Raw genomic sequence first — 98,077 nt, forward strand, 5'->3', positions numbered from 1 at the left:
GGGAAGGGGCGCGCCAAGGCCGGCAAGTAGCGCCAACGCGCACACCTGTCCCGCCCGCGCTCGCCCGGCCGGGCTGTCAGCCGTGGATGGAGACGTGGGTGACGCCGGGGACGGTCTGGGCGAGGACTCCGGCGATCCGCTGTGCCGGCTCGTCCGCGCGTCCGCGCAGTTCGACGGCGCCGTCCCGCACCGACACGTCCCAGCGTGACCCGGCGGGTCCGTACTCGGCGATCGCGGCCAGCACGTCGTCCCGGATCCGGGCGTCGCCGCGCGCCAGGATCGCGATGAGATCGCGGCGGCTGACGATGCCGACGACGGCGGAGCCGGCCAGCACCGGGACGCTCTTGATCCGCGTCTTCATCATCGTCTCGGCGAGCACCGCGACGTCGGTGTTGGGACGGGCGGTCTCCACGTCGCGGGTCATGACGTCCCCGACCAGGCGCGGCGAAGGGGTCGCGGGCGTGGCGACCGGCCGGGCGAACGCCCTCGGGTCGTGCTCGAAGACGCCCTTCAGCAGGTCCATCTCGCTGACGATGCCGACGAGCCGGTCCGGTTCGTCCACGACGGGCAGCGCGGTGACGCCGTGCTCGTCCAGGACGCGGATGGCCTGCCGGACGGTGGCCGTCCGCGGAATCGTCACGACGGGTGAGGTCATCGCCTCCCGGACCAGCATGGCGTGTTCTCCTTCCGGCGAGGACGCCGTTGACCTACCCGGGCGGGACCGCCCTGACCCTCACTTCCAGCATCAACCGGCGGGCGCCGCAAGCCGGGGCCGTTCGTCGGGACCTCCGCGCGGGGGAGCCGTCAGAAGAGGGTCGGGGGCTCGGCCGGCTCCGGCTCGGGCAGCGGTTCGAGGCCGGGCACCCGGCTCCTCACCTCGTCGTGGAACCGGCGGGCGAGCGTCAGTGCCTCGGCGTTGTCCGGCGTGTGGACGAAAACGGTCGGCGAACGTCCCTCACGGAGCCATTCGGTGACCTTCCCGACCCAGTGCTGCCAGCCCTCGACCGTCTTCGCCGTGTCGTCCCGTCCGAGGTATCGGACGATCGGACGGCCGGTCAGCGCCGCCGATCTCCGGGGCACGCGGGGTTTCTTCGTCCACGCGTCGCGTTCGGCGTCGCTGGTGGGGCGGGTCCCGAAGAACATGGTGGTGTCGAACGGGACCCATTCGGCGCCCGCTCCGCCGAGAACCCGCTCGAGGTCGCGCTCGGATCGCGGGTCTTCGAAGAACGCGCGGTGACGCACCTCGACGGCGTACCGGTGCTCGCGGGGCAGGCGGCGCAGGAAGCCCGCCAGCGTGCCGAGGTCGGCGGGGCCGAACGAGCCCGGCAGCTGCACCCACAGCGCGTGGGCCCGCGGCCCGAGCGGCTCGATCGCGGCCAGGAACGCCCGGAGTTCGTCGCCGGCCACGTCGAGACGCCGCTCGTGGGTGATCGGCCTCGGCAGCTTGACCGCCATCCGGAAGTCGGGGGAGGTCTGCCGCGCCCAGGTCTCCACCGTGCTCCTCGACGGCGTCGCGTAGAAGGTCGTGTTGCCTTCGACCGCGTTGCACCAGCCCGCATAGGCCCGCAGCCGCTCGCCGGGAGGGAGCGGATGGGGCAGGAACCGCCCCTGCCACGACGGATGGGTCCACATCGCGCACCCCACATGAAGCCGCATGAACCCGACGCTACCGAACTCCGGCCGCCTCGCAGGCCCCTCACCTGCCCCTCCGCCGGGCCTTGAACTCGGACGGCCCCGGGCCGCGTATCCCCACGCGTAGATCCAGGATGTCGGACCTTGGAGGAACCCCCCATGAGGGCCAGAAAGAGTCGTCTGCGCACCGCGGTGACGTGCACCGCGGTGGCCGCCGGATCCGCAGGCCTCGTGGCCGGCTCGCTGTACGTGGTGCGGATGCCGGACCGGTCCGGCGGCGAGCAGCAGGCCGCGCTGACCGGCGAACGGGCATCGGACACTCGGCGAGGTTCGGCCGGGACGCTGGCGGCGAGGCTTACCGACCGGCTCGGCGCCCGCACGGCCGGCGCCTACGTCGACTCCGCGGGCCGGCCGGTCGTCACCGTCACCAACGCCGGTGACGCCGCCATGGTGCGCTCGGCCGGTGCCGTGCCCAGGATGACGCGGCGCAGCCCGGCGACGCTGAACCGGATCACCGCCAGCCTCCGCCAGTCCTTCACGGGCGTGGCGGGCACCGGCTGGGCCGTCGACCCGGCCACGTCCAGGGTCACGGTGTGGACCGACGACTCGGTCACCGGGGCGCAGATGGCGAAGGTCCGCCGGACGGCCGGGCGGATGGGGTCGGCGGTGCGGATGGTCCGCATCGACGGGCGCCTGCGCACCTTCGCGCTCGGCGGCGACCCGATCTTCGGCCAGGGGGCGCGCTGCTCGCTCGGCTTCAACGTCACCCGTGGCGCGGAGAACTTCTTCCTCACCGCCGGGCACTGCGGCAACGTCGTCGAGAACTGGACCGCCGACCAGGAGGGCGCCCGGCTTCTCGGCACCACGGTGGAGAGCAGCTTCCCCGGCGACGACTTCGCGCTCGTCCAGACCGAGGAGGCGGGGGAGGGCGCGGTCAACCTCTACAACGGCCAGGCGCAAGAGATCACCGAGGCCGGTGAGGCCGTCGTCGGCCAGGAGGTCGCGCGCAGCGGCAGCACCACCGGGCTGGCCACCGGCCGCGTCACCGCCACCGGCGCCACGGTGAACTACCCCGAGGGCACGGTCAGCGGCCTGATCCAGACCACGGTCTGCGCGGAGCCGGGCGACAGCGGAGGCGCGCTCTTCAGCGGGAGCACGGCCCTCGGCCTCACCTCGGGCGGCTCGGGCGACTGCCAGATCGGCGGCGTCACCTTCTTCCAGCCGGTCAGCGAGCCCATGGAGGCCTTCGGCCTTGAGGTCTCCTGAGATCCGCACACCCGGAATGGGAAAAGGGGCCCGGAGGTCGTTCCGGGCCCCTTTCCCATGCGCTGGGACGGGCTAGCCGGCGCTGGAAGGGCCGTCAGGTGCTCAGATCAGCATCTGACCCAGTGGCCGGGGCCGGTCTCCTTGATGGTGCTGGTGGTGTAGAGGTTCCACAGGCCGAGGTTCTGGTCGGAGCCGTTGGCGTAGGTGTAGCCCATGGACTGGCGGGCTCTTCCAGCGGTGGTGTGCGCGTAGTTGGACGCGGTCACGCACGCGGGTGTCTGCGTCGGTGGCGGCGTCGTCGTCGGCGGCGTGGTGGGCGGGGTGGTGCCGCCTTCGCTCATGGCCTCGACCATGTTGACGACGGCGACCATCTGCGGGCCGGTCTTGAGCGGGTACTGGGCGGACTGGTATCCCCACCAGTCCCAGCAGCCGCGCGGATTGCTCAGGCCCGACGCCGTGGCCTGCGGGTACAGCACGACCATGGCGTTGGTGTCGGCGTACTCGTTGAGGTACGCCTTGTCCATGAAGGTGTCGCCGATGTTGCCGTAGTACTGGTAGCAGCCGTGCAGGGCGACCATCAGCGTGCAGGACGACTCCTCGCACACCTGCGGGACGTAGGCGAATCCCTCGTCGCCCATGCTGACGGAGGTGGCGTCACCGCCCGGGACGTAGGCGTTCTGGTCGAACTGGATCAGCTCGCCGGTCAGGGACGCGGCGGCGGGCTCCACCGCGCCGTACAGGTGGGTCAGCATGTCCCCGACGGCGTCGCCGCCGCAGTCGTTGATCCAGGGCGACTGGGTGACCGTGCAGGAGTTGGGGCCGATCGGGCTGATCCAGGCGTGCCCGGCCGCCGAGCCGCGGTCGTATGCGACGCCCGCGCCCAGGCCGCGGTAGTAGGTGGCGAGGTCGTCGTTGACCTCCTCGGCGACGGTGGTGTCGGAGGTGCCGTGGTACAGCCACACCGGGTCGCCCGACAGGTTCTGAACGGGGTCGACGGTTCCGGCGGCGGCGCGGTCGCGGGTCAGTTGTTGCAGCTCGGCGGGGGTCTTGCGGGGCAGGTAGGTGGCCATGCAGGCGTTGAGCGCCGTGCTCAGGCTGTTCTGCGCGCAGTCGTAGGCGCCGGCGGAGAAGATGCCGGCTCCCTGGAAGAGCGACGAGTAGGCGACGTGGAGCTGGTTGGCCATGAAGCCGCCGGACGAGACCCCGCTGACGTAGGTGCCGCTGATGTCGTACTCGGCGAGCGGGCTCTGGACCGGTGGCGGGACGGCGGCGTGGACGATGGACAGCGAGGTCGATGCCAAGGCGGCGGCCGCGACGGCGGCCCAGATCCCGTGTCTGATCCTCAGGCGCACGTGACCTCCTCGGATGGGGGGTGACCGCCATCGTCGGTGAGGCGTGTGACGTGCGCCACTGTCCGTGCCCCCACAATCGGCGTGATCAACATGGCGGTCGGAGCCACGCTCCCGCCCGGCGTCGCGCCTCAGGCCGCCTCAGGTCGCCTCAGGGCTTCTCGGGGGAGCCCGGCGGCACGGCGGGATCGCCGTCCGAAGGTTCGGGGGACGCGGGGGTGCCGTCTGGTTTGGTCATGGACTCGTGGTCGGCCTCCAGGGAGACGAGCCCGCTGACGCGCCACTGGCCCTTTTCGCGCACGAGTTCCAGGAGCAGCTTGCTGCCGAGCACGCGGCGCGTGCCGGCGGTGCTGCGCACTTCGGAGTCCAGGACGACGAGCGCCTTGGCGCGGTCCCCCTCGATCTCGTTGACGTACGTGTCGCGGACGGTCGCGGTGGCGTCGGCCTTGTACTTGCCGATGACGGCGGCGAGGCCGTCGAAGGCCGCCTCGTAGCTCCTGCCGAAGTCGGTGGCGGTGAGCTGCCGGATCCGGGCGCGCGAACCGTCGAGGTCGGTGTGCTCGTAGGCCAGCAGCGCCTGCCCGAACTCGGCGGCGCGGGTGCCGACCCGCTGCCGGGTGTCGGCCTCCTGGGAGAGCCGGCCCGCCTCGCGCCACTGCAGCGTGGCCGTGACGGTCGTGGCCGCCAGCGCGAGGAGGACCAGGACCACGCTCGCCCGTGACCGGTGAACGGACGAGACCCGGCGGGCCGCGGACACCGCCCTGCCGGCCCAGCGCGTCCCGCGCCGTCCCGCCGGTCCGTCCCGCGGCGCGGGGACCGCTTCGTCCTCGGCCTCGGGCGCGTCCTCGCCGGTGTCCTCGGGAACGTCATCGGACGTGCCCTCGTCCGTGCTCCCAGCGGACTTCTCTTCGGCATCGGCGGCCTCTTCCGTGCGGGCCTCGTCTTCGGGACGTGTCTCCTCGTCGGGGTCCGTCTTCGTGCCGGCCTTGCCGGTCTTGCCGGTGTCGGTCTTGGCGGTGTCGGTCTTGGCTTTGCCTGTCTTGATGGTGCCGGTCTTGGTGGTCATGGTGCGCTCCAGTCAGCTCGTGTGTCGGCGGCGGATGGCGGTGCCCAGGCGGCCGGCGGCGACCCCCAGGACGAGGGCGGCGGCGAGGATCGGCAGCAGGGGCAGCCACCGTGACGACGGCGAGGTGCCGGGCTCCCGGTCCGCGGCGGGGGAGGCCTCGGCGGTGAACGGCCCCTGTTTCAGGGCGGGTGTTCCCTTCTCTCCCGTGCCCGGCGGGGGCGCCGCGACCTGCCGCCCGTTCCCCGCGCACTCGTACAGCGGGGGCTTGGCCGGGATGAGCGACTCCCCGTACTCGTCGGGGTCCCCCACGGGTCCCGCGAAGTCGAGCACGACCTTGAACCGGACGTGCGTACCTTCGGGGTTCGGCTCCACGACCGAGTCGGTCACGTCGGGGATCCGGGTGCCGAACACGGTGAGCGAGTGGCGCAGCAGCCTGGACGCCTCCGGGGTGAAGAGGGGCGGCGACTGGACGCCCAAGGCGTGCAGCATGCAGCGCATACCCGGCCGGGACGCCTCCAGCGTGCCGTTCACCTGGTCGACGAGCCCGGGGCCGCGCCGCAGGACGCTGTCGAGATCGTTCCTGGAGTCCTTGAGCGTGGCGGTGAACGCGGCGAGGTCGTTGACGCCGGACCCGAGCTCGGGTCCGGAGGCGGCCAGCGTGCCGGTGAGCTGGGTGAGCTGCACCGAGAGGCTGTCGAGGACGGAGGATTCGGCGGCGAGGGTCCCGGTGAGCTGGTGGGCGTCGCCCATGAGGTCGCGAAGCGTCCCGCCGCGTCCTTCGAGGCCGGTGGCCAGTTCGCTGGTCAGGGTCCGGGTCTCCCGGGGCGGGATGGCGCGCAGCAGGTCCCCGGCGCTGTCGAAGAGCTTCTTGTACTCGACCGTCACGGACGTGCGGGACAGCGGGATGTGGTCGCCGGCCCGCAGCGGCCGCCCGCCCGGTCCGGAGGGCGGGGTGAGGGCGACATAGGGCTCGCCCATGACGGACTTGCGCAGGACCGCGGCGTGGGCGGCCGCGGGGACCGTGGCGCCGCGGTCCAGCTTCAGCTGCACGGCCACCCGGCCGGGACGCAGGTCCACGTCCCCGACGCTGCCGACCCGCACGCCCAGGTAGGCGACCTCCAGGTCGGCGCGGAGGCCGGGGGAGGAGGCGAACTCGGCGGTCACGGTGACCGGGCGGCGCAGGGCGTCGACGGTGATGATGCTGGTCACCGCCCAGATGGAGAGGAGCACCCCGAGCGCGGCGAAGAAGATCAGGTTGGTGACGATGCGTGAGTTCATCGCGGCCTCACCGGGGCGCCAGCAGGCGGCGCATCTCGCGGGCGGGGTCGCGGGGCTCCTGCCCGCCCGGGGAGGGCGGGAGGAACCCGGCGAGCCACACATGGGCGATCGCCTGGCCGTCGTTGCTCATCGAGGGGCGGCCGGCGAACCCCGTGTACAGCAGGTCGGTGAACGCCTTGAGCTGGTCCTTGCCGCGTGTCATGGCGGCGAGGATCCCGTCGACGCGCACGAGCAGCCGCCGCAGCCGCTGCCCGTGCCGTTCCTCGAACGTGCCGTTGAACGACTCGGCCATCCTGACGAGCTCCTGGACGGCCGACTTCAGCTCGGCGCGGTCGTTGCGCACGCGTTCGGTGGCCTGCGACACCCGTTCCGGCAGCCGTTCCAGGTCGCGGCTGCCCTTGGCGAGGCCGGCGCTGAGCCGTCCCAGCCCGTCCACGACCTCGGCGAGGTCGCCGGCCGCGGCGGCGTAGCTGCCGGACAGCTCGCTGGCGCGCTTGACGATCCGGTTGAGCTGGGGGCCGCGGCCGCCGGTGGCCGTGGCCAGCGACGTGACGATGGCGTCGAGGTCCTGCCCGCCCGCAGCGGCGAGGATCGGGCCCACCTTCGCGGTGACGGTCTCCAGGTCGGGCTTCACCGACGTCCGGGTGATCACGGCGCGGGTGGCGAGGAACGGGCCGGCGGTCATGGCCTTCCCGGCGGGCGGGATCAGTCGGACGTAGTTCTCGCCCAGCAGCGAGGTCTTGGCGATCGAGGCGGTGGTCCCGACGGGCAGGCGGCGGTCGTCCGCGATGGACATCGTGACCTTGACCTTGTAGCCCTTCAGCCGGACGCCGGTGACGGTGCCGATGCGGACGTCGGCGACCTGGACGCCGTGCCCGGTCACGAGGTTCTGGACGTCGTCGAAGACCGCGTAGAGGGTGAAGTCGCCCTTGGGCGCGCCGAGCGTCTGCACCGAGCATGCCGTGCACGTTCCGGCCGCCAGGACGATCGCGGCGAGTGCCCTCGCTCCCATCGGCCGCATTCTCATGACCCTCCCTCCCGCCGGATGGTGCAGCCGTCGCCGCGCTGGTCCAAGCAGGGCACCTCGCCCCAGCCCATGGCCTCGAAGAGCGGCTGGAGCCAGATCCGGAGGTTGGCGTTGACCTGCGCGCGCAGCGTGATGGTCCGGTTCTCGGGCTCCCACGTCTCGATGAGCATGTCGCTGACCTGGGCGAGCCCGCGGATCGCGTTGGCGATCGACGCGCTGTTGGCCTTGAGCGTCATGACGAGTTCGGACGTCTCGCTCAGGGTGGCCGGGAGCTTCTCCCGGTAGGCGGAGACGACCGCGCCGCCCCGGCGGATGAGGCCCTCCAGACCGGAGAGGAAGGCCTTCAGTTCGGCCCGCTCGCCGGACAGGGTGCGGCCGGCCGCGGAGATGTCGCCGATGAGGGCGGTGAGCTTCTCGTCCCGCCGGTTGAGCGAGGTGGCCATCTCGTTGAGGTTGCGGGCCAGCGCGACCAGCTCGCGGTCCTGCGCGGCGAGGTTCCCGACGAGGTCGCCGGTGGTGCCGAGCGCCCGGTTGACGTCTCCGCCGTGGCCGTCGACCGCCCCGGCGCCGCCCTCCAGGGCCCCGCGCAGCCCCTCGGGGTCGATGGACCGGGTCAGTTCGGTGAGCACGGTCAGCGCCTCGTCGATCTCCACCGGCAGGTCGGTCCGCTCCTGCGGGATCACCATCCCGGACGGGGCGCGCGGCATGCCCCGCTTCCACGGCGGGGACAGCGCGATGCCGCGCTCGCCGATGATGTTGGACGCCACGATCGTGGCGCGCGCGTCGCGGGGGATCGGCACCTTGTTACTGATCCGCAGCGTGGCCCGGACCTGGCGGCCCTCGGTCCGGACGTCCTCGATCGTGCCGACGTTGGCGCCCATCACCTTGACCCGGGAGTCCTCGTACAGGGACGGGGCCTTGGCGAAGTACACGGTGATCCGGTAGACGCCGGCCCCGCCGGGCAGCACGGCGCAGCCGCCCATGGCGGTGGCGAGCGCGGCGGCGAGCGCCACGGCGAGCAGGACGCGCGGCGGCCGGCTCACGGGGCCGTCCCGCCGTTGCGCATCGACGCCGCGAGCTTCTGCAGGTCGCCCGCCGTCAGCGGGCCGATCTGGCTGAAGACGACGTCGGCGAAGGGGCCGGAGTGGAACGCGCCGAACCCGGTCAGGGTGGGCCCGGCGCGGCTGAGTGTCTCGTTGAGATCGGCGATCTGCGGTTCGAGGGTCTGCATGGTGGTGCCCAGGTCGTCGACGATGGAGATCAGCTCGTCCTGTTCGGTGGAGATGAGCCGCGTCAGGCTCTGCACGGTGCGGCTGCCGCTGCCGAGCAGCACGCTCAGCTCCGCCTGCCGGTCGCGCAGCTGGTTCAGCAGGACGGAGGCGTTCGAGGCCAGCCGGGACAGTTCCCGGTCCTTGGAGTTGACGACTTCCACGAGGCGGTTCCCGTCGGACAGCAGCCGCCGGATCTGCGGGTCGCTGTCGTTGACGGTCTCGGCCAGCAGGGAGAGGTTGCGCAGGGCGCCGCCGAGGCGGCCCCGGCCCTGCTCGGAGATGCCCTCCACCTGGGCCAGGACCTTGGAGATCGTCTCGGTGTCCAGCCCGGACAGCGCCTCGGTGGAGGAGTCGAGCACGTCGTTGACCGTCGTCGGGGTCGAGGTGCGCTCGCGCGGCACCCGCCGGCGCTCCTCGGGCACGTCCGCCATGTGGGGCTCGGCGACGGGGCCGCTGAGCCGCAGGTACCGGCCGCCGAGGACGTTGTTCGTCCGGATCTCCGCGCGGGTGCGCGGGCCGAGGTCGACGTCCCGGTCGACCTTCCAGGTGATCACCACCCGGCCGCCCGTGAAGTCCGGTTCGACCTCGCTGACCTTCCCGACCAGGACGCCGGCGACCTCCACGTCGTTGCCCGAGCGCAGCCCGCCGGTGTCGGCGAAGACGCCGGTCATCGTGTACCGGTCGGCGAGCAGGCCGAGCGTCCCGGTGAGGAACGCGGTGGTGACGGCCACGGACAGGACGGTGAGCGAGACGACCCCGACGACGACGGGGTTGCGGTCGCGGAAGGACTTGAGCGCCATCAGCCGCCTCCTGGGATCGGCCCGGACGGGACGCGGGCGCCCTGATCCGGGTAGTCGTTCAGGCGGGTGTCGTACGGGCACTTGCCGGGCGCCAGCGTGATGCAGGGCGCGGCGCCGACCGGGAATCTGCCCTCGTCGATGATGTCGCTGATGCGGGCCATCTTCGGTCCGGCCGACTCCAGGAGGGGCTTGAGCCGGTCCAGGTTGCGGCTGGTGCCGCCCATGACGAACCCCAGCCGCTCGATCGTCCGGGCCAGCTGGTCGGCGTTGCGTCCCGCGAGGGCGTCGGTGGTGCGGACCATCGCGGCGAGTTCGACGACCGCCCGGTCGACGAGCTTGCGGTTGTCGACGAACGCGTCGGAGAGGGTGACCAGGTTGTCGGTCATCTGCGCGATCTGCTTGTCGCGGCGGGCGAGCACCTCGCTGACGGTCGAGAAGTCGCGCAGCGTCTGCTTCAGCGTCTGCCGGCGCGCCGCGATGGTGGACGAGAGCCGGTCGATGTTGGTGACCAGCTGGCCGACCTCGCGTTCGTTGCCCTCCAGCGCCTGGTAGATCGAGGTCATCAGGCGGTTGATCTGCTTGGCGTCCAGGGTGCGGGTGAGCGGGGCGAGCTGGGCGATCAGCTCGCCGATGTCGACGACCGAGCGGGTGCGGCCGATGGTGCCGCCGTCCCGCAGCGGTGCGGGGGACGTGCCGGGGATCAGGTAGATCACGCGCCCGCTGATGGGGTTGCGCCAGCGGATCGCGGCCTCGCTGTCGGAGGGCAGCCGGTGCCCCTCCCGTACCGCGAGGCGCACCTCGGCGCGTCCGTCCCGCACCCTGATCGCCTCGACCTGGCCCACCGGCGCCCCGGCGATCTTCACCTGGTCGCCCTCCATCAGCCCGCTGACGTCGTCGAACGTCGCGGTGACCGTGTAGGAGCCGGAGAAGTCGAGCCGGGCGATCTGCACCGCCATGAACGCGGTGAGGGTCATCGTCACGCTCAGGAACGCCACCAGGCGCACCAGGGACGACACGCCCTTCTCGGGACGTCTGCTCATGTCACCGCCCTCCCGTGAGTCCGGAGCCGGTCCCGGCGGCTCCCCGGTTCGCGGGACAGAGCCCGACGATCAGCTCGCACGGATCGGACGGGAGGTAGATCTTCACCGCGATCATCCGCCGCTCACCGTCCGGGGCGACCGGCCAGGTGATCGCGCGGTAGATGGGGAGCAGGTCGGTCATCGTGCGGACGGACGTGCCCGCGATGCCGAGCTGGTCGTAGACGAGCCCGGCGGCGCGTTCGGCGGACCGGGCCCCGGCCGCGAGCTGCCCGCCGTGGCGGTCCAGGCCGCCCGCGACCGTCCGCGACAGCTCGCCGGTCCCGGCGGCGAGGCGCTTGAGCCGGCCCTGCCCGGAGGCGGCGGTGTCGATCACCGCGCCGGTGTCGCCGGCCAGGCCGGCGATCGACGCGCCCACGCCGCGGATCTCGGCGAGCCGCGCCAGGTCGGCGGTGAACCTGCGGGCCCGTTCGCGGTTGCGGTGGCCGACCGCGACGATCTCGTCGGTGCTCTCGATGACGCCGCCGAGCGTCTCGCCCTGCCCGCCGAGCCCCTGGGCGAGCGTGCCGACGATGATCGCGACGTCCTTGGGGTCGATCGCGGCGAGCGTCCTGTCGGCGTCCTGGAGCAGCCCGTTCAGGTCTCCCGCCTCGGCGGTGGAGCCGATGTGCCCCCGCGCGGCGAGGTAGGGGCCCGTCGACTCGCCCTTCCCCGGGATGAGGTTGATGAACTGCGGCCCGAACACCGATTCGGGTTCCAGCGAGGCCGTCGCGGTGGCCGGGACCCTGATCCCCTCGTCGATGCGCAGCGTCACGCGGGCGCGGCCGTCCGCGCGCAGCGCGATCTCCGCGACCTGGCCGACCGTGACGCCGCGCAGCCGGACCGGTGAGGTGGTGGTCAGCCCCTGGCCGGCACCGCCGAAGTCGGCGGTCAGCCGGGTGCCCTCGGGTTCCCAGGGCTTGGTGAGCAGCGCGTACACGGTCGCCGCGACGGCCACGAGCGTCAGCACCGCGATGCCCGCGCGCCGGAGCGTGGAGCCGTCCCCGTTCAACGTCTGGTCCATCATCCGGCGAGCCTCACCGATCCGCCCCGTCCCCAGAACACGTAGGACAGCAGCAGGTTGAGCGTCACGATCACGATGATCGACAGGCGGATCGCCTTGCCGGCCGCCTGCCCGACCCCCACCGGGCCGCCGGTGGCGTAGTAGCCGTAGCAGCAGTGGATGGTGATCACGGCGAACGCGAACACCCCCACCTTGATGGTGCTGAACACCAGGTCGCTGAACGGCAGGTAGAGGTGGAAGTAGTAGTCGTACACGCCGGGGGCCAGGTCGAAGAACCGCGTGCTGATGGTCCTGGTGGCGAAGAAGCTGGCGAACAGGGCGATCAGGTAGAGCGGCACCAGCGCGATCAGCGCCGCGACGACCCGGGTGCAGACCAGGTAGACGAAGGAGTTGATGCCCATGACCTCCAGGGCGTCGATCTCCTCGGAGATGCGCATCGCGCCGAGTTCGGCGGTGAACGCCGAGCCGCACTGCGCGGCGAGGGCCACCGCCGCGATCACCGGGGTGATCTCGCGGACGTTGACGAACGAGCCGACCAGGCCCATGAACGACTCCGCGCCGATGACCTGGAGGCCGGTGTAGACCTGCACGCCGACCTCGGTGCCGAGGAACAGCGACATGGTGAAGATCACGAAGATCATGCCGCCGCCGACCACCTTGGCGCCGACGCCCACGACGATGTCGCTGACCTGCAGCGCCACCGTCTTGGCGTACTTGAGCCGGAAGACGATGTCGCGGATCGAGTAGAACAGCACGGCGGCGACGAACCGCGGCCACATCGAGAGCCCGGCCAGCCACCGCGTCCCCGCCGTGGAGACGCCCGCCGCTCTGAGGGCCGTCTTGCGCGGCACGTTGACCAGCATCAGAGCTTGGGGGGGAAGGCGACGAAGTACACGGTCGTGATCACGTAGTTGAACGCGAACACCAGCATGAACGCGATCACCGTGGCGCGGTTGACGGCGCGTCCCACGCCGACCGGGCTGCGCTCGCACTTCATGCCCATGTGGCAGGCCACCACGGCGGCGATCAGCCCGAACAGGAACGACTTGCCGAGGGTGACGACGATGTCCGACACCCGCAGCAGGCCGAGGGCCCCGTCGAAGTAGGCGCCCGGCGTCACGCCCTGGAGCAGGACGTTGAACACGAAGCCCCCGACGGCCCCCGACAGGATCACCAGGGGCGCCAGCATGGACGAGATGAGACCGGCGGCCCACATCCGGGCGGTGACCAGCCGGTGGACGGGATTGACCCCCATCGTCTCCATCGCCGCCAGCTCGTCGCGGATGTTGCGGGCGCCCATGTCGGAGGTCATGGCCGAGCCGCCCGCGCCCGCGATGATGAGCGCGGAGGCGATCGGCGCGACCTCCCGGACCAGCCCGACCAGCACCGCCCCGCCGGTGGCCGACTGCGCGCCCAGCTGGCCGGCCAGGTCGCCGACCTGGAGCGCCACGGTGGCTCCCAGGGGCAGCGCGACCATCAGTGAGGGGAGCATGGTCACCTTGGCCAGGAACCAGGACTGCTCCACGAACTCCCAGAACCAGTTGCGGACGTCCCAGGTGCGGCGCAGGGCCTCCAGGGCCATCGCGAACAGCTCGCCGGCGGCGGCCAGCCCGCCGAGCGTCATTCCCGCCGCCCGCACCGGTACGGCCGTCACGGCGACGGCCTGGCGCCGGCGCGGTACGGGGTGTGTTCGAGGCTGGCCCATGAGGCCTCCGGGGGTGGGGTGGGGGTTTTCCGGAGCGACCGGTCAGGTCGCGGGTGCCGTGATCGGGACCGCCGGCCGGTGGGTCACCGGCCGGTGGTTCGTCAGCAGGTGGTTTGTCAGCAGGTGGTTCGTCAGCAGGTGGGTCGACAGCCGGCGGGTCGTCAGCCGACGACGAGCGGCAGGGTCTCCCAGCCGCGGACGGTCGAGGTCTGCGCGAGTTTCGTGTTGTCCCAGTCGACGTCCCATTCGGGGAAGCGCTTGAGGACCTCCTCCGTGGCCACGCGTGCCTCCAGCCGGGCCAGCGCGGCACCCAGGCAGTAGTGGGGGCCGAGGCCGAAGGTGAGCTGCTGGCTCATCTTCCGGTGGATGTCGAAGCGGTCCGGGTCGGTGTAGAGGCGGTCGTCGCGGTTGGCGGCGGCGACGATGAAGATGATGGCGCTGCCCTCGGGCACGGTCTGCCCGTGGAGCGTGGTGTCCTTGGTGACATAGCGGGCGATGGCGTGGCCGGTCGGCTCGTACCGGAGCAGCTCCTCGATCGCGCCGGGGATCAGCGAGGCGTCCTCCACCAGTTCTCTGCGCTGGCCGGGGTGCTGGGCCAGCACGGATCCCATCCAGCCGATGAGGCGTCCGGTCGTCTCGTTCCCGGCGCCCGCCACGACCGTCACGTAGGTCAGGACCTCGTCGTGGGTGAGCGTGCGCGTGGTGCCGTTCTCGTCCTCGAACTCGGCGTTCAGCAGCTCGGTCATCAGGTCGTCGGACGGGTTGTTCGCGCGCCAATCGATGTAGTCGCGGAACATCTCGTTGCTGAGGTTCTCGCCGTCCTTGAGATCCATCTGCCCGCCCGCCTCGGTGCGCAGGGCGTCGTCCACCGACTCCCGGATGGCCTCCTGATCGGCTTCGGGGATGCCGAGGAGCATGCCGATGACGCGCATCGGCATCTGGTTGCCGAGCGACTCGACGAGGTCGAAGCGGTTCTCGCCCACCAGCGGATCCAGCGTTCTCGTGCAGAACTCCCGGACCCTGGGCTCCAGCGCGGAGATCCGCCGGGGGGTGAAGACGCGGGCGAGCAGCCGGCGGTGGATGTCGTGGATGGGCGGGTCCTCGAAGATGAGCGTGCCCGGAGGGATCTCGATGCCCGATTTGATCAGTTCGAGGATCCCGCCGCGGACCGAGGAGAACGTCTGCCAGTTCGGCAGGCCCTGGTCGATGTCGGAGAAACGGGTGACGGCGTAGAAGTCGTGCTCGGCGTTGTAGTAGAGAGGCGCCTCTTCCCTGAGGCGGCGGTACGTCGGGTACGGGTCCTGCCAGACACCCCAGTCGTAGGGGCTCCAGTGAACGGAGTCTTCCGCGGTCATCAGCTCGGCCTCCGGTTCCGCGCCTTCACTTGATCATGGCTCCGGCGTCGACCGGGAGGGTCACGCCGGTGATGTAGCGCGCTTCGTCCGACGACAGGAAGAGGGCCGCGTTGGCGATGTCCTCCGCTTCCACCCACGGGACCGGGAGGGCGTTCATCATCTGCGAGATCGGCGCCATGTCCTCCTGGGTCGGGTTCTCCAGGTCCGGACGGAACATCCGGTAGGTCATGTCGTTCAGCAGCATCGGCGTGCTCACCTGCGTGGGGTGGATGGAGTTGACGCGGATGCTGTGCTCGGCGAGCTCGACCGCCAGGGTGCGCATCAGCCCGACCACGCCGTGCTTGGCGGAGACGTAGTTGCCGACGTGCGGGTGGGCCTTCAGCCCGCCCACCGAGCTGGTCAGCACGATCGACCCGCCCCGGCCGCCCTCGATGATGTGCGGGATCGACACCTTGGCGGTGTGGAAGACCCCGGTCAGGTTGACGTCGATCGAGTCCCGCCACAGCTTGGCGTCGAGGTCCTTGATCGGGGCGCCGTCGGCGGCGAGGCCCGCGTTGGCGATGGCGATGTCCAGCCGGCCGAGCTGCGTCACGCCGTCGTCGACGACGGCCTTCAGCGCGTCGTAGTCGCGCACGTCGATCTGCGCGGCGATGATGCGCTGCCCCTGGGCCTTGACCAGCTCCACGGTCTGGTCGAGGTCCTCCGGCGTGGACATGGGGATGGGCACGGTGTCGATCTGCTTGCAGACATCGACGGCGATGATGTCCGCGCCCTCCTGCGCCAGGCGCACGGCGTGGGCGCGTCCCTGCCCGCGTGCCGCTCCGGTGATGAAAGCGACTTTGCCCTCGACTCGTCCGGACATCGTTACCTCTCTTCGGTTGGTTGGAGCCGCTCGTCCTGCGCCGCCGCGCGGACGGCCTTGAAGATGCCCTGGTAGCCGGTGCAGCGGCACAGGTTGCCCGACAGGCCGTCCCGGATCTCCTGGTCGGTGGGGTCGGGGTTGTCGCGCAGGAACGCGGTGACGGAGACGACGAAGCCCGGAGTGCAGAAACCGCACTGGAGCCCGTGATGCTCGCGGAAGGCGGCCTGGACGGGGGACAGTTCGCCGTCGGGCGACGCGATGCCCTCGACCGTGGTGATCTCCGCGCCGTCGGCCTGCACGGCGAAGACCAGGCAGGCGCGCACGGCCTCGCCGTCCAGCATGACGCTGCACGCTCCGCAGACGCCGTGCTCGCAGCCCAGGTGGGTGCCGGTCAGCCGGCAGCGTTCACGCAGGAAGTCGGCCAGCGTGAGGCGCGGCGGGACGGACGCGCGCCGCAGCCTGCCGTTGACCGTGACCTGGATGTCGATGTCGGTCATTCCTCGCCTCCCGTACCGGCTTCACTGACGGCACGCCGCCAGGCGCGTGCCACGACGTCGGCCCCGATGCGCCGCCGGTGATCGGCGGACGCGTGCAGGTCGGAGGGAACCGACTCCAGCGCCGACACCGCGGCCTGCCCGACCTCGCCGGGGTCGGCGTCGGCGCCGGCGGAGCCGATCAGCGCGTCCTCCGCTTGCGGGGCGCGCACGGCCGACTGCCCGAGCCCGAACAGGCCGATGCCGCACCGGGTGACCCGTCCGGCGGCGTCGAGTTCGACGGCGACGGCGGCTCCGGCGACCGCGAAGTCACCGCCGCGCCGGGCGAACTCCTCGATCGCGAACCCGCTGCGTGCACCCCGCACGGGGAAGGCGACGCCGGTCAGCAGCTCGTCCTCGGCCAGGTCGGTGCTCCACAGCCCGGTGAAGAACCGGCCCGCGGGGACGGTGCGCGGGCCGCGCGGCGACAGGATCTCCATCCGCGCGTCGAGCGCCAGGGCCACCGCGGGGTACTCGGCGGCGGCGTCGGCGTGGGCGATCGACCCGCCGATGGTGCCGCGGTTGCGGATCTGGAAATGGCCGATCAGCGGCGTCGCGCGGGCCAGCAGCGGGACGTCCCGGGCCACCTCGGCGGAACGCTGGATCGCGGTCTGCGTGATGCCGGCACCGATCCGCAGGGACCCGTCGCGCCGCTCGATGCCGCGCAGCCCGCTCACGCGGCCCAGGTCGACCAGGTGTTCCGGGGTCGCCAGCCGCATGGCGAGCATGGGGACCAGGCTCTGCCCGCCCGCGATGGCCTTGGCGTCCTCGCCCAGGTCGGCGAGCAGGGCGACGGCCTCGTCGGCGGCGGCCGGCGCGTGGTAGCCGAACGGGGGCGGCTTCATGGCGCCACCGTCCCGGACCGGACCAGATCGGCGACCGCCTGGGGCGTCAGCGGCAGCCGGGTGACCTCCACGCCGAACGGCGCGAGCGCGTCGGCGACCGCGTTGGCCACCGCCGGCGGCGCGCCGATCGCCCCGCCCTCGCCGACGCCCTTGTAGCCGCCGGGGCCGGGCGCGGGGGTCTCGACGTGCCCGTGCTCGATGACCGGCACCTCGGCGGACGTGGGGACGAGGTAGTCCATGAACGTCGTGGTGACCGGGTTGCCGTCGGCGTCGTAGGCCAGGTGCTCGTACAGGACGCCCCCGATGCCCTGGACGGTGCCGCCCGCGATCTGGCCCTCCACCACGCTCGGGTTGATCATCGGGCCGCAGTCCTCGCTGACGATGTAGCGCAGCAGCGAGACCGCGCCCGTCACCACGTCGACCTCGCAGGTGCACACGTGCGTCGCGTTGGCCCAGATGATCGGATGCTCGGGGCGGTACCGGCCGCTGGCCTCCAGCCCGGCCGGGACCCCGGGCGGCAGCGCCTCGGGCTGGAAGTAGGCCATGGACGCGATCTCGGCCAGCGTCACCTCGGAGCCGGGTACGCCGCGGACCGAGGCCTTCGAACGCGACAGCTCGATGTCCTCCGCCGCCGCCTCCAGGTGGTGCGCGGCGATGGCCACGATGCGGTCGCGCAGCACGGAGGCGGTCTCGGTCACGGCGCCCGCGTTCATCGAGCCCGACCGGCTGCCGGCCGCGCCGCCGCCGAACGGGGTGATCGCGGTGTCGCCCTGGATGGTGTGGACGTCGCCGATGTCCACCCCCAGCGCGTCAGCGGCGAGCTGGACGACCGTGGTCTCGATGCTGTTGCCGCTGGACCCGCCCGAGACGTACACGTTGACCTTGCCGGACGGCTCGATCCGGATCGTCGCGCCCTCGGTGGCGTGCAGTCCCATGGCGCTGGTGGTCGGCTCGACGTAGGTGCACGTGCCCACCCCGAGGTACCGGCCCTCGGCTCGGGCCTGTTCCTGCTCCTGCCGGAACGCCTCGTAGTCGAGCATCTTCAGCGCCTGCTCGAACGTCTCCAGCGGGGTGATGTCGCTGTAGGGCATGCCGTTGGGATTGGTGTAGGGGAGTTCGTCCCGCCGCAGCAGGTTCCGGCGGCGCAGCTCGACGGGGTCCATCCCCATCCGGCGCGCCGCGTTGTCCAGCAGCAGCTCGCGTGCCACCGACTCGAACTGCCACGGCCCGCGGTAGGCCGTGCGGCCGGAGGTGTTGGAGAACACGCACGTCGTGGTGAAGGCGGCTTCGGGGACGCGGTAGGGGCCCGGGAAGAACATCCCGGCGGCCATCGCCGTCCCGGCCGGCCAGGGCACCGGGTAGGCGCCGACGTCCTGGACGTAGTCGATGGCGGCGGCGAGGATCGCGCCCTCGCCGTCGAAGGCGATCCGCGCGTCGCCGTGCTCGTGCCGCGACATGCCGGCGGCCAGGAGGTTCTCCCGCCGGTCCTCGATCCACTTCAGCGCACCGGGCAGCTTCGGCGCGGCGAGCATGACGCACATGTCCTCGCGCATCGGCATCACCTTCTGGCCGAATCCGCCGCCGGTGTCGCGCATCACGACCCGCACGCGGTGCTCGTCCAGTCCCAGCAGCCGGGAGCAGAACAGGCGGACCTCGTGCGGTGACTGCGTCGCCGCCCAGATCGCCATCTCCCCGGTGGACGCCGACCACTCCGCCACGATGCCGCGGGTCTCCATCGGCACCTGCGCGTAGGCCTGCTGGTAGATCGTCTCGCGCACCGTCAGCGGCGCCTCGTCGAAGATCCGCGCGAGTTCGTCCGGCGACCTGCCGGGCATCTCGCCCGCGATGTTGCGCGGGTATTCGCCGTGCACCAGTTCGCCGGACTCGGGGGCGGTGGTGTAGTCGACGACCGGCGGCAGCGGGTCGTAGTCGACGGCGACGAGTTCGGCGGCGTCCTCGGCGAGGTAGCGGTCGTCGGCGACGACCAGCGCCACCGGGTCGCCGACGAAGCGCACCTCGTGCTCGGCGAGCGGCGGGCGCGGGGTGTCGGGGACGTCGCGGCCCATGAGCGTGTACCACTGCTCGCGCACGCCGGGGTTGAGGTCCTCGGCGACGAAGACGGCGTGGACCCCGTCCATGGCCAGCGCCTCGGACGCGTCGATGGCGGTGATCCGCGCGCGGGCGAGCGGGCTGCGGACGAAGCAGCCGTGGAGCATCCCGGGACGCACCACGTCGTCCACGAACATCCCGTGACCGGTCAGCAGCCTGGGGTCCTCCACCCGGGGGACACGGGCGCCGGCGTAACGGCCCGCGGCCGCGGGCACGGCGCTCACCGGTGCACCACGGGTTCGGTCGATGCCATACCAGCCGTCTCCCTGCCTCTCGATGACTCGCATCCCGGTGACTCGGCTTCGGGTGGCTCAGCTTCGGCGACCCCGCCTCTGGGCGATCCGCGACTCGATATCTAAGCTCTCATTTAATGAGAGTAGGATTCTCGCGTCAAGGGAGTGGTGTATGCGACCGCTGCGAATCGTCCAGTGGGCCACCGGGAACATCGGCACCCGTGCGTTGCGCGGTGTCATCGAGCACCCCGGCATGACGCTGGCGGGTGTGTACGTGCACAGCCCGGACAAGGTGGGCGCCGACGCCGGTGAACTGTGCGGCCTCGGTGCGACGGGCGTCGCCGCGACCGGTGATCCCGCCGCGATCGTGGAACTGGGCGCCGACTGCGTCCTGTACATGCCTCGGCTGGGCGACGCCGGCGAGGTGTGCCGGCTGCTGGAGTCCGGCGCGAACGTCGTCACCACCAGGGGCGACTACCACCATCCCGCCACCATGGACGCCGAGGTCCGCGAGAAGGTCGAGGACGCGTGCGCCCGCGGCGGCGCCTCGCTCCACAGCACCGGGGTCAGCCCCGGATGGATCACCGAGGCGGTCCCGCTGGTTCTGACGTCCGTCCAGCGGCGCCTCGACCAGGTCACCGTCGACGAGTTCGCCGACCTGTCCCGGCGCGACTCGCCGGGCCTGCTGTTCGACGTGATGGGCTTCGGCAGGCCCCCGGCGGACTACGACGAGCGCCGCCTGGTCCACGTGCGGGAGAGCTTCGGCCCGTCACTGCGGGCGGTCGCCGACGCGCTGTCGGTCCCGCTCGACGCGGTCGAGGCGGCGGGGGAGACCGCCACCTCGCCCCGCTTCGTCGAGATCGCGGCGGGCACGCTGGAGCCGGGCACCGTGACCGCGCAGCGGGTGACCGTGACCGGCCTGCGGGGCGGGCGCCGGGTGCTGCGCTTCCGCGCGACCTGGTACTGCGCCACCGACCTGGACGCGGACTGGGAACTCCGCGGTAGCGGCTGGCGGATCACGGTGGACGGCGACGCGCCTCTCGACCTCGACGTCCGTTTCCCGTTCCCGCTGGAGCGGATGAGCGAGTTCACTCCCTCCTACACCGCCAACCGCGCGCTCAACGCCGTCCCCTACGTCTGCGCCGCACCCCCGGGGATTCTGACGACCGCCGACCTTCCGCAGGTCATCGCCGATCTCGGCGCCGAGCGGAAATAGGATTCTCGTTTTTGAGAAGCGTGATACCGTTGGGTGGCAGGCGAAGAAGGGAGTGGGATGTCGTACTTCAAGAAACCCGCCGAGGGGAGCTGGACCCAGCACTATCCGGAGTTGGGCACCGCGCCGGTGAACTACGAGGACTCCATCTCCCCCGAGCACTACGAGCTGGAGCGCAAGGCGATCTTCGGCCGCACCTGGCTGAACGTCGGCAGAGTCGAGCAGCTCCCGAAGAAGGGGAGCTACTTCACCCGGGAGATCGACGCGGCCCGCGCGTCGGTGATCGTGGTCCGCGGCCGGGACGGCGAGATCCGCGCCTTCCACAACATCTGCCGGCACCGCGGGAACAAGCTGGTCTGGGACGACTACCCGCGGGAGGAGACCAGCGGCGTCTGCCGCCAGTTCACCTGCAAGTACCACGGGTGGCGGTACGACCTGACGGGCGCGGTGACCTTCGTCCAGCAGGAGGAGGAGTTCTTCGACCTCAAGCGCGAGGACTACGGCCTGGTGCCGGTGCGCGCGGAGGTGTGGGAGGGGTTCGTCTTCGTCAACTTCGACGACGACGCCGCGCCGCTTCGCGACTACCTGGGCGGCCTGGCGCACGGCCTGGAGGGCTACCCGTTCGGCGAGATGACGCAGGTCTTCAAGTACCGGGCCGAGATCGGCAGCAACTGGAAGCTGTTCATCGACGCGTTCGCCGAGTTCTACCACGCGCCGATCCTGCACGCGAAGCAGGCGGTGGGCGACGAGTCGCGCAAGCTCCAGGCGGCGGGCTTCGAGGCGCTGCACTACGACATCGACGGCCCGCACGGGATGGTGTCGTCCTGGGGAGGCATGGCGCCGCCGAAGGACCCGAGCATGGTCAAGCCCATCGAGCGGAAGCTGCGCAGCGGCCTGTTCGGCCCGTGGGACCGCGCGATCGACATCGACCCGCTGCCGCCGGGCGTCAACCCGGCACGGCACCGGGCCTGGGGCGTCGACTCGTTCCTGTTCTTCCCCAACTTCATGCTGCTGGTGTGGGCGCCGAACTGGTACCTGACGTACCACTACTGGCCGACGTCCCACAACACCCACATCTTCGAGGGCGGGCTGTACTTCGTCCCGCCGAAGAACGCCTCCGAGCGGCTCCGGCAGGAACTCGCCGCGGTGACCTTCAAGGAGTACGGGCTCCAGGACGGCAACACCCTGGAGGCGACCCAGACGATGCTCGAATCGCGGGTGGTGAAGGAGTTCCCGCTGAACGACCAGGAGATCCTGCTGCGCCACCTGCACCGGACGGCGCGGGAGTACGTGGAGGACCACGAGAAGCGCCAGGGCGCGTCCGGGCCCGTCACGGCCGCGCGCTGAGCGAGAGGAGCGACCCAATGCCCACGCTGCCACCGGAGTTCACCGACCTGGAGCCCTTCTCCGACTGGTGCCTGGAGACCGAGGGCGAGCGGTTCGCCAGACGGCTCTCCAGCCCGATGGGCGAGCTGCAGGCGTTCTACGACGCCGCCTTCCCGCGCCTGGAGGAGGCCATGGCCTACCTGGACGGGTTGGAGTTCGACGCCCTGCCCGAGGACGCCACGCGCCTGCTGTGGCTGCTCTACTCGCTGATCAACGTCTCGTTCCCGGTGGAGGTCTGGAGCCAGGCCCGGGTGCCCGACAGCGGCGCGGCCTCCCTCGACCTGGTCCTCGAACCGTCCCCCTGAACCCGCGTCCGCAACCGCCGGCGGGCCCCCGCGCAGCGCGCGGGGGCCCGTCAAGGCATGTCGCCCGTCAGGACATGCGGGCTCCCTGTCGTCAGGCCATGGGGTCGGTACCGGTCATGGGGCGGCCGAGGGTCATCGGGTCCGGGGCAGGCCGAGGATGCGCTCGGCGATGATGTCGCGCTGGATCTCCGAGGTGCCGCCCGCGATCGTCCCGCCGAAGCTGCGTGCGTACCGCTCGAACCAGCTCCCCGTCATCGTCGGGCCGTTCATGTGGTTGGGCGGCGCGGTCTCCAGCGGGTGGAGCAGGCCCTCGGGCCCCTTCTCCTCCAGCGCGTTCAGGAGGCCGGCCTGCACGCCCTCCGAGCCCAGCAGCTTGAGCACCGACAGCTCGGCCGGGTCGCGGGTGCCGCCCAGCTGCCGGTACCCCAGGAGCCTGAGCGCCTGCAGGTCCATCTGCAGGGTCGCGAACCATTCGGCGTCGCTGGGCGCGTCCCGGATCAGGTCCTCCATGCGCTCGGCGTAGTGCAGCCACAGCAGCGTGCGCTCGTGGCCGAGTGAGCCGTGCGCGACGGCCCACCCCCTGTTCAGCTCCCCGACCAGGTTCTCCCGCGGGACGCGGACATCGGTGAAGAAGACCTCGTTGAAATCCAGGTCGTCGGGATCGGCGATCGACCCGAACGGCCGCCGGACCAGCCCCTCGCTGTCGGTGGGGATCAGCAGCACGCTGATCCCCTTGTGCTTGGGCGCGTCCGGATCGGTCCGCACGAACGTCAGCAGCACGTCGGCGTCGTGGGCGCCCGAGGTCCACACCTTCTGGCCGTTCACCACGAAATGGTCGCCGCGCGGCTCCGCGCGGGTGCGCAGCCCGGCCAGGTCGGACCCGGCGCCCGGCTCGCTCATCCCCAGCGACGCGGTGATCTCCGCCCGCAGGATCGGCACCGCCCACCGGCGCTTCTGCTCCTCGGTCCCGAAGCTCAGGATCGACGCCGCGATGATGCCGACGCCCTGGGGGTTGAAGCTGAGGTAGATCCGCCGCCGCGACAGTTCCTCCTGGTGGACGAGCATCTGCGGCAGCGTGGCGTCGCGGCCGCCGAACTCCGGCGGGTTGCCGGGCAGCAGCCAGCCCGCGTCGAACATCTTCCGCTGCCACACGCGCGCCCATTCCGGGATGTCGGAGCAGGATCTCGACGGCTCCACGGCCTCCTCGGCGGACGGCACGTTCGCGTCCAGCCACGCCGAGAACTCGGCGCGGAACTCTTCGAGCCCGGGGTCGGAGGTCAGCCTCATGATGCCAGCAGCGCCCTTCTGTGCTCGGCGGCGCTGCCGAGGAGCAGGTCACCGGCCTTGGCTCGTTTCAGGTGGTACTGCAGCTCGTTCTCCCACGTGTAGCCCATGGCGCCGAAGAGCTGGTAGCCGTTCTGGAACACCGTCCGCTGGCATTCCCCGGCCGCGGCCTTGGCCATCAGCGCCGCCCGGCGCCGGCGCGGATCGTCCTCGGCGATGGTCAGCGCGGAGAAGTACGCCAGCACCCTGGCCCGTTCGATCGCCACGTGCATGTCGGCGGCCTTGTGCTTGACGGCCTGGAACGACCCGATCGGCACGCCGAACTGCTCCCGCTGCTTCACGTGCGCCAGCGTGAGGTCCAGGATGCGCCGGCACGACCCGACCGTGCTGATCGCCAGCCCCATCAGCGCCATATCCGGGACGTCCTTCACCAGGGGCGCGGCACCGGTCGCCGCCGCGTCCACATGGGCGACGTGGAGCCCGGGGTCGAAGACGACCTGCCGTTCGGCCGCCACGTCGGAGCCTTCCACCGCCGGGCCCTTCACCACGCGCACGCCGTCCTCGGTGAGCAGCGCGATCTCGTCGGCGCGGTCGGCGTCGAGGACGAACCGCCCGGCACCGTCGAACACCCCGGTCCCGGCCCCCTCCGGCAGCCGCCCGGCGAGCGGGGCGAACCACGTGGTGGTGGCGAGAAAGGGGGTCGGGTCGGCGGCGTGACCCAGTTCTTCGAGAACGATCGCCAGCTCGACCGGGGGCGCCTCCAGCCAGCCCAGCTCCCGGTACGTCGCCCAGAGGCGCTCGCCGGGCTGCGATCGCGATTTGGCCACCGTCTCCCGGACCATCTCCTGCAGCAGCCGCTGGTCCTCGTCGAACTCGAAGTCCATCCGGGCACTCACACACCTTCGTGGTCTTTGGGTGGCGTGGTCTTGGTCGCGTGGTCTTGGCCGGCGAAGTCCTGGCCGATCGCGTTGAGAATAACATTCTCGACAATCGTAAGTAAGAGTCTTGTTCAGCGGTATCCCTAGTCTCAGATGTGAAGTATCGTCCGAGGAGTGAGTGCGCTCCCCGAGGAACCCGCCTGGCGCCGACGCGCCGTCGAGCGATCCACCCGTGCCGCCAAGCTCCGTGCCGAGCAGCGCGTCCAGGGCCTACTGGACGCGGCGCGGCGGCTCATCGCGGAGAAGGGCACGGACTTCACCGTGCAGGAGGTCGTCGAACGGTCGAAGCAGTCCCTGCGCAGCTTCTACCAGCACTTCGACGGCAAGCACGAGCTGCTGCTCGCGCTGTTCGAGGACGCGCTCGCCCGCTGCTCGGACGAGGTCCGCAAGGCCGCCTCCGGGCCGCGCGATCCGCTGGAGCGGCTCCGGGCCGGGATCGGGTCGCTGTACGAGCAGTCGCGTCCCAACCCGGGTACCGGCATGCAGAGCCCGCTGTACAGCGACTTCGCCCTCCAGCTCCTGGTCCGGCACCCGGACCAGGTGGCGACCGCGCACCTCCCGCTGCTCGGCGTCCTGAGCGAGCTCATCGAGGCGGCGTCCGAGGCCGGGGCCATCCCGCCGGGACGGCCGCGCCGCCAGGCGTCGCTGGTCATGCAGACGGTCATGATCGCGGCCCAGGGCAACGGCGTTCCCGCCGGCGGCCACACCACCCCGGCCTCCGCCGACGAGGTCTGGCAGTTCTGCTTCACCGGCATCTCGGGCGCGCGGACCTGACCGCCCCCCGCAGGCGCGGACCTCCGCGCACGCACGCGGAGGACGGCGGGGCCGCCCTCCGCGTGATTCCCGGTCCGGGACTCAGATGTGGAACTCGTGCCACTTGAGGTAGCCGCCGGCGTCCACCCGCATCTGCATCCCGGTCACGTAGCGGGACTCGTCGGACGCGAGGAAGAGCACCATGTTGGTGATCTCCTCGGGTTCGATGTAGGGGACCGGCATGGCCTGCTGCACGTGGAACGCCAGCTCGGCGTCCGCACGGCCCGGGTCCTCCATGTCGGGACGGAACGACTTGTACATCTGCGGGCTGTGCAGCATCGGGGTGTTGCAGTTCGTCGGGTGCACGACGTTGGCCCGGATGCTGAGCGGTGCGAGGTTGCGCGCTACCTCGTGGACGTAGTCGGCCAGCGTCCGCTTGGCGAACTGGTAGCCCGCGCCGCCGGGGTTCGACCCGGGCTTGTCGACCATGCCCGCCTTCATCAGCGCGGCGACCGAGCCGACCGCGATCACGGACGCGCCCGCGGACAGGTGCGGCAGCGCGACCTGGATCGCGTTGATGGTCCCGACGAGGTTGACGTTGATGACGTCGGTCCAGGCCTGCAGCGGCGGCTCGCCCCTCAGCGGGGCGATGCCGGCCTGCGCGACGACGACGTCGAGACGGCCCAGCTCACCGATGCCCTGCTCCAGCGCGCCGCGCAGCTGCTCGGCGTCCCGGACGTCGGCCTGCACCGGCACGATCCGGCGTCCCGCCTCCTCGACGAGCCGCGCGGTCTCCTTGAGGTCGTCGGGTCCCGACATGGAGTACTGGGCCGTCTCGATGTCCCGGCAGATGTCGACCGCGATGATGTCGGCGCCCTCTTCCGCCAGGCGCACCGCGTGGCTGCGGCCCTGGCCGCGTCCCGCGCCGGTGATGAATGCGACCTTGCCCTCAACCCGTCCCATGGGGACCCCTTTCCGTGTTTGATCTAGCCGTGTTGATCCAGCTAGGCCCGTCCCGCCGCGCGGGTCGTGGCCTGGGGGCCGCCGGTACCGCCGGCGGGCGGCACGTTCTCCGCCAGAGCGTCCAGCGCGGGCGCCAGCGCGCCGATGTCGCCGCCCAGTTCGGCCGCGACCTCCCGGACGACGGCCACGTCCTTGCCGAGGAAGCCGCCGACGGCCTCGGCGAACGCGGCGACCGAGCCGCGCGGCGCGACACCCGACAGCGCCCGGCTCGCCGAGCTCCCGTGCGTGAGCGCCTCCAGCAGGGCCGCCTCGCCGGTCCCGAACAGCGCGCCGAGCCGGACGGCATGGGACAGCAGGCCGATGTGCGCCCCGAACAGCGCGTTGTTGACGAGCTTCACGCCCTGCCCGGCTCCCAGCGGGCCGACGTGCAGCACCGGGTCGGCGTAGGCGCCCAGGACGGGGCGCATCCGGGCCACCGCGCCGTCGGCGCCGCCCACGAAGACGGTCAGCCGGCCGGCGGCGATGTCGTGCGGCCCTCCGCTGACCGGGGCGTCGAGGACGTCGATCCCGCGCGGCCCCGCCTCGGCCGCGATGGCCTCGGCGGTGCGCGGGCTCCCGGTGGTGTGCACGACGAGCACCGAACCGGACGGCATCCGCCCGAGCAGGCCGGTGCCCAGGCAGACGTCCCGGACCTGCTCGTCGTCGAAGACGCACACCAGGACGGCGCCGGCCCCGTCGCCCGCGTCGCCGGCGTCGTCGGAACGGGCCGGTGTGCACAGTTCATGGCCCGCGGCGGCGAGCCGCTCGATCATCGGCCGGCCCATCCGCCCGGCCCCGATGAAACCGAGGCGCATCCGGACTCCGTCTCCGCTGGGGAAATTAGGCTTTCATTTATGAGAACCATACTCTCAAGTCCGTCGATCCGGAAGACTCCGCAGCCCGGCCGGGAGTGGCCGCGGGCGATCAGCCGGGGACCGAGCAGGAGCGCCGGGGACGCGGCGCCTGGATGAAGCCCGCCATGGACGCGACGGCCGTGTGCCGCAGCCCGGCCGCGTCCGGCTGCACGCGCAGGTCCACGGTGACGCCGGAGCGGGCGGCGCGGGCGGCGAACGCGAGCGAGTCGTCCAGCAGGGGATCGGTGCCCGCGACGAGCAGCTGCACGGGCGGCAGCCCGTGCAGGTTGGCGTAGAGCGGGCTCAGCAGCGGGTCGTCCGGCGCCGTCCCCGCCGCGTAGCGGGCGACGTGCCGCCGCAGCTCGGCGAGATCGAAGGACAGGTCGGCGGCCGCGTTGAGCTGGAGGCTGGGCGCCCGCAGGGTCAGGTCCAGCAGCGCCGAGTCCAGGATCGCGCGCGCCGGCGGCGCGGCGCCCGAGTCGCGCAGCCGGGTCAGCAGGGCGACGGCGAGCCCCGCCCCCAGCCGCTCGCCGGCCACCACGACCGGCGACCCCGAGGCGCGGCAGTGCTCGTACGCGGCCTGCACGTCGTCGAGCGCGCCGGGGAACGCGGAGCGGTACCCGGCGCAGACCACCGAGGCCCCGGTGCGCAGCGCGAGACGCCCGGCCAGGCCGAGGGCCGACTCGGGGACGCACCGGAGGTCCCGGTCTCCCTGCAGGTACAGGACGACCGCCCCGGTCGGAACGGGCGGCCGGACGACCGGCCCCACGGGACTCTCCTCGATCCACGCCTCACTTGCCACGGTTCATCGCCCTTTCCGCCGCCGCCCAGTGCTCGTCCGCCACCCACAGGCGGGCGAAGGCCCGTGCCGCCTCCTCCGCGGTGGCGGCTCCCGACATGACGTGCTTGGTGGCCTGCGCCGGGCGGCCGGCCAGGGATCCGGCGAGGGAGCGCCACCCGGCCTCGAACGACTCGCGCGGCAGCACCCGGTCGACCAGGCCGATGCGCTCGGCCTCGGCGGCGTCCAGCACCGTCCCGGTGCCCGCGAGCAGCAGCGCGCGGCCCCGGCCGACCAGCGCCGCGAGCCGCTCGGCGCCGCCCCAGGCCGGCATGATCGCCAGCTTGGACTGGGTGAAGCCGATCTTGATGTCGGCGGCCGCCACCCGGATGTCGGCGGCCACCGCCACCTCGGCCCCGCCGCCCAGCGCGTGCCCGTTCAGCGCGGCGATCACCGGGCCGGGGAACCCCGCGAGCCGGTCGCAGATGCCCCGCATCCGCATCGCCATGGCGACGGCCGCGTCCTCGGTGCGGATCGAGGCCAGCTCCTTCAGGTCGCCGCCGGAGACGAACGCGCGGTCGCCCGCGCCCCGGATGACCAGGGCCCGCGCCCCCTCCGCCTCGTCGAGGGCCCGGTCCAGTTCGTCCATCGTCGCCGGCGCGATGGCGTTGCGGGCCCGCGGGCGGTCGATGGTGATGACCGCCAGCCCTTCCCCGACTTCGAGACCGACCATGCGGCGCTCCGTTTCCTCAGTCCTCGTAGACGACGGTGACGTGCGGCGTCACCGGCTCGCTCTGGCAGGTCAGCACCCAGCCCTCCTCGACCTCGTCGTCCTCGAGCGCGTCGTTCACCCGCATCCGGACCTCGCCCTCGGTGACCCTGGCGATGCAGGTGGCGCAGTGCCCCGACTCGCAGGAGAAGGGCGGTGTGAGGCCGGCCCGGCGGGCGCTCTGCAGCAGCGTCTCGCCGGAGTGCTGCCCGACGGTCTCCCGCTTGCGGGAAAGGACGACGGTCACCGTGCCGTCCCTCTCCTCGCCCAGAGGCTCGTCGGGTGCGGGCGTGAAGCGCTCGACGCGGATCTGCCCGGGATCGACGCCGAGCGAGAGCAGGGCCCGTTCGGCCAGGTCCATGAACGGGACGGGCCCGCAGAGGTAGAAGTCGGCGCCCGGATGCCCGCCGGCGAACTCCCGCAGCTCGGCCTCGGTGAGCAGGCCCCTCCGGTCGTCCAGGTGGTGGCGGACCTCCAGGCGGCCGGGGTGCCGCCCGGCCAGTTCCTCCAGCGTGGCCGCGAAGATCACCGAGCCGGCGTCACGGTTGGCGGTCAGCACCCGCACCCGCCGGTCCGTGGTGGCCAGCGCGCTCTTGACCAGGGAGAGGATCGGCGTGACACCGCTGCCCGCGCAGAGCGCGACCAGCGGGACCGCGGTCTCGCGCAGGCAGAACGCCCCGGCGGGGCGGGTGGTCTCGATGACGTCGCCGGCCTCCAGATGGTCGTGCATCCAGTTCGAGACGAGGCCGCCCGGCACCCGCTTCACGGTCGTCATCAGCTCGTCGTCGGTGTCGGGCGAGCTCGACATCGAGTAGCTGCGCAGGGTTCCGCAGGTCCGGACGGTCACGAACTGCCCGGCGCGGTAGGTGAACGGCGCGTCGAGCACGTACGTGCGGGTGTTGTCGGTCTCCTGGACGACCCGCGTGATGCGGACCCGGTGGAAGCCATGGTCTTGCGGCATATCTGAAATTTAGCTTCTCTATATATGAGAGTGCAATTCTCGTACGCGATCCGCGCCCGATTGGAGCCCGCGCCATGAAGACCATCCCCGTCCGGAGCGTCCCCGAGGAACTGGCCGAGCGGTACGAGGCGGAGGGCTGGTGGACCCGGGACACGCTCGGTGACCTGCTCGCCCGCGGGATCGCGGCGGCCCCCGGCGCGCAGTTTCGCGTCCACTCGTCCGTGCGGCCCTGGGAGGGGGCGTTCGCCGACGTCGAGCGGACGGCGCGCCGGCTGGCCGCCGGGCTGCGGGAGCGCGGCGTGGGCCCCGGGGACGTGGTCGTGTTCCAGCTGCCGAACTGGATGGAGGCCGCCGCGGTCTTCTGGGCGTCGGCGTTCCTGGGCGCGGTCGTGGTGCCGGTCGTCCACTTCTACGGGCGCAGGGAACTCGGCTACATCATCGACTCCGTCGAGCCCAAGGTGTTCGTCGGAGCGGAGCGCTTCGGGCGGATGGAGCACCAGCCCGACCTGTGCGAGAACGTGCCCGTCGTCGGCGTGGTGGGCCGCGACTTCGACGACCTGCTCGCCGGCGAGCCCATGCCCGGCGTCCTTGAGACCGACCCGGGGGCACCCGTCCTCATCGCGTTCACCTCGGGCACCACGAGCAATCCGAAGGGCGTCGTGCACAGCCACCGGACGCTGGGCTTCGAGTCCAGGCAGCTCGCCGGGATGTACCCGCCGGACCGGGGCCCCCAGCTCACCGCGGCCCCCGTGGGGCACTTCATCGGCATGCTCAACGCCTTCCTCATCCCGGCCCTGGACGGCAAGCCGATCAATCTCGCCGACGTGTGGGACCCGGGGCAGGCGCTGGAGCTGGGCCGCAGCGACGGGCTCTGCGTGGGCGGCGGCGCGGCGTACTTCATGACCAGCCTGCTCGACCATCCCGGCTTCACCCCCGAGGACGCGCGGATCATCAGGTACGCGGGACTCGGCGGCTCGTCGGTGCCCGCGGCGGTCACGACCCGGCTGGACCGGCTCGGCGTCACGGTCTACCGCTCGTACGGGAGCACCGAGCATCCGTCCATCACCCGGTCGATGTGGACCGCGCCCGCGGAGAAGCGGCTCTACACCGACGGGGACGTGATGCCCGGGGTGGAGATCCGGCTGGCCTCCGACGGCGAGATCCTCAGCCGGGGCCCGGACCTGTGCCTGGGCTACACCGACCCGGAGCTGACCGCAGCCGTGTTCGACGCGGACGGCTGGTACAGCACGGGCGACATCGGGGTGGTGGACGCGGACGGCTACCTCACCATCACCGACCGCAAGTCCGACGTCATCATCCGCGGCGGCGAGAACATCAGCGCCACGGAGGTCGAGGAGGTGCTGCTCGCCCTGCCCGGAATCGCCGAGGCGGCCGTGGTGGGCGTCCCGGACGAGCGGCTCGGCGAGCGCGCGGCGGCGGTCGTCCGGATGCTGCCCGCGGAGCCCGCGCCCACGCTCGACGCGATGCGGGCCCACCTCGAAGCGGCGGGCCTGGCCAGGCAGAAGTGGCCGGAGGAACTGCACGCGGTGGACGACTTCCCCCGCACCGCCAGCGGCAAGATCCAGAAGTTCCTTCTCCGGAGAGACGTTGCGGCGCATACTGGATGAGAATAACATTCTCGTCAGTAGTGAAGGAGGATCTCAATGCCGTCACGTGAGCTGCCGTATCCGCTGTTCGACGCGGACAACCACCTGTACGAGCCCGAGGAGGCGCTGACGAAGTTCCTGCCGAAGCAGTACGCGGGCGCGGTCCAGTACGTGCAGCTGAACGGCCGGACGAAGATCGCGATCCGCGGCCAGATCAGCGAGTACATCCCCAACCCCACCTTCGAGGTGGTCGCCCGTCCCGGGGCGATGGAGGACTACTTCCGGTACGGCAACCCGGAGGGCAAGAGCCGCCGCGAGATCTTCGGTGAGCCGATGCGGTCCATCCCCGCGTTCCGCGAGCCGGAGCCGCGCCTGGAGCTGATGGACGAGCTGGGCATCCAGCGCACGCTGATGTTCCCGACGCTGGCCAGCCTCATCGAGGAGCGGATGCGGGACGACCCGGACCTGATCCACGTGGTGGTGCACGCGCTCAACCAGTGGCTGCACGAGACATGGTCGTTCGACTACAAGAACCGCATCTACACCACGCCCGTGATCAGCCTGCCGATCGTGGAGAAGGCGATCGAGGAACTGGACTGGTGCCTGGAGCGCGGCGCCCGCGCCATCCTGGTCCGCCCGGCGCCCGTGCCGGGCCTGCGCGGCCCGCGCTCGTTCGCGCTGCCGGAGTTCGACCCGTTCTGGAAGCACGCGGCCGACAACGGGGTCCTCGTCGGGTTCCACTCGTCCGACAGCGGCTACAGCCGGTACCAGAGCGAATGGGAGGGCCGCTCCTCGGAGATGCTGCCGTTCAAGGCCAACGCCTTCCGGCAGGTCGCCGAGTGGCGCCCGGTCGAGGACGCGGTGGCGTCGATGGTCTGCCACGGCATGCTCACCCGGTTCCCCGAGCTGAAGGTCGCGGTCATCGAGAACGGCTCGTCCTGGGTGGCGCCGCTGATGGCGAAGCTGACCGACGTCTACAAGAAGACGCCGGACGGCTTCGGCGAGCACCCGGTCGAGTGCATGAAGCGCATCCATGTCAGCCCCTTCTGGGAGGAGGACATGGCCGACCTGGCCGGCATGATCGGCATCGAGCGGGTGCTGTTCGGCTCCGACTACCCGCACCCCGAGGGCCTCGCCGACCCCGTCTCCTACGTCGACGCCCTGGCGGCGATGGGCCAGGAGGACCAGGCCAAGATCATGGGCGGTAACCTCTCCCGGCTCATCACGGCCTAGGCGGCGGCCCGGTCATGGAATGGGAGAGCATCCCGCGGATGGTGCTGAGCGCCGCGGACCGGTTCGGCGACGCCGAGGCGGTGGTGGACGGGCCGCTGCGGCTGTCGTTCACCGGCCTCGCCGGGCGGGTCCGCACCGCCGCGGGAGCATTCGCCGAGGCCGGGGTCGGGAAGGGCGACCGGGTCGCGATCCGGGCGCCGAACTCCGCCGAGTGGCTGATCGCGGCCTTCGGGCTGCTGACCGCCGGCGGAGTGCTGGTCCCGGTCAACACCCGGTACAAGCAGGACGAGGCGGACGACATCGTCCGGCGCAGCGGGGCCAAGGCCGTGCTCGTCGAGGAGGGCTTCCTCGGGCAGGAGTACGCCGCGCCGCCGGGCGTGCCCGTCATCGACCTCAAGTCCGGCTTCCTGGCGAGCGGCTCGCCGGTCGAGCGGGAGGTCGGCGGCGACGACGTGGCCGACATCCTGTTCACGTCCGGAACGACCGGGCGGCCCAAGGGCGTCATGATGACGCACGCGCAGAACCTGCGGCTGTTCTCGGAGTGGTGCGACCTCGCGGGGCTGCGGGAGGGCGACCGGTACCTGGTCGTGAACCCGTTCTTCCACATGTTCGGGTACAAGGCCGGCTGCATCGCCTCGATGATCCGCGGCGCCACCGTCCTCCCGCTGCCGGTCTTCGACCTCGACAGCGTTCTCGGCCTGGTGGAACGGGAGAAGGTGACGGTGCTGCCCGGACCGCCGACGCTGTACCACGCGCTGCTGGAGGCCGGGACCGGGCACGACCTGTCGACGCTGCGGGTCGCGGTGACCGGATCCGCCGACATCCCGGTGGAGCTGATCCGCCGGGTGCGCGAGGAACTCCCGTTCAAGACGATCATGACCGGCTACGGGCTGACCGAGGCCGGGACCGTCACCGCGTCCCGGCCCGGCGACTCGTTCGAGGAGATCGCCACCACCGTCGGCACCCCGTGCGACGGCCTTGAGGTACGGATCGCCCGCGACGGCGAGGTGCTGGTCCGCGGCTACAGCGTGATGAAGGGCTACCTCGACGACCCGGAGGCCACCGCCGAGGCGATCGACGCGGACGGCTGGCTGCACACCGGTGACCTCGGCACGCTCACCGGACGCGGCCATCTGAAGATCATCGGCCGCAAGAAGGACATGTTCGTCTGCGGCGGGTTCAACGCGTACCCCGCCGAGATCGAGGGCTTCCTCCTGGAGCATCCGGCGGTCGCGCAGGCCGCGGTGATCGGCGTCCCGGACGAGCGGCTCGGGCAGGTGGGCAAGGCGTTCGTGGTCCGCAAGGGCGAAGTGACGGCGGACGAACTGATCGAGTGGGGCAGGGAGAAGATGGCCGGTTTCAAGGCGCCCAGATCCGTGGAGTTCCTGGAGGAACTGCCGCTCAACGCCACCGGGAAGGTGATGAAGGACCGGCTGCGATGAACGATCCCGACGCGAGCAGGGCCTTCACCGAGACCGCGTCCGGTATCCCGGTCGAGGCCGTCTACGGCCCGCAGGACCGGAGCGGGGAGCCGCCGGGGCCGGGCGCCTTCCCCTTCACCCGCGGCAACTACGCCGCCGGGTACCGGGGACGGCTGTGGACGCTGCGGCAGTACTCCGGGTTCGGCACCGCCGAGGAGTCCAACCGCCGCTACCGGTACCTGCTGGACCAGGGCGGCACCGGCCTGTCGGTGGCGCTCGACCTGCCCACCCAGTGCGGCCACGACTCCGACGACCCGGAGGTGACCGACGAGGTCGGCCGGGTCGGCGTCGCCATCGACACCCTCGCCGACGCCGAGGTCCTGTTCGACGGCATCCCGCTGGACAGGATCAGCACCAGCTTCACCATCAACGGGACGGCCGCGATCCTGCTGGCCTTCTACGTCGCCGCCGCCGAACGCGCCGGGGTCCCCCGGGAGAAGCTCACCGGGACGATCCAGAACGACATCCTGAAGGAGTACGCCTCCCGCGGCACCTGGATCTGGCCGCCCGAACCGTCGCTGCGGCTGATCGCCGACACCATCGAGTTCTGCGCGGCGGAGGTGCCGAGGTTCAACGCGATCTCGGTCGCCGGGGCGCACTTCCGCGACGCCGGGGCCACCGCCGTCCAGGAGATGGCCTTCACCCTCGCCGACGGCGTCACCTACTGCGACACGGTGCTGGAACGCGGCCGGATGTCGATCGAGAAGTTCGCGCCGCAGGTCTCGTTCTTCTTCTACACCCACGGCGACTTCTTCGAGGAGGTCGCCAAGTACCGGGCGGGCCGCCGCCGCTGGGCCACGATCGTCCGGGAACGCTACGGGGCGACCACGGACAAGGCGTCGATGTTCCGCTTCGGCTGCGTCGCGGGCGGCGCCTCCCTCTACGCCCCGCAGGCGCAGAACAACATCGTCCGGGTCGCCTACGAGGCGATGGCCTCGGTGCTGGGCGGCGTCCAGTCGATGTTCACCGCGGCCTGGGACGAGCCGTTCGCGCTGCCCAGCGAGGAGTCGGCGACGCTCGCGCTGCGCACCCAGCAGATCCTCGCGCACGAGACCGGAGTGGCCCGCGTCGCGGACCCGCTCGGCGGGTCGTACTTCGTGGAGGCGCTGACCGACGCGACCGAGGCCCGGATCGTCGAGATCATGGACGATCTGGACCGGCGGGGCGGGATGGTCCGCGCCATCGAGGACGGCTACCTCCAGGGGCTCATCGCCGACGAGGCGTACCGGCTGCACCGGGAGGTCGAGCAGGGCACGCGCCCCGTCGTCGGCGTCAACCGGTTCGTGTCCGACGAGCCCGAGCCCGACCTCGCCACCTACGAGCTGAACGCCGAGGGACGCGAACGGCAGCTCAAGCGGCTCGCCAAGGTGAAGGCCGGACGCGACTCCGCGGCCGTACGCGGCAGCCTCGCCGCCCTCTCCAGGGCCGCCGAGGGAGACGGCAACCTGATGGGCCCCCTGATCGACTGCGCCGACGCGTACTGCACGGTCGGTGAGATGGTCGCCGCGCTGAAGGCGGTCTGGGGCGAGTTCCAGCAACCGGTGGTGTTCTGACATGCCCGCACGGATACTCGTCGCCAAACCGGGCCTGGACGGCCACGACAGAGGTGCCAAGATCGTCGCCCGGACGCTGCGCGACGCGGGCTTCGAGGTCGTCTTCACCGGCATCCGCCAGCGCGTCGAGGACATCGTCGCGATCGCCCTCCAGGAGGACGTGGCCGTGGTCGGCCTCAGCATCCTGTCCGGCGCGCACCTGTCCCTCACGGCCCGCACCGTCGAGGCGCTGCGGGCGGCCGGCGCGGGCGACATCCTCGTGGTCGTCGGCGGCACGATCCCCGCGGCCGACGTCTCCCGCCTCAAGGACGCGGGCGCCGCCGCAGTCTTCCCGACCGGCACGCCCCTGGACGACCTCGTGGCGCGCGTCCGCGCCCTGACCGCCGTCCCGGCCGAGGGGACGGGCCCGTGACCTCCGCGCACGGCGCGCGCGGAGACGCACGCGGCCGGGCCGGCGCGCCCGGCCGCGTGCGCCCGGCCGCGTGCGCCCGGCCCTCAGCCCACCCCCCCAGCCCGACGACCAGCCAGCCCGACGACCAGGAGGCATTGTGCGGATCGGCGTGATGATCGGACCGGAGCGCGGGGATTCCGCGAAGAAGGCCGCGCGGATGATGGACGACATCGAATGGGCGGAGTCCGCCGGGATGGACACCGCGTGGATCCCGCAGATCCCGACGGACTTCGACGCGCTGACGGCGGTGGCGCTGATGGGCGCCCGCACGTCCAGGATCGAACTGGGCACCGCCGTCGTCCCGCTGCAGCTCCAGCACCCGATCGCGCTGGCGCGGCAGGCGCTGTCCACGCACGCCGCTGCGGGCGGGCGGCTGGCGCTCGGCCTCGGGCCGTCGCACCACTGGATCGTCCGGGACATGCTCGGGCTGCCCTACGAGCGGCCCGCCGCCTACACCCGCGACTACCTGGACGTCCTGGACGCGGCACTGGACGGGCCGGGCCAGGTCGACGTGGAGAACGAGACGTTCACCGTGCACAACCCGCTGGGCATCGGCCCGGTGGCGCCGCTGCCGGTGCTGCTCGCCGCGCTCGGCCCGGTGATGCTGAGGCTCGCGGGCGAACGCGCCGCCGGGACCGTCCTGTGGATGGCCGACGAGCGGGCGGTGGCCGAGCACGTCGTGCCGCGCATCACCAAGGCCGCCGGCGAGGCGGGCCGCCCGGAGCCGCGGATCGTCGCCGGGATTCCGGTCTGCCTGTGCGGGCCGTCCGAAGTGGACGCGGCCCGTGAGCGCGCCAACCGGATCCTGGGCGAGGCCGAGATCTCGCCCAACTACCAGCGGCTCCTGGACTACGGGGACGCCGGGGACGTCGGCGACCTGTGCGCGGCCGGCGACGAGGAGGCCATCGCGGCCAGGTTCCGCCGGTTCGCCGACGCGGGCGTCACCGACCTGTCGGTGCGGCTGCTGCCGATCGGCGAGAACCGGGACGAGCTGATCGCCTCCAAGCTCCGCACCCGGGAGATGCTCGCGCAGCTCGCCGCGGACCTGCGGTGAGCCGGGGGCCGCTGGCGGGCATCCGCGTCCTGGAGGCCGGGCACATCCTGGCCGGCCCCTACGCCACCATGCTGCTCGCCGACCTCGGCGCCGAGGTCACCAAGATCGAACCACCGGGCGGGGACCTGTCCCGGCAGGTCGGCGACGCCTACTTCGCCAGCATCAACCGCAGCAAGCGCAGCGTGTGCCTGGACCTCACGACCGGCGAGGGGCGCGCGCGGCTCGGCGAGCTCGCCGCGGACGCGCACGCGCTGCTGGTCAACCTGAAGCCGTCGGCCATCCACCGGCTCGGGCTCACCTACGATCACCTGCGGAGATGGAACGAGCGGATCGTCTGCGTCGCGCTCACCGGCTTCGGCCTGGCGGCCGGGGACCACCCGGCCTTCGACTATGTGGTGCAGGCGGCGACGGGCGTCGCCGCGCTCACCGGCGACCCGGACGGCCCGCCCACGCTGCCCGGCTACTCCTCGGCCGACAACTCCGCCGGGATGGCCGCCGCGCTCGGCCTGCTCGCCCAGATCGTCTCCGGGCGCGGCGGGCAGGTCGAGGTGTCGCTGCGGGACGTGATGCTGTCGCAGCTCAACTACCGGGCCTCCGCCTACCTCAACGAGGGGACCGAACCGCGGCGGCTGCCGTTCGGCGCGCACTCCTACTACGTCCCCGCCCAGCTCTTCCCCACGGGGGACGGCCACCTGGCGCTGTTCATCACCCATGACGGGTTCTGGAAGTCGTTCTGCGCCGAGGCGGGGATCGCCGGCTTCCCGACGATGGCCGAGCGGGTGGAGCGGCGCGCGGAGGTCCTGGCCGCGGTCACCGGGGTGCTGGCCGCCGACACCGCGGCGGGCTGGGAGGCGCGGCTGCGCCCGCTGGGCATCCCGGCGGCGGCCGTGCGTACGCTGCCGGAGGCCCTCGGCGCCACTCCGGAGATGATCGTCAGGGCCGGTGATTTCCGGCTGGTCGGCAGCCCGATCCGGATCGCGGGGCACGAGCCCGCCTACGGGCCGCCGCCCGCGCTGGGCGAGCATGGCGGCAGGGAGGGGCCATGAGCGATTGGATCGCTCTCGTCTTCGAGGAGCGGGAGTTCACCGCGGAACGGCTGGAGGCGCTGGCCCGCGGGCTGGCGGGGACGCTGGAGCGGCGCGGTGTGCGGTCGGGGGACCGGGTGGCGCTGATGTCGTCGAACCGGCCCGAGTTCGTCGTGGCGGTGCTGGCGCTCTGGCGGCTCGGCGCCGCGGTCGTGCTGTTCAGTCCGGCGTGGAAGCGCGGCGAGGCCGAGCACGCGATCGCGATCACCGAGCCGGCGCACGCGGTGGGCGACCACCCGGTGCTGGCCGGGATGATGCCGATGCTGCACCTGGACGACCCGATCGAGCCGGGCGGCGGCGGTCCCGCACCGGAGCGCGACCCGGACGCGGACGCCGTGCTGGTGTTCAGCTCCGGCACGACCGGCCTGCCCAAGGCGGTCCGGCACACGCACCGCTCGTTCGCCGCCGCCGTCCGGCACTGGCGGGACGCGCTTGGCCTCACCGGGACCGACCGGATGCAGATCACCACGCCGCCCTCGCACATCCTCGGGCTGCTCAACATCGTCACCGCCCTGGAAAGCGGGGTGTGGACACGGCTGCACCGCAGGTTCGACCTGGACGCGATGCTGCGCCACATCGAGGCCGACCGGATCACGGTGGAGATGGCGGTGGCGCCGATCGCGCTCGCCATGGCGTCCCACCCGAGGCTGGAGTCCTACGACCTCTCGTCGCTGCGCTACATCATGTGGGGCGCGACGCCGGTGACGCCGAGCGTCGCCGAGACCGTCACCCGGCGGACCGGCGTCGGCTGGGTCCCCGCCTACGGCGCCACCGAAGTGCCCGTCATCGCCTGCAACCCACTCGACGGGGCGCGGCTCGACAGCGTGGGACGGCCGGTCCCGGGCGTGGAGGCGCGGGTGGTCTCGCTGGAGACCGGCGAGCCCGTCCCGCCCGGCGAGACGGGTGAGATCCAGGTGCGGGCCGAGTCGCTGATGGCCGGGTACCTGCCCGCGGAGGCGACGGCGGCGTCGCTCGACGACGGCTGGTACCGGACCGGCGACGTCGGGAACATCGACGCCGGCGGCTGGCTGCGGCTCACCGACCGCACCAAGGAGATGATCAAGGTGCGCGGCTTCCAGGTCGCGCCCGCCGAGGTCGAGGCCGTCCTGCACGGCCATCCCGCCGTCGACGACTGCGCCGTGTTCGGGGTGCCCGACGCGGCGGACGGGGAGCGGGTCGTCGCGGCCGTCGCGGCGGGCGCCGAGGTCGATCCCGCCGAGCTTGTCGCGCTGGTGGGCGAGCGGCTGGCCTCCTACAAGCGCCCGGAGCGGGTGCTGCTCGTGCCCGAGATCCCCCGGCTGCCGTCCGGAAAGGTACTGCGCCGCGTCCTGCGCGACCGCCTCGGACCGGGATGACGGGCGGCCGGGACCCGGAGGCGTCCCCTTCCGGGCCCCGGCACGGCCTACTTCGGCGGGAAGCGCAGCGCGCCGTCGAGACGGATCACCTCGCCGTTCAGGTAGTCGTTCTCGCAGATGTGCTGGACGAGGCCCGCGTACTCGGCGGGGCGGCCCATCCGCTTCGGGTGCGGCACCTGCGAGCCCCAGTGGGCCTCCAGCTTCTCGGCCGCCTGGCCGTAGGCGGGGGTCAGGAACGTGCCGGGGGCGATGGACACGACGCGGATGCCGAGCGGGGACAGGTCGCGGGCGGCGACGAGCGTCATGCCGGCCACCCCTCCCTTCGCCGCGGCATAGGGGAGCTGGCCGACCTGGCCCTCGTAGGCGGCGATCGAGGCGGTGTTGACGATGACGCCGCGGGCGCCGTCGTCGAGCGGTTCCTGGCGGCCGATCGCGGCGGCGGCCAGGCGCATCACGTTGAACACGGCGGTGAGGTAGTACTCGATGGTCGTCCGGAAGCCGTCCAGGTCGAGAGGGGAGCCGTCCCGGCCGACGAGCCGGCCGCCGCTCGCCGGGCCGCCGTGCGCGTCCACCGAGATCCGCAGCGGCCCGAGCGCCTCCGCCGCGGCGAGCGCCTCCCGGACCGACGCCTCGTCGGTGGCGTCGGTGCGCACGTACCGGACGCCCAGCTCCTCCTCCAGCGCCTTGCCCTTCTCGTCGGCCACGTCCGCGACGACCACCTTCGCCCCGGCCGCGTGCAGACGGCGCACGGTGGCCTCGCCCAGGCCGCCGGTGCCGCCGACGACGACCGCGGAGCTGTCACTGATCACCATCTGTTCCCTCTCTTGCGAGTACGACTCTTCGATTGAGAGAATAGCATTCTCATGAACATCACCATGATCCTCGAAATGGCGGCGTCGAACGGCGACCGGGCCGCGGTGACGGCCGGCGGCCGCTCCCTGACCGCGGCCGAGCTGCTGCGCCTCGCCCGTGCCGCCGCCCCGCGGTTCCGGCGGCACCCGGCCGTCCTCTACCTGGGCGCCAACCACCTCGCCTACCCCGTCGCCCTCTTCGGCGCGGCCATCGCCGGGGTGCCGCTGGTCCCGCTCAACTACCGGCTGGGCGAGCTGCAGCTGGCCGATCTCCAGGCCCGGCATTCCGGCGCGCTCGTGCTGAAGCCGTCCGATCTCGACGCCCTGCTGGAGCCCGCGGAGCCGGACCAGGAGCAGACGGGCGAGGAGACGGGGTCGCCGCAGGACGGTGACGCCGTCGCCGTCCTGCTCTACACGAGCGGGACGACCGCGGCGCCCAAGGCGGCGATTCTGCGGCACAGGCACCTGCTCGCCTACGTGCTGAACACGCTGGAGTTCGGGTCCGCGGGGGAGGAGGACGCGGCGCTGGTGGCCGTGCCGCCGTACCACGTCGCCGGGCTGGCCAACCTGCTGTCCAACCTCTACACGGGACGCCGCGTCGTCTACATGGCGGCGTTCGACCCGGCCGGTTGGCTGCGGGCCGTCCGGCACGAGCGGATCACGCACGCGCTGGTGGTGCCGACGATGCTGGCGCGGATCGTCGCCGAGGTGCCGGGCGGCGACGCCGGCACGCCGACGCTGCGCAGCCTCGCCTACGGCGGCGCCCGGACGCCGATGCCGGTCCTGGAGAGCGCGCTGAGGATCTTCCCGGACACCGGGTTCGTCAACGCCTACGGGCTGACCGAGACCGCGTCCTCGGTCGCCGTGCTCGGGCCGGACGACCACCGCGAGGCGATGGCCTCGGACGACCCGCCGGTGCGGGCGCGGCTGGGGTCGGTCGGCCGGGCGCTGCCCGGTGTCGAGTTCCAGATCCGCCGGGAGGACGGCACGCCGGCCGCGCCGGACGAGACGGGCCTGGTGTTCGTGCGCGGCGACCAGATCTCCGGAGAGTACGGCGGGCGCAGCGTCCTGGACGCCGGCGGCTGGTTCGCCACCCGGGACCGGGGCCGGCTGGACGCCGGCGGCTACCTGTTCATCGAGGGCCGCGCCGACGACACCGTCATCCGGGGCGGCGAGAACATCGCGCCCGCCGAGATCGAGGACGTGCTGCTCGCCCACCCCGGGATCACCGAGGCGGCCGTGGTCGGCGTGCCCGACCCCGAGTGGGGGCAGCGGCTCGTCGCCGTCCTCGTCGGGGAGGGCGACCCCGAAGAGATCAAGGCGTTCGTGCGGGCCCGGCTCCGCTCGTCCAAGACCCCCGACGCCGTCGTGTTCCGCGCCGAACTCCCCAGGACCGACACCGGAAAACTGCTGCGCCGCTCGCTGCTGGCCGATCTGGAGAACACCCATGCCTGAAGCCGTCATCGTGTCCGCCCTGCGCACCCCCATCGGCACCGCCTTCAAGGGGACGCTGCGCGACACCACCGCCTACGACCTGGCCCACCACGTCGTCTCCGCCGCCGCGGACGGGCTCGACCCCGGCCGGGTGGACGACGTGATCCTCGGCGAGGGCCTCTACGGCGGCGGCGTCGTGGCCCGGCACGCGGCCGTGACCGCCGGGCTCACCGACGTCGCCGGGCTGGCGCAGAACCGGCACTGCGCCGCCGGGCAGGCCGCCGTCCAGAGTGCCGCCGCGAGCGTGCGCGCGGGCATGGACGACCTGGTCATCGCCGGGGGAGTGAACTCGGCGTCGACCTCGCCCCGGTCCCGGCTGAAGCTGGGCGAGGAGTGGGCGGACTGGTTCCCGCCGACGCACCCGGACCGCCCGGACGCGCCCAACATGGACATGTCGATCACCGTCGGCTGGAACGCGGCCGTCAAGGCCGGCGTGACCCGCGAGGAGATGGACGCCTGGGCGCTGCGCTCGCACCGCAACGCCGTCCGCTCCATCGACGAGGGCTGGTTCGAGGCCGAGACCGTCCCGATCGAGACGCCGCACGGGACGTTCTCGGTGGACGAGCATCCGCGCCGCGGCACCAGCATGGAGAAGCTGGCCGCGCTGAAGCCCCTGCACCCGGAGATCGAGGGATTCAGCATCACCGCGGGCAACGCGTGCGGCGCCAACGACGCGGCCGCCGCCCTCGTCATCGCCGGCGACGCGCTCGCTGAGCGGGAGGGGCTGCCGGTGCTGGCCACCGTCCGGTCCTGGGCGTCCGTCGGGGTCGACCCCGCCGAGACCGGGCTGGCCCCGGTGAAGGCGATCCCCAAGGCCCTGGCCCGCGCCGGGCTGTCGTCCGGCGACGTCGACCTGTTCGAGATCAACGAGGCGTTCGCCGCGATGTGCGTGGCGAGCATCCGGTTGCTGGACCTGGACGCGGACCGCGTGAACGTGAACGGCAGCGGCTGCTCGCTCGGCCACCCGGTCGCCGCCACCGGCGCCCGGATGCTGGTCACCCTCGTGCACGAGCTGCGCCGCCGTGGCGGCGGCACCGGCGTCGCGGCGATGTGCGCGGGCGGCGGCATGGGCACGGCCACCGTCATCGAGGTCCCCGCCCCATGACCCGCTGACCCGATGGACACCGAGGAGCTCCTGGAAGCCGCGCGCGGCGGGTCGGTCCGGGCCGCGGGGCGGCTGCTCAGCCTGGTCGCGGGCCCCGGCCGGGACGCCGTGCTGGCGGCGCTCGACGGCGCCGGGGGCGGAGCCGAGCCCCGGGTCGTGGGCGTGACGGGGCCGCCGGGCGCGGGGAAGTCGACGACCGTCGCGGCGCTGGTGGGGGAGTACCGGAGGCGGGGGCCGCGGGTCGCGGTCCTCGCGGTGGACCCGTCCTCCCCCTACAGCGGCGGCGCGCTGCTCGGCGACCGGATCCGGATGGCGGCGCACGCCACCGATCCCGGCGTGCTCATCCGCTCGCTGGCGACGCGGGGCCATCTCGGCGGCCTGGCCGCCGAGGTGCCCGCGGCCGTCCGGGTCCTGGCCGCGCTGTCCTACGACCCGATCCTGCTGGAGACGGTCGGCGTCGGGCAGTCCGAGATCGAGATCGCCGCCGTCGCCGACCCCGCCGTCGTCGTCCTCACCCCCGGGGCGGGCGACGCGGTCCAGGCCGCCAAGGCGGGGCTGCTGGAGGTCGCGGACCTGCTCGTCGTCAACAAGGCCGACCGCGAGGGCGCGGACCGGACCGTCCGCGACCTGCGCGCCGAGACCGGCGCGCCGATCCTCACGCTGGTCGCCTCGAAGGGGGAGGGCGTGCCCGCACTGGTGGAGGCGATCGACGCGCACCACCGCGCCGACACGTCCGCCCGCCGGACGGCACGCGCGCACGCGCAGATCCTGTCCCTGGCGCAGACCCGCCTGCGCTCGCATCCCGGCCTGGCCGCCCTGGCGGCCGATGTCGCGGCCGGCCGCCACGACGCCTACACGGCGGCGGACCTGCTGCTGAAGCGCCTCACGGATTGAAGCGCGGCCCTGTTGGTTGTAGCGCGCCCTATTGGTTGAAGCGCAGTAGGGCCTCTTGCGCGTAGGACGCGACGAGCGAGCCGTCCTCGGTGAGGACGTCGCCGCGTCCGAAGCAGCGGCCGTGTGCCAGGAGCGGGCTGTGCTGGCGCAGCAGCAGCCAGCCGTCGGTGCGGACGGGGCGGTGGAACCAGAGCGTGTGCGAGGTGACCGCCGAGGCGAACGCCGTCTGCGCGTCCCGCTGGGAGACCTCGTCGAGCGGGCGCAGCGCCGTGCCGATGAGCGTCAGATCGGTCGCGTACGCGAGGAGGGCGGGGCCGAGCCCGGGGCCGGCCTCCGGCGTGCGCATCCAGAGCTCCAGCTCGGGCGGCTCCGCCTTGGGGGAGTCGAGGTCGGCGGCGGACCGGGTCTCCCAGGGCAGCAGGTGGAGGTCGACCCGGTGCTCCTCCCCGAGGAGCGCGGGGACCGGGGCGACGGTCTGGTGGTCGCGTCCCTCCTCGGGGGCGTGCAGGGACACCGAGGCCGTCGCCGCCACGCCGTGCGACTGCCGGGCGACGACCGTCAGCGTCGCGAACGTGCCGCCCTCGTGGTGCCGCTCCACCTCGTACCGCACCGGCTCGTCGGCCGTCCCCGCGCGGGGGAACAGCACGTGCAGCGACTTGACGGCCTTGCCCGGGCAGGTGCGCTCCGCCGCCCGGACGGACTGGGCGAGCAGCTGCCCGCCGAACAGCCGGTGGTAGGTCAGCCGCTGGTTCCGGCCCTCCAGCGCGGGCGGTTCCCCCCGCAGCTCAAGGCAGTCGAGAAGGTCGCTCCAGAGATCGCTCACGACTCACAGTGTAATGCTGTTCTCTGACTTTGAGAATGCCACTCTCAATCTCAAGGCTTCGCGAAACCCTGCGAGCAGAAGTCCCATACCTCGGCGGCCGTGATCGGGTGCCCGGCCTCGCCGTCCGCCTCGCGCTCGGCGCCGTTGGACTGGGCGATGAACATGACCGTCTCCATCGTGAGCGCGGCCGCCCGGCGGGGCTTGGTGCCGGCCCGCGTCCTGCCCGCCTCGTCCGCCTCCGCCATCAGGTCGCTGAAGAGCGCCAGCAGCGGCGCGTGCGCGACCCGCACCTCGGCCGGATGCGACATCAGCAGCTGCGGGGCGAAGTCGGTGAACAGCGGACGCCGCGCGGAGGGGTCGGGACGCGACAGCTCGAACAGCAGCTCGACGGCGGTCCGGAGCCGGTCGAGCGGCTCGGTCTGCCCGGACGTGGCGGCGCGGATCTGGTCGGTCGCCCGGCGCAGGGCGTCCTCGAACAGCGCGAGCAGCAGCTCGTGCTTGCCGTCGAAGTGCTGGTAGAAGCTGCGCAGCGACTGGCGGGACCGGTCGACGACCTCCTGCACCGTGAAGTCGGTGGTGCCCTTCTCCGTGATGATCCCCTGTGCGGCGTCGAGGAACCGCTCGACCCTCTGCTCGGCCCGCAGCTTGGCGGCCTTGGTGGAGCGTTCGACCGCGCGCTGCTTCCACGCGGGCTCGGTGGTCGAGGCGCCGTCGGCGGGATCGGTCTTCTCTGCCATGTAAAGAACCTTACTGCACGTCATCGGGAAGCAGCCCTGCACCTTGGTCGAATGCGGCAGCCACGTTGGTGAGATTCTTAATTACCTCTGCAGAGAACTATATTCACCTACGTCCGCCGGGCCGGACGCGGGCCGCCGGACCTACCGCTGGAGGAAGACCTTTCCGCCCTTCATGACGAACCGGACGTCCTGCGTGACGGTGATGTCCCGCAAGGGGTCGCCGGGGACGGCGATGACGTCGGCCAGCAGGCCCTCCGCGAGCCGGCCGCGGTCGGTGACGCCGATCAGCTCGGCGGCGGTGGTGGTCGCCGCCCGGATCGCCTCCAGCGGGCTCATCCCCCGGCTGACCAGGGCGACCAGCTCGCTCGCGTTCCTGCCGTGCGGGATCGCGGGTGCGTCGCTGCCGCAGGCGATCTTCACCCCGGCCGTGATGGCGGCGCGTATCGACTGCCGGGCGCGCGGGAACATCTCGGCCGCCTTGGCCTGCAGTTCGGGTGCGGCCTTCGAGACGTCCATGTGGTCGGCCAGCACCGTGGTCGCGACCAGGAACGTGCCTCTCTCGACCATCAGCGCGATGGTCTCGTCGTCGATGAGGAAGCCGTGCTCGATGCAGTCGATGCCCGCCTCGACGGCGGACCGCACCGCCTCGGCGCCGTGCGTGTGCGCGGCGACCAGCAGCCCGCGGCGGTGCGCCTCGTCCGCGATCGCGCGCAGCTCCTCGTCGGAGTAGTGCTGCGCGCCCGGGATCCCGGTGTGCGACATCACGCCGCCGGACGCGCACGTCTTGATGAGCTGCGCCCCGTGCTTGATCTGGTACCGGACGGCCTTGCGGATCTCGTCGACCCCGTTGGCGATGCCCTCCTCCACCGTGAGCTCCATGACGCCGGGCGCGAACGCGGCGAACATCGTGGGGTCGAGGTGGCCGCCGGTCGGGGTGATCGCGTGCCCGGCCGGGACGATCCGCGGCCCGTCCACCCAGCCCGCGTCGATCGCCTTCATCAGCGCGACGTCCAGCAGGTAGCCGCCGGTCTTCACGAACAGCCCGAGGTTCCGGACGGTGGTGAAGCCCGCCCGCAGCGTGCGGCGGGCGTTGCCGACGGCGCGCAGCATGCGCAGCGGCGGGTCGTCCTGGACGGGGGAGCGGGCGGCCGACTCGCCGCGCCCGCCCATCAGCAGGTTGACCTCCATGTCCATCAGCCCGGGCAGCAGGACCGCGTCGCCGAGATCGAGCACCTCGCCGTCCGCGGCGCCGCCGGCGCCGGCGATCCGGTCGTCCTCGATCCGCAGGACTCCGGGCCGGACGATCTCACCTGCGTCGAGGTCGAGCAGCCCGGCGGCCTTCAACGTCAGCACGGGCCGCTCCTTCTCAAGAGTGAGAGTAGTATTCTCATCTTTTGAGTACCACGTTTCCATGCGTGGCGGCGGCACGTCAAGCGCGGGTCGCCCGGCCCGGCCCGGCCGAGGCCTAGATGTTGATTCTCTGTCATGAGAAGCTAGTTTTCAGCTTTCGAGAGGATGATGCTGATGGCCCGGACGTGCGGGCCGTCACCGCTCCGCGAGAGAAGGACTCCGCATGACCTCAACGCCCCGAGCGCCGCGTCCCGGCGAACAACTGGCCAGCACCGTCTGCGACACCCGCGTGATCGTGGTGCGCGCCCCCGCCGGGGCGGCCCCGCGGATCGCCTGCGGGGGAGAGCCGATGGTGCCCGCGGCCACCGCCGCGAAGCCGGCCGGCCCGGCCGGGGGCGGCGCGGCCGGCACGCTCATCGGCAAGCGCTACGTCGACGAGGCCGGGACGCTCGAACTGCTCTGCACCTCGTCCGGATCGGGTGCGCTCACCTGCGACGGGGCGCCGATGACGATCAAGACGGCCAAGCCGCTGCCCGCCTCGGACTGAACCGCCTCCGACCGAACCGCCTCCGACCGAACCCTCCCGCGACCGACGACGAAGGGAACCGTCATGAAGCTCGACGACCTGATCCTGATCAGCGTCGATGACCACATCATCGAGCCGCCCGACATGTTCGTGAACCACCTGCCCGAGCGGTACAAGGCCGAGGCCCCCCAACTGGTGCACCAGGACGACGGCACCGACGTGTGGAGGTTCCGCGAGATCGCGATCCCCAACGTCGCCCTCAACGCGGTCGCGGGCCGTCCCAAGACCGAGTACGGCATGGAGCCGCAGGGCCTCGACGAGATCCGGCCGGGCTGCTACGACGTGGACGAGCGGGTCAAGGACATGAACGCCGGCGGCGTCCTGGCGTCGATGAACTTCCCGTCCTTCCCCGGCTTCGCCGCCCGGCTGTTCGCCACCGAGGACGCCGACTTCTCGCTGGCGCTGGTGCGCGCCTACAACGACTGGCACATCGACGAGTGGTGCGGCGCCCACCCGGGCCGGTTCATCCCGATGGCGCTGCCCGTCATCTGGGACGCCGAGGCGTGCGCCGGGGAGGTGCGGCGCGTCGCCGCCAAGGGCTGCCACTCGCTGACCTTCAGCGAGAACCCCGCGGCGATGGGCTACCCCAGCTTCCACGACGAGTACTGGGACCCGCTGTGGAGGGCGCTGTGCGACACCGGCACGGTGCTGAACGTGCACATCGGCTCCTCGGGCCGGCTGGCGATCCCCGCGGTCGACTCGCCCCCCGACGTGATGATCACGCTGCAGCCGATGAACATCGTCTCCGCGGCGGCCGACCTGCTCTGGTCCCGGGTGATCAAGCAGTTCCCGGACATCAGGATCGCGCTGTCGGAGGGCGGCACCGGCTGGATCCCGTACTTCCTGGAGCGCGTCGACCGGACCTTCGAGATGCACGCCACCTGGACCCTGCAGGACTTCGGCGGCAGGCTGCCCTCGGAGGTGTTCCGGGAGAACTTCCTGACCTGCTTCATCACCGATTCGCTGGGCGTGAAGCTGCGGCACGACATCGGCATCGACAACATCTGCTGGGAGGCCGACTACCCGCACAGCGACTCGCTGTGGCCGGACGCCCCCGAGCACTTGAACGAGGTCCTCGCCGAGCATGGCGTGCCCGACGAGGACACCCGCAAGATGACGCACGAGAACGCGATGCGCTGGTACTCCTTCGACCCGTTCGCGCACGTCCCGCGCGAGCGGGCGACGGTGGGCGCGCTGCGCCGGGCCGCCGAGGGCCACGACGTCTCCGTCAAACCCCGCAGCCACCGCGTCATCGCCCCCGAGGAGCGCCTGGAGTCGTACCGCACCCGGGCGCAGGCGGCCCTCGCGGCGGCGGCGGGCAAGTGAGGGAAACCGGGCAGGTGAAGGAAACGGGGGCGGGCCGGTGACGGCGCGCGTCGACCCCCTCCCTCCGGGGCGGTGGCCGAAGGAGATGCGGGCGGCCCTGGCGGCCATGACGCCGCCGGAGCCGCTGCATCCGGGCCCGGTCGGCGAGGGCCGCCCGAAGGCGCTGAACACCCTCGGGACCTTCGCGCACCACCCGGCGCTGGCGCACGCGTTCTTCACCTTCAACGGGCACGTGATGCGGGCGACCACGCTGACGGCGCGGCACCGCGAGATGATCGTGCTGCGCGCGTCAGCGCTCCTGGACTGCCCCTACGAATGGGCCCAGCACGTCGTCCAGGCGCACGACGCGGGCCTGACCGACGGGGACATCGCCAGGGTCGCGTTCGGCCCTGGCGCGCCCTTCTGGGACCCGCCCGACGCGGCCCTGCTGCGCGCGGTCGACGAGCTGGTCACCGAGGACGTGATCAGCGCGGCGACCTGGGGTGACCTGTCCAAGGAGTTCGACACCAGGCAGCTGCTCGACCTCATCTTCACGGTCGGCGCCTACCAGACGCTGGCGTGGGTGCTCCGTTCGTTCGAGCTCGAACTCGACGACGACCTCCGCCCGGACCCCGCCGGCTCGGGATAGGGCCGCGAAAACATCCGCGTGACCCTTGTCACACAGGCAAAACCTACCTACTGTGCGTTCAGTAGGTCTTCTCGGAGGTGGTCTGGTGACCGACCAGCGTCCCTACGCCACGCTTCTCGCGAAGGGCGAGGAGCGCAGGCAGCGGATCCTCACGGCCGCACAACGGCTGCTGAGGCGCCACGGCTGGCGCGGCATCACGCTCGGGCAGATCGCCCGCGAGGCGGGGGTCAGCCCCGCGGGCCTTCTGCACCACTTCGCCTCCAAGGAGCAGCTGCTGCACGCGGCGCTCGACGTGCGCGACGAGTACGACGAGGCCAGGCTGCTCCGGGAGGGTGACCTCATCCAGCAGGTTCAGTCGGCTGCCGACCGGTTCCGGGACACCCCCGACCTGGTGGGCATGTTCGCCGTCCTGCTGATGGAGAACCTCGATCCCGAGGCGCCGCTGCACCAGCGTTTCCTCGGCAGGTACCGGTCCGCGGTCGACACCGTGGCCGAGGGCATCCGGCGGGGGCAGGGCTCCGGACGGTACCGCGCCGATGTGGACCCGGCCGTCAAGGCGGTGGAGATCGTCGCCTTTCTCAATGGGATAGAGACATCATGGCTGCTCGATCCTTCGATCCCGCTGACCGAAGTGTTCAAGGAGTACACCGGATCGCTCTCCCGGCAACTCGCTCAGCCCCCCGATGCCGTATGAGGTCCCAGCTCGTGGTCATAGCCCCCGGCATGGCCGAGGTGGTGCGGTACGCGGGCGGCTGGCTGTTCGACCGGGGAATGGCGGGCTGGGACGTCGTCGTCCTCACCCCCGACCGCGGCGACCCGCGGCCGCTGCGGATCCTCGGCGCCCACGCGGCCGACCTGGAGTGCGCGCTGGCGTCGCCCGTCCGGGGCCGGCGGCCGCAGGCCCTGTCTGTCTGCGCCGGCCTGTACGCCGCCGACGAGCGCGTGCGGCGGATGGTGATCGAGGCGCTGGACGGGGGGCGGGTCGAGGTCACCCTGTGGGGCGACCCGTGGCCGGCGGAGCTCGATCCGGTGGCCGCTCCCGTCCCGCACCGGCTGAGCGTGGCCGCGCGCGCCTTCAAGGCCCGGGCGATGGGCGCGGCCGCCTGCCCGCTGGGCGGCGGATGCGAGCCGACCGAGATGTTCCGGCGCGGGGAGTTCGTCCGGACCCTCGGGAACGTCTGAGCCGCCGGAGGGCGCGGGGAGCCACCTCCCGCGCCCTCCGGCGGCCCGGTCAGGTCTCCGAGATGGCCCGCTCGGGGCACTGCGCGATCGCGGTGCGGACGTCGCCCTCGGACCCGGCCGGCACCTCGGGCGTGCGCACGAACGAGTAGCCGTCGTCGTTCAGGTCGAACACCTCCGGGCACAGCGCGCAGCAGATCCCGTGCCCCCGGCACCGGTCCTCGTCGATGGCGACTCTCAAAACGTGAACTCCAGGCTCAGCCGGGTCAGGCCCCGCAGGATGTAGGTCGGCAGGTAGTGGTAGCGGCGGGCGCCCGCGGGGCCGTGCTCCCGCTCGGAGATCCGGATGCCCGCGGTGCGGTCCAGCAGCCGCTCGATGGCCACCCGGGCCTCGGCGCGCGCCAGCGGCGCGCCCGGGCAGGTGTGCGGCCCGCGGCCGAACGCGATGTGGTGCCGCGCGTTGCCGCGGCCGGCGTCGAAGGTCAGCGGCTCGTCGAAGTGGCGTGGATCGCGGTTGGCGGCGCCGTTCAGCAGCATCACGGTGGTGCCCGCGGGGATCTTCACCCCGCCCACCGTGGTCGTCCTGCGGGCGAGCCTGAAGTCGCCCTTGATCGGGCTCTCGGCCCGCAGCGTCTCCTCGATGAAGCCGGGGACGAGGGCGGGCTCGCCGCGCAGCCGCGACTGCAGCCCGGCGTCCTCACCGAGGATCTTGAACGCGCTGCCCAGCAGCCGGACGGTGGTCTCCTGCCCCGCGGCGAAGACGTTGGACGCGACCCGCACCACGTCGCCGACCTCGGGCATGGAGCCGTCCGGGAACGTCGCGGTGGCCAGGCCGGTGAGGACGTCGTCGCGGGGCTCGCGGCGGCGGTCCTCGATGTAGGCGGTGAAGCGGCCGTACAGGAACTCCAGCGGGGACTGCGCCAGCTCCCCCTCGGTCCCGCCGATGCCGCCCCCGGCATGGGAGCCGCGGTTGATCGACCGGGCGAAGTCGTCGCGGTCCTCCTCGGGCATGCCCAGCAGGTCCGCGATGACCAGCACGGTGAACGGGGCGGCGAACCCGTTGACGGCCTCGCCCTCCCCGCCGTCGAGGAACGAGTCCAGCAGCCCGTCGGCGAGCCGCCACATCAGCTCCTCGTTCTCCTTCAGCCGCCGCGGCGTGATGAGCCGCATCATCAGCGAGCGGTGCGCCGAGTGCAGCGGCGGGTCCATCGTCGGCAGCTGGTCGCTGAACGGCAGTTCGTCGCGGTGCTGCTCGATCAGCTCGCCGACGTCGTCGCCCCGGTCGTCCAGCGGGACGGGGAAGCCGGGGAAGGGGCCGGTCACCGACGTGCACGAGGAGAAGCTCTCCACGTCGTTGTAGATCTGCACCGCCTCGTCGTAGCCGGTCACCATGAGCACGCCGTGGTGCCGCTCCCGCTGGACGGGGCACTGCCCGCGCAGCGCCTCGAAGTAGGGATAGGGATCGGCGACGAGTTCATCGCCGCGGAAGAAGTCGAGCTCCTCGAAGTCCTTCACCGGACAGCCTCCTCGGTAACGGGCCCGCTATCGCATGATAGCGCGATTCTCTATAATGAGAATAGCGTTTCCAAGGTCAGGTGTTGCGGCCGCCGTTGACGCCGATCACTTGCCCGGTGACGTATCCGGCCTCCTCGGAGGCGAGGAACGCGCAGGCGGCGGCGATGTCCTCGGGCGTCCCGGCGCGCCGCACCGGGGTCAGCGCGGCGATGTCGTCGACCGAGGCGCCGAGCATGCCGCCGTCCGCGGAGTCGCGCAGCATCGGGGTGTCGATGAAGCCCGGCGGGATCGTGTTCACGGTGATCCCCTTCGGGCCCAGCTCCAGGGCGAGGGCCTTCGTCCAGCCGATGAGCCCGGCCTTCGACGCCACGTAGTGGGTCATGAGCTGCTGGCCCGACTGCGCGCTGGACGAGGAGATGTTCACGATCCGGCCCCAGCCGGCCTCCTCCATGCCGGGAACCACGGCCTGGGCGCAGTAGAACGGCCCGCTGAGGTTCACCGCCAGGATCCTGTCCCAGAGGTCGTCGGTGATGTTCATGAACTTCTTGAACCCGCTCAGGCCGGCGTTGTTGACCAGCACGGCCACCGGCCCGAACGTGTCGCGGACGCGCTGGACCACCACGTCCACCTGGGCCCGGTCGGACACGTCCGCGCCGCCGAAGGCGGCCGCGCGGTAGCCCTTGTCCCCGGCCTCCGCGGCGACGCGCTCGGCCGCCGCGGCGTCCAGGTCCAGGACGGCGGTCGCGAAGCCGTCCGCGGCGAGCCGGAGGGCGATCGCCCGTCCGATCCCGGACCCGCCACCGGTCACCAGCGCCGTACGTTGCCCGCCCATATGCGTGTCAGTCCTCTCCTGAGGCCGCTCATCCCGGTCGGCCGTTCAACGGTCGCCGGGAAGGCCGGCGCGGGGATGCTTCATGATCTCCAGGGTGGCGTCGGCGGCGTCCAGGACGCTGCCCGGCCGGGCGCCGGCCGCCTCCGCGAGGCCGGCCACCAGCTCCACGTCCTTGCGGAGCAGCGGGCCGGCGTGCGCGGCGATGCGGTCGAGCGTGCCGCCGCCGGCGAGCACCCGTTCCAGCGCGAAGCCGCCGGCGCTGCCCCGGGTGATGACCTCGCCGAGGCGTCCGGGCGGGACCCCGAGCGCCTCACCGAGCGCGAGCGTGCTCACGGCCGTCGCGAGGTTGGCGGTGAACAGCAGGTTGTTGAGCAGCTTGGTGATCTGCCCGGCGCCGACGTCGCCGAGGTGGACGACGGGGTCGGCGTAGGACTCGAACACCGGGCGGCAGCGCTCCACGGCCCCGGCCTCGCCGCCCGCCATCACCAGCAGCCGGCCTTCGGCCGCGGCCGGGCCGCCGCCGCTCACCGGCGCGTCGACCAGCGTGACGCCCTGCGCGGCGGCCTGTCCGGCGAGGCGGCGGCAGGTGTCCGGGTGGACCGTGCTGTGCACGGCGACCACGCCGCCGTCCGCGAGCCCCGCCAGCACTCCGCCGTCGCCGGTGAGCACCTCCTCGACACCGGCGTCGTCCACCACGCACACGCACACCAGGTCGCTGGCGGCGGCCAGCCCGGCGGGAGAATCGGCGATCTTCGCGGGGGTGTCCGCGAACGCCTCCACCGAGGCGGGCCGGCGTCCCCACAGCGTGGTCGGGTGGCCCGCCCCGATGATCTTTCGCGCCATCGGCGCGCCCTGGCTGCCCAGGCCGATGAATCCGACTCGCATCAGTGCGCCTTCACCTCAGCGTGTGATGTCCGCTTCGGACTTCTGCTTGGTCACCGGCTCGGCGAGCCGCTGCTCATCGATGACCCGCTGGACGGTGTGCAGGGTCTCCTCCAGGCCAGGGCCGAGCCGGGGCCCGGGTGTGAAGGTCGCCGGCAGCTTCTGCATGCCCTGGATGACGCCGATCGTCTGGTAGTGGACGGCGCCCTCCGGGTCGCAGCGGAAGTCGGGCATCCGGTCCAGCACCTGGACGACCATCCGCTTGAACACCGTGCGCGCGAGGTTGGACCCGATGCAGCGGTGGATGCCCAGGCCGAACCCCAGATGGCGGTTGCCCTTGCGCTCCAGGTCGACCCGGTTCGGGTCGCTGAAGATCGCCGGGTCGCGGTTGGCCATCGCCCAGGACAGCCAGACCCGCTCGCCCTCCTTGAACTCGGTACCGGCGATCTCGCAGTCCTGCTTGATCGTGCGCCCGTCACCGGGGGCGGGCGTGAAGAAGCGGAGGAACTCCTCGGTCGCGGGGTTCAGCAGGGTGTCGCGCTCGCGCGACAGCCGCTCCCGTTCCGCGGGGTTGTCCGACAGCCACTCCAGCGCGTGCGCGGTCAGCGCCGTGGTGGTGTCCAGGCCCCCGCCGATCAGCAGCGCGAGCACGCCCAGCAGTTCCATGTCGTCCGGGTTCCCGCCGTCGATCTCCGCGCGCACCAGCGCGTCGATCAGGCCGGGCCGGGGGGTCTCCCGGATCGTGACGATCTCGGTGAAGACGTCCCCGTACAGCGCGCGCTGCTGCTCCCGGACCTTGGCCATCTCGGGTGTGTTCGGCGGCGTGTAGACCGACGCGTGCGTGGGCTCGCTGTACATCTCCCACTTGTGCACCGAGATGCCCAGCATGCCGAGGGTGATCACCGCCGGGACGACGTTGGCGAGGTGGTCGACGAAGTCGATCTCGCCCGTCTCGATCCGTTCGTCCAGCGAGGCGCGCACCAGCTCGTCGATGACGGGGATCCACCGGTTCACCGCTGCGGGGGAGAGGTAGGGGTTGAGCGCCTGCCGGTAGTGGCGCTGTTTGGGCGGGTCCATCTCCAGGAAGCCGCCGCACACCGGCGGCGACGGGTCCGGGGCCGGGATGGTGATGCCCTTGTACCCGTGGCCGAGCGAGCCGTTCACGTCGTGCTCGTTGGACAGGTGCTCGGAGGCCCGTGCGATCTCGAAGACCTCCTGGGCGCCGGCGGCGACCCAGTGCCCGTCATAGGTGTCCGACCAGGCGACCGGGCACTTCTGCTGCATCTCCTGGGTGATGGTCTCGAACTGCTCGCGGTACTCGGGCGTGTGCCGGTCGAAGTGGTATCGCTTCGACTTGCGGTCCTCGTCGTGCACGCTCACGGTGCTGTCCTCCGGTGCTCAGGAGATGGTGATCGCGCGTTCCGGGCAGGACCGGGCCGCCTCGCGGACCTTCTCCTCCTGGTCCGCGGGGACGTCGGGGTCGACGACCGAGGAGTGCCCGTCGATATCGTCGAGCTCGAACGAGTCCGGAGCGATCATGGCGCAGAGCGTGTGTCCCTGGCAGCGTGCCGCGTCGACCTGAACCTTCACGGACTTCCTCCCTGTCACGGTTCGTTTGGGGCGTGCGAGCCGGTGCTCCGCGGGTGCCGTGCCTCGCACGCCGCCCGCAACGCCGGAAGAATCCCCTTTCCCGATTCGAGAATCATACTCTCGCACCGGGTCCGTCCGGAAGGCCCCGGCCGCCGCCGGACATGGCCGTCCACCGAGGGCGGCCGGCGGCCAAGCTAGCCACAGAAGAGAGTTCGCCGGGCTTGAATTCATAATTCTCACACAGGAGAATCTAGTTCTACCTGATGTGAGGAGGCGGAATGCGATCTCAGGATGAGGCGCCGGTCGCCGCGGGTTCCGCGGGATCCGGCGGCGATGGACGGGACCCGGCGGGAGATGCCGGCCGGCGCCTGCTCATCGACGGCGCCCTGGTCGGCGCCGAGCGCACGTTCGCCTCGGTCGGCCCGGCCACCGGCGAGGTCGTCGGGCACGCCCCCGACGCCACGGCCGCCCAGGCCGAGGAAGCCGTGGCCGCGGCACGCCGCGCCTTCGACGGCACCGGCTGGGCCACCGACAGGGACCTGCGCGCCCGGTGCCTGAACCAGCTCTACGAGGCGCTGACCGAGCACAAGGAGGAGCTGCGGGAGCTCACGATCGCCGAGGTCGGCGCGCCGCGCGGGACCACCCACGGCGCCCAGCTGGACGAGCCGGTCGAGACCGTCCGCTACTTCGCCGAGCTGATCCGGGACCTGCCCTTCACCGAGGAGCTCGGCGAGATCGAGGCCCGCGGGCGCCGGCACCGCCGGTGGGTGGAGAAGGAGGCGGCGGGGGTCGTCGGCGCGATCATCGCGTACAACTACCCCAACCAGCTCGCGCTGGCCAAGCTCGCGCCCGCGCTCGCGGCGGGTTGCACGGTGGTGCTCAAGGGGGCGCCCGACACGCCGCTGGTCACGCTGGCGCTGGGCGAGCTGATCGCCGGGCACACCGACATCCCGCCCGGCGTGGTGAACATCCTGACCTCGTCGGAGGCGGCCGTCGGCGAGGTGCTGACCACCCACCCGGACGTCGACGTGATCACCTTCACCGGCTCCACCGCCACCGGCAGCAAGATCATGGCCGCCGCGAGCGGGACGGTGAAGAAGGTGTTCCTGGAACTCGGCGGCAAGTCCGCCATGGTGGCGCTGGACGACGCCGACTTCGACGGGGTCGCGCTCGCCGCGGCCTTCACCGTCTGCTCGCACGCCGGGCAGGGCTGCGCGATCACGTCCCGGCTGCTGGTGCCGCGCGCCCACCACGACGCGGTCGCCGAGAAGGTCGCGGCCATGCTCGGCCAGGTCACCTACGGCGATCCCGCCGACCCCGCGAACTACATGGGCCCGCTGATCAGCGAGCGCCAGCGCGAGAAGGTGGACGCCATGGTGCGCCGGGCCGTCGGGGACGGCGCGAAGCTCGTGTGCGGCGGCGAGCGGGTGGACCCGGGCTTCTACTACACCCCGACCCTGCTCGCCGGGGTCGACCCCGACAGCGAGATCGCGCAGGAGGAGGTCTTCGGGCCGGTGCTGGCGCTCATCCCGTACGAGGACGAGGACGACGCCGTCCGCATCGCGAACAACTCGCGCTACGGCCTCTCCGGCGCGGTGGTCAGCGCGAGCGACGAGCGCGCGATCGCCGTGGCGCGGCGGATCCGCACCGGCACGCTCAGCATCAACGGCGGCTACTACTTCGCGCCCGACGTCCCCTTCGGCGGGTACAAGCAGTCCGGCATCGGCCGCGAGATGGGCCTGGCCGGCCTCGCGGAGTTCCAGGAGCACAAGGCGTACGCGGTGGTGGTGCCGTGAGCGGGCGCGGTCAGCCGGGCTGGGCCTGGAACAGCCGGCCGTCCGCGATGGTCGCGCGGACGTTGGCGGCGGAGAGCCGCCTGAGCGCCTCGTCGAGCGGGACGTGCAGCAGCACGAGCCCGGCGGCGTCGCGCGGCGCCGTGAGATACGAGCGGAGCGCGGTCCGCGCCGCGACGGCCTCGCCTCGCCCGACGACCGCGCCCGACCGCGCGGCGCGGTGGACGGCCGCGTCCATCACCGCCCAGGGGTCGAGCGGGCCGTACGGCGCGTCGCTGGACAGCGCGACCGGCACCCCCGCCTCGACCAGGCTCCGGCACCGGTAGAGGTCGGGCAGGTCCCCGGCCGGTACGTCGCGCAGGTAGTCGTCCCCGCGATCGGCGATGAACCCGGGCTGCGTGACCACGCGCAGCCCGCGCCGCGCGAGGTCCGTGACGCTCTCGCCGGGGATGAGCGCGCCGTGCTCGACGCGGTCGCCGTCCAGTACCCCGGTGTCGTCGAAGGCCGCGAGGAGGAGCAGCAGCGCCTCGCGGGTGACGCAGTGCACCGCGACGGGCCGCCCGCCGCCGTGGGCGAGCCTGATCCGCCCGATCAGATCGTCGAGGGACGGCAGCCCCGAGTCGGCCAGGACGATCTTGTAAGGGCCCGTGCTGACGCGCGGGTGCCGGGTCCGGCCGCCCAGCGGCACGCCGAGCAGGCGCACACGCTGGGGGAGCGCCCCGTCCCCGACGGCCTCCTCGATCGACCCCATGGCGGTGTCCGCGAGGTCGGGCGTCGCGTCCGTGACGGCGGTGACGCCGAACCTTGCCAGTTCCCGCCCCACCGGGCCCAGGTCCATGGGACGCGGCGCCGGGAGGCGGGCCCGGAGCCAGCCGTCGGCCCGCCACAGCCGGCCGGTGGGCCGCCCGCCGGCATCGCGCTCGATCCCCGGATGACCACCCGGCTCCAGTCCCGCCTCCCGGACGGCCGCCGAGTTGAGGACCCACAGCGCGCCGCTGCGATGCTGCACTCGCACCGGCAGATCGGCCCGCAGGGCGTCGAGCGCGGCGGCGTCCAGGTCGCCGGCGACGCTCTCGGCGTAGCCGACCCCGCGTACCCAGCCGCTCTCGTCGGGCACGGCGTTCCGCAGCGCCGCGGAAAGCGCGTCCCGTCCGGTCACGGAAGGCGGCCCGCACGGAACCGAGCGCCTCCAGGCCGCCAGCGCGTGCAGATGCAGATGGTCGTCGCGCAGCCCGGAGATCAGTGCGCCCCCGCCGCACTCGATGACCCGCTCGCCGGGCCGCCGCTCCAGCCCGCCGCCGACATCGGCGATCGCCGCGCCGGCCACCCGGACGTCGGCGCGCTCCCGCCCGCCGATCTCCGCGTCCCGCAGCAGGAACCCGCTCATGGGACGGGAATACCGAGGTCGGCCAGGACCTCGGCGGTGTCGTGGCCCATCGCGGGGGCCGCGCCGGACGGTTCGCGTCGTGCCGGATCGGCGACCGGGACGGCTCCCGTCCCGGTATCGACGAGCCAGGCGCCGCCTCGCCGGACCGCGGGCGGGCTGGGAGACGGATCGCCAGGAGGGAGCGTGGCGGCGACGACATCGCGCATGGAGACGTCCCACAAGACGCCCGCGCCGTCCGATGGGGCGGTCGCCGCCAGGCTCGCGGCGGTCAGGCCGGTGAGGGGGTCGGCGATGGCGTCGCCGCAGAAGAGCGGAGTGCCGTCCCCGTCGCGGCACACCAGGCCGCCGCCGGCCGCCACGTCGTCGCCGAAGCCGACGCGGCCGTCGCCGCGGCCGAACGCGGTGATGGAGACCCAGGTGGTGCCCGCGGCGACCGCGGCCTCCGCGTCCAGGCCGAAGCGGGCGAGAGCGCGCGGGCGGGACGCCTCGATGACGATGTCGGCCGCGTCCACCAGCGCGGCCATCGCACGGCGTCCGGCCGGGTCGGCGGGATCCAGCACGACCGAGCGGTGGCCCGCGTGGAGCAGATCGTAGAAGCCGGTATCGCCGCGCCGTGCCCCGTCCGGGCGGCTCGGGGTCTCGACCTTGACGACGCGCGCTCCGGCCAGCCCGAGCAGGTGGGCGCACAACGGCCCCGCCCACAGGGCGCTGAAGTCGACCACCAGCGCGCCGTCCAGGGGACGGGGCGACAGCGGGCGCGGGACGCGCGGTGCGGCGGGCGGAGTCCGGACCGGTCCGGCGGCGACCCCCAGGAGCGCGGCACGTTCGGCCAGCTCGGCGCCGCCGTGATCGCGCAGCCAGGGGACGAGGACCGGCCAGGGGTCTCCGTCCACCTCCGCTCCGGCGAGCGCGCCGAGAAGCGCGGGGTCGTCGGGACGGGCACAGGAGATCGCGGCCCAGCCGTCGGCCGTGGGAAGCAGCCGGCAGGCGCCCCCGGCGGACGTGCGTCCCCTGCGCCGCTGACCGGTGAAGGCGGCGCGTTCGGACAGCAGGCGGGCACCGTCCAACCCGAACCGTTCCCCCAGGCGGGCGGCGACCGCGGCCGCGTTCCCCGGCGGGACCAGAGGCGGCCCGGCGGGGTGGCCGCAGAGAGGCGGCACGCCCGACGCCGCCCAGGTCAGGAGCGGCTCCGGCGCGCCCGCCCGCGACGCCTCGATCTCGCCCGGCGGCATGGCCCGACGATACACTCCGGTCCCTGCAGTCACCCTGGCGAGAGGGACCGGCCGTGCACATCTCGATCGCCGACCTCGCGGACGGCGCGGCGGACCAGCCGCTCCTCGACCCGGAGGGCGGCGTGCGCGACCCGCTCGCGGTCGTCGGGCTGGGGCCCGCCGAGCCCGGCGTCGTCGAACGCGCCGTGCGCCGGGCCCGCGAGTGCGACCGCATCCTCGTCGGCGTGGGCTCCGGTGATCCGAGGCTCGCCCGCGCACTGGATCTCACGTTCGGGCCGGGCGGCCGGGAGACCGTCGCGGCCGGCGACCTGGACGGCGTACGCGAGGCCGCCGCACGCAACCCGCGGGCGGCCCTGATGCTGCGCGACGTCCTGCGGACGACCGAGAGCCTGCCCGTCCACGCCGCCCTGGACGTCGAGTCCTACGCCTACTCCGCGCTGCTCGGCGGGGCGGAGTTCGCGGGCTGGCTGTCGCTGCGCGGCCCCCGCCCGCTCCCGCCCGAGGCCGCCGAGCCCGTGCTCGTGACGCGGGACGGCGACCGCCTGTCGGTCACGCTGAACCGGCCGGAGCGGCGCAACGCCTTCGGACGGCAGCTCCGTGACGCCCTCGTGGACGCGCTGACCGTCGCCATCGCCGATGAGGACGTCACGCTCGTCCTCCGGGGAGAGGGCCCCGCGTTCTGCTCCGGCGGGGACCTGGACGAGTTCGGCACCGCCCCCGACCTCGCGACCGCCCACCTCGTCCGGACGCGAGGCGGCGCGGGCCGCCTGATCCACCGCCTGGCCGGCCGCATCGAGGTCCGCGCGCACGGGCCGTGCGTCGGCGCGGGCATCGAGCTCCCCGCCTTCGCGGGGCGGGTCACGGCCCGTCCGGACACGACGTTCCGGCTGCCCGAGGTGTCCATGGGCCTGATCCCGGGGGCGGGCGGGACGGTGAGCATCCCGCGCCGCATCGGCCGCTGGCGGACCCTGTACATGGCGCTCACCGGTATCCCCGTCGACACCGGCACCGCGCTGGCCTGGGGCCTCATCGACGAGATTTCGTCCGCTGCGGAGTGAGCGACCTCTGTTCCGGTTCGCCGCATGGCCCTGGAGCCTTCGTGCCGCGCCTCCGGCGGCGCCTGACGCCCGCCGAGTCGGTTGGGAACGGACATATCGGGTAGTCCTCGCCTGAAACATTGGACTATCGCCTGGTCAGGAGGGGGATACTCATGACTGGGACAATGCGAGCGCCCCGCAGCCGCGGCATGCTCAGCGGTCTTCTGCTGGTGCTCCTCGCGATATGGGGCGGGCTCATACCGTTCATCGGCCCGTACTTCAACTTCGGCTTCGGTTCGAGCGAAGCGTGGGTCTACAGCGCCGACCGTCTGGTGCTGTCCATCCTTCCGGCGATCGCCGTCGGCCTCGGCGGGCTGATCCTGATGACCGCGGCGAACCGGCCCGTGGCCCAGTTCGGTGGCTGGCTGGCCGTCCTCGGCGGCCTGTGGTTCGTCGTCGGCACCACGATCGCCGCGCTGTGGAACATGGGCGTGGGAGCGCCTCTCGGCGGCGAGGTCCGGCAGGTCGCCGAACGGATGTCGTTCTTCGAGGGCCTCGGCGCCGTCATGGTCCTGTTCGCAGGGCTGGCGCTGGGACGATTCCTGGTGGTCGGCGTCCGCGAGGCGCGGCGGGCGGAGCGGGAACACCGTCCCGCCGATGACCGCACCGTCGCCGACGACCGCCCGGAGGCGACCGCCGTCCCGGCGCAGGGGCGCAGGCGAGGCCCCTTCCACATCGGACGGCAGAAGACAGGAGCCTCGACGGGAGAGGAGCGGCACACCACGCCTTCGCGAAGAGGCTGAGAAACGTCTCGCGATCGGCATCGGCCCGCAGCCCGCGCAACGGAGAGGGCTGTGGGCCGAACATGTGGCCAGCGCGGTCCGTGCTAAGTTGCTCGTATGACCAACTTGGCCGATCGGCCAACTTCTTCCCGCGGCGATCGCCGCCGGCAGGAGCTGGTGGACGCCGGGATCGCACTGCTGGGCCGGGAGGGGTGGCCGGGCGTCTCCACCCGCGCCGTGGCCGAACGCGCCGGCACCAACCCGGGCTTGATCCACTACCACTTCGGCGGGCTGGCCGGGCTGCACGCCGAGATCTTCCGGCAGGCCACGGACCTCATCATCGGGCCCATGGTCGCCGAACTCCTGGAGGCGCCGGACGAGCGGGCCGCGCTTGCGGCGACGCGAAGCCTGCTGGCCCGGACCCCGGCCGAGGAGCAGGTGACCCGGCTGGCGGCCGAACTGATCGTGGGCGCGATGCGCGATCCCGCCCTGGGCGTCGTGCTGCGCGATGAGCTTCGCCGGGCCCGCACACAGATCGCGGACCGCCTCCGGCGGTCGCGTCCCGGCTGGCCGCGGTCGCGGCTGACCGGGGTGGCCACCCTGATCGCCGCGTCGATCGACGGGCTGCTGCTGCACCAGATGATCGACGGCGAGCTCCCGGCCGGCGATGCCCTGTCCGCGGTGGGGGAACTGCTGGAGGAACCATGAAGATCGTTGCCAGGCCCGCCCCGCCGACCGGCCTGCGCCGCCGGTTGTGGCGGTCGCCGATCCGGTTGTACCGCATGGGGCTGGGACCGTTGCTGGGCCGCCGCGTCATGCTGCTCACGCACACCGGCCGCGTCTCGGGCCGGCCGCGGCAGGTCGTCGTCGAGGTCGTCGACAAGGACGAGGACGGCTACGTGGCGGCCTCCGGATTCGGCCCCCGAGCGGACTGGTACCGCAACGTCATGGCCGACCCCGACGTCACACTCCAGATCGCCGGGACGAGGTTCCCGGCGACCGCCGCCCCCGTCGCGACCGACGAAGGCGCCGAGATCATGGCCCGGTACGCCCCCCGCCACCCGGCCGCCGCCCGGCGGCTGTGCAAGCTCATGGGCTTCGCCGTCGACGGCAGCGTCGAGGACTACCGCGAGGTCGGACGGAACATCCCCTTCGTACGGTTCACACCACGGCCCACCACCTGAAACGCCTCCCTGGTCATGGGGTGCTTCCCGGGCCAGGTCCTTCCGCATCCCCCTCCAGGACGCGACCGGAATCGCCGCGACCCGTGTTCGGCAGTCGTTCCCGCACCGCGGCATGGGCGCGCGAGATCAGGCCGGTGGCGCGCGGATAGCCGCCGACCTGCTCGTACAGCAGGTCCAGGGCGAGCAGGAGGCTGCCGGGTGGGACGCCGCGGGCATCGAGGATGTCGACCGTCCACGTCATGAACTCGGTGAACAGATCGGGAACGTCCAAGTACAGGGCCGTTCCCAGGAACTCGACGATGTGGGAGATGTCCTCGGCCATCCGGTTCCGCTGCTCGTCGGTGTAGCGGGCCGTCTCCGGGGCCCGCGCCCGCAATCCGCCCAGCACGTGCCGGATCAGCTGCGGAGCCTCCCGGGTGACGTGGGCGTAGGCGTGGTCGGCCAGGTGCGGCAGGTCGTCGATGACCCGGTGGACGGGCTTCGGCTTGGGCAGCGGGCCGCGCGCCAGCCGGTCCGCGGCGGCGCGGGCGTCGGGGGCCCACGCGTCCGCGCCCAGCAGGGCGGCGTAGCGGCCGTCGTGACCGTAGGCGCCGCCGCCGACCAGGACCGGCGTACCGGTCGCCTGGCAGGCGGTGACGGCCGCGTGCGCGGCCGGCAGCCGGGTGGCGATCGAGGACGACAGCGCCACCGCGGCGGGGCCGGTGCGGTGCACGTGGGAGATCAGATGCGGGGTCGGCACCTGGGCGCCGAGGTAGTCGACCTGCCAGCCGCGCAGCCGCAGCACCTCGGCCACGAGCCGGGCCGGAAGAGCGTGCCACTCGCCGTCGATGCAGGCGACCGCGATCCGGCCGCGCCGCTCCGCGGTCCCCGCCCGCCGCCGGACGGCCGGATGCTGCGCGACCGCGCCGATCACGCGTTCGTTGACTGCCGTGGCGCTGTGCTCCTGCGCGACGGTCATCCGATTGGCCGCCCACTCGCGCCCGACCCGGGCCTGCAGCGGCGCTATGACGTCCAGCATCAGGACCTCCGGATCCATCCCCTCGTCCAGCGCCGCCGTCGCGATGTCGGTGGCGGCGTACTCGTCCCCGGCGGTGACGGCATCCCAGAGCGCGGCCGTCCAGGGATCCGTCCCGGGTTCACCGCCGCACGGCCCCGCCGGGCGGTTCACGCGGTGCCCCTCGCCCGGTCCGCGGCTCCGGACGGCGAGCCGGACGCCGCGCCGGGAGCGGTGATCGCGACCACCGCCATGTCGTCGTGCCGGCCGGCTCCGACCCACTCGGCGGCGAGCATGTGGACCCGCTCCACCAGCGCCTCCGGGTTCATGCCGCCGCACCGGCCCAGTTCCGCGCGCAGCCGCTCGTCGCCGAACATCTCATCGCCCAGCGGGCCGCCGACGGCCTCGGTGATGCCGTCGGTGTACATCAGGCAGGTGTCGCCGGGGTCGAGTGCCACCTCCGCGGTCGTCGAGTCGATCTCCTGGAGCACGCCGATCAGCGAGCCGCCGGTGGGGGCCGTCTCGACCGTCCCGCCGGCCCGGACGATCAGCGGAGCGGCATGACCGGCGCTGGTCAGCCGCAGCCGCACCCGCGATCCCCGCCTGCGGGCCGAGGCCAGCACCAGCGTGGCGAACCTCGTCGAATCGGTGTGCAGCAGCGCCCCGTTGAGCAGTTCCAGGACGCGCCGGTGGTCGCCCGCCATCGGCAGCAGGGCCCGCAGCGTGGTGCGGATCTTGCCGGTCAGCACCGCGGCCTCCAGCCCCTTGCCGCACACGTCCCCCAGGACCACCAGCGGCTCGGTCTCCGGATCGGCCGTGCCGCCGGGGTACACGTCGTAGAAGTCACCTCCGACCAGGTCCTCGTCGCCGGCCGGCCGGTAGCGCGCCGCCAGCTTCACCCCGTCCAGCTCGTGCGTGCCGGGCGGCAGCAGCTCCCGGATCAAGGTCGCGGTGATGGACGCCTGCTCGGCGTACAGGCGGGCGGCCGACAGCACCGCGCCGGCACGGCCCGCGAAGAGGCCGGCGGTCAGTTCCTCACCCGGTGAGAAGGCCTCCCCGCCGGGCCGGCGCAGCAGCACCAGCGCCCCGGCCGGGACGCCGTGACCGGGGAGCGCGAGCACGGTGATCGCGGCGGGTCGCCCCGGCATGGCACGCGCGATCCAGGCGGGAGCGGTGTCCGGATCGATCCAGCGCGGGGCCACCGGCGGAAAGCCCCGCATCGCGTCGGCCAGGCTTTCGACCTCGTCCGGGTCGATGAGCAGTTCCTGGTGGTCGACGCTCCCGTCCGGCCCGCAGGAGGCGACGGGGTGTCCCCGCCCGGAGTGCGGGACGATCACCACCGCCGCCTCGGCCAGGTGCCGGGCGGCCAGCCGCGCGGTCACCTCCATGCACCGTTCCAGATTGAGCGATGCGAGCAGTTCGCCGGACGCCTCGGCGAGGAACGTGGTGCGCTCCCGCTCGGTGACGTCGACCAGCCACCAGATCGTCGGCGCGGGGAACCCCGGCGCCCCGCTCTCCGGAACCGAGCGGGCCTCGAACAGGCGGTCGCCGATCGGCCCCGCGGCGACCGTGCCCGTATCGGTGAGACCGGCTCGCGCGGCCGTGGAGGCCGCGTCGAGTGACCGCTGGGCCTCGGCGAGCCATCCCGGCAGGGCGCCGGCCGGTGGATCACCCGGCGGCACACCCAGCAGCAGGCGCGCAGCGTCGTTCAGCTGGACGACGCCCCCGCACCGGTCGACGGTCAGAACCGCGCAGGGAGCGGATTGCAGCACCGTATCGAGCACGTCTCGGGCGCCGCCTTGGCGCCGCGCCGGCTCCATCACCCCACCGCCTCCGGCGGGACTCTGCTACCCGGCTCCGAAAGTGCTCGCCGATGCCGCCGAACCGTACGCGCGGACATCTCCGGACCGTCCCCACTGATGTCACTGTTACACCCCTCACCAGGAAGAACGCCTCCGCCGGGTTCAGTGGTCGCCGGCACCGCCGTGCGAGTCCTCTCGCGGATGCGGGGCGATGACGCCGAAGCGAGCGCCGGTAGGGTCGGTCATCAGCGAGATCCTGCCCGCGTCGATCCTGGTCGGGGGGAAGCGGATCCGGGCGCCCATCCCGGCGGCCCTGGCGGTCGCGGCGTCGCAGTCGGCGGTCTCGAAATAGGGCGTCCAGTGAGATGGGTGGTCCGCGGGCCACTGGTCGTCCATGGGGGCCATACCGGCCACCAGTTGACCCCCGGCCCTCCATCGGGTGTAGGAGAAGCGCGGGTCGTCGAGACTCTCCGCAGACCAGCCGAACACCGCCCCGTAGAAGCGCTCGGCCTCGGCGGCGTCGCGGCAGCGCAGTTCGACCCAGCGTGCGGCGGAGCGGTCACCGATCAAAGCCGTCTCCCCGGAGGGCCCCGGCTGCCAGACGCCGAACTCCGCCCCCTCGGGGTCGGCGAACAGGGCGATGCGCGCTATGTGAGCGATGTCGGTGGGGTCCACGCGCGCTTGCCCGCCCTCGGCGAGAACGGTCCGGACGGAGGCGTCCACGTCGTCGACCCGGAAGTAGCAGGTCCACGACGGGGGCTGGGTGTCGTCCGCGAGGCCCTGGACACCGGCGACCCCGAGCCCCGGCGCGCCGTCGATGAAGACCTCGTAGTCGCCGAATGTGTCGCCGCTCAGCGTGTAGGAGTCCCAGCCGAAAAGGCCGCGATAGAACGCCTTCGAGGACTCCAGGTCGGGACTGGCCAGATCGGCCCACGACGGCATTCCCTGCATGTCGACGTAGCGGCGTCTGTACCACCCGGTCGCTGCGCGCATACCCGTCAGAGTAAAGGCGCATACCCCATGGAATCGGAAGGCGCACCCCTGGGAGGAGGCAAGATTCCGCGCCCCGGCCGGGCTGGGCCGCTCGTGTTCCCTTGCGGGCCGCCGGGAGTCCCGAGTGTGGGAGGAACTGTTGACGCGCCGTCCCTCCAATCATACATTCACTCATGGTGTGTATGAATGGAGGATCCGGGATGGGACGAAAGACGGCCGTGGTGCTCGGCGGCAGCGTGGCGGGGCTGTGTGCCGCAGGAGTGCTCGCGAGGCACTTCGACGAGGTCATCGTCCTGGAGCGGGACCTGCTTCCGCAGGACGCGGAGCATCGCCGGGGCGTTCCGCAGAGCAAGCACCCGCACTTCCTCCTCAACTCCGGGCGCCGCGCGATCGGCGCGATCTTTCCCGGGTTCGAGGAGGCGCTGATCGCCGCGGGCGGGCTGCACCTGATGCCGTCGATGGACGCGGCCTACTGCGAGAACGACGGCTGGGCCCCGCGCAAGTCCGGATCGATGACGATGGTCTACAGCTCCCGGATGCTCATCGAACGGGTCCTGCGCGACAAGGTCCGCGAGCTGCCCGCCATCGAGATCCGCGAGGGCGTGACCGTCACAGGGCTCCGTTCCACCGGGGCCGGCACCACGCGCGGACGCGTCGACGGTGTGGAGTACCGCACCGCCGGCGACGACGAGGGCTACCTGGCCGCCGACCTCGTCGTCGACGCGCTGGGCCGCGGCTCCTCGGTCGTCGACTGGCTCGGTGCGGCCGGCTGGTCCGCGCCGCCGGAGAAGACCCTCGACGCCAAGGTCACTTACACCTCGCGGTGGTACGACCTGCCGCGCGCCGACCGGCGCCCGGAGTCGTGGTGGTGGAAGCACCTGGTCATCACGCCGACCCAGGACACCGGCGACCATCCCGAGGAGCACGAGTTCCTCAGCAACTTCTTCCCGATCGAGGGCGATCGCGCCATCGTGTGCATGGGATCGTGGGGCATCGAGATGCCGCGCAAGGCCGACGCGTTCGAGGCGGGTGCGGACCGTGTGCGCGCCGCGACCTTCGGCCGCGCGACACGTGCCTGCACCCCCGCCTCCCCGGTGCACCTGACCCGTGCCACCGGAAACAAGTGGCGCCGCTTCGACCTGCTCGACGTCCCCCCGGTCGGGCTGGTCTGCATCGGCGACTCGATCTGCGCCTTCAACCCGTTCTACGCGCAGGGGATGAGCTCGGCCGCCCGCTCCGCACTCATCCTCGGCGAGCTGCTGGGCAGCCGCGACACCCTCGGCCCCGCCTTCGTCCGCGAGTTCCTCGACCGGCAGAAGAAGTCCCTCGACGTGCCGTGGATGCTGGCGATGGCCCGCGACCAGGCCTACGACTTCGCGACCGGGAGCGAGGTCGCCGCTCCCTGGCGCCGCAAGCTGGCGGCGCGCATGAGCTGGCCGATCTTCAACGCCATCAACGCCACCAGCCGCGAGGACGCCTACGTCGAGCAGACGTTCGCGAAGGTGTTCAACCTCGACAAGTCACTCAGGGAGATGGCCGCCGACCCACGGTTCTGGTTCGGCATCGTGCGCTACAAGGTGCGCCAGCGGCTCGGCCGGACGGTCGTGCCCGGCGGGTTCGACGACCAGCGGGACCCGCCCGGCACCGACTTCACCGGCTACACCGGCCCGGAGAGCGCGTCGTCCGCCGGGACCGGCCGCGGCGGCGACCGCGTCGACGTCTGATCCGGGAGGCGAGCAATGGACCACACCTGTGACTCGGCGGCCGAGCGCCTCGCCGAAGGACTCGGCTTCTCCTGCCATGACGCCCACCCGGTGATGACCTTCCGCAACCCGTTCGGCCTTGAGAACGGCACCATGCTCGTCCTCGAGCTGCTCATCATCGGCGGCGCGGTGTTCGCGCTCGTCCACGCGTGGCGGCGGTGGAGGCGCGACGGCGACCCGATCAACATCTCGCTGTGGTTCGCCTCGGTCGTCTACCTGGCCGTGATCGAGCCGCCGCTCTACTTCCCCGGTTGGTTCGGCCTGGAAGAGCACGTCGGGTTCATCTTCTCCCACAACGTGTTCACCGTGCAGTTCATGTACGACCGGCTGCCGCTCTACATCGTGGCCTTCTATCCGGCGCTGTCGCAGCTCGCCTACGAGCTGGTCCGGGCCCTCGGCGTCTTCGCCCGGCGCGGGCCGCTGCTCGGCTCGGTCGCGGTCGCGTTCGCCTGCCAGGTCTTCTACGAGGTCTTCGACCACCTGGGCCCCCAGCTGAAGTGGTGGGCGTGGAACCCCGGCAATGCGATGATCAACCAGCCCGCGTTGGCCTCGGTGCCGATGAACAGCATGCTCATGTTCGCCTCGGTCTCCTTCGGCGCGATGACCTACCTGGTGGTCCGGCTGGTCGGGGACAAGGACGGGCGCGGCACCCTCACCGGCCCGCAGATCAGCTGGCGCACCGTCGTCGCCGGCGCCGCGACACCGCTGGCGATGATCATCGTGAGCGCGCCCAGCGGCGCCTTCCGCGGTGAGGACCAGCTGGGGATCCAGCGGGCCATCCTCACCGCCGAGCTCGCCGTGGTCTGGATCGCCGGCCTCTACCTGCTCGTGGACGCCTGGCGCAAGGTGCGCGCCGGCGAGGTGACCGCCGTGGCGTCCCCGCTGTTCGCGCGGACCTACCCGGCGGCGTACCTCGGCGTCCACGTCGTCCTCTGGGCGACGGCCCTGCCGGCGTACTTCGGGTCGACCGGCGGCATCACCGAGCACGGAACCCCGATCGGCAGCCTGTGGTACGCCACGCTCTGCACCGTTGCCGCGACCCTGTTCATCGTGGTCGCACTCCGCGCGACAACGTCACAACCCACCGCACGGCCTGTGCGATCCTAGGACCATGTCGCACCACGGCTGGGGAGGTCGTCCTCCCGGGTCAAAAGCCGAGGCCCGGCAGCGCATCATCGACGCGACCGCGAGTTGCCTCGACAGGCACGGCGTCGCGAAGACGACCCTGTCCGACGTCGCCAGCGAACTCGGCATCACCCGCCAGACCGTCTACCGCCACTTCGACCGGATCAGCGACATCATCGGCGAGGTGGCGGCCCAGGGCGCGGAATCGTTCGTCGATCAGATGGTGGCCCACCTCCAGGGGATCAGCGATCCGGCCGAGGCCGTGGTCGAGGGCATGGTCTTCTGCGTACGGACCATCCCGACCGAGCCGCACCTGAGCCTGCTCCTGCAGATCGGGGACTCCGGCGCCTTCGGCCGCGGGGCCACCACCGGGGACGCCATCGCCTACGGCGCCCAGATGCTGAAGCGCTTCCCGGTCGACTGGGCGACCGCCGGCGTCGCCGACGACGACCTCCACGGCCTCGCCGAGATCATCATGCGCCTGCTCAGCTCGCTCCTGCAGCACCCCAGCGAGCCGCCCCGTGACGAGACCCGGCTCCGGGCACTCCTCCACCGCTGGCTGGCCCCCGCACTCCTCCAACCATCATCAACAGCCCACGGCCACTAAAGCGCGATCCTTGAATTACGGCGACCGGACGAGCCGAGCAAACGACGAACGAACATGAGTGCCCGTCCGAAGCATGTCCCACCCGGGCCGGGGACGGTCGCCGTCGGCGCCTCAGGCCGGCGGGCTCAGCGTGTGCGGGTACTCGGCGGAGCGATGCTGGAAAGCCAGGACGGCGGGGTTCCGGACCACGCCGTCGCGGATCTCGATGGCGCGCCGGATGGTCTTGTCCGCGTCCCAGGCGGCGGGTCCCGCGAGAATCGTCGACAGGTGCGGGATCAGCGCCTGGCTGATCTCCCAGGTCGCGGACTCCCACAGGTAAGAGGGGCTGTGGTCGACGCCGTAGTAGCGGATGTCGTGGCCGACGTTGAACATGGGCTCGGCGAACGTGGTCGGCCGGGCCCATTCGAAGCCCATTCCCGCATCGCAGGAGACGTCGACTATGAGGGTGCCGGGGGAGAAGAGCGGCAGGTCGTCGTTCGTGGCGAACATGAGCGGCGCTCGGGTGTCCTGCAGCACGCAGTTGACGACGATGTCGTGCCGGGCGAGGAAGGCGGCCACCGCGATCGGACCGTCATCGGTGAGGGCGAGGCTGCCCGCCGGGTCTTCGGGGTCACGGTCGAAGTGGACGATGTCCGCCGAGTGGATGGGCGAGCCGACGGCGCTGACGCCCCGGTGGGTCAGGACGTGGACGTCGTGGACGCCGTGGGCGTTGAGGGCCGTGACCGCGCCCCGTGCGGTCGCCCCGAAACTGATGACGGCGGCGCGCCGACGCCGGCCGTAGGCGCCGGTGGAGCCGGTGAGGGCGAGGGCGTGCAGGACGGAGCAGTAACCGGCGAGCTCATTGTTCTTGTGGAAGACGTGCAGGTTGAAACCGCCGTCCGACGTCCAGTGGTTCATCGCCTCGAACGCGATCAGCGTGAGCCGTCCGTCGATGGCGGCCTGGGTGAGCTCCTGATCTTGGACGCAGTGCGGCCAGCCCAGCAGGATCTGGTTCGGGCGCAGTTCCTTCAGGTCGTTGGGCGACGGCTTGAGCAGCAGGACGATGTCGCAGTCGGCGATGAGCCGGTCGCGGGGGAGTAGCCCGGCGACCTGGGGGGCCAGCCGCTCGTCCGGGACGCCGAAGTTCTCGCCGTAGCCGCGTTCGAGGTAGATGCGTGACCGCAGGTCCGGATCGATCCGCTGGAGGTGCAGGGGGTGAATCGGCTGCCGGTGCTCGTTCTCCTTGGACGTGTGCGCCAGGACGCCGAGGCTCAGGCCGGTCCCTGCGTTCTTGTGCGTCGGCTGAGCGCCGACGCGATGGGGTTCACTCGAGATCGGCACAACGACCCCTTCCGGGGGTAAGCCGGTGCGGCGAGTCAGCCTCAGGGCTGGATGTCGCGGTTTCCCGGCCCTTGCGACTTTACGTCACGCAGGTACCCCTGCTCCCCGGTCAGCCCGCCCCAGACGACGATCATGAAGGTGCCTCACGGATCTGAGGCGGGGAGCTTCCCCGCGCGACGGGCCGGACCGCGAGCGGGCGGCTGGTCAAGGCGCTGTACGGCGCTGATCGTTCGTCAGCAGGCGGTCGAGCAGTGCGTACCAGCTCACCGCGCCCAGGACGCGGCCGTCGTCGGCGACGACGGCCGCGAGGGGGCATCCCGTGCTGGTCATCGAAGCCGCCGCCTCCAGGACGGTGGCGTCCGGGCTCACCGCCGCGGGTCCGCGGTGTCCGCGGTGTCCGCGCGGTAGACAGTCCCGCACTTTTCGCCCGGCGCACTCGGCCAGGAAGTCGTCGGCATGCCCCTCGTCGATCACACGTGCCAGCAGTGCATCTTCGCCCACGTACGACGGAACGACCGAACGCAGCACCTCGGTCACCGACAGCACGGACATCAGGTGGCCCTGGCCGTCCACGACAACGAGACCGGGAACCCTCCGCCGCCACATCGTCCGGACCGCGTCCAGCACCGGATCGTCCGGCCCGACGACCGGAACCTCGTCAACAAGCTCGCGCACCCGCACCGGAACCCCTGCCCTCGCGTTGCCCGAGGTCGGCCGACCTCAGACGCCGACCAGGCTTCCCGGCACTCCACCCGTCACTGTAGAGCCCTAGGGGGTCAGACCGCCATACCGTCCAACGGCGGTGGCTCGCCCCGCGAACCTGGACCGCCGTCGTCCGCTCGGTGGAGGGCATCGAGTGACCCGCCGGGCACGTCTGGCGTTCGCAGCGGGGGACCGGGGGGCTCGCCGGGTTTCCCCGAGGGAGCGGCGAGGACGGTTCGACGCGCGTCGGGAAAGGGCGGCAGTGATCAGGAGGGCGCTATTGCGGCTGGATATGCGCGATTTCTCGCCTGGACGGGCGGTGTCACCATCAAGATCGACTCTGTGGCCCAGGATGTGGGCCGCGGTATGACCGATGGCGGGGACACCATGGTAGTGGATCCGCCTTCTCTGATGAACCCGCATGATGCCCTGAATGTCTCGATAGGGGTATTTGTCGGCACTGGGGAGCCAAGGCGCCGCTTTCGCATGATCGCTCGGTAGGGGAGTGGTACGGGTACCCGCGCGACGACAGATCACCTCATCATCGACGAGTGGCTTTGGTGGCCATGCAGGCGTCGGAGGATCGCCCGCGGGGGCATCGGGGCCGCTCGGCTCCCGTTGTCAGTCCGCATGAGGGGAGGGATCTTGAGGTACGAAGTCCTGGGGCCGCTCCGCGTGATCGACGAGGGCGGTTCCACCTCCATTAGCGCACGGAAGGTCGAGACGGTGCTGACCGCCATGGTGATCAGGGCGGATCAGGTGGTGGCGCTCGACCAGTTGATCACCGAGGTTTGGGACGATGCGCCCCCGCGGCGTGCCATGGCCGGACTTCACGTCTACATATCCCAGGTCCGCAAGTTTCTCGCCCGGCCCGGTCAGGAGGAGAACCCGGTGCTGACCAGGCCGCCCGGCTATCTGCTCCGGAAGGGCGCCGACGACATCGATTTCCACATCTTCAGGCGCCTGGCGGACCGGGGGCGGGCCTGCATCAGGGAACGCCGGTACGAGGAGGCCGCGGACGCCCTGGAGCAGGCGCTGGGCCTGTGGCGCGGGCAGACGCTCGGCGACGTGCGCACCGGCCCCATCGTCGGCGGCTTCGTCCGCTGGATGACCGAGTTGCGCCTGGAGTGCCTGGAGATGCTTGGCGACGCCTATCTCCGGCTGGGCCGGCACCGGGAGCTCGTCGGGTGGCTGTACTCGCTCGTCGCCGAGAACCCGCTTCGGGAGGTCTACTACCGCCAGCTGATGCTGGCGTTGTACCGCTCCGACCGTAAGGCCGACGCGCTACGGGTCTACCAGTCCGCCCGCAGCACACTCAGGGAGGAACTCGGCCTGGAGCCGTGCCAGGCTCTGCGGGACATGCAGCGGGCGATCCTTTCCGCTGACGAACGGCTCGACCTGCGCGTCGCCTCCTAGCCCCTGCCGTGCGGATGCCCCAGGCGGCGCCGCATGGCAATGTGACGAATCATTTCCGAAGAATTAAATTGGTCTTCGTTTTCTGGTGGTGCTGAAGGTTGGCCATGTCAAGGACTGCGGGGTTACGATTGGATTGCCCGGGGTCTGGAACAATATGTCGATCAGGCTCATGGCGGAATCAAGTTATTTTGCCGAGGTTGCTGCCTTGTCGGATCTCGCTCAATTCGGTAGGTGCATGGACGGAGTGGATGACGTGCACCAGAGAGTTTAATGTCACATTTTAACTAATGCCCGGGACCATGCGGTGCGGTAATCCGGCGCCACTTGATCGACTTATTACGCACGGTGGCCGGCTGTGACGTTTGGTTGATGTTGTAAAACAATGGCCCGGGTGTAAGGATGGTGGCATTTGTGAAGCATGCCGATGAGCGGCGCTCCGAATCGGTGGTGAGGATGGCGCCAGGGTTTCGGTGGAGTCGGAGAAACGAGGCGGTCCGCTTAGGAGTCACTTATGGTTCTGGTCGGCAGGGAGAACGAACTGGGATCCCTGAAAAACCTGTTCGCGAACTTCTCGGGGGGCTCGGTAGTGGTGATTAGCGGGGGAATAGCCACCGGTAAGACGGCTCTCCTGCGCACCGCCGGTGAGTGGGCCGCCGAGTCCGGCGGCCTCACGCTCGGCGCGGTCGCCTCCCGGAGCGAACGCGACCTGCCGCTGGGGGTGCTGGAACAGCTGTTCCGAAGTCCCGGCCTGCCGCGCGAGAGCGCGGAGCGGGCGATGCGATGGCTGGACGCCCACGGCCTGAGCGCCGGCGCGCCCGAACCCGTGGCCGGGCCGGACGGCGAGGCCGTCGTCCAGGTCCCCGCCCGCGTCCTGCGCGGGATGCTGGGGATTCTCCGCGACCTGCTGGAGGACCGGCCCGTCGTGCTCAGTGTCGACGACGCGCACCACGCCGACGTGCCGTCCCTGCAATGCCTGCTGTACCTGGTCCGCCGGTTGCGGGGCGCGCGCCTGCACGTCCTCTTCGGCGAGTGCTCCCATTCGAACGGGGCGAGCGCCCTGATGCGCAGCGAGTTCCTCCGGGAGCCGCTGTTCCGGCGGATACGGCTGGAGCCGCTGTCCCGGACGTGCCTCGCCGAGATGGCGGCCGCGCATCTGCACGAGCGCCCGCCGTACGACCTGGTCACCGAACTGTACGAGGCGAGCGCGGGCTACCCGATGCTGGCGCAGGCCTTCCTGGACGATCACCGCGACGGCTCGTTCCGGTGGCCGGGCGCGACGGGGGGTGAGGCGTTCGGCCGTGCCGTCCTCGATTTCCTCTACCGGCACGAAAGCCCGGTCGTCGAGTTGGCACGTGCCATCGCCGTGCTGAACAAGCCGGTGTCGCCCCTGCTGCTCGCCGGTGTCCTGGACATCGGCGTCGATGCCTGCCGCCAGGTCGTCCACCTGCTGACGACGGCGAAGGTGCTGGCGGACGGCCGGTTCCGGCACGAGGCGTTCCGAGCCGCGGTGCTCGAGGGCACGCCGTCCAGCACGCGCCGGGCCGCCCACGCGAGGATCGCCGACCTGCTGCACAACGAGGGCTTCCCGGCGGTGGAGGTGGCGGCGCACATCGTCGCGGCGGGCCGGCTCGAAGCGCCGTGGGTCGTTCCGATCCTCCAGGAGGCCGCGGAACACGCGCTCGCCGGTGACGATGTGACCACGTGCATCCACTACCTGCGGGCGGCCCACCAGGTCTGCGACGAACGGCAGCGCGCCGTGGTGGTGTCCATGCTCGTCGACGCCGAGTGGCGGCTCGATCCCGCCGCCGTCCTGCGGCGGCTGCACGAGTTCTGCACCGTCGGAGAAGGCGGCCCCGACGAAGGCTCCGACCATTTCATACCGGCCGGCTACCTGCTGTGGCACGGGCGCGTGCGCGAGGCCCTGGCCATCCTGGAGCTGCTGGCGTCCGGCCACGGGGTCGCGCCGGAGGGTGAGAAGGCGACCACCGTGGATCTGGATGGTCCCGGCCTATGGGGCGCGTATCTGTATCCGGCCCTGTTCAAGCGTCCCCGGCCCGTGACCTCCCGGCGGCACGATTCCATGCCGGTTCTGCTGAATCCCGAACTGCAAGGGGCCGACGTGATCGCGGCCGAGCTGGTGCACGGGAACCAGCCCGCGGTGCTCGCGGCCGCCGAGGGACTGCTGCAGCGGTCCCGGCTCAGCGAGCGCATGCTCGCTCCGCTGACCGCCGCGCTCGCCGCCTTCACCTATAACGACCGGCTCGCCGAGGCGGCCGGCTGGTGCGACGTGCTGCTCGCCGAGGCCGCGGGCCGGCGCAGCCCGACCTGGCACGCGTTGTTCGCCGCCGAACGGGCGATGATCCACGCCCGGCAGGGTGAGCTGCAAGCGGCGGAGGAACAGGCGAAGGCCGCGCTCAGCCTGATCTCCCCGCCGAGCTGGGGCGTCGTGGTGGGGCTGCCGCTGGCGGCGGCGGTCCTCGCGCTGACGGGCAAGGGCGAGCTCGACGAGGCGGCGGCCTACCTCGACGTCCCGGTGCCCGAGGCCTTGTTCCAGACCCGGATGGGGCTGCACTACCTCTGCGCGCGCGGCCGCTACCACCTGTCCACGAACCATCCCCATGCCGCGCTGAGCGACTTCCTGGCCTGCGGCCGGCTGATGGGAGACTGGGGCATCGACCTGCCGGGCGTGGAGGCGTGGCGCAGCGGGGCGGTCGAGGCGTACCTGCAGATCGGAGACCTTTCCGAGGCCAGGGCGCTCGGTGACGAGCAACTCGCCCTGATCGACCCCCGGCACCTGCGGACGCAGGGGATGGCGTTGCGAGCCCAGGCCGCCACCCGTGACCTGACCGCGCGCATCGCCGTGCTGGAGGAAGCGGTCGTATTGCTTCAGGGCTGCGGGGACAAGCTCGAACTCGCCCATGCCCTCGCCGACCTGGGCCGCGCCTGCCTCCTGCTGGGCGAAGCCAAGCGCGCGCGCAAGCACGCGCGCAAGGCGCTGGCGCTTACCCGGCAATGCGGCGCCAAGGCGCTGGACCAGGGCAGCGGGTTCGATGCGGCGTCGGCCGGACCGGAGGGCGCCGCGGCATACGCCGACACCGCCCCCGGGCTCAGCGACGCCGAGCGCCGGGTGGCGACCCTCGCCGCCGCAGGCCACACCAACAGGGAGATCTCCGAGAAGCTGTTCGTCACCATCAGCACGGTGGAGCAGCATCTGACGAGGATCTACCGGAAGCTCAACGTGACGCGTTTCGACCTCCAGGACGCCCTTCAGGACAACGGTGCCGAGCTGACGGACCCGGACTGGTTGAAAATCCTTGTAAAGTGCAGTTAGGTGATCGGTCCTTAAGCATCCCGGTGGGATGCCGAACCCGTCTCCGCGCCATCCCCCGCGGTCGTCCGGCGGCCTCCTTCCTATTCGGCGATTTTCGTGCGCATGGTCCAGCGGAAGACCGGTGTCTCCCGGTCTTCCGGCCTGCCGATGCGGCGCTCGCGCTCGAAGTGCTCGTAGCCGCCCCGGTGCGGAATCTTGATCGTCTCGCCGGCGGCCGGGGCGCGCACCCGCCTCGCCGTGGCCGGCAGGTCGTCGGGCCCGCCGACGAGCACGACATCGATGGGATTGCTCCGAGCGGCGTTTTCGTCGAGGCCTTTCACCGAACGTCCTCCTCACGTGTCGTTTCCTCGATGATTCGCGGCGCGATGCGGCGGCGATACCCCGTGACCCCCCTTATTCGCAGGTGCGCGGGACGCCCCGGGGTTCGGGGTGGCCGCCCCCTGCGGCCCCCAGGCGGCACCGGGCGCGCGGAGTGCGATCGCGGTGATGACGATGTCGGGGCCGGCGAGCCAGCGTCCCGCGAAGCCCTCGACCCGGCGGCCGCCGGCCAGGGCGTGCCCGGGGACGAGCAGCCGCGCGGTGAAGCGCCCGCGGAGCGGGTCGAAGTCGATGTCGGCGTCCTCGAAACCGAGCGGGCGGCGGGTCATCGGGAACCACGCCTTGTACACCGACTCCTTCGCGCTGAACAGCAGGCGGTCCCAGCGCACCGCCGGGTACCCGGCCGTCAGCCGGTCGATCCGGGCCCGCTCCGGCGGGATGGACACCGCCTCCAGTACTCCTGCGGGCAGCGGGCCGTGCGGCTCCGCGTCCACGCCGATAGCCGCGCACTCGCGGTCGCCGGCGACGGCCGCGGCCCGGTAGCCGTCGCAGTGGGTCATGCTGCCCACCACCCCGGCCGGCCAGCCCGGCGCGCCGCGGATCCCGGGCAGGATGGGGGCGGGCGGCACTCCCAGCCGCCCCAGTGCCTCGCGTGCGCAGGCGCGCACGGTCGCGAACTCCCGGCGCCGCTTGGGCACGGCCTCGGCCACCAGCGCCTCCTCCTCGGGGAACACGTCGGCGGGGCGGACATCGCCGAAGACCTCCGCGGAACGGACGGACGCGGGCAGCAGGCTCTCGATCACACCCGGCTCCGCAAGGCGATCTGTACCTCGCTCAAGCCGGGTGCCGGCCGGGGGCGGCGCCGCCATTCGCGCGGGTAGCCCACGGAGACCTCCTGGAAGGGCACCCCGTCGCACCAGATCGTGCGGGGTATGTGCAGGTGCCCGTAGACCACGGCCGCAGCGTTGAACCGGCGATGCCAGTCGGCCGTGCGCTCGGTGCCGCACCAGAGCGCGAACTCCGGATACCACAGCACGTCCGTGGGCGAGCGCACCAGCGGATAGTGGTTCACCAGCACGGTCGGCAGGGCCGGGTCGAGCTCCGCCAGGCGCCGCTCGGTCGACTCCACCCGGGTGCGGCACCAGCCGTCCGGGCCGAGGTGCGGGTCGGGGTGCAGCAGGATCTCGTCGGTGCACACCACCCCCGCGTCGTGGGCCTGCGCCAGCGCGGCCTCCTTGGTGGTGCCGGGCGGCCGGAAGGAGTAGTCGTACAGGACGAACAGCGGCACCACCGCGACCGGACCTCCCGCGCCCTCCCAGACCGGGTAGGGGTCCTCCGGGGTGATCACGCCGAGGTCGCGGCACAGCTCCACCAGATGGGCGTAGCGGGCCTCTCCGCGCAGCGCCACCGGGTCCTCTCGCGGCGTCCACAGTTCGTGGTTTCCGGGCACCCAAACGACCTTCGCGAACCGCCGACTCAGCGTGCGCAACGCCCATTCGATGTCGCCCATCATCTCCCCGACGTCACCGGCCACCAGCAACCAGTCGTCGTCGTTTCCGGGACGGAGGGAATCGACCAGTGTGCGGTTCTCCGGGAACATGACGTGCAGATCGCTGATGGCCAGTAGTTTCGGAGATGAGCGCAGAGATCCGGGCATTTGGCGACGGTATCCGGTGCGCGTTGTGAGCGGAACCCTTGTTTCGGCCGCCCGGCAATCTGGGGTTGCAATATCTCCCCGTAGGGGGCGGCCATTTCCGCTAGGGGTGACCGTCTATCCGTCGGAGCCGCACAGCGCGTTGGCGACGCGGTCGATTTCTGGGGTGCCCGCGCATTGCGGTACGGCATGGAACGCCAGTTACATTGCCCGCAGGCCCTGCTGCCCGTCCATTGTCCAGCCGCGAACACCGCGGACGCGGGCAGTGCGCGTGGCGGTTGAATTGGAGTGTCGTGACCGTAACCGGAGAAACAGCCGAATCCACGATGCGGGCCGGCCGTGGCGGCCCGGTCGCCATCGTGGGACTGTCGTGCCGCATGCCGGGCGCCGCAGGCCCCGAAGAATTCTGGCGCCTCCTGCGCAGCGGGACCGAGGCGGTCGGGGAGGCGCCCGAACGGCGGCTGGCCACCGGCACGCTGTGCGATCTGAGCCGGCTGGACGTCCCGCCGGGAGCGCGGCGAGGCGGGTTCCTCGACCGGATCGACGGGTTCGACGCCGCGTTCTTCGGCATCTCCCCGCGCGAGGCGGCCGTCATCGATCCCCGGCAGCGCCTGATGCTGGAACTGGCGTGGGAGGGGCTGGAAGACGCGGGAATCGTCCCGCGGAGCCTGCGCGGCGGCGGGACGGGCGTCTTCGTGGGCGCCATCGGGGACGACTACGCGAGCCTGGTTACGCGCTACGGGACCGGCACGATCACGCAGCACACCGCGACCGGGTTGAACCGCGGCATCATCGCCAACCGCGTCTCCTACACGCTCGGCCTCGGCGGCCCCAGCGTGACGGTCGACACCGGGCAGTCGTCGTCCCTGGTGGCGGTGCACATGGCCGCCGCGAGCGTGCGCAGGGGCGAGTCGGACCTGGCGCTGGCCGGCGGAGTCAACATCGCCATCACCCCGGACGGGTTCATCGCGGCCGACCGGTTCGGCGGCCTGTCTCCGGACGGACGCTGCCACACCTTCGACGCCCGGGCGAACGGGTACGTGCGCGGTGAGGGCGGCGCGGTCGTCGTCCTCAAGCCGCTGGACCGCGCGCTGGCCGACGGTGACGAGATCTACTGCGTCATCCGCGGCAGCGCGGTCAACAACGACGGCGCGGGGGAAGGGCTGACGGTCCCGGAGCAGGCCGGGCAGGAGGAGGCCGTCCGCCTTGCCTGCCGCCACGCCGCGGTCGGCCCGGCGGACGTCCAGTACGTGGAACTGCACGGCACCGGAACAAGGGCGGGGGATCCCGTCGAGGCCGCGGCCCTCGGCGCGGCGCTCGGCGTCCCGGTCGCGTCGCAGGGGGCGCGCCGCCCGCTGGCGGTCGGCTCGGTCAAGACCAACATCGGGCACCTGGAAGGCGCGGCCGGGATCGCGGGGCTGGTCAAGACCGTCCTGTGCATCCGGCACCGCGAACTGGTGCCCAGCCTCCATTTCGAACGCCCCCACCCGCGCATCCCCCTGGACCGCCTCAACCTCCGCGTGCAGGACGCGGCGGGCCCCTGGCCTCAGCCGTCCCGTCCTCTCGTGGCGGGCGTGAGTTCTTTCGGCATGGGCGGCACCAACTGCCATGTCGTGCTGGCCGAACCGGACGTCACGGAGTCCACGCCCGAGGCCGGCCACTCCGCCGGGGTCCGTCCCTTCCTGGTGTCGGCCCGGAGCGAGCGCGCGCTGCGCGCGCAGGCCCGGCAGTTGCGGGAGCATCTGGACACCGCCGGTCCGCGACCGGCCGACCTCGCCCACTCGCTCGCCACGACCCGCTCGGCGTTCGAGTACCGCGCGGCGGTCCTCGCCGACGACGCCGCGGGCCTGGCGGGCGGGCTCGACGCCGTCGCGCGCGGCGTCCCGGCACCGGCCGTGGTCCGCGGCGGGGCCACCGGAGGGCGGGTCGCCTTCCTGTTCGCGGGCGGCGGGACGCAGCGCCTCGGCATGGGACGGGACCTTCATGGCGCCCACCCGCTCTTCGCCCGGTCGTTCGACGAGGCATGCGTACACCTGGACCGCCACCTGGACCGCCGGGTGCGGGACGTGGTGTTCGCCGAACGAGGATCGGGCGAGGCGGCGCTGCTCGACGAGACCCTGTACACCCAGGTCGGGCTGTTCGCGCTGGAGGTGGCGCTGTTCCGGCTGCTGGAGTCGTGGGGGGTCCGCCCGGACTACCTGATGGGCCACTCCAACGGAGAGGTGATCGCCGCCCATTGCGCGGGCGTCCTCTCGCTGGAGGACGCCTGCGCGCTGGCCGCCGTGCGGGCCCGCCTGATGCAGGCGCTCCCCGAGGACGGGGCGATGGTGTCGGTCGAGGCGTCCGAGGACGATGTGGCCCCCCTGGTCGCCGAGCACGGGTCCCGGGTGTCGATCGCCGTCGTCAACGCGCCGATGGCGACCGTCGTCTCCGGCGACGAGGAGGCCGTGCTGGACATCGCGGCGTCCTGGAAGGAGCGGGGACGCAAGACCAAGCGGCTCCGGATGAGCCGCGCGGCGCACTCCCCGCACACCGAGAGCATGCTGGAGGAGTTCGAGGCGTTCGCGCGGCGGCTGACGTTCCGCCCGCCGCGGATCCCGATCGTGTCCAACGTGACCGGGCGGGTCGCCGCGGACGACGAGGTCTGCGCGCCGGGTTACTGGGCCCGGCACGTGCGCCGCACCGTCCGGTTCATGGACGGGATGCGCACCCTCGAAGCCGCGGGCGTCTCCACGTACCTGGAGCTCGGACCGGGCGGCGAGATGTCGGCGATCGGCCGCGAGTGCGTCGACCCCGCCGCGGCCGGGTTCGTGCCCGCCTTGCGCGACGACCGCCCCGAGCCGCGCACGCTGCTCGGTGCGGTGGCCGAGCTGTCGGTGCGGGGCGCGGAGGTGGACTGGGAGGCCGTGCTCGCCGGGAAGGGCGGGCGCCGCATCCCGCTGCCCACCTACCCGTTCCAGCGCGAGCGGCACTGGCTGAGGCCGCCCGCCGCAGGGGAGCCGGACGAGCCCTCCACGCCGGCGGAACCCGCGCCCGCCGAGGTGGGCGCGGACCACGACGACGACCGCCCCGCCGGCGGGCTCGCGATGCTCGACGTGGTCCGCGCCGAAGCGGCGACCGTGCTGGGCTACGACCGGCCGGAGGCGGTGGAGCCGCAGTGGACGTTCCGCGACCTCGGCTTCGATTCGCTGACGGCGGTCGAGCTGCGCACCCGGCTGGCGCGGACGACAGGGCTGCCCCTGCCCTCGACGGTGCTGTTCGACCATCCCTCGCCCGAGGGGCTCGCACGGCACCTGGCCGAGCGGGCCGCGGGATCGCCGGACCCGGAGCCGGGCGCGGCCCCCGCCGCGGCGGCCGCGGCGGGCGAGCCCGTCGCGATCGTCGCCATGGCCTGCCGGTTTCCCGGAGGGGTCCGTTCCCCCGAGGACCTGTGGGAGCTCGTCGCGGCGGGCCGTGACGCGATCTCCGGTTTCCCGGACGACCGCGGCTGGGACCTTGCGGCCCTGCACGCCCCCGACCCGAACCGGTCCGGCACCACCTACGCCACCGCGGGCGGGTTCGTCCGGGACGCGGGCGGCTTCGATCCCGACCCGTTCGGGATCTCGCCCCGCGAGGCGGCGGCGATGGACCCCCAGCAGCGCCTGCTGCTGGAGACCTCCTGGGAGGTCCTCGAACGGGCGGGGATCGATCCGATGTCCCTCAAGGGCAGCCGCACCGGCGTGTTCGTCGGCGGCACCCACCAGGAGTACGGCCCGCGGTTGCACGAGGCCGGTGACGACGCCGAGGGCTACCTGCTGACCGGGACCGCCGCCAGCGTCATGTCCGGCCGGATCGCGTACGTGTTCGGCCTGGAGGGGCCCGCCGTCACCGTGGACACGGCGTGCTCGTCGTCGCTGGTCGCCTTGCACCAGGCGTGCCAGGCGGTGCTGCGCGGGGAGTGCGACCGGGCGCTGGCCGCGGGCGTCACGGTGATGTCCACCCCCGGGATGTTCGTCGAGTTCGGCCGGCAGCGGGGCCTGGCACCCGACGGCCGGTGCAAGCCCTTCGCCGCCTCGGCCGACGGGACGAGCTGGGCGGAGGGCGCCGCCGTGGTCCTCGTCGAGCCGCTGTCGGTGGCGAGGCGCGAGGGCCATCGCGTGCTGGCGACGGTGGCCGGGTCGGCGACCAACCAGGACGGGGCGAGCAACGGGCTGACGGCGCCGAGCGGCCCGTCCCAGCGCCGGGTGATCGCCCAGGCCCTCGCGGCGGCCGGGCTGGCGCCGGACGAGGTGGACGCGGTGGAGGCGCACGGGACGGGCACCGCCCTGGGCGACCCGATCGAGGCCCGGGCGCTCCTCGCGGCCTACGGCCGGGACCGCGACCGGCCGCTCCGGCTGGGATCGGTCAAATCGAACATCGGCCACACCCAGGCCGCGGCCGGGCTGGCGGGCGTGATCAAGATGGTCGAGGCGATGCGGCACGGGACGCTGCCGCGTACGCTCCACGTCGACGCGCCCACGCCCCACGTCGACTGGTCGGCGGGCAGGATGGCGCTGCTGACCGAGCCGGCCGGCTGGCCCGCCGCCGCCGGCCGTCCGCGCCGCGCGGCGGTGTCCTCGTTCGGCATCAGCGGCACCAACGCCCACGTGATCCTGGAGGAGCCCCCGGCCGGAACGGTGGACGAGCCGGACGCCTCCGCGCGGGAGCGGCCGGGCGGCGTGGTACCACTGGCCGTGTCGGCGAAGAGCGAGCAGGCGTTGCGGGCACAGGCGCGCAGGCTGCGCGAGCACGTGGCCGCATCCCCGGACCTGAGCCCCCTGGACGTCGCGTACTCGCTGGCCACCACCAGGGCGGGCCTGGAGCAGCGCGGGGTGGTCCTGGCCGGGGACCGTGCCGGGATGATGGCCGGGCTGGCGGCTCTCGCCGACGGCGACGCCAGCTCCGCCGTCATCCGGGCGGAGGCCCGCCACGGCCGCGTCGCCGTGCTGTTCTCCGGCCAGGGATCGCAACGGCCCGGCATGGGCCGCGAGCTCTACGAGGCGCTCCCCGTCTTCTCGGCCGCCTTCGACGAGGCCTGCGCGCACCTGGACCCCCTGCTGGAGCGCCCGCTGCGCGACGTCGTGTTCGCCGAGCCGGGACGGCCCGGGGCCGAGCTGCTCGACCGGACGGACTACGCCCAGCCCGGACTGTTCGCCCTTGAGACGGCCCTGTTCCGGACGGCCGAGGCGTGGGGCCTCCGCCCCGACTTCGTGGCCGGTCATTCGATCGGCGAGCTGACCGCCGCCCACGTGGCCGGGATCCTCTCGCTGGAGGACGCGTGCGCGCTGGTGGCGGCGCGCGGCGCGCTGATGGGGCGGCTGCCCGCCGGCGGCGCCATGGCGGCGGTCCAGGCCACGGCGGAGGAGGCGGGCCGGCTGCTGGAGGAGCGCGGCGGGCGCGCGTCGATCGCCGCGGTCAACGGCCCGGCGTCGGTCGTGATCTCCGGTGACGAGCCCGTCGTGGCCGAGATCACCGGCGCCTTCCGCGCCCAGGGCCGCAGGACGAAGCGGCTCACGGTCTCGCACGCCTTCCATTCCCCGCGCATGGAGCCGATGCTGGCCGAGTTCGGCGAGATCGCCGAGCGGCTGTCGTACCGGCCACCGCGGATACCCGTCATGTCCAACCTGACCAGCGCGCCGGGGACGGCCGAGGAGATGTGCTCGCCCGGGTACTGGGTCGAGCACGTGCGGCGCCCGGTGCTGTTCGCCGCCGGCGTGGACCGGCTGGCGGGGGAGGGCGTCACGCGGCTGGTGGAGCTCGGCCCCGACGGCACCCTGGCCGCCCTGGCCGAGGAGGTCCTCGCCAGCCGGGACGGAGGTGCGGAAGCCCTCGCCGTACCAGTGCTCCACCGGGACCGGCCCGAGCCGGAATCCTTCACGGCGGCCCTCGCCCGGCTGCAGGCGCACGGCGTGCCGCTCGACTGGGAGGGGGTCTTCGCAGGTTCCGGGGCCCGCCGGGTCGAGCTGCCCACCTACCCGTTCCAGCACCGCAGGTTCTGGGCGCCGGTGCCGCGCGCCGCCGCGTCCGCGGCCGAGCTGGGACTGGACGGAGCCGATCACCCGCTGCTGGGCGCCGCGACCAGGCGAGCCGGCGACGACGCCGTGACGCTGCACGGCCACCTCTCGCTGCGCACCCACCCCTGGCTGGCCGACCACGTCGTCGCGGGGGTGCCGATGGTGCCCGCGACCGCCCTGGTCGACATGGCGCTGCGCGCCGCCGAGGAGACCGGCTGCGACCAGGTGGAGGAGCTGGTCCTGCAGGCTCCGCTGGTCCTGCCGGCCGACGAGGGGACGCAGATCCAGGTCACGGTGGGCGGCGCGGACGCGTCGGGCCGCCGGTCCCTGACCGTCGATTCCCGGACGGCCGACGTGCGGGCCGGCTCCGACCGTCCCTGGACCCGCAACGCCGACGGTGCCGTGCGGACCGGATACGCGCCCCCGCCGGAGGGCGAAGCGGCCGCCTGGCCCCCGGCGGGCGCGGTGCCCGTGCCGCTGGACGGCTTCTACGACGGGCTCGAACGGGACGGCTACGAGTACGGCGCGTCGTTCCGGGCGCTGACGGGCGCCTGGCGGTCGGGCGACGAGATCTTCGCCGAGGCCGCCCTGCCCGGCGAGCTGCGCGGCGACGCCGCGCGCTTCGGCATCCACCCGGTCCTGCTGGACGCGGTCCTGCACGCCCGGGTCGGGCTGGCCGGCTCCGGCGGGCCGGCCGGCTCCGCCCCGCGGCTGCCCTTCGCCTGGAACGGCGTGACCCTCCACGCCACCGGCGCCACCGGAGTGCGGGCGCGTATCTCGGCGGACGGCGGGATGGCGGTCACCGACGGGACGGGCTCCCCCGTGGCGACGGTCGACGCGCTCGCCCTGCGCGCGCCGGCCCGAACCGTTCCGGCCCCGGCGCGGGCCGTCCGCGATTCGCTGTTCCACGTGGAGTGGCGGCCGATCCCCGAGGTGCCGGGCGCGGCAGACCCGACGCTGGTCGTCGCCGACCTCCGGCCGGAGCACCCCCGGTCCGAGACCGCCGCGATTCGTGAGACCGCCGAACGAGCCCTGCGCGCGGTGACCGACTGGCTCGCCGCGGACCACCCCGGGAGTGCGCGGCTGGTCGTGCTGACCCGTGCGGCGGTCGGCGTCCACGACGGCGAGGCCGCCGACCCGGCGCAGGCGGCGGTCTGGGGGCTCGTCCGCTCGGCGCAGGCGGAGAACCCCGGGCGCCTGCTCCTCGCCGACTCCCTCGACGAGGACGAGGGGAACGCCGGCCTCCTGGACGCCTGCCGGACAGCGGCGGCCGCCGGCGAGCCGCAACTCGCGCTGCGCGAAGGACGGGCCCTGGTGCCCCGGCTGGCGCGTGCCCCCGTGCCGGCACCGGAGCCGCCGGAGCTCGATCCCGCCGGCACGGTCCTGATCACCGGCGGCACGGGAACGCTGGGCGGCCTGCTCGCCCGGCACCTGGTGACCGAACACGGCGTACGGCACCTCGTCCTGGCCGGCCGCCGCGGCCCCGACGCGCCCGGCGCCGCCGAACTGCGGGCCGAACTCGCCGCCGCCGGAGCGCAGGTGACCCTCGCCGCCTGCGACGCGTCCGACCGCGCCCAGCTCGCCGCGACGCTGGACCGGATCCCCGGCGACCATCCGCTGACCGGAGTCGTGCACGCGGCCGGAGCGGTCGACGACGGGATCGTCACCGCGCTCACCGCCGAGCGGCTGGACCGGACACTGCGCCCCAAGGCCGACGCCGCGCTGCACCTCCACGAGCTGACCCGCGGCCTCGACCTCGCGATGTTCGTCCTCTACTCCTCGATCGCGGGCACGCTCGGAACGGCCGGCCAGGGCAACTACGCGGCGGCCAACGCGGCCCTGGACGCGCTCGCGCGGCACCGCCGGGCGCGAGGGATGCCGGCCGTGTCGATCGCCTGGGGCCTGTGGGCGCCGGAGAGCGCGATCAGCGGGACGCTGACCGGCGGCGCCCTGGCGCGCCTGCGCCGTGCGGGCATCGCGCCGCTGCCGTCCGAGGACGGCCTGGCGCTGTTCGACGCGGCCATCGCGTCCGGGCGGGCCGAGGCGGTGGCGGCCCGCCTCGACCTGGGGGGCCCGCGGACGGGCACCGGCGACGGTCCGCCGCCGATGCTGCGCGGGCTGGTCCGCGGCCGCAGCCGCGGGGCGGCGGACCGCGAACCGGCCGGTGGCGTGGCCGGGCGGCTCGCCGCGCTCGGCGAGGCGGAACAGCACCGGGAGCTCCTCGGGCTGGTGCGGGCACAGGTCGCCGAGGTGCTGGGGCACGCGTCGTCCGGCGCGGTCGGGGACGACCGGGCGTTCGAGGACATCGGGTTCGACTCGCTGACCGCGGTGGAGCTGCGCAACCGGCTCAACACGGCGACCGGTCTCCGGCTCCCGCCCACGCTCCTGTTCGACCACCCCACCGTCCGCCACCTGTCCGCGCGCCTCCGGGAGGAACTCCTGGGCACGGCCGCCGCGCGGTCGGACGTGACGCCGGAGCCCGCCGGAGCGGCACCGGACGAGCCGATCGCGATCGTCGGGATGGGCTGCCGCTATCCGGGCGGCGCCGCCTCCCCGGAGGACCTGTGGGAGCTCGTGGCCGCGGGCCGCGACGCGATCTCCGGTTTCCCCGGCGACCGGGGCTGGGACCTGGACGGGCTGTACCACCCCGACCCGGACCATCCCGGCACCTCCTACGCCCGCGAGGGCGGGTTCCTGCACGACGCGGCGCAGTTCGACGCCGGATTCTTCGGCATCTCGCCGCGCGAGGCGCTGGCGATGGACCCGCAGCAGCGGCTCCTGCTGGAGACCTCCTGGGAGGCCCTGGAGCGGGCGGGAATCGATCCGGCATCGCTGAAGGGCAGCCCGGCCGGCGTGTTCGCCGGAGTCATGTACTACGACTACGCCCGCGGAGGCAGGCTGCCGCAGGCCGCCGAGGGCTACGCGGTGACGGGCACGTCGGGCAGCGTCGTGTCGGGCCGGGTGGCGTACCTGTTCGGGCTGGAAGGACCCGCTGTGACGGTGGACACCGCGTGTTCCTCGTCCCTGGTCGCGCTGCATCTGGCGGCGCAGGCGCTGCGCCGGGGCGAGTGCTCGCTGGCCCTGGCGGGCGGGGTGACGGTGATGGCGAACCCGGACACCTTCGTGGAGTTCAGCCGGCAGCGCGGGCTCGCGCCGGACGGCCGCTGCAAGTCGTTCGCCGCGTCCGCCGACGGGGTGGCCTGGTCGGAGGGCGCGGGCGTGCTCGTCCTGGAGCGGCTGTCGCAGGCGCGGCGCAACGGGCACCCGGTGCTGGCGGTCGTGCGCGGCAGCGCCACCAACCAGGACGGCGCCAGCAACGGCCTGACGGCGCCGAACGGCCCGTCCCAGCAGCGGGTGATCCGGGCGGCGCTGGCCGCCGCGCGCCTCCGGCCGGACCAGGTGGACGCGGTGGACGGGCACGGAACGGGGACCGCGCTCGGGGATCCGATCGAGGCCCAGGCGCTGCTCGCCGCGTACGGCCGGGACCGCTCGCCGGACCGGCCGCTGCTGCTGGGCTCGGTCAAGTCCAACATCGGGCACGCGCAAGCGGCCGCCGGCGTCGCGGGCATCATCAAGATGGTCATGGCGATGCGGCACGGCGAGCTGCCGCCGTCGCTGCACGGCGCCGAGCCGACCCCGCACGTGGACTGGTCCGCCGGGGCGGTGTCGCTGCTGTCCGAGCCGGTCCCGTGGCGTCGCGGCGACCGCCCGCGGCGGGCGGGGGTCTCGTCCTTCGGCATCAGCGGGACCAACGCCCACGTGATCATCGAGGAACCGGATGAGACCGCCCCGCCCGCCGGGGCCGCGCCCGCCGAGGCCGTGTCTGCCGGGGCCGCGCCCGCCGAGCCCTCCGACGCCGGTGCGGCGGTGGTCCCCTGGCCCTTGTCGGGCCGGACGGAGGAGGCGTTGCGGGCCCAGGCGGCCGGGCTGCGCGATTTCCTCTCCGCCCGGCCCGGCCTCGGGGCGGCGGACGTGGGCTTCTCGCTCGCCACGACGCGTACGGCATTGGAACACCGCGCGGTCGTCCTGGTGCGCGAGCGCGAAGAGGCGCTGCAGGCCCTCGCCGAGCTGGCGGACGGCGGGCAGGCGCCGGAGGTGGTCCACGGCGAGGTGCGCGCCGGCGGCCGTGTCGCGTTCCTGTTCCCCGGCCAGGGGGCGCAGCGCGCCGGCATGGGCCGCGGCCTCTACGAGGCGTACCCGGTGTTCGCCGAAGCGTTCGACGAGATCCGCGAACGCCTTGACCCGGTGCTGGGATGCTCGCTGCGCGAAGTCGTCTTCAGCGGTGAGGCGCCGGGCGGGTCGTCGCTCGACGACACCGTCTACGCCCAGGCGGGGCTGTTCGCCGTCGAGACGTCCCTGTTCCGCCTGCTGGCGGCGTGGGGAGTGCGGCCGGACTTCCTGCTGGGGCACTCGATCGGCGAGCTGGCCGCGGCTCATGTGGCCGGGGTGCTGTCCCTGGACGACGCCTGCTCCCTGGTCGCGGCGCGCGGGCAACTGATGCAGCGGCTGCCGGGCGGCGGCGCGATGACCGCGGTGCAGGCGTCGGAGGACGAGGTGCTGCCGCTGCTGGCCGGCCGCGAGGAGGCGGTGGCGATCGCGGCCCTGAACGGGCCGTCGGCCACCGTGCTCTCCGGGGACGCGGAGGCGGTCGAGGCGCTGGCCGCCCACTGGCGGGACCGCGGCCGCAAGACCAGGCGGTTGCGGGTCAGCCACGCCTTCCATTCGCCGCGGATGGAACCGATGCTGGACGGCTTCCGCGCGGTGGCCGAGGGGCTGAGCTTCCGGCCTCCGGAGATTCCGGTCATCTCCAACCTCACCGGCGAGCCCGTCCCGGTGGAGCGGCTCTGCTCCGCCGGCTACTGGGTCGAGCACGTCCGCCGCGCCGTGCGCTTCGCGGACGGCGTGCGCTGGCTCGAAGCCCAGGACGTCGCCGCCTGCGTCGAACTGGGTCCCGGGGTGCTGACCGCGATGGCGCGGGAGTGCATGGACCGGGAGCGCGCGGACGGGGCCCCGGCGACGGCGGCCGCGCTGCGCGAGAACCGGCCCGAGACCGAAGCGGTGCTGGGCGCGGTCGCACAGGCCCACACCGCCGGGGTGCCCGTGGACTGGGCGGCCCTGTTCGCGCCGGCGCGGCCCCGCAGGGTCGACCTTCCGACCTACGCCTTCCAGCGGCGGCGCTTCTGGCTGTCCGCGGACACAGGGCGGGAGGACGCGGCGGGGCTCGGGCTGGCCGCCGCCGAGCACCCCTTGCTGGGAGCCTCGGTCGGGCTGGCCGACGGCGGCGGGATGCTGTTCACCGGCAGGCTGTCGCAGCGCACCCACCCGTGGCTCGGCGACCACCGGGTGCTGGGCGCGGCCGTCGTGCCCGCCACCGCGTTCCTGGAGATGGCCGTCCGCGCCGGCGACGAGCTGGGCTGCGGCCGGGTGGAGGAGCTCACCCTGGAGGCGCCCCTCGACGTGCCGGTCCGGGAGGCGGTCGCGGTGCAGGTCAGGGTCGTCGCGGACGGCGAACCGGGACGCTGGACGCTGAGCGTGCATTCGCGGCCGGACAAGGCCCCGGCCGGAGCGCCGTGGACGCGGCACGCCACGGGGACCCTCGGTCCGGCCGCCGGTCCGCCTCCCGCGTCCGGCGAGGCGGTGTGGCCGCCGGAGGGCGCGGAGCCGGTCGACGTGGCGGACCTCTACGCGCGGGCCGCCACCGGGGGCCTCGACTACGGTCCCGCCTTCCGGCGGTTGCGCGCGGTCTGGCGGCGCGGCGACGAGGTGTTCGCCGAGGCGGACCTCGACCCCGGCGAGGCCGCGGACGGCGACGCCGGCGGCGCCGCGGACGGCTTCGTCGCGCATCCGGCGCTGCTGGACGCGGCGCTGCAGGCCGGGCTCCCGCTGATCGCCGGGGAGGGCGACGGCGGGGGACGGCTGCCGTTCGTCTGCGCAGGGGTGAACGTCTACGCCTCCGGCGCGTCGGCACTGCGGATCAGGGTCGTCCCGGAGGGCGGGGAGGGGATCTCGGTGGCGGCCTGGGACCCGGACGGGAGCCCCGTCGCCGCGATCGGCTCGGTGGCGCTGCGGCCCGTGCCGGCGCAGCGGGCGCGCGGTGGCGGCGAATGGCTCTTCCACGTCGACTGGACGCCGCTGCCCGGCTCCGCGGCGGCCCCCGACGTGCACGAAGCTCCGGACCGGTACGACTGGGCCGTGCTCGGCGCCGACGACCTCGGGCTGGGCCGGGCGCTGCGATCCGGCGGCGTCCCCGTGCACCGCCACCCGGACCTCGCCGAGCTGGCCGCCTCGATCGAAGCGGGCGCCGCCGTACCCGACGTCGTGGCCCTGCCGTGCGCGGGTCCGGCGGACGCCGACGACGGGGCGGCCGCCGAGCGGATGACGGTGGAGGTCCTCGGCACGGTGCAGCGATGGCTCGCCGACCCCCGGTTCGAGTCCTCCCGGCTGGCCGTGTTCACCCGCGGAGTGGTGGAGGCGGGCGCCGGGGCCGAGGTGGCGGATCCGGCCTGCGCCCCGCTCTGGGGCCTGATGCGTTCGGCGCAGGCGGAGCACCCGGGCCGCTTCCTGATCGTCGACCTCGACGCAGATCCCGCCTCGCCGCAGGTCGCGGCGGACCGCCTGCCCGCCGCGGTGGAGGCCGACGAGCCGCAGCTCGCGATCCGGCGCGGCGACGCCCTCGTGCCCCGGCTGACCGGCACCGGGACCGACCCCGCGCTCACGCCCCCCGCCGAGGCCGGGGCCTGGCGGATGGCGGCCCCGGCGAGCGCGACGCTGGAGGACCTGGAACTCGTCCCGCACCCGGAGGCCGAGGCGCCGCCGGCCGCCGGCGAGGTCCGCGTGGCGGTGCGGGCCGCGGGCCTGAACTTCCGCGACGTGCTGATCGCCCTGGGCATGTACCCCGACGCCGGCGCCCCGCTCGGCAGCGAGGGGGCCGGGGTGGTCACCGAGGTCGGCGCCGGGGTCACCGACCTGGCCGTGGGAGACCGCGTGGCGGGCCTGTTCCCGCACGCCTTCGGCCCGGTGGCGGCGGTGGACCGGCGGAGGCTCGCGCGGATCCCGGCGGGCTGGTCGTACGCGCAGGCGGCGGCCGTGCCGGTCGCCTACCTGACCGCCTGCTACGGGCTGGTCGACCTGGCGGACCTGCGGCCGGGCGAGGCCGTACTGGTGCACGCCGCGACCGGCGGGGTGGGGATGGCCGCGGTGCAACTGGCCCGGCACCTCGGCGCGGAGGTGTTCGCCACGGCGAGCGAGGCGAAGTGGCCGGCGCTGCGCGCGCTGGGGCTGGACGACGCGCACATCGCGTCCTCCCGCGACCTGGACTTCGAGCACCGGTTCCTGGCGGCGACCGGCGGCCGCGGCATGGACGTCGTCCTCGACGCGCTGAACGGCGAGTTCGTCGACGCGTCGCTGCGGCTCCTGCCCCGCGGCGGCCGGTTCGTGGAGATGGGCAAGACCGACATCCGTGACGCCGGTCAGGTCGCCGCCTCCTACCCCGGCGTGGCCTACCGCGCCTACGACGTGCTGGAAGCCGGCCCGGAGCGGATCGGCCGGATGCTGGCGGAGATCCTGGCGCTGTTCGAGCGGGGCGTGCTCCGGCATCCGCCGCTGCGCGCCTGGGACCTGCGGCAGGCCAGGCAGGCGTTCCGTCTCATGAGCCAGGCCCGGCACGTCGGCAAGATCGTCTTCACGGTGCCGGTGCCGCCCGACCCGGCCGGCACGGTCCTGATCACCGGCGGCACCGGCGCGCTGGGCCGGCGGGTGGCACGCCACCTGGTGGAGCGGCACGGGATGCGGCACCTGCTGCTGACCGGCCGCCAGGGCTCCCGGGCACCCGGCGCCGCGGAACTGGCGGCCGAGCTGACCGGGCTCGGCGCGCGGGTGACGGTGGCGGCCTGTGACGCCGCCGACCGCGCGGACCTCGCCCGGCTGCTGGCCGGAGTCCCGGCGGAGCATCCGCTGACCGCGGTCGTGCACGCGGCCGGCGTGGTGGACGACGCGGTGGTGGGCTCCTTGACCCCGGACCAGGTGGCACGGGTGCTGCGGCCCAAGGTGGCGGCCGCGGCGAACCTGGACGCCCTGACCCGCGAACTGGACCTGGCGGAGTTCGTGCTGTTCTCCTCCAGCGCCGGTGTGCTCGGCACTCCCGGGCAGGCCAACTACGCGGCGGCCAACGCGTTCGAGGACGCCCTCGCCGCCCGCCGCAAGGCCCTCGGGCTCCCGGCCGTGTCGCTGGCGTGGGGGCTGTGGGCGGAGACCAGCCGGATGACGGCGCACCTGGACGGCGCCGACCTGGCCCGGCTCGGCCGGTCCGGAGTGGTGCCGCTGCCGTCCGAGCAGGGGCTGGAGCTGTTCGACACGGCGCGCGGCGACGGGCGGGCACTGCTGGTGCCGGCCCGTCTGGACGTGGCCGCGCTGCGGGCGCAGGCCGGAGCGGGGAGGGCCCCGGCCGTCCTGCGCGTCCTGGCCGGCGGCACCGGCCGCCGCACCGCGGGCCGCGGCGACGGCGCGGCGGGACCCTCGCTCGCCGAGCGGCTGGCGAGGCTCCCCGAAGGCCGCCGGCACGAGGCGGTGCTGGACGTCGTCCGGGCCAACGCCGCCACCGTGCTCGGCCACCGGTCGGCGGACGCGGTCACCACCACCTCGACCTTCAAGGAGCTCGGGTTCGACTCGCTCACCGCGGTCGAGTTCCGCAACCGCCTCAGTACCGCCGCGGGCACCCGCCTGCCGGCGACGCTCGTCTTCGACCACCCCACGCTCGACGCCCTCGCACGGCACCTCGGCGTGTACCTCGCCGGCGACGAGGCAGCGGAACCGGGCTCGGACGCGCCCGCGGTGCTGAGCGAACTCGAACGGCTGGAGAGCGCGCTCGGCGCGGCTCCCGGCGGCTGGAGCGGCCACCGGGAGGTGACCGCGCGCCTGGAGGCGCTGCTCGGCCGCTGGCGGGACCGGCACGCCGCCGTGCCCGCGGCGGACCCCGAAGCGGAGCGCCTCGAATCCGAGCGCCTCGAACGGGGCCGCCTCGAAGCGGCGACCTCGGACGAGGTCATCGACTTCATCGACAGAGAGCTCGGGATCTCGTGAGCGCCGTCCCGTGACACCGCGGGCGCGCAAGGACCGGGTTAGCGCAGCTTTAGCCGGTCCCGAGATCGTGAATGCAGGGCCCGCGAGACGCGGCCCGGTGACGATGACGAGCCGGACGGAGCGCGGCGAAGCCGCGGGGGAGGAGGCGGATGTGGGCGAACCGGCTCCGCGTGATGATGTGCCGCCGGCCGACGCGCTGCTCGCCCTGCACCGCTCGGGGACCCTGGCCGCCCGGTACCCCGAGGCCCAGCGGCTGGTGGTCGAGCTGGACGGACGCGAACTGGTGCGGGCGGGCAACCTGCTCGCCCGGCTGGACGCCGATGAGACGGCCGAGCTGCATCCCGGGATCCCCGCGGCGCGGGTCGCGATCACCGGGCACGGCACGCTGCCGGACCTGCTGCCCGCGCTGACGGCGCAGCTCGCCCGGCACGGGATCCTCCTGCGCCCCTTCACGAGCCGTTTCGACGGCTACGTCCTCGAACTCGGCGACCCGGGCAGCGACCTGTACGCGGCCGAGCCAGACCTCGTGCTGTGCGTGCTGGACCCGGCGGTCGTGTTCGACGAGGTCGCGGTCCCCTGGCGCCCCGCGGACGTCGAGCGCGCCGGCCTGGAGAAGATCGGCCTGCTGAAGGGGCTGGCCACCACGTTCGAGGCCAACTGCCGCGGCACGCTGGTGTTCAACACGCTGCCGCTGCTGCGGCGGTACACCGCGCAGCTCGTCGACCACCGGTCGAGGGCCCGCCTGGGCGCCCTGTGGCGCGAGGTGAACGCCCGGCTGCTGCACCTGTGCGAGGAGCACGAGCGCGTCGTGGTGCTGGACCTCGACCCGCTGGCCGCCGAGGCGTCCCCGGCCAGCGACCCGCGCCTGAGCGTCTACGCCAAGGCGCACCTGTCCCCGGACCTGCTGGCCGCGTACGCGCGCGAGGCCGGTCACCTGGTCCGGCACCTCACCGGCCGCACCAGGAAATGCCTGGTCCTCGACCTGGACAACACGTTGTGGGGCGGAGTGCTCGGCGACGACGGCGTGGACGGCATCGAGGTGGGTGAGGGGCACCGCGGCGAGGCGTTCTGCGAGTTCCAGCGCGTGGTGAAGCAGGTCGGCTCGCAGGGGGTGCTGCTCGCGGTGGCCAGCAAGAACGACGTCGAGCCGGTCCGCAAGGTCCTGCGCGAGCACTCCGGCATGGTTCTGCGCGAGGACGACTTCGTCCACGTCGTGGCCAACTGGAGACCCAAGTCCGAGAACGTCGCCGAACTCGCGCGGGAGCTCAACCTCGGGACGCACAGCCTCGTCTTCGCCGACGACAGCGCCTTCGAGCGCTGGCTCGTGCGGTCCGAGCACCCCGACGTGGCGGTGGTCGGCCTCGACGCCGATCCCGCGCTGCACGCCGAGAGGCTGCTGGCCGACGGCTGGTTCGACGTCCGGGAGACGACCGCCGAGGACCACGTCCGCAAGGCCAGGTACCGGGACGAGCGGGAGCGCCGCGACTTCCTGCACACCTTCGACTCGATCGAGGAGTACCTGCGCGAACTGGACGTCCGGGTCGTCCTGGCCGAGGCCACCGGGGAGGACGCGGCGCGGGTCTCGCAGCTCACCATGCGGACCAACCAGTTCAACACGGTCACGCACCGGCTCGGCGTCCCCGAGATCAGGGACCTGCTCAAGGACGCCGGCACGCGGATTCTGACCATCAGGTCCCGCGACCGGTTCGGCGACAACGGAACGGTGGGCGCGCTTTTCACCCGGTGGGCGGACAACGCGGTCCGCATCGACGGGTTCCTGCTGAGCTGCCGCGTGTTCGGCCGCGGCATCGAGCAGGCGTGCCTGGCGGCCGTGCTGCGCCACGCGCGCGACGGCGCCGCCCGCGCCGTCTACGGCGCCTACCTTCCGGCGCCCAGGAACGGCGGCGTCGCGGAGCTCTACTCCCGGCACGGCTTCGTGCAGGACGCGGCGCCCCAGGGCGGACCCCCAGGGCCGGACGGCTCCGAAGGGGTGACGTGGTTCCGGCACGACCTCGCCGAGATCTTCATGCCGCCCGGCCATGTCCACCTCACCGACGACCTCGGGGGGCACGCGCCGTGAACACCATCGACGACTTCGTCGCGCTCGTCCGGGACCACCTCGGCCTGCCCGTGACGGCCGAGGACGCCGAGCGCACCCTGGACCAGGTCCCCGGCTGGGACTCGATGCACCTGCTCTGGCTGCTCACGACGATCGAGCGGGAGACCGGACGCAGCGTGCCCTTGCCCGACCTCCTCCAGGCGACGAGCCTGCACGAGATGTACCTGCTGGCGGTGGCCAGGTGAGCCGAGGGGTGGTTCCGGATGGCGGATGAACAGAAGCTCGTCGACTACCTGAAATGGACGACGGCCGAACTGCACCGGACACGGGAGCGACTGGCCGAAGCCGAGTCGGCCGACTCCGAACCGATCGCGATCGTGGGGATGGGCTGCCGCTACCCGGGCGCCGCCCGCACCCCCGACGACCTGTGGCGGCTCGTCGCCGGCGGAACCGACGCCGTATCCGCCTTCCCCACCGACCGGGGCTGGAACCTGGACGCGCTCTGCGACCCGGACCTGGAGCGCAGGGGCACCAGCTATGCCCATGAGGGAGCGTTCCTCTACGACGCGGGCCGGTTCGACGCCGAGTTCTTCGGGGTCAGCCCGCGCGACGCGCTGGCGACCGATCCGCAGCAGCGCCTTCTGCTGGAGACCGCGTGGGAGGCCGTCGAGAGCGCCGGCATCGATCCCGCCGGACTGCAGGGCAGCCGCACCGGGGTGTTCGCCGGGATCATCTACCTCGATTACGGGACGGGCTTCCAGCGGATGCCCGAGGAGTTCGACGGCCAGATCGGGATCGGCGGCGCCGCCAGTTTCGCCTCCGGCCGGGTGGCCTACAGCCTGGGCCTGGAAGGTCCCGCCGTCACCGTCGACACCGCCTGCTCCTCGGCGCTGGTGGCGCTGCACTGGGCCTGCCGGTCGCTCCGGCTCGGCGAGTGCGATCTCGCCCTCGCCGGCGGCGCGACCATCATGTGCACACCCGCCTTGTTCGTGGAGTTCTCCCGCCAGCGGGGCCTGGCCGGTGATGGGCGCTGCAAGTCGTTCGCGGCGGCGGCCGACGGCACCGGCTGGGGCGAAGGCGTCGGGCTCCTCTTGGTGGAGCGCCTGTCGGACGCGCAGCGCAACGGCCACCCCGTTCTGGCCATCGTGCGCGGCTCGGCGGTCAACCAGGACGGCGCCAGCAACGGGCTGACGGCGCCGAACGGGCCGTCCCAGCAGCGGGTCATCCAGGACGCGCTGGCCAGCGCCCGCCTGACCCCCGCAGACGTCGACGTCGTAGAAGCCCACGGCACCGGCACCACACTGGGCGACCCCATCGAAGCCCAAGCACTCATCGCCACCTACGGCCAGCAACGCCCCACAGACCGGCCCCTGCGACTCGGCTCCATCAAATCCAACATCGGCCACACCCAGGCCGCCGCCGGTATCGCCGGTGTGATCAAGATGGTCCAGGCCCTCAATCACGGGGTTCTGCCGCGGACGCTGCACGTCGATGAGCCGACCCCTCATGTGGACTGGTCCGCTGGGGCGGTCGAGTTGCTCACCGAGCAGATGCCCTGGCCGGAAACCGGACGGCCCCGCCGCGCCGCGGTCTCCTCCTTCGGCATGAGCGGAACCAACGCGCACACCATCATCGAGCAGGCTCCGGTCCCTTCGTCAGATGCGAACGGCGAGGTGGTTCGTCTCCGGTCCGCCGAGGTCGAGGCGCGGCCTGAGGCTCCGGTGGTTCCGTGGCTGCTGTCAGCCAAGACCCCGGCCGCGCTGGCCGCGCAGGCACGGCGGCTGGCCGAGCATCTGGACGTCCACCCGGAGCTGGACCCCGGCCAGGTGGCGTGGGCGCTGGCCACCACCCGCACCGCCCTGGACCACCGCGCCGTCATCACCGGCGACCACGCCACCCTCCGCGAAGGGCTGCAAGCACTGGCCGCCGGGGAACCCCACCCCAGCCTGGTCACCGGCCGCACCAACCCCACCGGCACAAAACTCGCCTTCCTGTACTCCGGGCAAGGCTCCCAACGCCCCGCCATGGGCGCCCAGCTCTACCGGCAACTACCAGTCTTCGCGCACGCCCTGGACCGCGTCTGCGCCGAACTGGACCCCCACCTGGACCAACCCCTCAAACCCCTCATCCACGGCCACCACCCCGACCTGCTCGACGACACCCGCTACACCCAACCCGCACTA

The 98,077-nt window shown here is 72.7% G+C and carries 79 protein-coding genes; 35 read left to right on the forward strand and 44 right to left on the reverse strand.

What is annotated here, in order from left to right; translation table 11 throughout:
- Window positions 1-76: 76 nt before the first annotated feature.
- A complete protein-coding gene (locus tag E1285_RS01680) occupies window positions 77-673 on the reverse strand; it encodes a CBS domain-containing protein (protein ID WP_132147024.1) in 597 nt (198 codons plus the stop codon).
- A gap of 131 nt (window positions 674-804) precedes the next feature.
- Complete coding sequence (locus E1285_RS01685) at window positions 805-1,656, reverse strand: DUF72 domain-containing protein (protein ID WP_132147027.1); 852 nt, start codon at window positions 1,654-1,656, stop codon at window positions 805-807.
- A gap of 135 nt (window positions 1,657-1,791) precedes the next feature.
- On the opposite strand from E1285_RS01685, the gene E1285_RS01690 reads away from it, so the two are divergent.
- Window positions 1,792-2,898 (forward strand): S1 family peptidase, encoded by a 1,107-nt coding sequence (locus tag E1285_RS01690; protein WP_132147030.1) that lies wholly within the window; start codon window positions 1,792-1,794, stop codon window positions 2,896-2,898.
- Between the two features lie 107 nt (window positions 2,899-3,005).
- On the opposite strand, the gene E1285_RS01695 is transcribed toward E1285_RS01690, so the two are convergent.
- The 15 genes from E1285_RS01695 to E1285_RS01765 all read right to left on the reverse strand — a co-directional run bounded on the left by E1285_RS01695 (window position 3,006) and on the right by E1285_RS01765 (window position 19,422).
- Window positions 3,006-4,250 (reverse strand): PHB depolymerase family esterase, encoded by a 1,245-nt coding sequence (locus E1285_RS01695; RefSeq protein WP_132147033.1) that lies wholly within the window; start codon window positions 4,248-4,250, stop codon window positions 3,006-3,008.
- A gap of 148 nt (window positions 4,251-4,398) precedes the next feature.
- On the reverse strand, window positions 4,399-5,313 hold the full coding sequence (locus E1285_RS01700; RefSeq protein WP_132147037.1) for a hypothetical protein: 915 nt from the start codon (window positions 5,311-5,313) through the stop codon (window positions 4,399-4,401).
- A gap of 12 nt (window positions 5,314-5,325) precedes the next feature.
- Window positions 5,326-6,591 carry an MCE family protein gene (locus E1285_RS01705; protein ID WP_165966414.1) on the reverse strand — a complete coding sequence of 422 codons (1,266 nt, stop codon included), beginning with the start codon at window positions 6,589-6,591 and terminating at the stop codon, window positions 5,326-5,328.
- Between the two features lie 7 nt (window positions 6,592-6,598).
- On the reverse strand, window positions 6,599-7,603 hold the full coding sequence (locus E1285_RS01710) for an MCE family protein (RefSeq protein WP_165966415.1): 1,005 nt from the start codon (window positions 7,601-7,603) through the stop codon (window positions 6,599-6,601).
- An 11-nt stretch (window positions 7,604-7,614) separates the two neighbouring features.
- Window positions 7,615-8,661 (reverse strand): MCE family protein, encoded by a 1,047-nt coding sequence (locus tag E1285_RS01715; protein WP_132147046.1) that lies wholly within the window; start codon window positions 8,659-8,661, stop codon window positions 7,615-7,617.
- Window positions 8,658-9,689, reverse strand: coding sequence for an MlaD family protein (locus E1285_RS01720; RefSeq protein WP_132147049.1), 1,032 nt, complete (start codon window positions 9,687-9,689; stop codon window positions 8,658-8,660). Before E1285_RS01720 ends, E1285_RS01715 begins: the two co-directional genes overlap by 4 nt.
- The gene (locus E1285_RS01725) at window positions 9,689-10,729 is read right to left on the reverse strand and encodes an MlaD family protein (RefSeq protein ID WP_132147052.1); all 1,041 of its coding nucleotides are present in this window, start codon (window positions 10,727-10,729) and stop codon (window positions 9,689-9,691) included. Before E1285_RS01725 ends, E1285_RS01720 begins: the two co-directional genes overlap by 1 nt.
- 1 nt (window position 10,730) lies before the next feature.
- A complete protein-coding gene (locus E1285_RS01730) occupies window positions 10,731-11,792 on the reverse strand; it encodes an MlaD family protein (protein ID WP_132147055.1) in 1,062 nt (353 codons plus the stop codon).
- A complete protein-coding gene (locus E1285_RS01735) occupies window positions 11,789-12,640 on the reverse strand; it encodes an ABC transporter permease (protein ID WP_347814055.1) in 852 nt (283 codons plus the stop codon). Before E1285_RS01735 ends, E1285_RS01730 begins: the two co-directional genes overlap by 4 nt.
- Before the next feature lie 11 nt (window positions 12,641-12,651).
- The gene (locus tag E1285_RS01740; protein ID WP_347814056.1) at window positions 12,652-13,443 is read right to left on the reverse strand and encodes an ABC transporter permease; all 792 of its coding nucleotides are present in this window, start codon (window positions 13,441-13,443) and stop codon (window positions 12,652-12,654) included.
- Window positions 13,444-13,655: 212 nt separating this feature from the next.
- Window positions 13,656-14,849 (reverse strand): cytochrome P450, encoded by a 1,194-nt coding sequence (locus E1285_RS01745; RefSeq protein WP_132147061.1) that lies wholly within the window; start codon window positions 14,847-14,849, stop codon window positions 13,656-13,658.
- Between the two features lie 25 nt (window positions 14,850-14,874).
- Window positions 14,875-15,711: a mycofactocin-coupled SDR family oxidoreductase gene (locus tag E1285_RS01750; RefSeq protein ID WP_132147064.1), complete on the reverse strand. Its 837-nt coding sequence runs from the start codon at window positions 15,709-15,711 to the stop codon at window positions 14,875-14,877.
- A 2-nt stretch (window positions 15,712-15,713) separates the two neighbouring features.
- Window positions 15,714-16,208 carry a (2Fe-2S)-binding protein gene (locus tag E1285_RS01755; protein WP_132147067.1) on the reverse strand — a complete coding sequence of 165 codons (495 nt, stop codon included), beginning with the start codon at window positions 16,206-16,208 and terminating at the stop codon, window positions 15,714-15,716.
- Entirely contained in the window at window positions 16,205-17,089 is an 885-nt protein-coding gene (locus E1285_RS01760; protein WP_132147070.1) for an FAD binding domain-containing protein, read from the reverse strand. Before E1285_RS01760 ends, E1285_RS01755 begins: the two co-directional genes overlap by 4 nt.
- Entirely contained in the window at window positions 17,086-19,422 is a 2,337-nt protein-coding gene (locus tag E1285_RS01765) for a xanthine dehydrogenase family protein molybdopterin-binding subunit (RefSeq protein WP_207946340.1), read from the reverse strand. The genes E1285_RS01760 and E1285_RS01765 overlap by 4 nt, the downstream gene beginning before the upstream one ends.
- A gap of 181 nt (window positions 19,423-19,603) precedes the next feature.
- Between E1285_RS01765 and E1285_RS01770 the strand changes: the two genes are divergently transcribed.
- The 3 genes from E1285_RS01770 to E1285_RS01780 are packed head-to-tail and all read left to right on the forward strand — an operon-like array spanning window position 19,604 to window position 22,335.
- Complete coding sequence (locus E1285_RS01770; RefSeq protein WP_132147076.1) at window positions 19,604-20,647, forward strand: dihydrodipicolinate reductase; 1,044 nt, start codon at window positions 19,604-19,606, stop codon at window positions 20,645-20,647.
- A 57-nt stretch (window positions 20,648-20,704) separates the two neighbouring features.
- The gene (locus tag E1285_RS01775) at window positions 20,705-21,991 is read left to right on the forward strand and encodes an aromatic ring-hydroxylating dioxygenase subunit alpha (RefSeq protein WP_132147080.1); all 1,287 of its coding nucleotides are present in this window, start codon (window positions 20,705-20,707) and stop codon (window positions 21,989-21,991) included.
- Between the two features lie 17 nt (window positions 21,992-22,008).
- Window positions 22,009-22,335 carry a hypothetical protein gene (locus E1285_RS01780; protein ID WP_132147083.1) on the forward strand — a complete coding sequence of 109 codons (327 nt, stop codon included), beginning with the start codon at window positions 22,009-22,011 and terminating at the stop codon, window positions 22,333-22,335.
- A gap of 132 nt (window positions 22,336-22,467) precedes the next feature.
- On the opposite strand, the gene E1285_RS01785 is transcribed toward E1285_RS01780, so the two are convergent.
- Both E1285_RS01785 and E1285_RS01790 read right to left on the reverse strand, forming a co-directional pair.
- Window positions 22,468-23,622, reverse strand: a complete 1,155-nt coding sequence (locus E1285_RS01785) for an acyl-CoA dehydrogenase family protein (RefSeq protein ID WP_132147086.1) — start codon at window positions 23,620-23,622, stop codon at window positions 22,468-22,470.
- Window positions 23,619-24,503, reverse strand: a complete 885-nt coding sequence (locus E1285_RS01790) for an acyl-CoA dehydrogenase family protein (protein WP_132147089.1) — start codon at window positions 24,501-24,503, stop codon at window positions 23,619-23,621. The genes E1285_RS01785 and E1285_RS01790 overlap by 4 nt, the downstream gene beginning before the upstream one ends.
- 168 nt (window positions 24,504-24,671) lie before the next feature.
- Here E1285_RS01790 and E1285_RS01795 point away from each other — a divergent pair, with 168 nt between their 5' ends.
- Complete coding sequence (locus tag E1285_RS01795) at window positions 24,672-25,331, forward strand: TetR/AcrR family transcriptional regulator (RefSeq protein ID WP_132147092.1); 660 nt, start codon at window positions 24,672-24,674, stop codon at window positions 25,329-25,331.
- Window positions 25,332-25,412: 81 nt separating this feature from the next.
- Here the strand turns inward: E1285_RS01795 and E1285_RS01800 are convergent, their stop codons facing one another.
- The 5 genes from E1285_RS01800 to E1285_RS01820 form a co-directional block, all read right to left on the reverse strand.
- A complete protein-coding gene (locus E1285_RS01800) occupies window positions 25,413-26,273 on the reverse strand; it encodes a mycofactocin-coupled SDR family oxidoreductase (RefSeq protein WP_132147095.1) in 861 nt (286 codons plus the stop codon).
- A gap of 41 nt (window positions 26,274-26,314) precedes the next feature.
- Window positions 26,315-27,127, reverse strand: coding sequence for an NAD(P)-dependent oxidoreductase (locus tag E1285_RS01805; RefSeq protein ID WP_132147098.1), 813 nt, complete (start codon window positions 27,125-27,127; stop codon window positions 26,315-26,317).
- Window positions 27,128-27,236: 109 nt separating this feature from the next.
- Window positions 27,237-27,968 (reverse strand): alpha/beta hydrolase fold domain-containing protein, encoded by a 732-nt coding sequence (locus E1285_RS01810; protein ID WP_132147101.1) that lies wholly within the window; start codon window positions 27,966-27,968, stop codon window positions 27,237-27,239.
- Entirely contained in the window at window positions 27,958-28,677 is a 720-nt protein-coding gene (locus E1285_RS01815) for an enoyl-CoA hydratase/isomerase family protein (protein WP_132147104.1), read from the reverse strand. The genes E1285_RS01810 and E1285_RS01815 overlap by 11 nt, the downstream gene beginning before the upstream one ends.
- A 16-nt stretch (window positions 28,678-28,693) precedes the next feature.
- Entirely contained in the window at window positions 28,694-29,674 is a 981-nt protein-coding gene (locus E1285_RS01820) for a ferredoxin--NADP reductase (RefSeq protein WP_132147107.1), read from the reverse strand.
- Between the two features lie 74 nt (window positions 29,675-29,748).
- Between E1285_RS01820 and E1285_RS01825 the strand changes: the two genes are divergently transcribed.
- From E1285_RS01825 to E1285_RS01860, 8 genes are all read left to right on the forward strand, one after another.
- The gene (locus E1285_RS01825; RefSeq protein ID WP_132147110.1) at window positions 29,749-31,302 is read left to right on the forward strand and encodes an AMP-binding protein; all 1,554 of its coding nucleotides are present in this window, start codon (window positions 29,749-29,751) and stop codon (window positions 31,300-31,302) included.
- A 36-nt stretch (window positions 31,303-31,338) separates the two neighbouring features.
- Window positions 31,339-32,514 (forward strand): amidohydrolase family protein, encoded by a 1,176-nt coding sequence (locus E1285_RS01830; protein WP_132147113.1) that lies wholly within the window; start codon window positions 31,339-31,341, stop codon window positions 32,512-32,514.
- Between the two features lie 38 nt (window positions 32,515-32,552).
- Window positions 32,553-33,956, forward strand: coding sequence for a FadD3 family acyl-CoA ligase (locus tag E1285_RS01835; RefSeq protein WP_243722477.1), 1,404 nt, complete (start codon window positions 32,553-32,555; stop codon window positions 33,954-33,956).
- A complete protein-coding gene (locus E1285_RS01840; protein WP_132147119.1) occupies window positions 33,953-35,548 on the forward strand; it encodes a methylmalonyl-CoA mutase family protein in 1,596 nt (531 codons plus the stop codon). Before E1285_RS01835 ends, E1285_RS01840 begins: the two co-directional genes overlap by 4 nt.
- Window position 35,549: 1 nt before the next feature.
- Window positions 35,550-35,960 carry a cobalamin B12-binding domain-containing protein gene (locus E1285_RS01845; RefSeq protein WP_132147122.1) on the forward strand — a complete coding sequence of 137 codons (411 nt, stop codon included), beginning with the start codon at window positions 35,550-35,552 and terminating at the stop codon, window positions 35,958-35,960.
- Window positions 35,961-36,096: 136 nt separating this feature from the next.
- Window positions 36,097-37,053: an LLM class F420-dependent oxidoreductase gene (locus E1285_RS01850; RefSeq protein ID WP_132147125.1), complete on the forward strand. Its 957-nt coding sequence runs from the start codon at window positions 36,097-36,099 to the stop codon at window positions 37,051-37,053.
- The gene (locus tag E1285_RS01855) at window positions 37,050-38,099 is read left to right on the forward strand and encodes a CoA transferase (RefSeq protein ID WP_132147128.1); all 1,050 of its coding nucleotides are present in this window, start codon (window positions 37,050-37,052) and stop codon (window positions 38,097-38,099) included. The genes E1285_RS01850 and E1285_RS01855 overlap by 4 nt, the downstream gene beginning before the upstream one ends.
- The gene (locus E1285_RS01860) at window positions 38,096-39,493 is read left to right on the forward strand and encodes an AMP-binding protein (protein ID WP_132147131.1); all 1,398 of its coding nucleotides are present in this window, start codon (window positions 38,096-38,098) and stop codon (window positions 39,491-39,493) included. Before E1285_RS01855 ends, E1285_RS01860 begins: the two co-directional genes overlap by 4 nt.
- Before the next feature lie 47 nt (window positions 39,494-39,540).
- Here E1285_RS01860 and E1285_RS01865 read toward each other — a convergent pair whose 3' ends face one another.
- Window positions 39,541-40,305 (reverse strand): SDR family NAD(P)-dependent oxidoreductase, encoded by a 765-nt coding sequence (locus E1285_RS01865; protein WP_132147134.1) that lies wholly within the window; start codon window positions 40,303-40,305, stop codon window positions 39,541-39,543.
- A 51-nt stretch (window positions 40,306-40,356) separates the two neighbouring features.
- On the opposite strand from E1285_RS01865, the gene E1285_RS01870 reads away from it, so the two are divergent.
- The 3 genes from E1285_RS01870 to meaB are packed head-to-tail and all read left to right on the forward strand — an operon-like array spanning window position 40,357 to window position 43,837.
- A complete protein-coding gene (locus E1285_RS01870) occupies window positions 40,357-41,799 on the forward strand; it encodes a long-chain fatty acid--CoA ligase (protein ID WP_132147137.1) in 1,443 nt (480 codons plus the stop codon).
- Window positions 41,792-42,943, forward strand: a complete 1,152-nt coding sequence (locus E1285_RS01875; protein WP_132147140.1) for a thiolase family protein — start codon at window positions 41,792-41,794, stop codon at window positions 42,941-42,943. The genes E1285_RS01870 and E1285_RS01875 overlap by 8 nt, the downstream gene beginning before the upstream one ends.
- A 12-nt stretch (window positions 42,944-42,955) precedes the next feature.
- Window positions 42,956-43,837 (forward strand): methylmalonyl Co-A mutase-associated GTPase MeaB, encoded by an 882-nt coding sequence (meaB, locus tag E1285_RS01880; protein ID WP_132147143.1) that lies wholly within the window; start codon window positions 42,956-42,958, stop codon window positions 43,835-43,837.
- A gap of 28 nt (window positions 43,838-43,865) precedes the next feature.
- Here the strand turns inward: meaB and E1285_RS01885 are convergent, their stop codons facing one another.
- The 3 genes from E1285_RS01885 to E1285_RS01895 all read right to left on the reverse strand — a co-directional run bounded on the left by E1285_RS01885 (window position 43,866) and on the right by E1285_RS01895 (window position 46,750).
- On the reverse strand, window positions 43,866-44,660 hold the full coding sequence (locus tag E1285_RS01885) for an acyl-CoA thioesterase domain-containing protein (RefSeq protein ID WP_132147146.1): 795 nt from the start codon (window positions 44,658-44,660) through the stop codon (window positions 43,866-43,868).
- Between the two features lie 50 nt (window positions 44,661-44,710).
- Entirely contained in the window at window positions 44,711-45,397 is a 687-nt protein-coding gene (locus E1285_RS01890; protein WP_132147149.1) for a TetR/AcrR family transcriptional regulator, read from the reverse strand.
- Window positions 45,398-45,538: 141 nt separating this feature from the next.
- Window positions 45,539-46,750, reverse strand: a complete 1,212-nt coding sequence (locus tag E1285_RS01895; protein WP_132147152.1) for an amidohydrolase family protein — start codon at window positions 46,748-46,750, stop codon at window positions 45,539-45,541.
- A 220-nt stretch (window positions 46,751-46,970) separates the two neighbouring features.
- Here E1285_RS01895 and E1285_RS01900 point away from each other — a divergent pair, with 220 nt between their 5' ends.
- From E1285_RS01900 to E1285_RS01920, 5 genes are all read left to right on the forward strand, one after another.
- Window positions 46,971-47,294, forward strand: coding sequence for a hypothetical protein (locus tag E1285_RS01900; protein WP_132147155.1), 324 nt, complete (start codon window positions 46,971-46,973; stop codon window positions 47,292-47,294).
- A gap of 63 nt (window positions 47,295-47,357) precedes the next feature.
- Window positions 47,358-48,659, forward strand: coding sequence for an amidohydrolase family protein (locus E1285_RS01905; RefSeq protein WP_132147158.1), 1,302 nt, complete (start codon window positions 47,358-47,360; stop codon window positions 48,657-48,659).
- Between the two features lie 37 nt (window positions 48,660-48,696).
- A complete protein-coding gene (locus tag E1285_RS01910; RefSeq protein WP_207946341.1) occupies window positions 48,697-49,287 on the forward strand; it encodes a carboxymuconolactone decarboxylase family protein in 591 nt (196 codons plus the stop codon).
- Between the two features lie 85 nt (window positions 49,288-49,372).
- Window positions 49,373-49,981: a TetR/AcrR family transcriptional regulator gene (locus E1285_RS01915; RefSeq protein WP_132147161.1), complete on the forward strand. Its 609-nt coding sequence runs from the start codon at window positions 49,373-49,375 to the stop codon at window positions 49,979-49,981.
- 29 nt (window positions 49,982-50,010) lie between these two features.
- Window positions 50,011-50,469 (forward strand): hypothetical protein, encoded by a 459-nt coding sequence (locus E1285_RS01920; RefSeq protein WP_207946342.1) that lies wholly within the window; start codon window positions 50,011-50,013, stop codon window positions 50,467-50,469.
- A gap of 49 nt (window positions 50,470-50,518) precedes the next feature.
- Here E1285_RS01920 and E1285_RS01925 read toward each other — a convergent pair whose 3' ends face one another.
- The 6 genes from E1285_RS01925 to E1285_RS01950 all read right to left on the reverse strand — a co-directional run bounded on the left by E1285_RS01925 (window position 50,519) and on the right by E1285_RS01950 (window position 55,285).
- Complete coding sequence (locus tag E1285_RS01925; protein WP_132147167.1) at window positions 50,519-50,707, reverse strand: ferredoxin; 189 nt, start codon at window positions 50,705-50,707, stop codon at window positions 50,519-50,521.
- Window positions 50,704-51,981, reverse strand: coding sequence for a cytochrome P450 (locus E1285_RS01930; protein WP_132147170.1), 1,278 nt, complete (start codon window positions 51,979-51,981; stop codon window positions 50,704-50,706). Before E1285_RS01930 ends, E1285_RS01925 begins: the two co-directional genes overlap by 4 nt.
- 76 nt (window positions 51,982-52,057) lie before the next feature.
- Window positions 52,058-52,813 (reverse strand): SDR family NAD(P)-dependent oxidoreductase, encoded by a 756-nt coding sequence (locus E1285_RS01935; protein WP_132147173.1) that lies wholly within the window; start codon window positions 52,811-52,813, stop codon window positions 52,058-52,060.
- 45 nt (window positions 52,814-52,858) lie between these two features.
- Window positions 52,859-53,698 carry an NAD(P)-dependent oxidoreductase gene (locus E1285_RS01940; RefSeq protein ID WP_132147176.1) on the reverse strand — a complete coding sequence of 280 codons (840 nt, stop codon included), beginning with the start codon at window positions 53,696-53,698 and terminating at the stop codon, window positions 52,859-52,861.
- 15 nt (window positions 53,699-53,713) lie between these two features.
- On the reverse strand, window positions 53,714-55,075 hold the full coding sequence (locus tag E1285_RS01945; protein ID WP_207946343.1) for a cytochrome P450: 1,362 nt from the start codon (window positions 55,073-55,075) through the stop codon (window positions 53,714-53,716).
- Window positions 55,076-55,093: 18 nt separating this feature from the next.
- On the reverse strand, window positions 55,094-55,285 hold the full coding sequence (locus E1285_RS01950) for a ferredoxin (RefSeq protein ID WP_132147179.1): 192 nt from the start codon (window positions 55,283-55,285) through the stop codon (window positions 55,094-55,096).
- 278 nt (window positions 55,286-55,563) lie between these two features.
- On the opposite strand from E1285_RS01950, the gene E1285_RS01955 reads away from it, so the two are divergent.
- Window positions 55,564-57,081 (forward strand): aldehyde dehydrogenase family protein, encoded by a 1,518-nt coding sequence (locus E1285_RS01955; RefSeq protein ID WP_132147182.1) that lies wholly within the window; start codon window positions 55,564-55,566, stop codon window positions 57,079-57,081.
- 10 nt (window positions 57,082-57,091) lie between these two features.
- On the opposite strand, the gene E1285_RS01960 is transcribed toward E1285_RS01955, so the two are convergent.
- Window positions 57,092-58,465, reverse strand: coding sequence for an amidohydrolase family protein (locus tag E1285_RS01960; protein WP_132147185.1), 1,374 nt, complete (start codon window positions 58,463-58,465; stop codon window positions 57,092-57,094).
- Window positions 58,462-59,697 carry a CoA transferase gene (locus E1285_RS01965; protein WP_132147189.1) on the reverse strand — a complete coding sequence of 412 codons (1,236 nt, stop codon included), beginning with the start codon at window positions 59,695-59,697 and terminating at the stop codon, window positions 58,462-58,464. The genes E1285_RS01960 and E1285_RS01965 overlap by 4 nt, the downstream gene beginning before the upstream one ends.
- Before the next feature lie 53 nt (window positions 59,698-59,750).
- On the opposite strand from E1285_RS01965, the gene E1285_RS01970 reads away from it, so the two are divergent.
- The 4 genes from E1285_RS01970 to E1285_RS01985 all read left to right on the forward strand — a co-directional run bounded on the left by E1285_RS01970 (window position 59,751) and on the right by E1285_RS01985 (window position 62,700).
- Window positions 59,751-60,755: an enoyl-CoA hydratase/isomerase family protein gene (locus E1285_RS01970; RefSeq protein WP_207946344.1), complete on the forward strand. Its 1,005-nt coding sequence runs from the start codon at window positions 59,751-59,753 to the stop codon at window positions 60,753-60,755.
- Between the two features lie 152 nt (window positions 60,756-60,907).
- A complete protein-coding gene (locus E1285_RS01975) occupies window positions 60,908-61,537 on the forward strand; it encodes a hypothetical protein (RefSeq protein ID WP_132147192.1) in 630 nt (209 codons plus the stop codon).
- A gap of 96 nt (window positions 61,538-61,633) precedes the next feature.
- Window positions 61,634-62,224: a TetR/AcrR family transcriptional regulator gene (locus tag E1285_RS01980; protein ID WP_132147195.1), complete on the forward strand. Its 591-nt coding sequence runs from the start codon at window positions 61,634-61,636 to the stop codon at window positions 62,222-62,224.
- Window positions 62,221-62,700, forward strand: a complete 480-nt coding sequence (locus E1285_RS01985) for a nitroreductase family deazaflavin-dependent oxidoreductase (RefSeq protein ID WP_132147198.1) — start codon at window positions 62,221-62,223, stop codon at window positions 62,698-62,700. The genes E1285_RS01980 and E1285_RS01985 overlap by 4 nt, the downstream gene beginning before the upstream one ends.
- A 13-nt stretch (window positions 62,701-62,713) precedes the next feature.
- Here the strand turns inward: E1285_RS01985 and E1285_RS01990 are convergent, their stop codons facing one another.
- From E1285_RS01990 to E1285_RS02000, 3 genes are all read right to left on the reverse strand, one after another.
- Window positions 62,714-63,868, reverse strand: coding sequence for a B12-binding domain-containing protein (locus E1285_RS01990; RefSeq protein ID WP_243722478.1), 1,155 nt, complete (start codon window positions 63,866-63,868; stop codon window positions 62,714-62,716).
- On the reverse strand, window positions 63,865-65,478 hold the full coding sequence (locus E1285_RS01995; protein ID WP_243722479.1) for a SpoIIE family protein phosphatase: 1,614 nt from the start codon (window positions 65,476-65,478) through the stop codon (window positions 63,865-63,867). The genes E1285_RS01990 and E1285_RS01995 overlap by 4 nt, the downstream gene beginning before the upstream one ends.
- Before the next feature lie 180 nt (window positions 65,479-65,658).
- Window positions 65,659-66,489, reverse strand: a complete 831-nt coding sequence (locus E1285_RS02000; RefSeq protein WP_132147204.1) for a VOC family protein — start codon at window positions 66,487-66,489, stop codon at window positions 65,659-65,661.
- A gap of 200 nt (window positions 66,490-66,689) precedes the next feature.
- Between E1285_RS02000 and E1285_RS02005 the strand changes: the two genes are divergently transcribed.
- From E1285_RS02005 to E1285_RS02015, 3 genes are read left to right on the forward strand one after another with little or no spacing between them, the layout of a single operon-like run.
- Window positions 66,690-68,213 carry a hypothetical protein gene (locus E1285_RS02005; RefSeq protein ID WP_132147207.1) on the forward strand — a complete coding sequence of 508 codons (1,524 nt, stop codon included), beginning with the start codon at window positions 66,690-66,692 and terminating at the stop codon, window positions 68,211-68,213.
- A gap of 15 nt (window positions 68,214-68,228) precedes the next feature.
- On the forward strand, window positions 68,229-69,359 hold the full coding sequence (locus tag E1285_RS02010) for a hypothetical protein (protein ID WP_132147210.1): 1,131 nt from the start codon (window positions 68,229-68,231) through the stop codon (window positions 69,357-69,359).
- A gap of 4 nt (window positions 69,360-69,363) precedes the next feature.
- Window positions 69,364-69,984, forward strand: a complete 621-nt coding sequence (locus E1285_RS02015; RefSeq protein ID WP_132147213.1) for a TetR/AcrR family transcriptional regulator — start codon at window positions 69,364-69,366, stop codon at window positions 69,982-69,984.
- Window positions 69,985-70,095: 111 nt separating this feature from the next.
- On the opposite strand, the gene E1285_RS02020 is transcribed toward E1285_RS02015, so the two are convergent.
- Complete coding sequence (locus E1285_RS02020) at window positions 70,096-71,304, reverse strand: N(5)-(carboxyethyl)ornithine synthase (RefSeq protein ID WP_207946345.1); 1,209 nt, start codon at window positions 71,302-71,304, stop codon at window positions 70,096-70,098.
- 204 nt (window positions 71,305-71,508) lie between these two features.
- A complete protein-coding gene (locus E1285_RS02025) occupies window positions 71,509-71,979 on the reverse strand; it encodes a CBS domain-containing protein (protein ID WP_165966416.1) in 471 nt (156 codons plus the stop codon).
- A gap of 672 nt (window positions 71,980-72,651) precedes the next feature.
- Between E1285_RS02025 and E1285_RS02030 the strand changes: the two genes are divergently transcribed.
- Both E1285_RS02030 and E1285_RS02035 read left to right on the forward strand, forming a co-directional pair.
- Window positions 72,652-73,422: an AfsR/SARP family transcriptional regulator gene (locus E1285_RS02030; protein WP_132147216.1), complete on the forward strand. Its 771-nt coding sequence runs from the start codon at window positions 72,652-72,654 to the stop codon at window positions 73,420-73,422.
- A 511-nt stretch (window positions 73,423-73,933) separates the two neighbouring features.
- Complete coding sequence (locus E1285_RS02035) at window positions 73,934-76,753, forward strand: LuxR family transcriptional regulator (protein ID WP_132147219.1); 2,820 nt, start codon at window positions 73,934-73,936, stop codon at window positions 76,751-76,753.
- Window positions 76,754-76,833: 80 nt separating this feature from the next.
- On the opposite strand, the gene E1285_RS02040 is transcribed toward E1285_RS02035, so the two are convergent.
- From E1285_RS02040 to E1285_RS02050, 3 genes are read right to left on the reverse strand one after another with little or no spacing between them, the layout of a single operon-like run.
- Window positions 76,834-77,073, reverse strand: a complete 240-nt coding sequence (locus E1285_RS02040; protein WP_132147222.1) for a DUF5988 family protein — start codon at window positions 77,071-77,073, stop codon at window positions 76,834-76,836.
- A gap of 12 nt (window positions 77,074-77,085) precedes the next feature.
- Window positions 77,086-77,874 carry a 4'-phosphopantetheinyl transferase superfamily protein gene (locus E1285_RS02045; protein WP_207946346.1) on the reverse strand — a complete coding sequence of 263 codons (789 nt, stop codon included), beginning with the start codon at window positions 77,872-77,874 and terminating at the stop codon, window positions 77,086-77,088.
- On the reverse strand, window positions 77,871-78,728 hold the full coding sequence (locus tag E1285_RS02050) for a metallophosphoesterase (RefSeq protein WP_132147228.1): 858 nt from the start codon (window positions 78,726-78,728) through the stop codon (window positions 77,871-77,873). The genes E1285_RS02045 and E1285_RS02050 overlap by 4 nt, the downstream gene beginning before the upstream one ends.
- 290 nt (window positions 78,729-79,018) lie before the next feature.
- On the opposite strand from E1285_RS02050, the gene E1285_RS02055 reads away from it, so the two are divergent.
- The 4 genes from E1285_RS02055 to E1285_RS02070 all read left to right on the forward strand — a co-directional run.
- Window positions 79,019-93,835, forward strand: coding sequence for a type I polyketide synthase (locus tag E1285_RS02055; protein ID WP_207946347.1), 14,817 nt, complete (start codon window positions 79,019-79,021; stop codon window positions 93,833-93,835).
- 151 nt (window positions 93,836-93,986) lie between these two features.
- On the forward strand, window positions 93,987-95,915 hold the full coding sequence (locus tag E1285_RS02060) for an HAD-IIIC family phosphatase (RefSeq protein ID WP_207946348.1): 1,929 nt from the start codon (window positions 93,987-93,989) through the stop codon (window positions 95,913-95,915).
- Window positions 95,912-96,139 carry a phosphopantetheine-binding protein gene (locus E1285_RS02065; RefSeq protein ID WP_132147234.1) on the forward strand — a complete coding sequence of 76 codons (228 nt, stop codon included), beginning with the start codon at window positions 95,912-95,914 and terminating at the stop codon, window positions 96,137-96,139. The genes E1285_RS02060 and E1285_RS02065 overlap by 4 nt, the downstream gene beginning before the upstream one ends.
- Window positions 96,140-96,157: 18 nt before the next feature.
- The coding region (locus E1285_RS02070) for a type I polyketide synthase (RefSeq protein ID WP_132147237.1) at window positions 96,158-98,077 on the forward strand (1,920 nt) is incomplete at its 3' end.

Origin of the sequence: Actinomadura sp. 7K507 (assembly GCF_004348425.1) — a bacterium.
Taxonomy (GTDB): Bacteria; Actinomycetota; Actinomycetes; order Streptosporangiales; family Streptosporangiaceae; genus Spirillospora.

Bases quoted from the DNA above. Each gene is read 5' to 3' on its own strand.
- E1285_RS02035 (WP_132147219.1), top strand. From the start codon at position 73,934: ATGGTTCTGGTCGGCAGGGAGAACGAACTGGGATCCCTGAAAAACCTG.
- E1285_RS02000 (WP_132147204.1), bottom strand. From the start codon at position 66,489: ATGCGCGCAGCGACCGGGTGGTACAGACGCCGCTACGTCGACATGCAG.
- E1285_RS01815 (WP_132147104.1), bottom strand. From the start codon at position 28,677: ATGGTCGGTCTCGAAGTCGGGGAAGGGCTGGCGGTCATCACCATCGAC.
- E1285_RS01770 (WP_132147076.1), top strand. From the start codon at position 19,604: ATGCGACCGCTGCGAATCGTCCAGTGGGCCACCGGGAACATCGGCACC.
- E1285_RS01980 (WP_132147195.1), top strand. From the start codon at position 61,634: ATGACCAACTTGGCCGATCGGCCAACTTCTTCCCGCGGCGATCGCCGC.
- E1285_RS01965 (WP_132147189.1), bottom strand. From the start codon at position 59,697: ATGCCGCCGGGCGAGATCGAGGCGTCGCGGGCGGGCGCGCCGGAGCCG.
- E1285_RS01720 (WP_132147049.1), bottom strand. From the start codon at position 9,689: ATGGCGCTCAAGTCCTTCCGCGACCGCAACCCCGTCGTCGTCGGGGTC.
- E1285_RS01705 (WP_165966414.1), bottom strand. From the start codon at position 6,591: ATGAACTCACGCATCGTCACCAACCTGATCTTCTTCGCCGCGCTCGGG.
- E1285_RS01840 (WP_132147119.1), top strand. From the start codon at position 33,953: ATGAACGATCCCGACGCGAGCAGGGCCTTCACCGAGACCGCGTCCGGT.
- E1285_RS02010 (WP_132147210.1), top strand. From the start codon at position 68,229: ATGGACCACACCTGTGACTCGGCGGCCGAGCGCCTCGCCGAAGGACTC.
- E1285_RS01775 (WP_132147080.1), top strand. From the start codon at position 20,705: ATGTCGTACTTCAAGAAACCCGCCGAGGGGAGCTGGACCCAGCACTAT.
- E1285_RS01780 (WP_132147083.1), top strand. From the start codon at position 22,009: ATGCCCACGCTGCCACCGGAGTTCACCGACCTGGAGCCCTTCTCCGAC.
- E1285_RS01805 (WP_132147098.1), bottom strand. From the start codon at position 27,127: ATGCGCCTCGGTTTCATCGGGGCCGGGCGGATGGGCCGGCCGATGATC.
- meaB (WP_132147143.1), top strand. From the start codon at position 42,956: ATGGACACCGAGGAGCTCCTGGAAGCCGCGCGCGGCGGGTCGGTCCGG.
- E1285_RS01955 (WP_132147182.1), top strand. From the start codon at position 55,564: ATGCGATCTCAGGATGAGGCGCCGGTCGCCGCGGGTTCCGCGGGATCC.
- E1285_RS01975 (WP_132147192.1), top strand. From the start codon at position 60,908: ATGACTGGGACAATGCGAGCGCCCCGCAGCCGCGGCATGCTCAGCGGT.
- E1285_RS01905 (WP_132147158.1), top strand. From the start codon at position 47,358: ATGAAGCTCGACGACCTGATCCTGATCAGCGTCGATGACCACATCATC.
- E1285_RS01890 (WP_132147149.1), bottom strand. From the start codon at position 45,397: ATGGCAGAGAAGACCGATCCCGCCGACGGCGCCTCGACCACCGAGCCC.
- E1285_RS01825 (WP_132147110.1), top strand. From the start codon at position 29,749: ATGAAGACCATCCCCGTCCGGAGCGTCCCCGAGGAACTGGCCGAGCGG.
- E1285_RS02015 (WP_132147213.1), top strand. From the start codon at position 69,364: ATGTCGCACCACGGCTGGGGAGGTCGTCCTCCCGGGTCAAAAGCCGAG.
- E1285_RS01750 (WP_132147064.1), bottom strand. From the start codon at position 15,711: ATGTCCGGACGAGTCGAGGGCAAAGTCGCTTTCATCACCGGAGCGGCA.
- E1285_RS01690 (WP_132147030.1), top strand. From the start codon at position 1,792: ATGAGGGCCAGAAAGAGTCGTCTGCGCACCGCGGTGACGTGCACCGCG.
- E1285_RS01745 (WP_132147061.1), bottom strand. From the start codon at position 14,849: ATGACCGCGGAAGACTCCGTTCACTGGAGCCCCTACGACTGGGGTGTC.
- E1285_RS01900 (WP_132147155.1), top strand. From the start codon at position 46,971: ATGACCTCAACGCCCCGAGCGCCGCGTCCCGGCGAACAACTGGCCAGC.
- E1285_RS01725 (WP_132147052.1), bottom strand. From the start codon at position 10,729: ATGAGCAGACGTCCCGAGAAGGGCGTGTCGTCCCTGGTGCGCCTGGTG.
- E1285_RS01700 (WP_132147037.1), bottom strand. From the start codon at position 5,313: ATGACCACCAAGACCGGCACCATCAAGACAGGCAAAGCCAAGACCGAC.
- E1285_RS01790 (WP_132147089.1), bottom strand. From the start codon at position 24,503: ATGGACTTCGAGTTCGACGAGGACCAGCGGCTGCTGCAGGAGATGGTC.
- E1285_RS01845 (WP_132147122.1), top strand. From the start codon at position 35,550: ATGCCCGCACGGATACTCGTCGCCAAACCGGGCCTGGACGGCCACGAC.
- E1285_RS01870 (WP_132147137.1), top strand. From the start codon at position 40,357: ATGAACATCACCATGATCCTCGAAATGGCGGCGTCGAACGGCGACCGG.
- E1285_RS01760 (WP_132147070.1), bottom strand. From the start codon at position 17,089: ATGAAGCCGCCCCCGTTCGGCTACCACGCGCCGGCCGCCGCCGACGAG.
- E1285_RS02005 (WP_132147207.1), top strand. From the start codon at position 66,690: ATGGGACGAAAGACGGCCGTGGTGCTCGGCGGCAGCGTGGCGGGGCTG.
- E1285_RS01960 (WP_132147185.1), bottom strand. From the start codon at position 58,465: ATGAGCGGGTTCCTGCTGCGGGACGCGGAGATCGGCGGGCGGGAGCGC.
- E1285_RS01800 (WP_132147095.1), bottom strand. From the start codon at position 26,273: ATGGGACGGGTTGAGGGCAAGGTCGCATTCATCACCGGCGCGGGACGC.
- E1285_RS01820 (WP_132147107.1), bottom strand. From the start codon at position 29,674: ATGCCGCAAGACCATGGCTTCCACCGGGTCCGCATCACGCGGGTCGTC.
- E1285_RS01730 (WP_132147055.1), bottom strand. From the start codon at position 11,792: ATGATGGACCAGACGTTGAACGGGGACGGCTCCACGCTCCGGCGCGCG.
- E1285_RS02050 (WP_132147228.1), bottom strand. From the start codon at position 78,728: ATGCCCGGATCTCTGCGCTCATCTCCGAAACTACTGGCCATCAGCGAT.
- E1285_RS01785 (WP_132147086.1), bottom strand. From the start codon at position 23,622: ATGAGGCTGACCTCCGACCCCGGGCTCGAAGAGTTCCGCGCCGAGTTC.
- E1285_RS01935 (WP_132147173.1), bottom strand. From the start codon at position 52,813: ATGGGCGGGCAACGTACGGCGCTGGTGACCGGTGGCGGGTCCGGGATC.
- E1285_RS01985 (WP_132147198.1), top strand. From the start codon at position 62,221: ATGAAGATCGTTGCCAGGCCCGCCCCGCCGACCGGCCTGCGCCGCCGG.
- E1285_RS01710 (WP_165966415.1), bottom strand. From the start codon at position 7,603: ATGGGAGCGAGGGCACTCGCCGCGATCGTCCTGGCGGCCGGAACGTGC.
- E1285_RS01940 (WP_132147176.1), bottom strand. From the start codon at position 53,698: ATGCGAGTCGGATTCATCGGCCTGGGCAGCCAGGGCGCGCCGATGGCG.
- E1285_RS01685 (WP_132147027.1), bottom strand. From the start codon at position 1,656: ATGCGGCTTCATGTGGGGTGCGCGATGTGGACCCATCCGTCGTGGCAG.
- E1285_RS01755 (WP_132147067.1), bottom strand. From the start codon at position 16,208: ATGACCGACATCGACATCCAGGTCACGGTCAACGGCAGGCTGCGGCGC.
- E1285_RS01835 (WP_243722477.1), top strand. From the start codon at position 32,553: ATGGTGCTGAGCGCCGCGGACCGGTTCGGCGACGCCGAGGCGGTGGTG.
- E1285_RS01860 (WP_132147131.1), top strand. From the start codon at position 38,096: ATGAGCGATTGGATCGCTCTCGTCTTCGAGGAGCGGGAGTTCACCGCG.
- E1285_RS01875 (WP_132147140.1), top strand. From the start codon at position 41,792: ATGCCTGAAGCCGTCATCGTGTCCGCCCTGCGCACCCCCATCGGCACC.
- E1285_RS01865 (WP_132147134.1), bottom strand. From the start codon at position 40,305: ATGGTGATCAGTGACAGCTCCGCGGTCGTCGTCGGCGGCACCGGCGGC.
- E1285_RS01920 (WP_207946342.1), top strand. From the start codon at position 50,011: ATGGCCGAGGTGGTGCGGTACGCGGGCGGCTGGCTGTTCGACCGGGGA.
- E1285_RS01830 (WP_132147113.1), top strand. From the start codon at position 31,339: ATGCCGTCACGTGAGCTGCCGTATCCGCTGTTCGACGCGGACAACCAC.
- E1285_RS01680 (WP_132147024.1), bottom strand. From the start codon at position 673: ATGCTGGTCCGGGAGGCGATGACCTCACCCGTCGTGACGATTCCGCGG.